The organism is Brevibacterium sp. FAM 27836, assembly GCF_051351055.1.
In the GTDB taxonomy this organism is placed as follows: domain Bacteria; phylum Actinomycetota; class Actinomycetes; order Actinomycetales; family Brevibacteriaceae; genus Brevibacterium.
Genome location: NZ_CP195711.1, coordinates 454,966 through 570,308 on the forward strand (window position 1 = coordinate 454,966; position 115,343 = coordinate 570,308).

Here is a 115,343-nt window from a genome sequence, read left to right on the forward strand (position 1 = left end):
CCCCGGATCGGCGCAGCTCGGCTACGACCTCGGCGTCCCCGGATTTCGGCTCCCCTGCACACAGATCCGAGCCGCACCGAGTGGCGATTCCGGCGACGTCGATCATGTCCTTGATGGCCACGATGCGTCCCGCCAGCGGCGAGCCTCGGCGGGCAGCCGATTCGATCACCGTCTCATCGACCCGGCTCGCGTCCACGTCGACGATCGCGTTGAGGCCGCGCGCTCGGGAATCCGGATCCCGCAGGGAATCGAGTGTCCTTCGGGATGCGGCGAGTCGGTCCGCCCAATCCGGCAGCGCACGTGCCGCTGTCTCACCTGTCGACGCTTCGTCCTCTGCGCTCTGATCCATCGGGCGGCTCCCCTCCGCAGCGGTTCTCGGCCTCCTCTTTCCGGCGGCTCGTCCTTGAGTCCTTCTATTAGACATGATGAGAACGCTATAGCGTCAGTCACATTTTTGCAATCGATTGCATTGCAAGCGTCGACACTCCGCGGTCGGACGCAGCGCCTGCCACCGGCCGCGCTTCGAAACGAAAAGCCGCCGCAGTACATTGCATAAATGTTCATGTATGCGCAATACTTGCTCATACTGCTCAACTTGGCATCCGATGATCTGGTTCGACAGGCGAACGTCGGCACCATGTCGACGCTCAGACTCTCGGACAGCGGGAACGCTGCGAGAGTCACCCCGGATCGACCCCGGCCCTGAAACGGGACCGGCCTCACCGCGGAGGACACACATGGACCTGCAACTCATCCTGGCACTCGTCGCCGGCATCGTGACGATCGTCGTCATCGTCCTGGCCACCCGACTCGATGCCTTCATCGCCCTACTCGTCGCATCGATCGTCACCGGCATCGTCGCCGGCCAGGATCTGCTCTCACTCGTCGACGCCATCACCACCGGCTTCGGCAACACCCTCGCCAGCATCGGCATCGTCATCGGCCTCGGTGTGGGAATCGGCAAGATCCTCGAGGTCTCCGGCGCCGCCGACTCCCTCGCACGAGCATTCCTCCGCGCCTTCGGCAAGGGACGGGAACCATGGGCCATGGGCACTGTGGGCTCCCTCGTGTCGATTCCGGTCTTCTGCGACTCCGGCTACGTCATCATGAACCCGCTGGCCCGGTCGATCGCCCGAGTCAAGAGGGGCGGGTACATCACCCTCGCACTGGCGCTGGGCTGCGGAATGACGCTGACGCACCATATGGTGCCGCCGACACCGGGGCCGCTGGCGGCGACGGGCATCCTCGGTGCCGATATCGGTGCCGTCATCCTCACCGGACTGATCTTCACCGTCGTCCTCCTGCCCGTCGTCGTCATCTACGCCCGCTGGATCGGTCCGAAGCTCGAACCCTTCCTCAATTCCCAGGTCAGGCACGATGTCTACGGACGCGTCGCAGCGGGATCGGCCGGGCCGCACCCGACCGGTGGCAGCGGAGTCGACACCGTCACCGGAGACGATGCCGAGACCACCCCCACCGATGAGACCGCTGCGACTTCGCGGAAGAGCCCCGGAGCCTTCCTCGGTTTCCTCCCTCTCATCGTGCCGCTGCTGCTCATCGTCGCCAACACCGTGTCGACAGCGATCGACAAGAATGCCCAGGGAGAACTCGCCGGAGATGCCTACGAGCCTTCAGCGTGGGTCGCTCCCCTGGCCTTCCTCGGCAACCCCGTCGTCGCCCTCATCATCGGGCTCGTCCTCGCCGTGTACACGCTGCTGCCCCGGGTGACACCGAAGAACGATGTGCAGAACTGGCTCGCCGAAGGCGCCGCTTCAGCCGGCCTCATCCTGCTCATCACCGGTGCCGGCGGCAGCTTCGGCATGGTGCTCACCGAATCCGGTGTCGGCGACGCCCTGGCCGAGGCGATCGCGTCGATCAGCCTGCCGGCGCTCCTCGTGCCGTTCCTCATCGCCTCGCTCGTCCGAGTGGCGCAGGGCTCGGGCACGGTCGCCATGATCACCGCCGCCTCTGTGTCCGCCCCTCTCGTCGCCCCTCTGGGACTCAGCCCCCTGGTGGCGGTGATGGCGTGCACCGCCGGTTCGATGGTCTTCTCCTACTTCAACGACTCATACTTCTGGGTCGTGACCCGCTTTTCAGGTCTCGACGGAATCAACGCCATCAAGGGCTGGTCGGGCATCACCACCGCCGTCTGGGCAGGTTCCATTCCGCTCCTCTTCGTGCTCGACCTGGTCGTATGAACCAGCAGAACGGGAACAGCGGCCCCGGCCACGCCCAGTCGGACTCCCGGATCCTCATCATCGCCGACGACCTCACCGGAGGAAACGCCTGCGGTGCGCTCTTCGCCGAGGCGGGTCTGCGCACGATGACCATCACGGGCACCGGCCGGGCCGTCTCCATCACTGCGGCTCTGGATGAGTACGATGCCATCGTCGTCAACGCCAATAGCCGGCATCTGCCGCCGGCCGAAGCGCAGGCGATCACCGAGGAGATCATCCGCGCCGCCGGTGAGGTCGACATTCTCTCGTGTCGAATCGACACGACTCTGCGCGGCAATGTCGGCGCCACCGCCGAGGCGGCCCTGCGCACACAATCGGACCTGCAGACCGCACGTCGGTCCTTCGAGTCCGAGGCGACGAGCACCGGTGGTCGGGCTGCCGATCGTGTCGTCGGCATGTGCATTCCGGCCTTCCCCTCCTCGGGACGCGTCACCGTCGGCGGCCGGCAGCTCATGCATGGTCGGCTGCTCGAAGACACGGAGCTGCGCCACGACGTCCGCTCCCCCGTGACGACCTCGCTTGTCGCCGACGTCCTCGCGACCGGAACCGACCTCGAATGCCGCACAATCGACCTGGCGACCGTGCTCTCCGGCCGGACCGCTATCCGATCCGCGCTCCTTGGCGCAATCGCTGCCGGAACCGAGGTGATCATCGTCGATGCTCTCACCACCGAGCACGTCGATCTCATCGGGGACGTCGTCGCCGAACTCACGCGCGAGATCGCGAACAGTCCGGCCGAAGCGACGGCAGGCAGCGCACGGGCGGCGGCCGGGCTGAATGCCGGCGAAGGGCTCCGGTGGGTCGCCATCGACCCGGGTCCGGGCACCCTGGCCCTGGCGCAAGCGCTCCTGCCCGACCGCACCGGCAGCATCCTCTTCGGCGTCTCAGGATCGGCCACCGAAGTCACCCGCAACCAGCTGGCCGAACTCTCCGAAGACCCTTCCATCACCGTCATGCGAGCAGTCCTCGACTCCGAGGGTCTGCCCGACGTCGAGGCCACCTGTGCCGCCGTCGGCTCCGTCACCTCGGCGCGTGCGATCATCGTCGCCACCGTCGTCGATGCCACGGACCTGCGCGAACTCAGCGACGAGCAGTCTGAGCTCATTCCGCTGCGGCTGGCCCGCATCGCCTCTGAGGTCATCGACTCGCACGCCGTTGCCGGCCTGTACACCACGGGCGGAGACGTCACCGCTGCGGTGCTGAGCGAACTCGGCGCTGTCGGGATGGAGATCGATGCGGAGATCATCCCCCTGGCCGTCGGCGGGCGCATCGCCGGTGGCTCAGCCGCGGGGCTGCCGATCGTGACGAAGGGCGGGCTCATCGGCGACTCCTCGACTGCTGCGATGTGTCTTGACCACCTGAGCACCGCATCCCGAGCCACACGTCCCTGACCATTGATAACCCGATCCGTCCACAACAACACTGAGGAGTACGACATGACCCCACCAGCACTCGCCGTCACGGTAGGCGACCCGGTCGGAATCGGACCGGAGATCACCGCCCAGGTCCTCGCCGAATTCGCCGGCCGCGACGATCAGCATGGAATCGCCGTCGCCGATCTGTCGGTGATGAAGCGCGCCGTCGAGGTGCTCGGCCTCGATGTGGAGCTGCGCGCCATCTCCGACTGGTCCACTCCATCCGCCGGAGAAGGAGTCATCGACGTCTTCGACATCGGAGTCCTCGGCGATGACCTGCCCGATTGGGGCGTCGTCGATGCCCGTGCCGGTCGGGCCGCGGTCACCGCCATCGAGCTCGCGACCGAAGCGGCGATGGCCCAGCAGATCGCCGGCATCGTCACCGGCCCCATCAACAAGGAGGCCGTGTGGGAGTCCGGGTCGAAGCACCTCGGGCACACGGAGATGCTCGGCGAGCTCACGGGAGTGACGAAGCAGGACACGATGTTCGTCGTCGAGAACACGAAGGTTCCCGACCACAAGCTGCAGATCTTCTTCGCCACCCGTCACATGTCGCTGCGCAAGGCCCTCGACGCGCTTACCGTCGACACCCAGGTCGATTCGATCGAACGCGCCCACCGGGCCCTCCAGCTCTACGGAGTCCCTTCGCCGAGGCTGGCCGTCGCCGCTCTCAACCCGCACGGTGGTGAGAACGGGGCCTTCGGGGATGAAGAGATCGAGATCCTGCGCCCCGCCGTCGAGAAGGTCAACAGCGCCGGAGCCTTCGAAGTCGCCGGACCGGTTCCTGCCGATTCCGTCTTCCACCAAGGACTGACCGGACGGTACGACGGCATCCTCTCCCAATACCACGATCAGGGCCATATCGCGTCGAAGACCTGGGACTTCGACGGGACGATCTCGGTCACCGTGGGGCTGCCGATCCTGCGCACCTCGGTCGATCACGGCACTGCCTTCGACATCGCCGGGCAGGGGCTCGCCGATGCGGGAACCATGCGCTCGGCCTACCGGGCTGCCATCGGCTACGCGCCCTTCGTCGACGGCATCCGAGCGGAGTACCTGCCGAGCTGAGGAGTGCATCATGGCGATTCGCACAGGCACGCAGAAGAGGCGCGAGGAGATCCTCGCTCTGCTCAAGACCGGCTCGTGGACGATCTCCCGTCTGGCTCGAGAACTCGACACCTCTGAGTCGACGATCCGCAGGGACCTGCGCGACATGGACGACGCCGGGGATGTCATCCGCACCATCGGCGGTGCCACCGCCGCCGGTTACGTCGAGCCACCGCTGGGCCAGCGCATGGAGCTCCAGGCCGAGGCCAAAGACGCGATCGCCGCATGGGCTCTGGCCCGGTTGAGCGATCCGAGTGTGCGCACCATCTTCCTCGACGCCGGGTCGACCACTGTGCGTCTGGCCGAGCGCATCCGCAGTCGAGGCGATCTCACCGTGGTCACCCGCGGTTTGGAGATCGCTCTGGCGCTGGCCGTGCCGATGGGCCCGAAGGTGATCATGGTCGGCGGCGAGGTCTCGACCAAGTCGCATGGAACGACGGGGGCGCTGAGCGATCATGCCCTCGGCAGGATCCACGTCGATATCGCCTTCCTCGGCGCTGATGCCGTCGATCCTGCCAAGGGGCTCGGCGAACCCACGCTCGACGAAGCTCATACCAAAGAGCTCATCGCTGAACACGCCCGCAGCGTCATCGTGCTTGCCGACAGCTCCAAGGCCGACCGCGATGTGCCGGCCTGGGCACCCATGCCCGAAGGCTGGGTCTGGATCGATGAGGACGGCCCGCGCACTGTGCCATGACGGCTGTCAGCCGAGCTCGAACTCGGTGCCGCCCAAAAGGAATGGTACGGCTGAGCTCCTCGGCGGCAGTCGAGAGGCAGCCGCACAGCCGCATCAACCTGTGAAGGACATGGTCAGCCGCCGCGAATTGAGGAAGACAGCACCAAGACCGGCGCCGATGAGCGAAGCACCGACCGTGACGACCCAGGACAGCTGCCAACTCCCGGCCGCCGCGGCGATCGAGGTGAGCACGACCGGTCCGATGAAGTTCGCCGCGTTGTAGACCTGGATCATCAGCCCCATCACCGCAGAGGCGGATCCGTCTGCCGGCGCCGCATCCACGGCGATCCGGGTGACGGTCGCCGGGATCAGCGCGGCGACTCCGGAGAACACCACGGCCGCCGCCAGCTGGATCCAGACTCCCCCGGACACAGCTGACCAGTCCGGAGCGAAGATGACCACAGTGGTGATGACCATGCTGGTCATACCCGTCATCACCATCGCGCGAGGTCTCACGCCGCGATTGAGCATCTGTCCGGCGATCACATTGCCCACACCATTCACTCCGCCGACGACGGCCGTGGCCAGGCCGACGACGAGGCCGCTGTGCCCCCCGACGATGTCCGGCAGGAATCCGATGATCGCACCCCACTGCAGCGTGTAGCAGGCGAAGATCAGGGAGATGATCCACGGCATCAGCGTCTTCAGGGTGTGTCCGATCTTCGACAGCGCCGGCCCGAGATCAACCGAATGCGTCGAATCGCCGGGCACCGTCCGCAGACTGATGGGGATCATCGCCGCGGTGAGCACCCCCATGACCATCCACCAGAACTGCCAGTTCACCCAGCCCATGCCATCGAGGAGAACTGTGGAGACGAGCACGGCGAGGAACACGGCGATGCCCTGGAACGCCGACCACCATCCCATCGCCACCGAGGCCCGGCCCTGACTCGTGTTCTGACGGATCAGTGGTGGTGCGACGAGGGTGACGAGCAGGAATCCGATGCCTTCGAAGCCGCGAGTGGTCATCAGCTGCCAGGTCTGCTGCGAGAGGGCACCGACGAGTGAGCCGAGCGAGAGCATGGACAGCCCCACGAGCATCGTCGTGCGCAGACCGATGCGTTCGGAGAGGATGGAGCCGCTCAGTCCCAAGACCATCGCTCCGACCTGGACGATCCCCAGCAAGGTCCCGGATTGGACCAGGCTCATCCCGAGATCCTGGCGGATGAAAGTCAACGCGCCGGGCAGCTTCCACACATGCATCGCCGCGACGACGCCGCATGCCACGATCGCGATCCAGGTCCGGTCGTTGCCGGGCACTGGCGAAACGGCATCGGTCCGGTGAGGAAGAGTGGGCATGGGGAACACCCTACTCGGCTCGGTTCTGCTCCTTGGCGTGGTCCTGCTCTTTGGCCATCTGCCTGACATAGATCGGCGCTGCGAGCAGCGACGGCAGCATGACGAAGGCCACCGGGACGGCCGTGATGACGATCGCCGACTGCAGGGCGTCGACCCCGCCGTCGCCGAGGCTGATGAGCACTGCGGCGGTGATGCCGATGAGCAGCGCCCAGGTCGCCCGCAGCTTCGGAGACGGCTCACCAGTCCGCATGCACGACTGCGACATGGCAAACGACATGGAATCCGTGGTCGTCGCCACGAACGTCATCGTCAGAAGGAGGAATCCGAGGCTGATGAGCAACGACAGCGGCAGGTTGTCGCTGATGGCCATCACTGCGGCGGGCAGTCCTCCGTCCGTCAACGGTCCGGAGATCGACCCGGCGGACTGCTGCTCGAGGAAGATGCCGGTTCCTCCGAGGACTGTGAACCAGAAGGTCGTCGCGATCGGAGGCAGAACAGTGGTGCTGATGAGCAGGTCCCTCACGGTGCGTCCCTTGGAGATGCGGGCGACGAAGATCGACATCAGCGGCGCATAGCCGAGGAACCAGCCGAAGAAGAACACCGTCCAGCCCGAAAGCCACTCGGTGTCGCCGCGATAGAGCGTCATGCTGAAGAAGTCGGTCATGTACAGAGCGAAACCGCCGAAGAAGCTCTTGATGACGAACCAGGCCGAGCCGAGCACAAGCACTGCGGCCATGAGACCCAGAGCCATCCAGACGTTGGCGCTGGACAGGAATCTGATTCCTCGGCTGACACCGGAGAAGACGCTGACCCCGGCAACGGCCGTGAGCACAGCGATGACGACCAGCTGCACCGGGTAGATATCGGGAATGCCGAACAGGGAGTTCAGCCCGTAGGAGACCTGCAGGCCGAGGAAGCCCACGGGACCGATCGTTCCGGCAGCCACGGAGATGATGCAGACGACGTCGACGACGGCGGCGATGGGTCCGGTGGCGGCACGCTTGCCGAGGACGGGGTAGAGCAGGCTGCGCGGGCGCAGCGGCATGCCCTTCTCTGCGGCACGCATCATCACGATCGTTCCCAGTGAGCCGAGGATCGCCCAGGCGAGGAACCCCCAGTCGATGAAGCTCGTGGCCAGTGCGGCGGCCACGGCGTCGAAACCGCTGCTGCCGCTGTCGGTGAAGTACGGCGGGGTCGTCGCGTAATGGTACATCGGTTCGGCCGCCGCCCAGAAGACTCCTCCGGCAGCGAGCAGGGTCGTCATGATCATGGCGATCCAGCTGAAGCGATTGAAATCCGGCCGTTCCTGACTGCCCAGTCTCGCCTTGGCCCAGGGGGTGAAGATGAGGACGAGAGCGATGAGGAATGTCGCCAGCAGAAGGAACTGCCAGTACATGCCGAAGATGTCCGCGCACGCAGCGAATGCGGTGCCGACCCACGATGACATCTGCTCGGGGAGGATGAGTGCGAAGACGACGAAGAGCCCGATGATGCCGACGCTGGCGCCAGCCACGGGAAAGTCGATGCGTCCGCGCGTCCTCACCTCGGGAGCCGCACCGTCCTCGACCGCGGCCGGCGGCGTCTCCTGCTCAACTGATCGCGGCTCTGCTTCGGTCCTGTCCATGTCTCTGCTGCCTTTCGGGCTCCACCGAACCGCTGTTCGAGGTGGGGCCGCACGTTGCCATCGATCGTTCTGCCGGGATTCGCAGCGGCCCAGTCTAGGGCCTGCGTTTCGCATTCGGGCAACGAAGGCGCCGTGATGTGTCCCTCACTCCGGCGTTTTCAGACGACTGTCAGGACGAGCTTGCCTGCCGTGCGATTGGTCTGCAGCTCCTCGTGCGCCCTGGCCGCTTCTTCCAAGGGGAACGTGCCGGCGATCGAGGCACGCAGCTGACCGGTTTCAACGAGATCGGCGATCGCCGTCATTCCTGCATGGTCGGCTTCGACGAGGATGTTCTCGATGCGCATTTCCTGCGCTGCGGCCTGCTCGGACATGCCCTCCAACGGGATCGGAATGGTCGAGACGAGGATTCCGCCTCTTCTCATCGTCTGCAGCGAACGCGGCTGGTACTCCCCACCGATCGTGTCGAGGACGATATCGATGTCCTGCGCTGCCTCGGCGAAGTCGACCTCGTGATAGTCGATCACCTCATCCGCGCCCAGATCACGGACGAAGCCGTGCTTCGGTGCGCTCGCAGTTCCGATCACATAGGCGCCCCGGGCCTTCGCGATCTGCACAGCCAGATGGCCGACTCCTCCCGCAGCGGCATGGATGAGGACTCGGTCGCCTTCTGCCATCTCGGCGGTGTCGACGAGAGCCTGCCACGCAGTCAGAGCCGCAAGGGGGATCGCCCCGGCCTGCACATGGTCGATGCCCTCCGGCTTCGGGACGAAGGCACGGGTCGGGGCGAGGACGAATTCGGCATGGGCCCCCACACCGAAGGGATACGGCAGCATGCCGAAGACTTCGTCGCCGGGCTTGAACAGGGTGACTCCGATGCCCACGGCCTCGACGACACCGGAAACGTCCCAGCCGAGGACGAACGGCGGTGCTGGGAGGAAGGCACGGTGGCCTCGGTGTTTCCAGTCCGTGGGGTTCATACCAGCGGCGTGGACGCGGACGAGGATCTGGGATGGGCCCGGCTTCGGGACGGGCAGCTCGACCTCATGGAGGACTTCGGGGCCTCCGAGCTCGTCCTGGCTGATGGCCCGCATCGTGGCCCTGTCAGAGATGACTGATGTATCCGCGTTCGTTTCCGTCATGGCCCTATCTTCCCGCGTCTTTCGGGCGAGCGCCAGGGGGCGTCGACCGGTTCGAAATCGCTGCGCGGGCGAAGGGTCCGTCCGAGCGCCGGGGAGATCCGATGTCGATGCGAAGCACCAAAGCGCGAACACTACTCCGTACTTCGCTCAGCACGAAGTCAGCCATGAAAGAGACTTTGTGTCAAGAGAATTCAGATAACGATAACTGAAGAGTTTCCTGGGAAACCCCGTGGGGGCGCCGATTCCCCGTCGGCAGAGTATTTCCCCAGGTCAGACGCTCACATTCCTCGGAGGTCGACGTAGACACGCCGCCGGCTTGACAGACCCGGCACGTTGAAAGGCCCCGTCGATGCTCGTAGCGTTCGTAGTCGCTTCTCTCTTGAGGGCCACCTCGATGATGGCCCTGCACGATCGGAGGATCTTGTGAGTAACCCCAACACACATCCTGACGCCCAGGCCCCTGCCGAGGCAGACCTCAAGACGGTGCGCAAAGCCGTCGGCGCCTCTGCGCTGGGCAACGCCACCGAATGGTTCGACTACGGCCTCTACGCCGTATCCATCGTCTACATCACCGAGCACTTCTTTCCCGGCAGCCACGGCCAACTCCTGGCGCTGCTGACCTTCGCCGTCTCCTTCATCTTCCGCCCCCTCGGCGGCATCGTCTGGGGACCGATGGGCGACCGGCTCGGTCGCAAGCGCGTCCTGGCCCTGACGATCCTGCTCATGGCCGGATCGACCTTCTGCATCGCACTGCTGCCCAGCTTCGCGACGATCGGCGTCGCTGCACCGATCATCCTCGTGCTGCTGCGCGTCATCCAGGGCTTCTCCTCGGGAGGCGAGTACGGCGGAGCCGCGACCTTCATGGCCGAATACGCACCTGACAAGCGCCGCGGCTTCTTCGGCAGCTTCCTCGAATTCGGCACTCTGGCCGGAATGGCCGCCGGTTCGCTCTTCGTCCTGCTCCTGCAGCTGGGCCTCAGCGAAGAATCCATGATGGCTTGGGGTTGGAGGATCCCGTTCGTCTTCGCCGGTGTCCTCGGCGTCGTCGGGCTCTACATGCGTTCGCAGCTCGATGAGTCCCCCGTCTACGAGGAACTCGACAACGCCGAACAGGGCAAGTCGGTCAAGGAAGTCTTCCGCATTCTGTTCACCGACCACTGGAAGCAGCTGCTCATCCTCGGCGGAATGGTCGTCGCGGTCAACGTCGTGAACTACACGCTGCTGTCCTATATGCCTGCCTATCTCCAGGGGCCCGTCGGCATGGGATCGAATGCCTCGCTGACCGTGATGTTCTTGGCTCAGGCGTTCATGATGATTCTCATTCCCTTCGGCGGAATGCTCTCCGATAAGGTCGGGCGCAAGCCCGTCTGGTACTTCTCCCTCATCGGACTCTTCGTCGCAGCGATCCCGATGTTCATGCTCATGGCCAACGGCTTCGTCTGGGCCCTCGTCGGCCTGGCGGTCCTCGGACTCCTCTACATTCCGCAGATCTCGACGATCTCGGCGACGTTCCCGGCGATGTTCCCCGGTCCCGTGCGCTTCGCGGGCTTCGCGATCTCCTACAACGTCTCGACCGCACTGTTCGGCGGCACCGCGCCATCGGCGGCCGAGGCGCTCATCGGCGCCACGGGCAACACACTCATACCGGCCTACTTCGTCATGGGCGCCTGCCTCATCGGCTTCATCGCGGCGCTGTTCATGAAGGAGACCAAGGGCGCTTCACTGCGCGGATGCGGTCTGCCCGAAGAGGGCGCCGACATCGTCTTCGATGAGCCTGTGCTCTCCGGAGCGAAGTGATCGACGCGTCGACCTGACGAATCGCCTACGCCCGACCCGACCGACGGCGCTGCAGCGGAAATCTTCGCCTGCAGCGCCGTCGGTCATCTGAGTCCAAGGGGCCGGAGTGGTCTCGGTCCGCTGCCTATCGGGACCAGTTCGTCGCCGAAGAAGCCCCGGTCAGACGTCCACGGCTCAATCCCCGGCGACTTCGAGGATGACCTTGCCGCGGACAGAGCGTTCGTCGAGTTCCCTGAGCGCAGAGGCGGCGTCCGTCAGCGGGTAGGTCGCATGCCTGAGCGGGTTGAGGCGTCCGGCCGCCAGGTGCTCCCCCACAGCCTCCCACTGCTCGTGGATATAGGTCGGGCTGCCCCAGGTCGCCGCACCCCAGGCGACGCCGTCGACGGAGATGTTCTTGAGCAGCAGTCGGTTGACCTTGATCGAGGGGATCTCCCCAGCCGTGAAGCCGAGGACGAGCAGGCGTCCGAACGGGGCGAGTACGCGCGTGGAGTCAGTGAAACGATCTCCCCCGACCGGGTCGAAGACGAAATCGACGCCCTTCGGGCGGATCTCCTTCGTCGCATCCTTGAAGCCCTCGGCAAAGACCACATGGCTCACACCGAGTTCACGCACCGCCTCGGCCTTCGCCTCGGTCGAGACGACCGCGATGACGTCGAGCCCCATGGCCAGACCCAGCTGCACTGCCGCCGAGCCGAGACCGCCGGCGGCGCCATGGACGAGCAGGCTCTGACCTGGCTGCGCATTCGCTCGCACCCGCAGCGCGAAGTCGGCGGTGAGCACGTTCATCGGCATGCCGGCCGCATCGGCGAGCGTGACAGCGTCGGGGACCTTCACCGTGGCTTCGTCACCGGCGACGAGGTATTCGGCGAACGTGCCCGACCCCGTGATCGCCGCAACCCGGTCGCCTACGGAATAGCGGGAGTCCGGCCCCACCTCGACGACGACTCCGGAGGCCTCGGATCCGAGCGTGAAGGGCAGGTCGTGCTTGACCTGGTACATGCCGCGAGTCTGCAGCAGCTCAGGGAAGGTCACCCCGGCATACGCAACCTCGATGAGCACCTGTCCCGGTCCCGGGACCGGACGCTCCACCTCGGCGAATTCGACATCGTCGGGACCGGTCAGAGCGGTGACGCGAATGGCTTTCATAGTGTCCTCACTGTTGCTTGGTCACACACGGGGCCACCCCGGCCTCGGTGTCGGTGATCACTTCACCTCTATCACATCGGAGGCAGTGACCGTGATCACTTTCACCGCTTGACTCCCTCGCATGGTTTGAATACTGTGAACTCAACTGAACGATTGTTCACTCGGGAAGGTCAAGGATGACGCAGGAACCGGCAGGATTCGATGCGCAGCGCATCGGCAGATGGATCGAACGCAGGTTCGGCATCAGCGACTACGACGTCGAAGTGATGTCCGTCGGGCGTTCGAACCTCACGTTCACCATCACCGTCGACGGTCGACCCCGCTGGGTGCTGCGCCGCCCGCCCTTGGGCCACGAGGGCGGCAGCGCACACAACGTCGCCCGCGAGGGCCGGATCATGGCGGCCCTGTCCGACAGTGCCGTCCCGGTGCCGAGTGTCCTCGACATCGTCGACGATCCCGAGGTCCTCGACGTGCCCTTCGTCTTCATGGACCACTGCCCCGGTTCCCCGCTCAACACTCCCGCTGACTGGGCGGAGCTGCCGGAGACGAACCGACGCGACTGTGCCTTCGCAATGGTCGACGCACTGGCGGCCATCCACGCTGTCGACATCGACGCGGTCGGCCTGTCCGATCTGCGACGACCCGGCGGACTCATCGAACGACAGCTGCGACGCTGGCTGGGACAGGTCGAGGCGATCGCCATGCGCGAGACCCCAGCCATCCACGAGGTCCACGATGCGCTGCTCGAGGCCATGCCCGATCCGGCCGGGTCCCCGGTGGGAATCGCGCACGGAGACTTCAAACCCAACAACATGATCTTCTCCCCGACCGGCGCGGTCAATGCCGTCGTCGACTGGGAACTCACCGCCATCGGTGAAGTGCTCACCGACCTCGGCTATTTCGTCGCAATGCTCACCGTTCCCGAGGAGTACACGAGCATCTGGGTTCCGCGGGCCTCAGACGGGTTTCCCACCACGGCCGAACTCATCGACCGCTATCAGGAGGTCAGCGGCCACGAAGTCCACGACGTCGGCTACTACTCCGCGTTCGCGATGTGGAAGCTCGCCTGCATCCGCGAAGGCGTCTACACCCGCCTGGCGACGGGGAAGATGGGCGACCTCGACCTCGATCCCGAAGTCGCCGGCGAAGGCGTCGAAGACCTTGCCCGCCAAGCCCTCGAACTCCTGGAGAGATCATGACCTCGCATGTGTCCGGTAAGTCAGTCATCGTCACCGGTGCCGCTGGTGGGATCGGTGCCGCCCTGGCCGCCGAACTCATCGACCGCGGTGCCGCGGTCGTCCTCGCCGATCTCTCCCCCAGCGTCGCTGACACCGCGGCCGCGCTCGGCAGCAGCGCTCACGCGTGGACCGGGGACGTGTCTTCGGTGGCCGGGATCAGCGAGCTCATCGCCTTCGCCGATGACCGCCTCGGCGGGGTCGACGCATACTTCGCCAATGCCGGGATCATCGGTCCGGGGATGCTCGGGGACTCCGATGAGGACTGGGACACGATCATCGATGTGAACTTACGTGCTCACGTCCGTGCCGCCCAGGCCCTGGTTCCGCGCTGGCAGGAAGCCGGTTCGGGGTATTTCGTTGCGACTGCCTCCGCGGCCGGTCTGCTCACGCAGATCGGGTCGGCCGCCTATTCGGTGACCAAGCACGCCTCGGTCGGGTTCGCCGAATGGTTGGCCATGACGTACCGCGAGGACGGAATCCGCGCCTCGGTGATCTGCCCGATGGGCGTGAACACGAACCTCCTCGATGCCGCAGGAACCGACGGGGGTGCAGCACAGAAGGCAGTGACCTCAGCGGGGACTGTGCTCGAAGCCGAAGAGGTGGCGACCATCGTCGTCGACGCGGTCGAAGACGAGCAGTTCCTCATCCTCCCCCACCCCGAAGTGCTCGAGATGTACCGGATGAAAAGCAGCGATTACGACCGGTGGCTGCGCGGCATGTCGCGATACCAAGCACGTCTCAACGACCTCTGATCCTCACCGAACCCGACGAACCACAACGAAGCAGAAGGAGCCCACGTGTTGGAAACGACCGAACGGGGACGCGAATATCAGGAACGCCTCACGGCGTTCCTGGACGAATTCGTCTACGCAGCCGAACCGATCTACCACGAGCAGATGGCCGCCGCGGCCAGTCCGCACACGCAGCCGCAGATCCTCGAGGACCTCAAGGCAGAAGCGAAGAGGCAGGGACTGTGGAACCTGTTCCACCCGCACCCCGAATGGGGCCCGGGCCTGACGAACCTCGAATACGCGCCCCTGGCCGAGATCACCGGTCGCAGCATCGAGATCGCGCCGGAGGCCATCAACTGCAACGCCCCGGATACCGGAAATATGGAGGTCTTCACCCTCTTCGGCACCGATGAGCACAAGGAGAAGTACCTGCGCCCTCTGCTCGAGGGCACGATGGCCTCGGCCTTCGCGATGACCGAACCGGCCGTGGCCAGTTCCGATGCCACAAACGTCGAGATGCGCATGGACCGCACCGACGAGGGCTTCGTGCTCAACGGGCGGAAGTGGTTCGCCTCCAACGGCATGCACCCGAACTGCCGTGTGCTCATCGTCATGGGCAAGACCGATCCCACCGCCGAGGTGCACCGGCAGCAGTCCATGCTCGTCGTGCCCATCGACGCCCCCGGGGTGAATGTGGTCCGCAACCTTCCCGTCTTCGGCTATGCGGACCGGGAAGGGCATGCCGAGATCGTGTTCGAGGATGTGCTCGTGCCGTTCAAGGACATCCTCAAGGGTGAGGGCGAAGGCTTCGCCATCAGCCAGGCCCGTCTGGGTCCCGGACGCATCCACCACTGCATGCGCGCCATCGGGGCCGCCGAACGCGCACTCGAGCTCATGGTCAAGCGTGCCGAGGAGCGGGTGACCTTCGGTGAGAAGCTCTCGAGCCGGGCGAACATCCAGGACTGGGTCGCCGAGTCCCGGATCGAGATCGATCAGGCCCGACTGCTCACCCTGCATGCCGCGGACATGATGGACAAGTACGGCAACAAGGTCGCGAAGAACGAGATCGCCGAGATCAAGGTCGTCGCCCCCAGCATGGCGCTCAAGGTCATCGACCGGGCCATCCAGGTCCACGGCGGAGGCGGCGTCACCGACGACTTCCCGCTGGCGAGGCTGTGGGCGCACATGCGCACACTGCGTCTGGCCGATGGCCCCGACGAGGTGCACAAGCGGTCGATCGCCCGCAATGAATTCAAGAAGTACCGCGGCTGATCCCACGTCGGCCGCGATACAGTGAAACACCACCGGGCCCGCCTGATGATGTGCGGGCCCGGTTACGCCGAGAAAGGATGTTCAATGACGAACAGTTGGTTCGACTCCCGCCCCTGGTTGACCACCTTGGGAGATGTCGCTCAGGAACCGTATGTGCTCCCGGACTCCACCCCGCTGGCCGACCTGGCAGCGACCGTGGCGGCCCACGGGGATGCCGAGGGCATCAACTACTACGGATTCAGCCTCACCTGGGCCGAATTCGACCAGTGGTCGACCGCCTTCGCCGCTTTCCTCACCGCACACGGCATCGGGCCCGGTGATCGCGTGGGCATCTACGATCAGAATTCTCCCGCCTTCGTGGTCTCGACCTACGGGATCTGGAAGGCCGGCGGCACGGTGGTTCCTCTCAACCCGATGTATCGCGGGGAACTGACACACATCTTCGCCGATTCCGAGATCAAAGGGCTCGTCGTCTCTCAGGCGGCTTACCTCGACCGGGTCAAGGACTACGCAGCGGATCTCCCCCTCGTCGTGCTCAACGACGACCGGAATTTCCAGACCGAAGGGCCGGAAGCGATCTTTGGGATGTTCGCTCAGATGCCGCGTTTCGCAGATCTTCCCGCCGAAGACGGCCGGTTCGAGTTCTCCGCGGTCGTGTCCGACAACCTCAGCACCGACTTCACCCCGCACTCCCCCGAACCGTCCGACCTCGGGCTCATCGCCTACACGTCGGGAACGTCCGGAAGGTCGAAGGGCGCTGCGGCAACGCATGCGAACATTTCGAGCAACTCCCGGTACTGCCTGCGCAATACCGACCATGAAGTCGGCGACGGATTCGTCTCCCTCGCACCGCTGTTCCACATCACCGGCTTCATCTGCCAGTTCCTCGCGGCCGTGGCCGGCGCTGCCCGGTTCAGCCTCAACTACCGGTTCGATCCCGGTTCGCTCATCGACCTGTGTGCTCGAGAGAAGCCGTCGTATATGGCCGGTCCCGCCACGATCTACACGGCGATGCTGGCGCATCCGAACTTCGCAGCGGAGAAGTTCGCATCGTTCAAGTCGCTCATGTCCGGAGGCGCACCGCTGCCGGAGGGGCTGGTGAATAAGTTCGAGGAACGCGCGAAGATCTATGTCGGACAGGGCTACGGTCTGTCCGAGACCTGCGCCCAGGTCGCTACCGTCCCCCGCGGCTTCAAGGCGCCGGTCGACCCTGACAGCGGCAACCTCGCCTGTGGCCTCCCTCAGCCCGACGCGATGATCCGCATCCTCGACGACAATGGTGAACCAGTCGGCCCGGATGAGGTCGGCGAAGTCGCGATCTCCGGTCCGCAGGTGGTCTCGAGCTACCTCAACAATCCGCAGGCCACTGCCGAGCAGATCCCGAACGGTGAGCTGCACACCGGTGACGTCGGTTTCATGAACGAGGACGGCTGGCTGTTCATCGTCGACCGGAAGAAGGACATGATCAATGCCTCGGGCTTCAAGGTCTGGCCGCGTGAGGTCGAGGACGTCCTCTACATGCACCCGGCTGTCCAGGAGGCCGCCGTCGTCGGCATTCCCGACGACTACCGCGGAGAGGACGTCGCGGCCTTCGTCACCCTGCAGCCCGGCGCCGAGGCGACCGCGGAGGAGATCATGACGTTCTGCCGCACGAAGCTCGCCTCATACAAGGCTCCGCACCAGGTGAGCTTCATCGATCAGCTGCCGAAGACGAGTTCGGGCAAGATCCTGCGCCGAACCATTCGGGCCGATGCCGTCGAAGCCGCCGAGGCGGCGCGCAGGGCAGCGACGAACTCGAAGTGAGGCTGCGCGGCTGAGTAACCGACGCTTCGGAGGAGAGAGGAAGGGCCGCTCGCCGGATCCCGCTCCAGGAATTCAAGACAACCGGTGCCGGTCACAGGACAACCGGTGCCGGTCAGGGGATGCGGGAAGCGGGGTACCGGTCGGCTTCGCTGATGATCTCTGGGCTCAGGTCCTCGTCGTCGACGATCCCCACCGTTTCCCACCGTCCGTGGACCGGGCACTTCTGGTACCGGTAAGCGCCGAGACGGATTGACTTGAACGACACCAAGGGGATCCAACGTGTCCGGTAGTACCCGCCGCCTGAGCAGCGGACGATGACTTCGTCTATGTATGTCTTCTCAACCATGGCCTCAGGTTAACGCATGGCAGCTGTACAGCTGAGGGGGAAGGCAGCTGTTTGCCGACGTCAGGCGGGAGTGGCCGACCTCAGGTCAGGCTGACGGTCTCCGCACCGCCGATGCTCCCGAAACGGTCGGGCTGGCAGGTGAGCAGGATGACCTGAGCGTTGCGGCCGACATTGCCGAGGATGACGTTGAGCGCGGCCAACCGCTTCTCATCGGAGAAGCCGAACGCGTCGTCGAGGATGACCGGAGCACCCGAGCTCTCGTCGACAAGCGTGGCCACGGCGAGTCGGCCGATGAGAGCCAGCTGCTCCTTCGTCCCGCCCGACAGCGAGTCGAAGGCGACTGTGCGGCCGTTGAGTGTGCGAGAGACGATCTCGAGGTCCTCGGAGATCTCCACCGACAGTCCTTGACCGAAGATCACCCGGCCGAGGCGTTCGATCTGCTCCTTGAACGGGGCCACGTACTTCCGCTGCGCTTCTTCCTTGTGCGCGAGCACGGTCTCCTTGAGCAACCGGATCGCTTCGGCTTGACGACGTACTCGGTTGAGGTCCGATCGCAGCGATTCGAGCTTCTCCTCCGCCGCTTTGAGCTGATCGTAGATGCCCTCCCCGGCCCGGTCATCGATGAGTGCCGAGAGACGGTCGACTTCCTGCCGGTCGGAGTCCTGCTGCTTCTGTTTGCTCTCGAGCAGCTGAACGGCATTCTGCAGCCGCATCTCCAGGGTCTCCGGATCCGCCGCCTCGTATCGTGCACGAGCCGACGCCGCAGCAGTCGCAAGTTCCTCCGAATGCTCTGCCGCGCTCGTGACCGCGACCTCGAGTGCCTCGTCGGATTTCGCTTCTCGCTCAGACGCGAGTCGGGTGGTGAGGGTCTTCAGGGTCGTCGACGCCTGCTCGAAGTGGGCCTGGGCGCGAACCGCCGCGACTCGCGCCTCGTCTCGATCGACGCGAGTGCGATCGAGCGCCGCCCGCGCGGACTCGACGGCTTCCTGTGCACTCTCACCGTGTGCTGTTGCCCTTTCAACGGCCTTTTCGAGGTCTTCGACGGAATCTTCATCGCCGTTGTTCTCGTCTGCCGAGTCACCGGCCAGCAGTTCGGCTCGAGACAGCGCCGCATCGAGTCCGGCTCGGTCGTCGTCGCCGATGAGCACACGCAGGGTGGAGTTCGCTTCGGCCAGAACCGCTTCGGCTGCGGTGCGCACATCGGCGCGCTCACGCGCCTCGGCGAGGGTGTCGACCCCGAGCCGGTCGAGTTCGGCATCGAGCGCGGTCTGCGCGGAATCGACCGCCCGGTCGAGCTCGGCCGGTGACTGGCCGGGGCGCACAGTGATGTCGGCGGCCTCATCGATGATGATCCGCATGTCTTTGACGACGGCGAATTCTTCGGTCGAGTCTGCTGACAGTGCTGTGCCGTCGATGCTGACGCTCCTCGCGCCGAGACGGGTGGCGACGATCTGCGCGGCAGCGGCAGTCTTCGTCTTCTCCGCGATCCGCACCTCGGTGACGAGGCTGCTGAGACGGTCGACATCGGCGGCGGTGACGGAGATCGATCCAATGTTCGCCTTCGCTTCGGTCGCTTTCTGCTCCTGTTCGCGGATGTTCCTCAGACGTCGGCGCAGTTCGCTGACCTCGCGGCGGGCGCGGGCTCGAGCGAGGTTCGCCGATGCCGTCTTCGACTCGTGTCGCGCCTCGTCGAGCGTATTCTGCTTCGCTTCCAGCTCGTTCTGTGCCTCTGCGAATTCGGTGTCGTGTTCGCTTTCGGCACTCACGGCTTTGTCACGGTCCGCTTCGGCAGCCTGGAGGGCTTTCTGCGCGGCCGTGGTCTCGGTGATGAGTTCCTGACGACGGTCCCTGGCTTCGACCGCTCGCTGCTCTTCGCGCTGCGCGGACTCTGCCGACTCGCGGGCTCTGTCGAGTTCGGCCTTGAGTCCGGACAGCGCTTGGGAGGCTTCTTCGGCTTCTGCCCTTTCGGTGACTGCCGCCTTCAGCTGCTCATTCACGCTGTTCAGCCGGTCAGTGGCGCGGGCATGCCGGTCGATGAGCGCATCCATGTCCTCGCTGCGGGCGACCAGGTTCTCATACAGCTCCTCGGCTGCCGGGAATTCCTCGCCGAGCCTCTTCAATTCGCCGGTCTCTTTGCCCCTGGCGGTGAAGTGTTTGCCGTATTCGGCCTCGACCCGGTTGAGGAAGGCGTCGTGGTCGGCCGGTTCTTCTCCCGATTCGTTCAGTGCACCGTGCAGGGCTTTGATCTCGGCCAATGAGGCTTGAGCCAGGCTTCTGCCCTGCGCGACGTCGAGGGCGTCGAGCAGATCCACGTCGACGGTGTCGTCGAGGATGGCGAGGAACCGTTCGTGGGCTTCGTCGCCGCTGAGCTGTTCCGGGACGGGGCGCAGGATGTTCAGCTCGGTGAAGGACTGTTTGAGCCAGCGTTTGCTGTAGCGGACTTCGTATTCGCCGGTCGTCAGGTGCAGCTCGACTTCGGGGCCGACGTCGGAGCCGACGGGCTGGGTCTCCTTGACGCTGGCTTTGCGGGAGCTGGCTTTGTCTTCTCGCAGCTGGGTGATGGCCTGGTGGATCGAGGATTTGCCGATCTCGTTCGGACCTTCGACGATCGTCACCCCGGAACCGAATTCGACGGTGGCCTCGGCGATGCCACGATAGTTGACGAGGCGGATCGAGTGGAGTCTCATGAGTTGCTCCTGGCGAATCGGTAGAGCAGGCCGAGTGCGTCCTGGGCCGCCAGGGCTGAGTCGTCATCGGCCGTGGCGCGAGCGGAGAGCTCGTCGAGCGTCTCCTGCAGGTATCCGCTCAGTCCCAGGTCGGCGAAGTCCTCGTCTGCGGCGATGACGGCGAGATCAGTGTGCCTCTCCCACCAGGAGACGAGGGCGAAGAGGTCGGTGAAATGCTCGAGGATCTCATCGAGCCTGGCTTTCGCGGCCGTCGGCAGAGTGCCGCGCAGGACGAGCCACACCGCGGTCTTGTCTTTGTCGGCCACAGCGTTGAGTCGCTGTTCGAGCGCGTCGACATCGTCGGCGGAGTTGAGATCGGCTTCGACGACTGTGAATGTCCAGGTGCCGAGCGCGATCTTTTCGACCTCGGCCTCATGGGTGTCCGGGTCGATGTCGACGAGGAGGACATTGCCGGGGTCGTCTTCACGGCGCGAGGTGACTTCGGGGGCACCGGGGTACCAGATCCGTTCGGCGACCTCATAGGTGGCGTGCCGATCGCCGAGGGCGATGAACTGGGCACGGTTCTCGCGCAGCAGGGTCCGCAGATGGTCGGTGTCGATGGTCGCGACGGAATCCCGGTCAGGATTGAGAACGCTCACGGCGCCGTGACCGGCGATGATGCGGACGGAGCCGGGGGCCACCTCGGTGAGGTCTGCGGCAGCGGCGGCGACAAGATCGCCCTGGGGGTGTTTGGAGAACCACGGAGCTCCGACGATCTCGGTTCCCGGGATCACTTCGAAGGGCTCACTGTCCCGGAGCACATGAACGTGGGCGGGCACTCTCCGCGTGAAGGCCGAGGAGTCGTAGATCGACGCTGCGTCCAAGGGGTCATGGTTGCCGGGCAGCAGGACGACGGGAACCGGGCACGAGGCGAGCGCTTCGAAGGTGCGGGCGATGATGGCCCGGTCGAGCTGATTGGTTTCGAAGACGTCGCCGCAGACGAGGACGAACTCCGCTCCCCTCTCCGCGGCGAGCGCGCCGATGCGCGAGACGGCATCGAGTCGGGCGCGGTGGAACCGCGGGCGGGCCTCCGCGCTGAGGAAGTGTGCCGTCATGCCCAACTGCCAGTCCCCCGTGGCGATGAATCTCATCTGCACCTCCTCATCTCATCCCCATCCTACGGGCGAGTGCCCACCATATCTTTCGCCACTGACATAAGTGACTCATAGCACGCTCGCGGTGCCGTTCCACCGCTTTCACCTCGGCAAACGCGAAGTCATACCGCACCAACGGACGGCGATTGCGCCGGTCTGTGGACCTCCGTAGACGCGAACCCGCGACCGCACGCAGCTAATTAGGTTAGGCTAAGCATTTGTGAACGTGACTGCATTGACCGCCTCAGGGCTGCTCCTGAAGTATGACCGGACCGAGGTCGTCCACGATGTCAGCCTGTCGATCGTCCCCGGACAGGTGACGGCTCTCCTCGGCCCCAACGGCTCGGGCAAATCGACCGTGCTGCGCTCTTTGGCTCGCCTCCACCCGATCGCCGCGGGCGATGTCGTCATCAGCGCCGCTGGCAATGCCGCCGGTGCCGAAACCCGCGGCGCCGAAGCAGGCGCAGCTGCCGAAGCAGGCAGCAGTGCCGCCGCCGGTTCCACCACCGACGCCGCCGCCCTGACAGCCAAGGAATTCGCCCGGACCGTCACTCTGCTCTCGCAGTCGCGCCCGCATCCGAGCGGAGTCAGCGTCCGTGAAGTCGTCACCTTCGGTCGGCACCCGCATCGGAAGCGCTTCGCCGGGCTCACGGATGCAGATCGCAGCGCCATCGACCGGGCACTGACCCTCACCGGCACCACGGACATGGCCGATCGGCCCGTCGATCAGCTCTCCGGCGGCGAACTCCAGCGCGTGTGGCTGGCCACCTGCCTGTCTCAGGACACCGGCGTGCTCCTACTCGACGAACCGACCAACCATCTCGACCTGCGCTACCAGGCGGAGATCCTCGACCTCATGCGCGAACTCGCCGACGACCACGGCATCGCCGTCGGCGTCGTCCTCCACGACCTCGGGCATGCCGCCACGGTGGCCGATCACGTGGTCCTGCTCGATCGGGGACGCATTCGCGCGGCCGGCACCTGCGAGGGCGTGTTCACCGCCGAAGTCCTCAGCGAGGTCTACGGCCTGCCCATCTCCACTCGCATCGACGACGACACAGGGCTGGTCAGGGTCGAAGCCCTCCACCGGCGACGCCGCCGCGCCGGCGTCTGAACCCAGGCGCCCCCAGCCGAATCACCTCACCGACCGAAAACCGAGACCGTCCGATCATTCATCGGCTCACCAGAGAGAAGACCATGACGACAACACCCCTGCCCCGTTCCGCATTCGCTGCGTTCGCCTCGGCGACGGCAATCTGCGCCCTCGCTCTGACCGGGTGCGGGACCACGCAGACCGACGCCCCCGCAGACGCGCAGTCGCAGTCCTCGGCCTCGTGCCAGGACGACTCGACCACCACCTCGACGGATCCGGTCACGGTCACCGATGACACCGGCCACGAGGTCTCCCTCGACAAGCCGGTGACGAAGGTCGTCTCGCTCGAGTGGCAGTACACCGAGGATCTGCTCACCCTGTGCGTCGACCCTGTCGCAGCGGCCGACGTCAAGGGATTCACCACGTGGGACACTGCAGAAGCGCTGCCCGAATCCACCACCGACGTGGGTACTCGTCAGGAACCCAATGTCGAGTCGATCCTCTCGGCCGACCCGGATCTCGTCATCATCGAGACGGCGAACCGCAAGGACAAGATCGTCGGGCAGCTCGAGGACCAGGGAATCCCCGTCATGGCAATGGCCGGTGCGAACGGAGACGACCCGGTCAAATACATGAAGGACACGTTCACCACCGTTGCCGAGGCGACCGGCCGCACCGAACGCGCCGAAGCCGTGCTCAGCGACTTCGACGCCGAGCTCCAGGACGCGAAGAAGACCATCGCCGAGGCGAAGCCGGAGACCACGGAATTCGTCTACTTCGACGGCTGGGTCAACGGCTCGAACGTTGCGCTGCGTCCCTTCGGGCAGGGTTCGCTCATCGGTGAGCTCGGCGAGGAACTGGGTCTGAAGAACGCGTGGACCGGCGAAGTCGACCCCGCGTACGGGCTGGGACAGACCGACGTCGAGGGCATCGCGAAGGTCGGCGAGGCGAACTTCTTCTACACCGGCACCGAGGACCCCGAGTCCGAGGATTACGTCGACTTGCTGAAGAAGAACGACATCTGGGCGAACATCCCTGCCGTCCAGGAGGACCGCGTCACCGCTTTCCCGGCCGGAATCTGGACCTTCGGCGGACCGAAGTCCTCCGAACAGGTCCTCAACGCCTACGTCGACGCGCTGACGAAGTAGTCCATGACCGCGACCGCACCCACGATGACCCCGCACGCAGGCCGGGAACCGGCGGCGCCGACCGTTGCCAGTCGGCGCGGCGGGGTCGTCGGTGCGTTGTCAGCCGCCGGGGTTCTGCTCGGGCTCATCATCGTCCTCGCCCTCCTCTCGATCTGGCACATCACCCAGGGCACCTCGGGAATCGGCGTCCGGGATCTGCTGGCCTCCCTCATCGGGTCGGATTCTCCCCTCGCCGAGGCGGGACCCGGTGTCCGTGACATCGTCCTCGGGTCGCGGCTGCCGCGCGTGGGGGCGGGCATCCTCGTCGGAATCGCTCTCGGCATCGCCGGGGCGCTGTTCCAATCCCTGGCGCGCAACCCCTTGGCCTCTCCGGATACCCTTGCGGTCACCGGCGGATCCTATTTCGCCGTCACCGTGGTCACCGCCTTCGGGATCAGCATCCCCATGTGGGCCTCGGGCGGGGTCGCGTTCCTCGGCGGTCTGCTCGCCGCAGCCCTCGTGCTCGGACTCGCCGGCGGTGCGGGGTCGTCGACGACGCGTCTGGTCCTGGCCGGAACGGCGACGGCGATGGCCCTGCAAGCGGGCACCTCGGCGCTGCTCATCCTCTTCTCCGAGGAGACGACGAGTCTCTTCGCGTGGGGTTCAGGAACCCTCAATCAGCTCGATGGCACCGCGGCCCTGCGCAGCATCCCGGTCATCGCGCTCATCCTCGTCGCGGCGATCGCCCTGTCCCGGCGTTTGGATCTGCTCGGACTCGGCGATGATGCGGCCTCCGCGTTGGGAGTCTCGGTCCGATCCACTCGGGCCATCGGGATCCTTCTCGCCGTCGTCCTCACCGCTACGGCGGTGACCCTGGCCGGACCGATCGGCTTCGTCGGGCTCTGCGCTCCCGTCATTGCCCGGCTGCTTGCCAAGGCCTTCCCGATCCTCGCCCGGCATGCCGTGCTCATTCCCGCGGCCGGGCTCATCGGGGCGATCATCGTCATCCTCGCCGATGCGGTGCTGCGGGCGATCATCGGCACCACTGCCGCGATCACCCTGCCGTCCGGGATGACGACGACGATCCTCGGCGCCATCGTGCTCGTCCTCCTCGTCCGGACGCTGCGCGCGTCGACACCCGCGCAGGCGACGTCTGCGGCACGGTCGACGGTGATCGGTCCCCGGCGAGCCGGTCTCGTCATCGGTGCCGGTGCCGTGCTGCTCCTCGTCGTCTCGATACTCGGGCTGCTCGTCGGGGAACGGCTCTACCTCCTCGGTGATGTCCTTCTGTGGCTGCAGGATCGGGCGGCGCCGGTCATCGATTTCGCGTTCGATTCGCGGTCTCCGCGGGTCGCGGCGGCGCTGGCCGCAGGTGCCGCTCTCGGGCTTTCGGGCACACTCGTCCAGGCCAGCGCCCGCAATCCTCTGGCCGAACCCGGTCTGCTCGGCATCACGGGCGGGGCCGGTCTGGGCGCGGTCATCGTCGTCACCGTGATCCCGGGTGCAGGGGTCGGGCTCGTCTCCGCCGTCGGCATCGCCGGTGCACTCGTGGCCTTCGCGATCGTCTACGGCCTGTCGTGGCGGGGCGGGATGAACACCGACCGTCTCGTGCTCGTCGGCATCGGCCTGTGGTTCGGATTCACCGCGCTGACCACGTTGTTCCTCGTCCGCGCGAACCCCTGGGACACCCCCGCCCTGTTCACCTGGCTGTCCGGTTCCACGTACGGCCGGGTGTGGGCCGATGTCGCGCCCGTCGCCGTGGTTCTGCTCATCGCGATCCCGGTGGCATTCGTGTGGACTCGAGAGCTCGATCTGCTCGCCCTCGATGACGACACTCCTCGACTGGTCGGTGTTGCCCGCGAACCGGTGCGCTTGAGCGTGCTCATCACTGCCGCCGTCCTCGCGGCCGTGAGCGTCTCGGCGGTCGGGGTCGTCGGGTTCATTGGTCTCGTCGCTCCGCACGCCGCCCGTGCTCTCGTCGGCAGCCGACATCTGCGAGTCGTACCCACTGCGATGATCCTCGGCGCGGTGGGGCTCGTCGTCGCCGACGCACTGGGTCGGACCGTCATCGCTCCCGCACAGATTCCGGCCGGGCTCATCGTCGCCCTCATCGGTGCCCCCTACTTCGTGTATCTGCTCGCCCGCTCGCGCGCCTGACCCGACCCGACCGCACCCTGCCGCCGGTCTGCACCGGCGGCAAGCAGGTTCTCAGCCGTCAGTCAGCCCCTGGGCTTTCTCTGTCGTCGGTCAGCCTTCGGGCCCGTCCTGTCGGGCCCAGCCGGCCGATTGTTCACGGACGAAGTCACGCAGGCGGGTCACCACGCGGCCGGGCCGGCGCACCGCCGAGCACAGGGCGATCTCCCGGACGTAGCCGGGCCCCCGCAGCTCCACCTCGGTGATGGTGTCCACCGGACGCCCGGCACGCGGAATGAGCGCCACACCCATCCCCCGGCCGACGAATTCGCGGATCGTCGAGAATTCCGTGACCTCGATCTTCACCTGCGGGACGAAACCGGCGGCTGCACACCATCGGTCGGTCAGCGTCCGCAGGTTGTAGCTCGCGGGAGTGGAGATGAATTCCTCTCCCGCCAGCTCGGCCACGGTGGTCTGCTTCCGCTCGGCCAGAGGATGGTCGGCAGGCACGGCGGCGACGACCGATTGGCTGGCGAGGATCTCGTGCGGAACCTCCGGCGGGGCCGGGATGATGATCGCCAGGTCGAGGGCACCGCGTTGCAGATCGGCGACGAGTTCGGCTCCGTGGGCCTGTTTGAGGTCGAGCCGGATGCCCGGATGGGCCCGGTTGAAAGCGGCCAGCAGGTCGGGGACCTCACCGGCGCCCATCGTCAGCGGGAATCCGAATCGGATCGTCCCATGCTCGGGATCGGCCACCTCGGCGGTGTCGGCCAGTGCCGTGTGGATCTCACGCAGGGGTGTGCGCACCGCCGCAACAAGATCCCTGGCCGCGTCGGTGAGACCGATGGCTCTGCCCCGCGGGACGGTCAACGGCACGCCGAGGCGGGACTCGAGGCTGTGGATGCGCCGGCTCATCGTCGACTGCGGGATGCCGAGCGACGCGGCCGCGTCGGTCAGATGCCCGTCCTCGTCGGCCAACGCGACCAATTCCCGCAGCGCCGCCAGCGGGACACCGCGAGGTTCAGATGACTGTTCCATATTCGGATCATACAATTCCAACCGCTCATTGGACGGATGATTCCGGGAGGCGCATGGTGAAAACATGACAACGCACACCGCTTCTTCCACGTCCCTTCCCGCCGCCGATGTCGTGCTCATCGGCGGCGGCATCATGTCAGCGACCCTGGGCTCGATGCTCGCTCTGCTCGAACCACAGTGGCGCATTCTCATGCTCGAACGCGCCGAGGACATCGCCGCAGAGAGCAGCGATCCCTGGAACAACGCCGGAACCGGGCATTCGGGCTTCTGCGAACTCAATTACATGCCGGATCCCGCCGACGGGTCGAAGGCGGCCTCGATCGCCGAGCAGTTCCACCTCTGCCGGCAATGGTGGGCGCATCTCGTGCGTCTGGGCCTGCTCGAGCCGAATGAGTTCATCCATCCGTCCACGCATATGAATCTCGTCTTCGGCGCCGAGGATGTCGCCTACCTGCGTACGCGGGTGACGACCCTGCGCGCTGACCCCCTGTTTGCGGACATGGAGTACACCGAGGATCCCGAGGTCATCGCCGAGTGGGCGCCGCTGACCATGGACGGACGACCGGATACCGGTGAGCCGATGGCGGCCGCGCGCCATCCTCGAGGCACGGATATCGACTTCGGCGCACTCACTCGTGCACTGACGAGGATCATCGCATCGGCCTCCGGTGAGGTGCGCACCGGTCACGAAGTCAATGGGCTCAACCGCACCGGGACGGGCTGGCAGATCACCGGTGCGTCACCGGCCGGGAGATTCCGGGTGCGGGCGAAGACCGTCTTCGTCGGAGCCGGCGGGTTCGCCCTGCGACTTCTGCAGAAGGCGAAGGTTCCTGAAGTCCGCGGCTATGCCGTCCTTCCGGTCGGGGCCGCGTTCTACCGGTGCTCGACACCGGCCGTGGTCGCCCGGCACCAGGCGAAGGTCTACGGTCAGGCCGATGTCGGCGCCCCGCCGATGTCGGTGCCGCACCTCGATCGACGAGTCGTCGACGGGCGGGAGCATCTGCTCTTCGGCCCGTATGCGACCTTCAGCACGAAGCTGCTCAAGCACGGTCGACTCACCGATTTCTTCACCACACTGCGATGGGACAATCTGCACGTCCTCGCCGCGGCCGGTGTGCAGAATCTTGATCTCGTCGCTTTCCTCGTCAAGGAGCTGGCGGCCGGTCCCACCCGAAAGTTCGCCCAGCTGCGACGGTATTTCCCCCAGGCGCGTCAGAACGAATGGACGCTCATTCCCGCAGGGCAGAGAGCACAGCTGGTCAGACCGGATCCCACACGGATCGGGATCCTCCAGCAGGGCACGGAACTCGTCGTCTCCGCCGACGGGTCGATCTCGGGTCTGCTGGGCGCGTCCCCCGGAGCATCGACGGCGATGCCGATCATGCTCGATCTGCTCAAACGCGCCTTCCCCACCCAATGGCACAACGCTTGGAAGACCGTCCTGTCCGAAGCCATCCCGGACAGGGACCGCACCGACTGGGACGCCGAGGCGGTCGCTCGTACGCTTGCCGACACCGATGCGCCCCTCGGGTTGGACCGGGTCGGTGGGTGATCGACATGAACACGGTCGCAGGCCGAACGCGAAAGCGCGGATTCGGCGGTGGAAGGGGCAATTGCACACGACTCCGTTTCGCCCGGTGCGACGTTGGCGGAAGCCCACAGCAGAAACCCCACAATGTTGTGGCAAGTTGAATTGCACAACCAGCGTTTCAACTCTAGTGTGACCTACAACACTGAACGTTTGGGAGATCACAATGAAGCGTCTGACCCGCAATTTCGTGGCAATCTGTTCGACTCTCGCGCTGACTGCGGGCCTTGCCGCCTGCAGCGGCGGTTCTGACGGCTCCGGGGGCGCCGGCGACACGATCGTCGCGGAGACAGCGTTCAATCTCAAGACGATCGACCCTCATCGACAGTTCGAGTTCACCGGCTCCACCATTGACAATGCCGTCTACCAGACGGCGCTCGAGTTCGAAGACGGTGACCTGACCAAACCGACCGACGGTCTCTGCTCATTCGAGATGTCCGATGACGACAAGGAGATGACGCTCACCCTCAAGGACAAGGATGCGAAATTCTCCAATGGTGATCCGGTCACGGTCGATGACATCGTCTTCTCCTTCGAGCGACTCCAGGGCATCAAGGGCAACCCCTCCTTCTTCCTCGATGGAGTGAAGGTGAAGAAGGTCGATGACGAAACTGTGAAGCTGATCAGCAAGGATCCCAATCCGGCCTTGCCTTACATCCTGCCGAACGCTTCGATCGGCATCGTGAATTCGAAGGTCGTCAAAGACAACGAGGGAACGACGGATGAGAACGACGGTGCCGAACAGTTCCTCAACGAGAACTCCCAAGGGTCGGGACCGTACAAGGTTGAGAAGTACGATGCCGACAGCCAGGTGGTGCTGACGGCGAACGAGCACTACAGCGGCCCGAAGCCGAAATTCAAGCGGGTGGTTCTGCGCAACGTCTCCGCCGAAACCCAACTGACCGATATCCAGTCCGGTCAGGCTCAGGTTGCCTACGATCTCAACGCCGATCAGGCGAAGCAGATCGACGAGTCGATGGGAAAGATCTCGAGCCTGCCGTCGACACGCAGCCTCTACATCTTCAACAACACCGATGAGAAGCTCGGCGGGCCCGCCGCCGATCCGAACTTCCGCAAGGCTGTGATGGCCGCGATCGACTATGACAAGCTCATCGATCTCGCGGGAGAGGGATCGCAGCGCATGGCCAGCCTCGTGCCGAACGAATTCGTCGGCGCAGTATCGAAGGACGACGCTCCTGAACGTGACCTCGCCAAGGCAAAGGCCCTTCTGAAGAAGGCCGGTTACGACGGGGAGAAGATCCCCTTCCACTACCCGAGCGATCAGTCCGTCAACGGCGTTGATCTGGCTCAGCTGGCGGAGACCCTGCAGGCACAGCTGAAGGAGGCCGACATCAACCTCGATCTCAAGCCTGCGCCGAGTTCGACTCAACTCGACGGGTTCCGCTCGGCCAAACAGCCCATGGGCATCGGCACCTGGGGTGCCGACTTTCCCGACCCGACGAACTACAACGTCTTCATCCCCGGCGGAAGCGTCGCCGAACGAGTCAACTGGGGAAAGGACGCCGATCCCAAGTTGGCAGAACTTGCAGCAGAAGCGTCGAAGGCCAAGGACAGTGACCGTGACGCTGCCTACAAGAAGCTGTACAAAGCGACCACGGACACCGGAGTGTGGATTCCACTGGTCCAGCCGGTCGACACCGTCGCCGTCGGGTCGAGCATCCAGAAGTTCGTCTCCAACGCTGACACCTCATTCGACTTCGCGAAGGCCGAGTGAGGATGGCGGGAGCCTCCACTGTGCCACAGGGCACCCGCGATGCGGCTGCGCCCGGCCCTGCTGAAAACGACGCGGCGCAGCGGATCGAACCGCCCAAGCTCCACCCTCTGCTGCGCTTCATCCTCATCCGGATCGGAATCTCAATCCTCCTGATCTGGGGAGTCACCGTGGTGACGTTCCTGCTCACCAACCTCGTCCCCACCGACCCGGTCGCGGCGATCCTCGGCGACCGGGCGGCGGCGGACCCGGAGATCGTCGCTCAGACACGGGAAAAGCTCGGACTCGACCAGCCGCTCATCGTCCAGTACTTCACGTATCTGAGCAATCTTCTGCACGGTGATCTGGGAGTGTCCAACCAGACACGTACGCCCGTGCTGGAGTCGATCGGTCAGGTCTTTCCTGCTTCTATCGAACTCGGCATCGGCGCCATCCTCATCTCGGTCGTTGTCGGTCTGCTCCTCGGACTCCTCAGCGCTCTCAGACAGAACACGATCGTCGACCATGCAATTCGCACACTCAGCCTCATCGGCATCTCGGCACCGACCTTCTGGATCGCGACGGTCGCCTACTTCGTGTTCTTCTTCAAACTCCGGGTAGTCCCCGGCGCCGGCCGACTCGACCCGTGGATCACTCCGCCGCCGAAGGTCACTGGGCTCTACACCGTGGATGCGCTGTTCTCCGGACAGATGGCGACCTTCACGAACGCTCTCGGACATCTCGTTCTGCCTTCATGCGTGCTCGCACTCTTCACCATCGGACTGCTCACCCGATTCAGTCGATCCAGCGTCCTCGACATCATCAGATTCGACTACGTCACCGCGGCGAAAGCCAAGGGGCTGCCAACCCGCACGGTGGTGTTCAAGTACATCTTCCGCGGAGCGCTGGTCCCGATCATCACCGTCGTCGGACTCGCGTTCGGGTCCCTGCTCTCCGGTGCGGTCCTCACCGAAACGGTCTTCGCCTGGAACGGACTCGGCCAGTATGCGTATCGCGGAGCGACGACGCTCGATCTCCCCGTCATCATGGGAGTTGGCCTCGTCATCGGCATCGTCTACATTCTCGTCAACTTCATCGTCGACCTGATCTACGGCTTCGTCGATCCGAGAGTGAGGGTGCGATGAGTATCGGTTCTCCCAAACACCCCGCCACCGGATCGACCCGCACCGAGGCAGCCACCGGGGATCCCCTCGGCCCGGGAGTGAAACGCTGGCAGTTCCGGTTCCCGAAATCGCTGCGCACTCCGCTCGGTTTCGTCGGAGCTGCCATCCTCGTCATCTGGTTGATTCTCGCGATCTTCGCGCCGCTTGTCGCACCGTTCGATCCACTGGCGCAGGACTTCCCTCGGCTCACTGGACCGGGGGCTGAGAACATCCTCGGCACAGACACCCTCGGGCGCGACGTGTTCTCACGCATCGTCGTCGCCGCCAGGACCACTCTTCCTGCTGCTGTGTTCGTCGTCATCTGCTCTGCGCTCCTCGGCTCGGTGCTCGGTGCGATCGCCGGCTACTTCGGCCGCGCCGTCGACGAGATCATCATGCGCATCGCCGACCTCGTCTTCGCCTTCCCAACAATCATCCTGGCCATGGTCATCGCCGCCGCGCTCGGACCCGGCCTGAAGAATGCGATCATCGCGATCCTGCTCGTTTCGTGGCCGTCTTACGCCCGCGTCACCCGATCCCTGGTGATGACGGCGCACAGCAGCGAATATGTCATCGCCGGACGTCTCCTCGGATTCAGCGCAGGCAGGTCCCTTCTGCGTGAGATCGCTCCGAACGTCATCTCACCGGTGATCGTCCTCGCCACTCTCGATGTCGGCTCTGCCATCCTGACCATGGCTGGGCTGTCGTTCCTGTCTCTGGGTGCGGTCCCACCGACACCGGACTGGGGTGCCATGATCAGTGAAGGCGTTTCGCAGTTCGCTGCGTGGTGGATCGCGTTCTTCCCCGGCCTGTGCATTCTCACTATCGTCATGGCTTTCAATTTCATCGGAGACAGTCTGCGTGACAGCCTCGATCCGCACACTGCCCAGGAAGTGGGTGAGACGACCTCATGAGCATGATCAGCATCAACGGCCTCAACCTGTCCGTCACCACAGGCAAGACGACCGCACACATCCTCAAAGATGTCTCATTCGATCTTGAAGCAGGCCGCATCACCGGCGTCGCCGGAGCTTCGGGATCCGGTAAGACTCAGACCGGGTTGGCCATCATGGGCCTCTCCCCCGCCGGGGCCGAACTGAGCGGAAGCATCGACTTCGACGGTGTTGAGCTCGTCGGTATGCCCGCGAAACAGCACAATCGTCTCCGCGGGGTGCAGCTGTCCATGGTGTTTCAGGATCCCGCCTCAGCGTTCCACCCCATGCTCACCGTCGGCGATCAGATCACCGATCATCTGCGACATCACCAGAAGATGCCGAAGAAGAAGGCCCTTGCGAAAGCCGTCGATATCCTCGGTCGGACGAAAGTTCCGCATCCGGACGAGGCAATCCATAAGTATCCCCACCAGTTCTCCGGCGGCCAACTCCAGCGAATCGCATTCGCCTCAGCAATCATCTGCGATCCGAAGGTCCTCATCGCCGACGAACCGACTACAGCGCTCGACGTCACGGTGCAGGCCGGCATTCTCCGACTGCTCAGGGAGCTCTGCGACGATCTCGACCTCGCGGTGCTTCTCGTCACCCACGACTTCGGGGTGCTGTCGTCGGTGGCCGACACCATCGTGGTGATGCAGAACGGCGTCGTCGTCGAAACCGGCGACCGAGAAACGGTGATCACCGCGCCTGAGCACGAATACACTCGTTCACTCATCGAATCACTGCCGGGAGCGGAGGTCGCCCGATGACATCGACCGATGACACCCCAACCGAGGCGGACGAGAAGCACGGTTCGGCTGAAACACCTCTGCTCACACTCGATTCCGTATCGTGCGAATACAAGCTCGACGGCGGGGGTCGCTTCCGCGCCGTCGACGGTGTCTCACTGCAGCTGGGCCGCTCCGAAGTCCTCGGGCTCGTCGGGGAATCGGGCTGCGGCAAGTCCACTCTGGCGAAGCTCATCTGCGGATTGGAGAAGCCGGCCGGAGGACAGATCTCCTTCGACGGCAGTCCTGTGAGGGCACTGGGGCTGAAGAAGCGCGACACGCGCCTGTTGGGCATTCAGATGGTCTTCCAGAATCCCTATGCCTCGCTCAATCCCCGTCGGCGAATTCGCGACCAGCTCGAGGATGCGCTGGCTCTGGACCCTTCCGGGCGCTGGAGTGTCGAATCACTCCTCGACGCGGTCGATCTTCCGTCCGACGCAGCACAGCGCTACTCCCATTCGTTCTCCGGCGGGCAGCGGCAGCGCATCGCGATCGCCCGAGCTCTGGCGGCCGGGCCGAAGGTGCTCGTCGGTGATGAACCGATCGCTTCCCTCGATGCCTTCCTGCAGGCCCGAATCGCACGCATGATGCGCGATCTCGCGATCAAGTCCGGGGCGTCGATGATCTTCATCAGTCATGATCTGTCAGTCGTGCGTGACATCGCTGATCGCGTCGCCGTCATGGAAGCCGGGCGCATCGTCGAAGTCGCCCCGACCGATCAGATCTGGGACAGCCCTCAGCACCCGTACACGACGAAGCTGCTGGCTGCGATTCCCCAGGTCGACGGCAAGGGAATCATCCCCGGATAACAGCTGCAAGGAGAAGGCGGAACATGGTCACATTGCTGCGCGGTGCCGATATCTGCGCCCCGGAACGACTCGGTAAGCAGGACATCCTCATCGAAGGGCAGCAGATCACCTTCATCGGTGATCTCCCCGCCGAGGCGCTCGATGGTCTTCCCAACGCCACCGTCATCGATGCCCAGGGGCTCACAGCCACTCCAGGCTTCATCGACCCTCATGTCCACATCTCCGGTGGCGGAGGCGAAGGCGGCTACGCCAACCGCACCCCCGAGATCGTGGTCAGCGACATCGTGCGCGCCGGAGTCACCACCGTCATCGGCTGTCTGGGAACCGACGGAGTCACCCGCAGCCACGCCGACCTCCTCGCCAAGGCCCGAGCTCTCGAGACCGAAGGCATCTCCACCTTCATCTATACGGGCAGCTACCAGGTCCCGGCACGGACCCTGACCGGTGCCGTCGTCGATGATGTCGTCCTCATCGACAAGGTCATCGGTGTCGGCGAGGTTGCGATCTCGGACCGCCGTTCGTTCCAACCCACCGTCGAGGCTCTGGCCGAGCTCGTCAGCCAGTCTCATGTCGGTGGGCTGCTGTCCGGCAAGGCCGGAATCACCCACTTCCACGTCGGCCCCTACACGACCCGCCTGGCCCCGCTGCATCGTCTCCTCGACGACTATCCGATCGCACCGCAGGCCATCTACGCCACCCACATCACCCGGTCCCCTGAGCTGCTGGCCGACGCGGTCGATCTGGCTGCCAAGGGCGCCATGGTCGATATGACGGCCTCGTCGACGACGACGCAGTCGCTGCAACGCTACATCGATCTCGGCGGGGACCTCAGCCGTCTCACTCTCTCCTCCGATGCCAACGGCAGCCTGCCGGAGTTCGACTCCGACGGACGGCTCATCGGCATGGATGTTGCCAAGCAGACGACTCTGTATGAGCAGGTGTGGGCGTGTGCCGATCTGCCCGGTGTCGAACTGTCTCAGGCCATCTCCCTCGTCACCTCCAATACGGCAGATGTCCTCGGCCTCGAGCACAAGGGACGCCTGCGTATCGGAGCGGATGCCGACATCCTCCTCACCGATGGCAGCCACACCATTCAGCTCGCCTTTGCCCGGGGGCGAGAGGTCGTTCGCAACGGCGCCCCGCAGATCCGAGGAACCTTCGAATGAGCCACAAGCACGACACGACGACTTTCCCCGACGACATCGAGGAGAAGCCCCCGTCCTTGGGCTGGTCACTGGTGCCCCTGGTCGCGATGCTCGTGCTGCTGGCTGTGGGCTACGGCGTTCTCGGACTCGCGCCCGAACCGCTTCTGATCCTCTCTGCGATCATCGCCGGCCTGGTGGCTCTGCGGATGGGGCTGGGCTGGGAAGAGATGCTCCTGGGGATCAGGGAGAAGCTCGATACTGCGATGCCGGCGCTGCTCGTGCTCATCTCCATCGGCATTCTCATCGGCACCTGGATGATCGCGGGCACCATTCCGATGATGATCTATTACGGCTTGGGCCTCATCAGCGCACAGTTCATCGTGCTCATCGCCTTCGTCATCTCCGCGATCGTCTCGGTCATCACCGGCACGTCGTGGGGTTCGGCGGGAACCGTGGGCGTCGCCCTCATGGGAATCGCCGCGGGCTTGGACGCACCGCTGGCGGCGACCGCCGGAGCGATCGTCGCCGGTGCGTACTTCGGTGACAAACTCTCGCCGCTCTCGGATACGACGAACCTGGCTCCGATCGCTGCCGGCACCACCTTGTGGGAGCACATTCGGCACATGCTCTACACCACGATCCCGGCCACGGTCGTGGCGCTGGCGCTCTATCTGTTCGTCGGCATCAATCAGCAGTCCGGTGGAACCGATTCGGATCAGATCACTGCCGTCACGGGAACCTTGGACAGTCTCTTCTCCTTCAATGTCCTCCTGCTTCTGCCGATGCTCATCGTCCTCGGCGGAGCGGTTCTCAAACTGCCCACTCTTCCGACGATCATCGGTTCCTCACTGGTTGCTGGGGTCCTCGCGGCGATCTTTCAGAAGGTCAGTCTCGAATCGATCTTCGCCTCCACCGTCGACGGGTTCACCCCGGACATGCTCGAGGTCGGGTCCTCGACCCTGAAGAATCTGGACCCTCAGGTCGTCGAGTTGGTGTCCCAGGGCGGCATGGCGTCGATGACCGGTGTCATCCTCATCGCGTTCAGTGCTTTCGCCTTCGCCGGCATCATGTCCAAGTCCGGTGCTCTCGAGACCATCATCCGATCCCTGCTGAGGTTCGTGAAGCGCACAGGTGATCTCGTCCTCTCCACGGTCCTCTCATGCATCACGATGGCCGTTGTGACCGGCAATTCCTATCTGTCGATCATCGTCCCGGGGGAACTGTTCAAAAAGGCCTATGCTGATCGGGGTTTGGACGCGAAGAACCTCTCACGCACGCTCGAGGACTCCGGCACGGTCGTCGTTCCACTCATTCCCTGGTCCTCGGCAGGCGTCTACATGGCCGGTGTGCTGGGTGTCTCCGTTCTCGACTACGCCCCGTGGGCGGTGTTCTGCTACGTCGGTTTCGCCTTTGCCATCATCCTCGGGTACACCGGATTCGGCATCGCCAAACGCCGCGGGCCAGTGCTTCGCTCCTAGGCAGGCGAGACCTGGGTGGTCCTCATCGATCCCGCCGGCCATGCGCTCTGCATCTCTGACGCGAAGAACTGAGGCTGGCCCATCGGTGCGTCCCCGCGGGGACGCACTCACCCCGAAGTCAGCTTCTCCACCCGCACGATGTAGTGGGAGGAGTCGAGGCCGTCGACAAGGATCGTCGCCGAGTATTTGTCGTTGCCCCCGGTGACCACCCAGTTGGGTTTGAGGATTCCGCTGGGTGCGGCCGCCTCCTCGATGGTCAGTCTCATGCCCAGTTTCACCGTTTTCAGGACTTTCGTGCGCACCAACGAGCGCGCTGTTCGCCTCACATCGTCGGGACCGGGTTGTGGGCCTGCCTGGTCGGAGGATTCGAAGGAATCCAGCCACTCTGCCACGGCCACCGTCTCACCCCGAGGAACGAAGTCCGCGAGGTACCCCTTGCCTGAATAGGCATTGACCAGGACGTTCATTCGCTGCCTGGGACTCGTCTCCGCTGGAACAGGGGCGGCAGACCACGACCGTTCGGCTCGCCGGAAGATGCTGCGCGTGCGGGCGCTGAGCACCGTCCACCAGAAGGGGTGGAGGACCTTTCGGACCTCGGCGGTCGCATGGGGCAGCTTGCGCTCGAACACTGCGCGCGCCTCGGCGGCGGTGATGTTCGGCGCCAGTCTCAACGCCGATTCCGGGACGATCAGCTCAGGCTTCTCTCCCCCGCCGGGCAAACTGTCCGGGTGCTCACGCATCCTTGGGCACCTGCGCGGCGAGCGCATCGTTCTGGCCGGTGAGCATATGTGCGGGGATGGCACCGATCTTGTCGGTCTCCTTCAGTGCCGCAACGACGTGTGCCGGGACAGGATGCGATTTCTGCGTGGCCAGGGACACGAAGATGAGGGCAAGGGTCGAGCACACGATCCCGACGCCCATCGGGTCGACGCCGGTGACATCGACGAGACCGGTCAGCTGCCATACGACGGAGGACACGGTACCGAGAATCATCGAGGAGATCGCTCCGGGCACGTTCGCCTTCTTCCACCATGCGGCGGCGATGTAGACGGGGACGAATGCGGCGCCGAGCACCGTGGTGGAGAAGATGACCACCTCGGCGACGGCCGGCGGATCGTTCACGGCCACAAGATAGCCGATGATCGCGAGCACGAGCACGGTGAACCGGGAGACCCACACGGACTGCTGATCGGACATGTCCTTCTTGACGAAGCGCTGGAACAGGTCCTGGCTGGCGATCGTGCCCGACTGGAGCAGCAGCGCATCGGCGGTGGACATGATCGCGGCCATGATGCCGGCCATGACGATGCCCACGGCGAAGTCCGGCAGCACGGAGTCGGCGACCTGGAAGACCGCGAGCTCCGGATTGTCCAAGGTCGGCAGGAGGATGAGCGCCATGACGCCGACGATGTAGGGCGCGGGGATGAACAGGAGGTTGAAGCCCGTGGCGTACATGCTCGCCGTCCGGGCGACCGAGGGCCGCTTCATCGCCATGTGGCTGACGTTGACGTGCGGCCAGCCCATGTAGCCGATGGAGAAGACGAGGACAGCGCCGACGATGACTCCCCACTGCACGGATTCGATTCCATCGGGACCCCACATGGTCAGCAGATTCGGGTTGATCCGTCCGACCTCCTCGTTTCCTGCGGTCCATCCGCCCACCGCCTGGAGGGTGGCGATGAGGATCCAGACCATGCCGATGAGCATGATGATCGCCTGCACGAAGTCCGTATAGGCCACGGCCAGGTATCCGCCGAGGAAGGTGTAGAAGACGATGACGCCGACGGCGATGAGCAGCGCCCAGGCGTAGGGGATCCCGGTGACCATCTCGAGGCCGCGACCGCCGGCGATGAACTGGCTCATCACGTAGAAGAAGATGCAGAACAGCGCCACCGGGGCCGCGATCGCGCGGATCCACTTCGACGGGTACCGGTGTTCGAGGTATTCGATCGAAGTCAGCGAGCCCAGTATCTGGGAGAGTTTGCGCATCCGCCGGCCGAGGATCGACAGATTGAGCACACCGCCGCCGATGTCGCCCATCGCGTACCAGAGTGAGAAGTAGCCCTTCGTGTACGCAAGCGACCCCGCACCGAGGAACATGTAGCCCGACATCGACGAGGACTGCAGACGAAGAGCGGTCACCGCTGGCCCCAGACTGCGACCGCCGAGCAGGTAGCCTTCACTGCCCTTCGACCCGATCTTGAGCGTCCACACTCCGATGCCGGCCATCGCGACGAAGTAGATGACGAGGAACCATGTTTCGATATTCATGCCAGTCCCCCGTTCTCTCCCGCCGAGGCGGCTCCGCCGTCGGTCGCAGATCCGCCCTTCGCGCTCGCCCGAGTGTTGGCCAGTGCCGCGTCCTCGGCGACGTCCTCGGCTTTCCAGCCGCGGGAGAGGACTACGAAGACGAGGGTGTAGATCACCCAGATCGCGGGGATGCCGAAGATGATGACGACCGTCGCCGTCGGAAGACCAAACACATTGACCACCTCGTTGTGACGCAGGGAATCGAGAACCTGTGAGTGAGGTTACAACATTGCCCCGTCTCGACCGCGCCGGGGGTTCGAGTTCACATGCTGGGAACGGGCAGGAGCTGTCATTCCACGGTGAATCGGCGGTCGTGGAGACCGGTCGCGGCGCCGTGGATGCGCAGCTGCCAATCCTCTGCGTCGATCGACGGCGGGATGAGAGCGGTATCGATGCGGTAGAAATCATCGTTCGCGGGGCGTCAGGCCGGAAACGTCGAGTTCGACTCCCGTCGTGATCGCCGGCGCGCACCCATCCAGCCGATGAGCGCCCCGAACCCGGCACCGCCTGAGGCGATGCCGACGATGAGGGCGAGTTTGTCCTGGGTGCCGAAGCGTCCGATTGCTGTCTCTCCCCTGCTGCTGCGTCCTCAGGCGAGCCGGCGACGCAGACGCACGGCCGCCTCGGTGAGGGCGCGAATCCGTTCGTCGCGGGCCGCTTCCGGCAGGTCCGCGGAGGAGTGCAGTCCATGTTCGAGGAGCACGACGACCTGATCGGCGAGGTTCTGGTCGCCCAGCCGCGGGACCGGGCGTGCCTGCGATCCGAGGGCAGAGAATTCGGTGAGGGCGGAGCGGATGGCTTCGCGACGGCTCGCGGCCGGTGGGGCCGCCTCATCGAGTTGAGTGCTCGTCAGAGAGATGATGCGGATGCGCAGTCGGCGCACCTCGGTCTCGAGCTCTGCCGCTGCCGTGGTCATGGGTTCATGATAGTCCTTCTGCCCCGGCACGGAACGCCGAAGGGCGGATCCCCCATCGGGGAATCCGCCCTTCGGTCAGTCTGCTCTCAACCGCATGTGTGAGGTTCCTGCGGTCGGCGTCGACTCAGTCTCTGAAGTAGGAGATGAGGCGCAGAATCTCGATGTAGAGCCACACCAGGGTGACCATGAGGGAGAACGCGCACATCCAGGAGTACTTCTCCGGGATCTTGTGCTTGACGCCCTCTTCGATCATCTGGAAGTCCATGATCAGCGTCATCGCGGCGAGCACCGTGGCGAGGATGCCGATGATGACGCCGAGTGGGAATTCCATTCCCATGATACTGATCGGCATGCTGCGGGCACCACCGGTGCCGGTGAACAGCGAGACGCCGAGGTTGATGATCGAGAAGATCGCGTAACCGCCGACGGCGATGAGCAGGAACTTCTTCATCTTCGAGCCGTAGCGCACGCCCTTGAACTTGAATAGTGCAAGCATCACACCGAAGACGCAGAGCGTGGCGAGCACGGCCTGGATGACGATGCCGGGGTACATGTTCTCGAACAACGAGGAGATCCCGCCGAGGAAGACACCCTCGAATGCGGCATAGCCGATGATCAGGCCCTTGTTCGGTTCCCTCTTGAAGGCATTGACGAGTCCGAGGACGAGGGCGATGAGCATCGCAGGGAACGCCAGGGCCGGCACGAACCAGCCGACGGCGGCTCCGGCGACGAGGATGGCGAAGAGCACACCGGTCTTCATCATCACGTCGTCGTAGGTCATCGCCCGGTCGGCGACCTGGGGTCCGGCGTTGCGATTCTCGGCGGCCGGCTTGTTGAACAGGTCGTTGAGTTCCTGGTCGGACATGACCGGCTGATTGCGGCCGGCCTGGGCTCCCTGATTGATAGCCCGGTTCATCATGGGGTTACTCACGGTCGAGATCCTTTCGATCTGAGCAGAATGTGCACAGCCGAGAGGCTGCACTGACGATGTTTCACGGTCACAGTCTAACGGGACGGTCTGGACGGGAACTGTGGATTCCAGCCCGCGTCGCCCGACGTTGCATGATCGTGATCCTGTGGCGGGCAACGCTCGCAGCGGCTGCAGAATTCCCGTGTTCGGGCTCAGCCCATGTGCGCTCAGCCCATGTGATAGTGAGTGGCCGCTCCCGGACCCCAGGGAATGCCGGTCGCCCACCAGATGAAGAACAGCAGTCCCCACAGGATGAACATCGCGAACGACAGCGGGATCGTGAAGGAGAGCACTGTGCCGATGCCGGCGTCCTTCTTGTACCGCTGTACGAACCCGAGGACCACGACGAAGTAGGGGCTCATCGGGGAGATGATGTTCGTCGTCGAGTCGCCGATGCGGTAGAGCGCCTGAGTGGTCTCCGGGGCGATCGACAGGAGCATGAACATCGGCACGAGCACGGGGGCCATGAGCGTCCACAGTCCCGAACCGGAGGTGAGGAAGAGGGCGCCGACGGCCACGAGCAGCCAACCGCCGAGCAGGATGATGAATGGTCCCGTGTTGAGGGCTCCGAAGATCTCGGCACCCTTGATCGCCAGGATCTCGCCGAGGTTGGACATCTTGAACAGGGCGAGGAACTGGCTGGCGGCGAAGAACAGGACGATGACGGGCACGAAGGGCAGCAGCCCCTTGCTCATCATCTCGGGAATGTCGGCGGTGCGCTTGATCGATCCGGTCGCGTAGCCGTAGACGATGCCGACGATGAAGAAGCCGAAGCCGATGATCGCGGCGATTCCGGCCATCAGACCCGATTCCGGGCCGAAGCCGCCGGCTTCGTCGCGGAGGAACGACCCGGCCGGCCAGGCGAGAGCGAAGAGCACACCGGCGCAGACGATGATGCTGATGACGGCGATGACCATGCCGCGCTTCTCGTTGCCGTCGAGTTCCATCTTGACGTCGAAGCTGTCGTCTTCGGTCACCTCGTCGAGTTCGATCTGGTCGGCTCGTTTGGACAGGAGGAGCTCGGTCACGAGTGTCACGGCCGCGGCGACGACGAACATCGAGACGAAGTTGAAGTAGAAGTTCGCGACCGGGCTGACCGTGTAGTCGGCGTCGATGATCTGCGCGGCCGAAGTCGACAGGCCGCCGAGGATCGTGTCGAGCGAGTTGACCATCGGTGCGGCCGAATATCCGCCCGAAGTCGCCGCGTAGGCGACGAGGCAGCCGAGCAGGGGGTTGCGGCCGACGGCTTTGAACGCGAGCCCGCCGAGCGGGATCATGATCATGTACGAGGCGTCGGAGGCGATCGACGAGGCGGTTCCTGCCAAGGCGACGATGAAGGTGATCCACTTCGGGGAGGCCCCGGCGATCGTTCCGCGCAGCATCGCCGGGATGAGCCCGGACTGTTCGGCCACGGCTACGCCGATGAGCACGATGAGCACGAGCCCGAGCGGTGGGAAGGTGACGAAGTTGTTCGTGGCGTCCGCAACGATCTCGCGCAGCGAATCGGTGGCGAAGAGGTTCGTCACCGTCACCTTCTCGTCCGTGGCCGGGTTGACGGCGCTGAGTCCTGAGGCCGAGAAGATCGCCGAGAGGATCATGACGATGACGGCCAGGGACAGGAACAGCCAGAACGGGTGCGGCAGCTTGTTGCCGGCCTTCTCGATGATGACGAGCAGGCGCATGAGCCAGTTGAGCTCGGACTTGCCTCTCTTCTTCTCGTCGGCGGCGGGGGTACTCGACATCGGGTCTCCTCGGTCTCGGTGGCACCGGTCGGTGCTGGCCAGTGAGGCACATGTGAGTGCGATCACTTCGAGGAGACAAGTGTCCTGGACAAACGTCGTTGCGTCTCGTCGATCTCATATTCCGGATACGGGTCGGCGCCCCGTGTCCGTACCGCGGCGGGTGAGCCCTCACCGAGGCGGGATGAATGGCGGACGGCGCCGATCGCAGGATCTGCGATCGGCGCCCTCATCGGCCGAATGGCGACTGAGCACCCGCGAACGGGTGGGGCCGCCTCGGCGATATCAGCGTTCGAGGTCTCCGCGGATGAACGCTTCGACCGCTTCGTGGGCGGCGTCGTCGTCCTGCTGTTCCGGGGGCGACTTCATGAAGTAGGAGGATGCGGAGATGAGAGCTCCGCCGATGCCGCGGTCGAGACCGATCTTCGCGGCACGCACGGCATCGATGATGACGCCGGCGGAGTTCGGGGAATCCCACACCTCGAGTTTGTACTCCAGGGACACCGGCGCGTCGCCGAAGTTGCGGCCCTCGAGACGGACGAAGGCCCACTTGCGGTCGTCGAGCCATTCGACGTAGTCGCTGGGTCCGATGTGGACGTCACGGTCGGACAGCTGTGCCGAGGTGTTCGAGGTCACGGCCTGGGTCTTCGAGATCTTCTTCGACTCGAGGCGCTGACGCTCGAGCATGTTCTTGAAGTCCATGTTGCCGCCGACGTTGAGCTGGTAGGTGCGGTCGAGGACGACGCCGCGATCTTCGAACAGCTTCGCCATCACCCGGTGGGTGATGGTCGCGCCGATCTGGGATTTGATGTCGTCGCCGACGATCGGGACGCCCGCGGCACGGAACTTCTCGTCCCACTCCTTGGTTCCGGCGATGAAGACGGGCAGGGCGTTGACGAAGGCGACCTTCGCGTCGATGGCGGCCTGAGCGTAGAACTCGACGGCCTGCTGGGAACCGACGGGAAGGTAGCACACGAGCACGTCCGCTTCGGCGTCCTTGAGTGCCTTGACCACGTCGGCCGGGTCACGATCGGATTCGACGATCGTGTCGCGGTAGTACTCTCCGAGCCCGTCGAGGGTCGGCCCGCGCAGCACCTCGATGCCGGTCGGTTCCACATCGGTGAGTTTGATGGTGTTGTTCTCGCTGGCGGTGATCGCCTCGGCGATGTCGACGCCGACCTTCTTACCGTCGACGTCGAAGGCGGCAACGAAATCGATGTCACCGACGTGATAGTCCCCGAACTCCACGTGCATGAGGCCGGGCACCTTCGTCCCCGGGGCCGCGTTCCGGTAGTACTCCACACCTTGGATCAGGGAGGAGGCGCAGTTGCCCAATCCGGCAATCGCGACTCGTATCGATTTCGTTGCCACATCTCTCCTTTGTCTTTTCGGGTCTCACCGGGCGGCAGGACTGGTCCCACAGACGGTTTCCCCAAGCAGGTCCTCATGATTGCGGGCCCGCCCATCCATAATAGTGACCCCGTCAAAATGCCGAGCATCGGCACCTGATCGCGGCAGCCGTCGTCTCAGCTGACGACCAGCGGTTCGAGGATCAGGTCCGGGTGATTCTTCTGCACACCCTGCAGCCGCCACCGGTCGGAGAACAGTGCGAGCAGCTCTCCGTCCGAACGGTGCAGCACCTCGACCGAGCGTTCCCGGGCCAGTGTCGGCACGCATTCTGGTGTGGTGCGACGGGCCAGCGAGAAATTGAGCCGTTCGAGGGTGCACGGGGCGTTGAACTCATTCGTCATCCGGTCTTCGGCGACTTCGAACTGCATGGGGCCGACCGCACCGAGCACCGGCGCCTGATCTCCGCGCAGCTCCGAACGCAGCACCTGGATGACGCCTTCGTGGTCGAGCTGTTCGATGCCGCGGCGGAACTGTTTGTACTTCGAGGAATCCTTGGCCCGGATGACCATGAAGTGCTCGGGAGAGAACGTCGGGATCCCTGGGAACTCGACCTTCTTGTCGAGGTAGAGGGAGTCTCCCACACGCAGGGCGGAGGCGTTGACGAGGCCGACGACGTCACCGGGGAAGGCCTCATCGACGACGTCACGGTCGCGGCCGAAGACCTGCTGCGCATACTTCGTGGCGAAGGGTTTGCCGGTGCTCGCATGGGTGAGGACGCTTCCGCGTTCGAACACTCCGGAGCAGACGCGGATATAGGCGAGCCGGTCGCGGTGGTTCGAGTCCATTCCGGCTTGGACCTTGAAGACGAACCCGGAGAACGGGGCGTCCACGGGACGGGGCTCGTCATCTCTGTCCAGGCGCGCCTCGGCGGCGGGGGCGAAGTCGACGAGCATGTCGAGGAGTTTGTGGATGCCGAAGTTGAGGACTGCGGAAGCGAACATCACCGGGGTCGTCTTGCCGGCGAGGAAGGTCTCCTGGTCGTGGTTCTGGTCCTCCATCTCCAGCAGATCCGATTCGTCGACGGCTGTGGCCCAGGCATCGCCCTCGAGCTCCGCGGCGGCGTCGGCGGGGAAGCTCTCCTCACCGGCGATGGTCGCACCGCCGTCGGTTCGGGTGTACTTCGTGTATTCGCCGGTGGTCCGGTCGAGGACACCGCGGAAGTCTCCCGACTGACCGACGGGCCAGGTGATCGGGGTGGGCAGGAGACCGGTGCGCTGCTGGACTTCGTCCATGAGCTCGAGCGCGTCGAGGCCCGGCCGGTCCCACTTGTTGACGACGGTGATGATCGGAATGTTGCGGTGAGCGCAGACCTCGAAGAGCTTCATCGTCTGCGTCTCGAGGCCCTTCGCCGCGTCGATGAGCATGACGGCGCAGTCGACGGCCGAGAGCACCCGATAGGTGTCTTCGGAGAAGTCGGCGTGACCGGGGGTGTCGACGAGGTTGAACACGGCGTCGCGGTACTCGAACTGCAGCGCTGCCGAGGAGATCGAGATGCCGCGGTCCTGCTCCATCTGCATCCAGTCGGAGACGGTGGCGCGGCGGCCGGCCTTGCCGTGGGTGGCTCCCGCCTGCCCGATGGCGCGTGCGTGCAGGGCGAGCGCCTCGGTGGTCGTCGATTTGCCCGCGTCGGGGTGGGAGATGACAGCGAACGTGCGGCGGCGGGCCGCCTCGTGTCGGATGTCCTTGTCGGAATACTGGCCAGAAGTCACCATAATATCCTATCGTTCTTCTTCTCCGTCCGGCGTGTCCGTTCAGTCACAGTGGCCGGGGCTGAGGTTCGCGGAAGGGCGGAGCGTCCAGCGTCTTGTCGGATTCTGCCCATATGCTGGTGGCGATGTCTGAGGAATTCGTTGAATATGCCGGCCGTTCGGAACCGAAGGAACGCTGGCTCAAGGCCTTACCGCTGATCGTCGCGAGCGTGCTCGGTGCACCGCTGCTTGCGTTCGCCATCATGTTCTCGCTTCAGATCGCCCAGGTGACGAAGTACATCTTCGATATCGGCACCTCCGGGTGGGAGGCCGCCGGCCTCGTGCTGCTCAGTCTCTCCGGAGCGTTCTGCGTGGTCTTCTGGATCGGGTTCCTCTTCATCGGCACCCGTCGCCGCACCTGGAAATGGCGCACCTGGTGGGCGGTCGCCGCGTTCCTCGCCGCTGCTGTCGTTCCGATGTGGGCTGCTGTCGACTGGCTGGTCCATCCGGCGGCCTGACCGCAGTCCCTCTGTCTGTCCGCCGTCCCGCCGCCCGACCGCCGGCCCACCGCCTGACCGCCGTTCCTCACCGCTGCGGGCACTCCGCACTCCCAGCGGCACCTCCTCCAGCTGACGGCCGGGATCAGAGCTGGGCGAGAGCCTTCGCGATGCGCTTCTCCGACACCGGGTGTGCGGTGCCCAGCGAATTCGCGAACAGTGAGACTCGCAGCTCTTCGAGCATCGTGACGACCTCGACCCACGCAGCGGGGAGAGACACGACGAGCTGCGACCACTCGGCCTTCGCCAGCGGCGGGAAGCGGTTGCCGATCTTCTTGACCACATCATCGCCGCAGCCGGTCACGCGGTCCATGAGCTGCTTGTCACGGATCGGTGAATCCTGCATTCCGCCGATGCGCACCACTTCGGCCTGCACCCAGCGGGGCAGCTCGCGCAGCATCTGCGGAGTCATCGCCGCCACTGCCGCCGCGCTCGTCCGCGATCCTCTCCATGCCTTCACATCGGCGAGGTTGGACAGGATCGTCAACGAGGAGGCCTTCGACACGAGCTTGTCGAGCTCGGTTGCCGCGTTGAGCGCCTTCAGCAGCGACGACAGCAGCTCGACGCAGCTCAGCGGCAGCTGGGCGTGAACGTCCGTGCGCAGTCGCGCGAATTGCTCCGCCGTGGACACCCACGAGGACTCCGCCGGACCCAGCCTGTCAGCCACGAGTCCGCGGATTCCGACGCGGACGAGGCTGGTGAGCAGTTCGTCTGCGGACTTCTGGTGACCGGCGAGGATGAGCTTCTCCTCGGTCGTCAGCCCGTCCTGGAGGTATTTGAGCGTGTCACCGGTGTGCAGTGACAGCAGTGTGATGAGCGCTTCTCGGGTGGCGATCCGGGCTTCGAGTGCGGTGTCGAAGGCCACGAGGTCGACGGATTTCGACCGATCGGCCAGTCCGGGGACGGCACCGGCCGCTGCCTGGTCCGGGTCACCGAGTTCGCCGAACGACCACTCCGTCTGCCCGGTCTTCGGTGTGAACGAGGTCTGCTTCTGCCGCGCCTTGCGCACCTGCGGTTTGGCTCGAGTGCTCAGTGCGGCGAGATCTTCGCCGAGCCCGACGGTCTTCGTCCCGTCGACGACACGGAACGTCAGCCGCAGATGAGCGGGGATCCGCGAGCGGTCGAAGTCGGCGGCAGTGACCGTGATCGGCACCAGATCGTGCAGGCCTCCCCCGCCGGCACGCTCGCTCAGATGCGCGGCGAGCACTTCCGGCAGACTCCCTTGGTATGGGGTCAGCGCCGGCAGAATCTCGCGGGCCACGTCGGGCGCGGGAACGAAGTAGCGGCGTTTGTTCTTCGGCAGCGACCGGATATAGGCGGCGACGAGTTCTTCGCGCAGCCCCGGCACCTGCCAGCTGAAGTCTTCGACGTCGACGGCGGGAACCGCCTCGGCGGGGATTTCGACGGTCACCCCGTCGTCGGTGCTTCCGGGGTCGAAGGAATAGCGCAGCTTGGCCCGGGTGCCGTCGGCCAGTTCCCATTCCATCGGGAAATCCGAGGCCACCGAGGCGGTGAGCTCTTCGCTGTCATCGCTGAGCAGCACCGAGGTGGTGAGGTCGAGCAGGTGGGAGTCCCGTCGCTTCTGCTTCTTCCACCACGATCGGAAGTCCGCCGCCGAGGTGATCCCCTCCGGAATCCGTTCATCGAAGAATTCGAAGAGGGCATCGTCCTGGTCGAGCACGCGGCGGTTGCGTGTGCGCGAAGCCAGTTCTTCGGCGTCGTCGATGACTGCGGCATTGTGGTCGAGGAACCCGAAGCGTTCGTGCCAGTCGCCTTCGATGAGTCCCTTGCGGATGAACATATCGCGGGCGGCTTCCCGGTCGAACTGCCCGTATCCGACGCGGCGGTCATTGACGAGTGTGACTCCGTAGAGCGAGATCTTCTCATAGACCATCGAGGCACCGGCCTTCGTCGACCAGTGCGGATCCGAATGCTGTCGGGTCACCAGATCACCGGCGGCCTCAACAACCCAGTCCGGGTCGATCGCCGCGACCGTGCGGGCCCACAGGCGGGAGGTCTCGACGAGTTCGGCGGCCATGACGAAGTCCGGGTTGACCTTGAACAGTCCCGACCCCGGGAAGATCGCGAAGCGGGTGCCGCGAGCACCCTGATAGTCCTTGTGACGTTCGGAACGGGAGCCGATCATCGTCAGCAGCCCGGTGAGCAGGGACCGGTGGATCGCAGCGGCATGCGGGTCGAGCTTCACGGCGGCCACCTGTTTGCCGGTCGCCCCGGCAGAGCCGGTGAGCCCCTGCTTCTTGGCACTGCGTTTGGCCGCACTGAGCTCGGCGAATCCGATCTTGCCCGACCCAGAGCCCGCAGAGCCCCGGCCGGACGGGCGGCCGGCCGGGTCAGCCTGCGACTCATCGTCCGTCGGCTGCCAGACGGACTTCTCGATGCGGATCCCCGCCGAGCCGAGCAGCGAACGCAGCTGTCCCACGAGGTCCTGCCATTCGCGGATGCGCACGAAGTTGAGGAACTCGGTCTTGCACCGGCGGCGGAACTTCGACGACCCCATGTCGGCCTGCAGGCTCTGCAGGTAGTTCCACAGGTTGAGGTAGGACAGGAAGTCGCTGCCGCGATGGGTGAACCGGGCGTGTTTCTCATCGGCGGCGGCACGCACCTCCGCGGGACGTTCTCGCGGGTCCTGGATGGACAGAGCGGCGACGATGACGGTGACCTCTCCCCCACATCCGGCTTGCGCACCGGCGATGACCATCCGGGCCAGTCGGGGGTCGATCGGGAGCACGGTGAGTTTCCGACCGATCTCGGTGACGTGGATTCTGCCCGTGCTGTCGCTGGTCAGGGCCCCGAGCTCGGTGAGCATCGTTCGGCCGTCACGGACGGCTCGGGCCTCCGGAGGGGTGAGGAACGGGAAGTCGAGGATCTCCTGGTCGCTGGAGGCGAAACCGAGCGACGCCATCTGCAGGATGACGCTGGCGAGGTTCGTGCGCAGGATCTCCGGATCAGTGAACTCAGGTCGGGATTCGAAGTCCTCTTCCGAGTACAGCCGGATGCAGATGCCTTCGCTCGTCCGCCCCGACCGGCCCTTGCGCTGGTTGGCACTGGCTTGGGAGATCCGCTCGATCGGCAGCCGCTGCACCCGGGTGCGGTTGGAGTACCGGGAGATGCGGGCGGTGCCGACATCGATGACGAATTTGATGCCGGGCACCGTCAGCGAGGTCTCAGCAACGTTGGTGGCCAGCACGATGCGAGGACGCGAATGCGGTTGGAAGACCTTCTGCTGTTCCCCGGCAGAGAGACGGGCGAACAGCGGCACGACCTCCCAGCTGCTCATTTTCGGACGACTGCGCAGGTGGTCTTCGAGCGCCTCGGCGGTATCGCGGATCTCGCGCTCGCCGGAGAGGAAGACGAGGATGTCGCCGGGGGCTTCGGCGGCGAGCTCGTCGACGGCGGAGATGATGCCTTCGGTCTGCTCCTCGACTCCCGTCGCGTAGTTGCCGGAATCGCCGGGCCCCTCCAGGTCATCATCGCCAGCGGCCGGGTCATCCCCGAGCGGACGGTAGCGGACTTCCACGGGGTAGGTCCGACCCTCGACAGAGATGATCGGAGCGTCATCGAAATGGGCGGAGAACGATTCCGGGTCGATCGTCGCCGAGGTGATGATGACCTTGAGGTCGGGGCGCCGGTGGAGGACCTCCTTGAGGTAGCCGAGGAGGAAGTCGATGTTGAGGCTGCGTTCGTGCGCCTCGTCGATGATGATGACTTCGTAGTCGCGCAGCAGCCTGTCGCGGGAGAGTTCGGAGAGCAGAATGCCGTCGGTCATCACCTTCACCCGGGTGGAGTCGGCGACCTGCGCGGTGAAGCGCACCTGGTAGCCGATGGTGTTGCCGAGTTCTTCGTCGAGCTCGTCGGCGATGCGTTCCGCCACGGTCCGGGCAGCGATCCGCCGCGGCTGGGTGTGTCCGATGAGTCCGTCGACGCCGAGTCCGAGGTCGAGGCAGATCTTCGGCAGCTGCGTGGTCTTGCCCGAACCTGTCTCGCCGGCGATGATGACGACCTGGTTGTCCCGGACCGCCTCGGCGATTTCGTGTCTCGCGGCGGTGACGGGCAGGTCTTCGGGGTAGGTGACGGTGACCGGGTGTGCCGTGCGGGCGTCCCTGAGCCGAGCCCGGCGCTGCTGGTGGTGTGCGGCCGTGGACTTGCGTCGCTGCTGCGAGCGCCCACGTCCGGTGTTCCGGCGCCGAGGCGGCTGCTGAGGGTTCGTGTCCGTTGGCGTGGTCGACGGGGTCGGGTTCTCTTCTGCCATTGCGTCTCCCAGCTTAGCGTCATCCCCGCCGAGGCGGTGCGGAGCCGGGCACGGTCGTCAGCTGCTCTGCCCGTGCGGTTGGTCTGCCCCTGCCCCGGCTCGGAACCGGTCGGCGATGCTCCGCAGCACGGGCTTCATCGCAGCATCGTCGCTCATGTCGACAGCCGTCCATACCCACCGCACACGGTCTACCGCTATCCTCGAAGTGTGAGTGACCATAATTCTGTCGAGGACTCCCGCAGCCGCATCGCCCGCCGGGTCTTCCCGGACGGAGTCGACCCGGACCCCCGTTTCACCCTGGCCAACGAACGGACCTTCCTGTCCTGGATCCGCACCGCTCTGGCCTTCATCGGCGGCGGAATCGCGGTCGAGGCCTTCACCTCGGAGATCTTCTCGACCACGCTGCGCGCCACCTTGTCGATCGTGCTCATGGTCATCGGCTTCGTCCTCGCCGCCGGCGCCGCTTTCCGGTGGCACCGCATCGAATCGGCGATGCGGCGCAAGACCTCTCTGCCGCTGCCTCTCATCATCCCCATCGTCAGCCTCGCCACGGCGCTGGGTGCCGGTCTGCTCGTCCTGGTCGTCGCCGGTCTGCTGTGATGGCCTCCCGACCGCCCCGTCCGCAGCCGCACTCCGACCCGGCGCTGCAACCGGAGCGCACCACGCAGTCGTGGCTGCGCACAAGCCTGACGATGACGGTCGTGAGCCTCGTCTTCATGCGGTTCGTCAATGTCTTCCAAGGCTGGTCGGTGGCGATCTTCGTCATCTGCATGGGCCTGGCGATCGTAGCGATCGCCATGCAGGTCAGGCGCTACCGTCTGGGTTCCGTCTCGATCCGATCCGAGCGCGGTCGTCCCACCCCGTGGGCCGTGGCATTCCTCACCACCGCGGTGTGCCTCATCGCGGCGCTGAGCATCGCCTCGGTCATCAAGATCTCCCTGAGCTGAGCCGCGGGCCCGCCCTGGGGCCGACCAGCAGACTCGCTCGACTGGGCCCGTATCCTCGCGAGGCTCGCCCGACTGCATCCGCATCAGAGCGACGCAGCGTGACCGTCTCCGATCGATCCGGTGTTCCTCGTTGTGAGACCGCAGTTCGGGTCGCGGATCCACCTGCATAGACTTGAGCACATGAAGGATGCACGCGAAGTCTCCACCGCCCCACTCGTCGCCGTCGGTCTCATCGGCGGCTTCCTCACCGCCCGCGAGACCGGGATCCGTCCGCTCGGCGGCGTCGTCCTCGCTGCGGCCGGTGCCTATGCCGCCCGCTCCTGGTACGTGAAGAAGGGGTGGCCGGCAGCGACCGGGCTCGCCCTGACCTACCTCGGCGGCTTCGGTGCCTCGCATCCCTTGGCGAAGAAGATCGGCGCCTGGCCGTCAGTGCTCGCCGTCGGAGCCGTCAGTGCGGCCGCGTCCTACCTCGTGTCCGATATCGCCGAGGCGGACTGACCGACACGCCGGCCGCCGAGCACAGCTCGATCGACCGGCACACCGACTGACCGACCGACTCAACGACCGACCACCGGGTCGCAGGAAGCGAGGACCCCGAGTAGCCCATGCTGGCTGTGTTCGAAGGTTTCGCCGTCATCGCCGGAGTCATTCTCACCGGATTCGTCCTCGGACGGTCCGGCGTCCTCGGACCCCACGGCCAGCAGGTCATCGCGAAGCTCGTCTTCTACGCGGGCACCCCGACGCTGCTCTATGTCACCGTCGCCGACACCGACCTCGGGCTGATCTTCAACACGGCTCTGTTCGCCACCGGCGGTTCGGCCATCATCGTCGGTCTCCTCCTCTTCGTCCTCACCCGCTGGATTCGCCGACGCAGCACCGGTGAGGCGATGTTCTCCGCCTGGGCGACCAGCTACGTCAACATCGGCAACCTCGGCATCCCGATCGCCGCCTACGTCCTCCACGACATCGGCTACGTCGCTCCCGTCCTGCTCTTCCAACTGCTCGTGCTCGCACCGATCGGCATGGCTGTCCTCGACGGGGCGGGGAAGAAGCAGGTCGACTCCCACTGGTACACCACGGTCCTCCAAGTGCTGAGAAACCCGATCGTCCTCGGCGCCGCAGCCGGTGTGGCCGCCTCGGCGACGGGCTTCGAACTGCCGCGGTTCATCTTCGAACCCATCGACATGATCGGCGCCACTGCCGTACCCGGAGCGCTGCTGGCCTTCGGCATCTCCCTCAAGGACGGGTGGGCCCTGCCCGTCAAGGGCACGCGCTCGCAACTGACATACATCACCGTCGCCAAACTCGTCGGTCAACCGCTCATCGCCTGGGTCATCGGCGGTCCTCTGCTCGGCTACGAGGGAGTCGACCTGTTCGCGATCGTCGTGACTTCGGCCCTGCCGACCGCGCAGAACGTCTACATCTACTCGATGCAGTACCGGCAGTCCGAGGCGCTCATGCGCGACGCAGTGTTCATCACCACCGTCCTAGCGGTGCCCGCCCTCGTCATCATCGCCGCCCTGCTGGGTTGAGGTTCGTCCGCCCGGGAATACGCCCGGCTGCGGTGAAATCGGCCGCCGTGGCGTGTCCTGCCCCGCTCAGCCCCTCGGGTCGCTGACAATGGGGGTGTGTCCAGAGACGAGAAGAACGAGACCGAAGACCTCCTGAGCAGGCGGATGAGTTCAGGGTCTGCCAGTGCTGCCGAGAAGCAGTCGCAGGCCCCTCTGGAGGCGGCCAATGATCCCTCGACCGACACCGAGGCGTTCGATCCGATCACGGATCCCATCGCCGAGGATGCCCCCAAGCATTCCGCGGACGCCAAGCCCTCGACGGGCCCGGTGAGGGTGGCTCCCGCCCATTCCGCGAATCCGCACTCTCAGCCGACGACGAACACGCGGGCGACTGATCGCACCGCATCGTCGAGCACCGCCTCGGCGACATCAACCGACACCGGCGCCACACGTGAGGTTCCGGAGAACGCACGCACCGCGGTGATGAGCGAAGCGGATTGGGCCGCCGTGTCGAAGGCGGCGACGTCGACCGATGCGCGGGATCCCGAAGTGCCCGAACGCCGCCGCTCGGTCCTCGACGTCATCGGCACGATCTGGATCATGCTCGCCACCCCCTTCGTCCTCTTGGCGTTGGCGGTCCGCTTCGTCGCCTCGGGCATCTTCCTCAAGATCGAATACTTCCGCCCCGGGTTCCCGGCCGATCAGTTCGGCTTCGGTTCCGCCGACCGTGAGCACTACGGGACGTATGTCGTCGACTACCTGCACAACTTCGACTCTCGGCGCTACCTCGCCGATGTCGTCATGCCCAATGGTGAGCCGGTCTTCATCTCCGATGAGCTCAGCCATATGGCCGACGTCAAGGGCCTCATCTCTCTGCTCTACCTCGTGGCGTTGGTCGGGATCATCGGGTCCGTCCTCTTCGGCATCTACATGTGCCGTCGCAACGGGATGGGCATTCACGCCGGAGTGCGCCTGGGATCGATCTTCAGCATCATCGCCATGGCCGCCGTCGCTGTCGTCGCCGTACTCGGCTGGGACAGTTTCTTCCGCGGATTCCATAAGGTCTTCTTCGCCGACGGTACGTGGGAATTCTACGCCGATGACTCGCTGATCAGGCTGTTCCCGCCGCAGTTCTGGGTCGATGCGGGAATCGTCGGCGGCGGACTGTTCGTCCTCCTGGCGATCATCCTCTTCTTCACCAGCTTCACCGGGCACAAGAAGCGCCGTGCTCTGCGCAGGGCACGCAAGGAGGCCGCAGACGCGTGAGTCTCTGCTGGTGAGCCGGACACGGCTACGGCAGGTGACCGGCGACGGACGGGCCTCAGACTCAGATGGTCGGCTGCAGATGAGCGTCGACAAGCGACAGTGCGGGTGAGAGTCCCGCTCCACGGTTCCGGCCGGGTGGTCTTTCCCCTTCCACCCGGCCGAGTCTCTGTCCGGGACCAGTCATCGACGTCGGGGACTAGTCGTCGACGGCGTCACGTCCGCGGCGGACGAGCAGCGGGTCGGCCTCGAAGACGACCGAGGTGTCCTTGTCTTCGTAGTCGAACTGGTTGAGGAAGTAGCGCATCGCATTGAGTCGAGCGCGCTTCTTGTCGTTGCTCTTGATCGTGATCCACGGGGCATGATCGGTGTCCGTGCGGCGGAATGTCTCCTCCTTCGCTTCTGTGTAGTCGTCCCACCGGTCGAGGGATTCGAGGTCCATGGGTGAGAGCTTCCACCGCCTGACCGGGTCGATCTGTCGGATCGCGAACCGGGTCCGCTGCTCCCGCTGGGTCACGGAGAACCAGAATTTCGTGACGTGGACGCCGGAGTCGATGAGCATCTTCTCGAACACAGGGGCCTGGTCCATGAACGTCTCGTATTCGTCATCGGTGCAGAAGCCCATGACGCGTTCGACGTTGGCCCGGTTGTACCAGGAGCGGTCGAACATGACGATCTCCCCGTTCGTGGGCAGGTGGGAGATGTAGCGCTGGAAGTACCACTGTCCGGCCTCCCGGTCCGAGGGCTTGTTCAGCGCTACGACGCGGGCGGCACGCGGGTTGAGGTGTTCGGTGAAGCGTTTGATCGTCCCGCCCTTGCCAGCGGCGTCCCGGCCTTCGAAGACGATGACGTGTTTGGCGCCGGTGTCCTGGCCCCAGTACTGGAATTTCAGCAGCTCGACCTGCAGTCGGTATTTCTCGAGTTCGTACGTCTCCCGATCCATCTGCTCCCCGTACGGGTACCCTTCACGCCAGGTTTCGACGGCGCGGCCCATCGGGTCGATGAGGTGAGGATCCGTGGTCTGACTGTCCTCAACGGCGTAGCCTTCGAGGCGGAGTTTGTCGATGTACTCCCGCAGATTCTCTTGGAACAGGTTGTTCACGAGGTCCTTCCCTTCCGATGGCGCCACGGTGTCGTGCCTCGTGCACGCTAACGCGGCGAGGTGAATATCAGGTTATGCGATCGATGTCCCGTCTGGGGATGATACCGATGCCCAGCAGGGGTGCGAGCGCGATGAGCCCGAAGGACAGCGGGTAGCCGAAGACGGTGACGAGTGCGCCGAAACCGGGGCCCAGCAGCGCCGACATGACGAACTGTCCCGTGTTCTGTGCACCCATCGCCTTGCCCGACCAGCGGGGGCCGGCCGCCTCGGCGACCGAGGCGAAGGCGAGCCCGTTATCGGCCACCGACACCGCCGAGGCGAGGATGAACACGATGGCCGCGGCGACGGGCAGCTCCTTGAGCGAGAGGACGGCGATCGCCGCGACACAGACGACAGCGGCGATCGCGACGATGCGCATGAGCCCGACACGCGAGCCGACGCGGTCCGAGAGTCCGCCGACGAGCATGCGCCCCAGGGCTCCGACGATCTGCGCGGTCGCGACCACCGCGCCCGCGGTTCCCGCACCGATGTCGTGGACGGCGATGAGCCACACGAGACCGTAGGTGGAGAACGCGAACTGCGGGACGACGAGGAGGGCCGAAACCGCATGGATACGCCACAGGAAAGAATCGCTGCGGTAGGGATTGAGCATCGAGGCGGAGTCCCCGCTGCCCTCCCCCGCCGAGGCGGCCCCCGGCCGGTCGGGGTCACTCCGAGACACGACCGGTCCGGCTGGGGCGGGGCTGCCTGGTTCAGTGGCGCGGTCGAGGACGGCCACCTCGGTGCGGGTGGGTTCCTGCTGGGGCGGGTTCCGCACGAGGGCGAAGCAGATGAGCGCGAGCGCACCGGTGACGGCCGCGACGTACCAGAGGTAGGCGGGGAAGCCGCCGGCCGCGGCGATCGGTGGGATGGTCACGGCCGCGACGCTCGTGCCCAAGGGCTGGGACATCTGCCGGATCCCCATGGCCAGCCCGCGGCGGTGGCGGGGGAACCAGCCCGTGACGACACGGCCGCTGGCCGAATTCACCGACGCGGCAGCAGCGCCGGAGGCGGCGATGACGAGGACCATCCAGATCGGTGAGTCGACGACGAGGACCGCGGCGGCCGAGAACACTGCGGTCAGTCCGATGCCCAGGGTCATGGCCAACCGCTCCCCGTAGCGATCGGCGAAGGCACCCCACGCGATGAGGGTGAGGATGAGACCGAAACTCGGGGCGGCGGCCACCGTCCCGGCTTGGGTGAGTGTGAACCCGAGGTCGGAGTGCATATACGGGATGAGGAATGCCGGCCCCGCAATCGCGATCGTCGCCGCCATCTGCGTGAGGACACCGATGATGAGGATCACCCAGGCCTGCCGGCTCGGTCCGTTCATCGTCATTGGTTCAGGCTAGCCGCGGCCTCGGGCCGTGCGCGGAATGTCTCAGATCGCGGTGGCATCGGTTTGCCGATAAAGTGTGTTCTGAGCATTCCCCCCTATAGCCCAATCGGCAGAGGCAGTCGACTTAAAATCGATTCAGTCTGGGTTCGAATCCCAGTGGGGGGACCCTACAAAATGCATCTGACCTGCAATGATGCTTTCCAAGCGGATGAGCTGATTCCGATAAGGAGTCGAGAACCCCACGGTTACCCATCTTTTTCGTTTCGGTTCTTGCCGAATCGATCGAGGATCTCCGACATGTCGGGAGCCGCGGTCGCCTTCTTCACATAGTGCTTCGCAGTGACTGCTGTACCCGAGTGACCAAGCACAGCAGCAGCCGCTTCGAGAGTCGCTTCGGCGTCGATGAGTGTGGCTACGGACTTCCGGAATACATGCGGCGAGATCTGGCCGTCACTTTCGATATCCTTGAGCGCAGCTCTCAGCGTTCGCCGATAGTTGTTCGGCCATTTCCAGGTGCCTTTGCCGGATGGAAAAACCGCGTTCGATTCAGTGGGAATCGCCTCGACACTGCGGCGAAGCAGCACCTCCACGGCAAACGCAGGCAGAGTGAGAATCCGGAACCCACTCGAGGTCTTTGTATGCGATTGCCGGAGAAGCCCTTTCTTCTTGAGGTAAACCAGCGTGCCCGAGACCGTCAAGGTTGGCTGGTCCCCGAGGTCGACATCACCCCATCGCAGCGCAAGAACTTCGGAGATTCGAAGCCCGGTTGCCAACATCACATCGACGACATCGAGCAAATCACTCCCCCGCCGCGGTCCGCGGTAACCCACCCCGTCTTGCCAGGCGCGCAACCCCTCACGAAGCGCCCCGACCTCATCGACACTCATTGCCGCGACGGGCTTCTTCGGCTTCGAAGGAAGACGTACGTCCCGCACCGGATTCGACCGGACAGCGTCGTGACGAACCGCAAGCTTGAACATGCCGTTGAGCACTGACCTCGCGGTCTTCGCGTTCCCCGGCGTCACTACTGCAAGATTCCGGAGGAAGCGATCAACCCTGGACACAGTCACTTCCATGAGCATGTATTCGCCCAGAGCCGGCAATACATGCCTATTCAGGCTGTCCGTGTAACGCTCAACGGTCTGAGCCGTGCAGTTCTCAGTGAGGTCCGGGTCGGCTAGCCACAACTTCGACAGCGCGGTCACTGTGGTGCTTCCGGCTATCGAGTCGCCCGCGGAATCAACCTCGCTGCGCAGAGCCCTGAGGAGGTTGCGCTCAGCTTTGGCCCCAGACGCACCATAGGCTTCACGCTGCTTCGTCTTACCGGTGAAATCACGAAACCGTGCCCGCGCACGCCACCTATTCTCAGCAATCTCTTTTCGGGTAATCCTGCCCCACGTTCCGAGCTCCAGACGCGGTCTAGGCATTCCCATCACCATCGTCGGTGTCTTCAAGGTGCACCGTATGCTCGACTATTCCGTACTCTTCAGCCATCTTGGCGTTTGCCGCTCCATCCCCACCTGCGAGGACTTCGGCAGCTTGATCGAGCAAGCCCATGTCGCGGGCACGCTGGATGCGTCGGGAGGCTGTAGCTCGCGAGACGTTGAGCGCTTCAGCCGTCGTTGAGATCACCGGGCGTCCCTTGCCGTACCACTTCACCAGAGTTGCCACGGTGGCCGCCTCATAGATGGTGTCGTCACCAAGCACTTGACCGCCGGGCCTCGGGACCCGCCCGTTGAACTCCGGAGAATACTCCCGAAAGTCGCCGACACCTGACCGGTCAGCATCATCAATCGCCGACAGGATGTCATTGATCGCGATTTTGGAGAGGCCGCCGGTGCCGATTGCCTGGCCCCCTTCCGGATCACCAAGCAGCATTCCCGTGATTACAAAGTCCCCGTGCTCAGACTGCGCAACACGCACCCAAAGCGGAAACGGCACGCCGGAAGCATCGATGCGGTGCCAAAGGTCCGCCTGCCCTTCGGTGCGACCTATTGCCTTCCCCCAATCGCCATCAACCAAACCTTCATTCTCGGCGGGGGTCACGACTGGTACGGGGCGTCGGTCAGCGAAATTCATGGAACCCAGCCTAGCAATTTCACCAATCATCGGCAATCAGTGCAATCCTCTGATAAGATTGTTGCATCGATAGTTTTCAAACGCTGCAACACGAGGAGATGGTGACCGTGACAGCATCGACGAGCGATACACGGTGGCTGACGGCGGAAGATCTTGCTGCCGAGCTGCGGATCCCGAAGCAGACGATTTACAAGTGGCGCGTCGAAGGGTTCGGACCGACAGCACATAAGATCGGTCGCCACCTTCGCTTCTCTCGCGAAGACGTCGATGACTGGTATTCGACGATGCAAGAAGACGCCGACTCCGAATGAGGGCCTCATCCAGCGTTCGCGCTGGCCGAGCAACCAATCGATGCGGCCGTCGACAAACAACTGCGGCAACTGGGGCCGCAACCTCACAACCACCCGCCGGAGGAGGAAATTCAGTGACTGAGAACTTTGACAACACGGATCCTGAACCCCAGAACGATGGGGGACGCAATATTTGGAAACGACTCGATCTGCTGTTGAGCTTCGCCGAGAGGCAGACACGCGACGCCAACCATGACGATCCGAACTCGCTCTTGTGGGCGCTGAACTACCTCTGGGAGGTCGAGTCACTGCTTCAGCAGGAGCTCGACTACGCGGTCATATCTTTGAAGGAGTTCTGGCGCTATCGGTCCACAGACATCGCGGCGGCGATGGGCACAAAGTGGGAACATGACCGCAGTCATCTGATCATCGCAGTCCCAGACAATGGACTGTGTCAAGTTGTTTCGACAGGAGAACACTATTTCCTCAAGCAGCCCGGTCGGCTGCCGATGATTCCGTCTCGGTGCGATCGAAGAACGACTCCATCGCCCGGGCAGGGATCTCATAGCCCAACGCCGAGTGACGCCTCTTCCGGTTGTAGAACACCTCGATATACTCCGCGACCGCCAGCCGTGCCCTTGCGCGAGTAGCGAATCGCTGACGATGGAACATCTCATTCTTCAACGAAGCGAAAAACGCCTCCGCGACCGCGTTGTCCCAACACACCCCAGTCCTGCCCACTGACAAGCGAACCTGCATCAATCGTGCGACTTCCGCATACTCCGCAGAGGTGTACTGGCTGCCTCGATCCGAATGCGCTATTGCGCCCTCGGCAACGTATCCGCCCTGGTAGGCGACCTTAAGAGCATCGATGATCAGACTCGTGCGCATATGCTTCGCCGTCGCCCACCCCACCACCATCCGGGTCGTGAGATCGATGACCGTGGCCAGGAACAACCACCCCTCACCCGTCTTCAGATAAGTGATGTCGCTGACCAGATGCGTCGTGGGTACCGGCGGGTTGAACTCCCGCCGCACCAGATCCGCCCTGTCCTGGGCATCGGCGGCAGGGATCGTGGTTCGCTTCGTTGCCCGGGGTTGGACACCCGCGATCCCGAGCTCGCGCATGATCGCAGCGACCAACCCCAGCGAAACGGTGATCCCTTCGGCTGCGAGATCCTTGTGGATCCGGCGAATGCCGTAGACCTTGTTCGACGCCAACCACAGGGCGTAGACCCGGTCGGCGACGATCTGGCGGCGACCACGCCTGGACTCAGGGTCCGGTTCGGTGTCCTGCCGGTTCTTCCACGCATAGTAGCCGGTGCGCTCAATTCCCAGAATCTGGGTCATCAAGGTGACGGGGAAGGCGCCTTCTTCGGTGTGGATCAGCTCGTACTTCGCGCTCACGGCTGTTCCTTCGCGAAGAAGGCCGCGGCTTTTTTCAAGAACGCGTTCTCCTGCTTCAAACGAGCGATTTCCTTGGCCATCTCGGCCGGGTCATCACTGTTGGCGTCGGGAGCGCGTCGAGCTGATCCGGAGCCGGTTCCTTCAGTGCCAGTGGCCTTCGCGACCCACCGGCCCAGCGTCGACTCGTTGATGTCGAGGTCGCGGGCGACTTCGGCTCGGGACTTCCCGAGGTCGGTGACCATCGCGACGGCGTCGGCCTTGAACTCCGAGGTGAACTCTCTGCGGGGCCGCCGCGGGGATTGGCTGGTAGTCATGTGCAGCAGTTTCCTTTCATCGGGTTCTGCTGTCTACTCAAATCATGACACCCCAATCAGCCCCAATGCCTGATCGTCACTGAGTTCGGTGGTGACGCTGACCATCACATGCCCCTTTCGTTTTCCTCTAGACAATCATGTTCGTCAACAGGTTCTCCAGGCATCACTGGCCGCTGACGTGGGGACCCATTCAGTCTCCCCACGTCAGTGGCCAGTATGAGAAAAGCAATCTTCACCCTCGTCGCCGCGGCCATCGCCGCATTCTTCCTCTACACGAACGTCGTCGACACTGACTCCACGAAGGCCGCCGATGAAGCCGCACCGGCCGGCCCTTCAGTCTCTGTCGAACTCAACGACCTCATCGGATCGGATGGTACAGCCACCATCGGCACCGTGGACCGGCAGAAGGCCACCGCCCTTATCGCATCACTGGAGACCAAGGAAGCCTCATCGATGGACGGCTACGATCGTGTCCCGCAGTACGGAACCTGGCTGACCCCTCTGTGTCAGCCTTAGATGAGACACCCGGATGGTCCGGTTTGGTGTCGTAGAGGGCGGGAGGAGGTATCCCCGCGATGAACACAACGATGACAACTCCGATCGAGTCGAGGCATTCTGGGGGTATGGATGAAGTCCCTGACCCGCAGGTCCCGCCCAAGGCCTGCCGGCGTCGCTACAGCGCGAAGTACAAGGCCGAGATCCTGGCAGAGTACGAGAATGCGGACCGCGAAGGCAGAGGCGCGTTGCTGCGCCGGGAGGGCTTGTATACCTCGCTGATCAGCGCCTGGCGAGACCAGCGCGACCGCGGAGCCAAAGAGGCACTGGGTCGCTCCGGGGGCGCGGCACCGGCCACAGCAGCCCAGAAGGAAGCCGCGCGGTTGCGGAAGGAAAATGAGCGGTTGCGGTCGGATCTGGACAAGGCCGAGGCGGTGATCGAGGTCCAGGGAAAACTCTCAGCGCTGCTGGACCAGTTCTCGACCAGCAGCAACGACAAGCCCGAGAAGCGATGATCGACGAGACGATCACCGAGCTCACCGAGCTGGTGGGCACCAAAGCAGCCTGCCGGGCGGTGGGACGGTCTCGGGCCACCCACTACCGCCGCCATCGCCAGTCCCCGGCACCGCCGCGTCAGCGCCGCGAGCCGGCCCGGCAGCCGCGGGCCCTGACCGAAGCCGAGGAGGCCGAGGTCTTCGCGGTCTTGCACTCGCAGCGGTTCGTGGACATGGCCCCGGCCGAGATTCACGCGGTCCTGCTCGATGAGGGTGTCTACCTGTGCTCGGTCTCGACGATGTATCGCCTGCTACGCCGCCGCGGCGAGGTCCGTGAGCGACGCCGCCAGGCCACGCACCCGCCCCGGGTCAAGCCCGAACTCGCAGCTGAGGGCCCGAATCAGGTGTGGTCGTGGGATATCACGAAGCTCCACGGTCCGGTGAAGTGGACGTACTACTACCTGTACTCGATCATCGATATCTTCTCCCGCTACACGGTGGGATGGATGGTCGCCCCCGCCGAGTCGGCGGCGCTGGCCGAAAAGCTGCTGGGCGAGACCATCGCCAAGCAGGACGTGGACCGTGATCAGCTGACCATCCACGCGGACAACGGCTCCTCGATGGCCTCGAAACCGGTCGCGTTCCTGCTGGCCGACCTGGGCGTGACCAAGACGCATTCCCGCCCCCACTGCTCCAACGACAACCCGTACTCAGAGTCGCAGTTCAAGACGTTGAAGTATCGGCCCGAGTTCCCCGAGAAGTTCGGCTCGATCGAGGACGCCAGAGCGTTCTGCAGCAAGTTCTACCGCTGGTACAACACCGTCCACCGCCACTCCGGGATCGGCATGCACACCCCGATCGACGTCCACCACGGCTACGCCGCCGAGATCCGGGACCACCGCGCCAGCGTCCTCGAGAAGGCCTATATGGCCCACCCCGAGCGGTTCGTCCGCCACCACCCAGTCCCGCCGGCATTGCCCACCACAGCCTGGATCAACCCGCCCGACCAGGACGAGAAGACCCCGCCAGCAAACTCAACGACGAAGCTCAGCAAGTGACCCAAAAAGGTTGACAGGTTCCGGACCGGTGATGATTCGTCAGACCCATCGTTCTGTGGCGACACGCGAAACGACATCCTCAACCGAGACTTCGACGACGTCACCTATTCCCACGACGATGATTGCCAAGTAGCCACCGGCACACTTGATGACCCCTACACCGGTGAGACCATCGAATTCACTCGCGGCCCGTCCACCTCCTCAGAGGTTCAGATCGAACACATCGTCGCACTCGGGTACACCTATCGCATGGGCGCCAAAGATTGGTCCCAGGACAAGCGCGAAGCAATCGCGAATGATCCCGACAACCTCATCGCTGTCGATGGTCCGGCCAACCAGTCGAAGTCCGACCTCGGCCCCGAAGAGTGGATGCCCACCGACTCAGGCAACCCCGCCTACGACTGCACATTCGTTGCCAGGTACGCATTCGTCGCCGACAAGTACGAACTACCTGTGACACCGGCAGATCGCAAGGCCATGACATCGACGATCGAGACCTGTGAGAACTGATCAGGTCGATCTATTCAATAGATAGCGGGCATCGTCTCTGACGCCATGATCGTGCTCATGGCACACCATTCTGCAGACCGCCCCCGGCGACCAAGAGTCTATTCTTCTGAACCGTGCAAGAACCTGTTGCCCCCATTTTTCATAGTTTCATTGCATGCCCAATGCGCAATATTGCCTGATAGGCAATATTATTCTAAGCTGACGTCATGACAACAGGGCTGAGGGAGAGTAAGAGACTTGCACTGCGAAATAGCCTGAGCCTCACGACTGTGCTTCTTGCTCGAGAACGGGGCCTGAGCAATGTGAGGGTCGTCGATATTGTCAACCGTGTGGGCGTGTCTCGGCGAACATTCGGCAACTATTTCTCCAGCAAGGAGGATGCTATTGCCGATCGCCATGTCTCGCGCACCCAAGCCGCGGCGGACGCTTTGTCAATCCGACCGGCCAGTGAACCAATATGGACAGCAGTGACGCACGTGATTCTCGAACCGTACAAGACGGAATCGAAACACACATCTCCGTCGCAGTCCGAGCGCGACGAACTTCTTCAAATACTCTCTGACCCAGAAATGCAGTCCGCGGTCGACCGCGGAGCTCGGGCTGCTACTGCAACGCTCGGCGCAGCAATAGCACGTCGGATCGGCGTGTCAACCACGACCGATCCACGCCCCTGCCTCGTTGCAAACGCGGCACTATCAACTCTATTAACCACGTTGGAACACTGGCTCGGACTAGAAGAGCCCCAGCCGCTCCTCTCCCAGTTGTCCGAGTCCTTTCGACAACTGGGAGCGGGTCTAGATCACACTCTCTGAGCCACACATTATTCACCCAATCCAGAAGGAACTCTATGTTTGATGTCATAATCGTCGGCGGTGGCCCAGTCGGCGTGTTCGTTGCATGCGAACTCAAACTCGCAGGTGCAAAACCACTCGTGATAGAACGACTCACTAGCATCAGCCAAGACGACAAAGCACACGGTTTGACCGGACAAGTCGTTCGTTTGCTTGATCACCGTGGATTGTTCGAACGAGCCAGCGGTACATCGATTCCAGAAGCTGCTCCAGGGTTCTTCTTCGGCGCAATGCCCCTTCCACTGCATATGCTGGCCGACGATAACCCCATGCATTTGTTGCCAATTAATCAACGAGATTTTGAACAAATGTTGAACGTTCGTGCCGAGGAACTAGGCATCGAGATCCGCCGAGGCATCGAAATGAAGTCGTTTACGCAGGCGGATGACCATGTCGAAGTCACCCTGTCGGATCTAGAAGCTGGGACCGAATCGATTATCACCGCTGACTACCTGATCGGCAGCGACGGGGCCAGGAGCAACGTACGGAAGGAATCCGGGATTGGATTCCCCGGTCATACTGACCGCCATATAGTCGATCGCACCGCGTTGATCGCTCCGTCCAACCAGTTCATTCCGGTCGATGGAGGCGAGGTAGATGTAGCTGGACTTGGGAGAATTCCGGGAACCTTCTACAGAACAGAGCAGGGCGTATTCACGATCGCCATGCTGGACCCACAGAATCCTGTAGTACACACCATGGAATGGGAAGAGGAACCTGACGGCAATTGCCCGGGAACTGGTACACGCATGTCCATGGCTGAGATGGAAAACAGCATCGAAAGAGTCATTGGCGCGCCAGTGAAACTGACACCTCCACCGATTGGCCGCCCAACTCTGCTGCGTCGGCTCAGTGGACGCAATACTCGCTTGGCCGAACGGTACCGCGACCGCCGTGTCTTCCTCGTTGGCGACTCTGCCCATGTGCACTCCGCTGCAGGCGGACCCGGTTTGAATCTTGCTCTTCAGGATGCCGCGAATCTGGCGTGGAAGATTGCCGCCGACATCGACGGCTGGGCACCCAAAGATCTACTCAGCACATACGAGTCTGAGCGTAGACCGTTGGGAGACAGAGTCTTCATGCAAACTCAAGCACAAACGGCTCTAATGTCCCCGGGCTCCGACGTCACCGCGCTTCGAGAACTCTTCAGCGAGCTTCTCAACAACAAAGACAATCTTCAGCTCATCGCGGACCTGATTGCTGGATCTGACGTTCGTTACAATATGGGAGACGGAGAACTGGCAGGCTGGTTCGCGCCGACGATCGAACTGACGCTCTGCGACGGACACAAAGTCCGACTGGCCGAACTCTTGCGTTCTGCACGACCGATTCTCGTCGATACTACTGGAGGAACGCTCGTCAGCAGCGCTGCACCGTGGAGCCAGCGGGTCGACTACATCCAAACAGTCCAGACGACCACAATGCCATCGATGTTGATTCGACCGGACGGCTACGTCGCATGGTCCGGCATTGACCAGTCAGTTCTTTACGATCATCTTAAGCGATGGTTCGGACCACCTTCTGGCCGATAGACCGGAGCGTTGACTGTCCAACATTGGTCCACGAAATAGAGAATGTCCTGAGGTGGCTGCTACTTCGGCACCCTAATGTAACGTCGTGGAGCTTTCTGGTCAAGAAGCCATCTCGCGGCCATTTGTGGGCTACTCGGCCCAAAATTGAGTTTGACCGTTGAGTTCGGCAATCCACCCCAGTAGCGAAATATATACTGAGTCGGTTGCCTGCTGGCCCCACCTTTGTTGAATTCTGTATCGGACCGGAACAACATCCCGAATGTGGCTAGGGCATGTCTCCTTTATCGGCGGAGCCATGTCAGGATCGCGCTGAGCACGACTGCCGCTCGATAGGTGATGGCGAGCTTGTCGTATCTCGTCGCTAGCCCTCGCCATTGCTTGACGTAGGCAAACGAACGCTCGACGACATTGCGGTTCCGATACGCGGCGGCATCGAACGCCGGCGGTCGCCCACCTTTGCTACCGCGCTTCTTTCGAGTCGCGATCTGGTCTTTCTTCTCCGGGATCACTGTGCGGATTCCACGCGAACGCAGGTAATCGCGGTTGCCTCTGGACCCATAGGCACGATCCGCCAGAACGGAGTCCGGGCATGTGCGAGCACGCCCACCACCAGCCCGGGGCACTCGAATATCAGCCAGGACCTGCGGCAGAATCACCCCGTCGTGACGTTGCCCGCCGGTGACCACCACCGCCAAAGGCCGACCCTTACCGTCGACGGCATGGTGGATCTTCGTCGTCAGCCCACCACGCGAGCGACCGATGCCGTGCCCGGCCGGCTCACACTCCGAATCGGGAGAATTCTTGTAATTCGACGTAGCCCCCTGTGTCTTGGTCAGGGCGTGTCGTGTTCGTTGCATGCTGGTGGGCACGGTTGATGGTGCCATCGACGGAGACGTTCCAATCGATGTCACCGGCAGCATCGGCATCAGAAAGCACGTGGGCCAGCACACGGTCCCAGGTGCCGTCGGCGGCGTAGCGGCGGTGGCGTTTCCATACTGTCTGCCAGGGGCCGAAGTGCTCGCGTGGCAAGTCGCGCCAGGCGGTGCCGGCCCGGTATCGGTAGACGATTCCTTCGACGATTCGACGGTTGTTCTCAAACGGTCGGGCTCTTTTGCCGACGTTTGAGGGCAACAGTGGTTCGATTTTCTCCCACTGCTCATCAGTGAATACTCGGTGTCGTTGATTTGTCGTCATGAACCCACCGTGTCAGTCCTGGAATCGTCAATAAAGGAGACACGCCCTAGTTCGTCTCGGGATCCGAAGCACTAATCGGCTCGCATCGTAACGATCGTTGGCCCGAGAGCCAGCCAAGCTCGAGGCGAAACCCGTGATCGATCGAACATGTTGCGACAATACCCATGAAGACCATGAACGCGGCCCCGGCATCTGAAATCATTGAACAACTTCAACTCGGCGGGCCTCTTCAGTCGAGGTCACGCTCCGAGGCCGACGACCGATTTCCAGAATCAAACTCGATAGTGCCCTCAACGAGTCTCGTCGACACCATCCCACCCAGCGCTCGTGAACGAACCCCTCGGCTACTCCGAAATACGTCTGTCGATGTCGTGCGACACTGTCGTGTCGCTTGACTGCGCACCGTAGTGCACTGTTCCTGCAACGTGTAATCTACTGAACATAGACTTTTGTTCGTTAAGCCGATACCCTGAACATGCCTTTCACGAACTTCCCCCGAGAAGGACCTTCATGCATACGAAGCTACTCACACTTTCGGCAGCCGGATCCCTGGCGTTGGCGGTGAACATCGGCCTTCCACCCGCCTCCGCGTCGCTGCACTCCGGCGATCCTGAAGTCTCTGAGTCTCCGCTGTCTGGAATCAGCGCAACCGGGGCACTTTCGGCAGGGGCCAGGGACGCATCGTCGACGACGAGGTCAGTCACGCGGACGAAGACCACATCCCTGCCGCCGTTGCTGCGCGCTCCGCAGAGCCTTCGTGATACTTCGGCTCATTTCACCAGCGCCGTTGTCGCTCATGCACAGGACCAAGCCGTGACGAGCCCATCGTCGACCGAGAGCCCTCATGTGTCCGATGATCGTAAGGATGGGGACCTTGCAGCGCCAACGGGATCAGGTGCCGCTGAAACTACGGACGGAATCACGATTTCGGCATTGTCCGATGTCATCGATCTGCCGTCAGCGTCACCGAATGTCGTAGGAATCGCATTCGACGACGACGTTCGGGTCGAGTTCGAGATCAGAACTCACACGAATGGCCGCTGGTCCGGGTGGCAGCACCTGCATGCTTCGGATGCCGGGGAGGGCTCGCGCGGCACGGACCCCTACTACACCACTGATACAGACAGTATTCAGTTGCGTGTTCTCGGTGACGGCGGCAGTCCAGCCGATGCCAAGGTCGTCAGTGTCGCTTCGAAGAGGCACCCCGGCGATTCAGAACTGGTGGCAGAGAATGCGCCCAAGAGTTCGGAATCGGTTGATCGGGAGGTGTCGCAGCATGCCCACTCAATTGACCACGCCTCGGTACCACCTTGCACACGGACGGGCGGATGCACCTGTCCACTATGCGCAGCATCGGCGGCCAACGTGGCGAAGAACTCTGTTGTCCAGCCCGAAGTCGCTACCCGTAAAGACTGGGGTGCGAGCGAAAAACTGGTACGAAATTCTCCCACGATCGCGGACTCAGTCTCCGCCGCAGTGATCCATCACACCGATGGCAACAACGACTATGCCGCAGAGGATGTGCCTGCGATTCTACGAGGGATCCAGTCGTTTCACATCACGGGTCGAGGGTGGTCGGACATCGGCTACAACATGCTCGTCGACAAATACGGAAGACTCTGGGAGGGGCGCGCAGGCGGGGTAAAGAAGGCCGTAGTCGGCGCTCACGCCGCCGGGTACAACACAGGATCGTTCGGCATTTCCGTGCTCGGCGACTATGACAAGAAGGCACCGCCCCAGCGCACTCTTGATGCGGTCGCGGAGGTGGTCGGGTGGAAGCTGTCCTTGAGCGGGGTGAAAGCGGGTGGCTCGACATCACTAGCCGGGGAGGAGATGAAAGCGATTGTCGGACATCGCGACGTTGGCCAAACAAGCTGTCCCGGCGACGGGTTCTACGCCAAATTCGACTCGATCCGTCAGGCCGCCGATGACTACCAAACTGGGAAGAAGGCGGGCGCGGGCGAAGAGGATGAGAACAAGGACGAATCTGACAGACAGCCTGACCTTGTCCCCGGCGTCATCGATAGCAACGCTCGTGATGCACGAACCTGAACGCAAAAACTGTGAAGAACCCAAGCAAACGGGCTGACGATCGGACGGACAGAACAGTTTGGTAATCTTCGACCATGTCCGTCACTGAACTCTCTGACAGCGCCCAAAACTATCTGAAAGCACTTTGGAGTTTGGGCGAGTGGTCTGATGCTCCCGTCACGACCACCGCGCTTGCCCAGAAGGTTGGGGTCAGGCAGTCAACGACATCCGACGCGATTCGCAAACTCTCGGACGAGGGGCTCGTCGCGCACACGCCGTACGGGTCAATTGCTCTGACGGCACAAGGTCGAGTCTATGCCCTTGCGATGGTCCGTCGTCACCGCCTCATCGAGACCTTCCTCGTCGAGGTCCTCGGATACACCTGGGACCAGGTGCATAACGAAGCCGAGACCCTCGAACATGCGGTGTCAGACTTCATGGTCGACCGTATCGCCGAACATCTCGACCACCCCGATCGCGACCCTCACGGAGACCCCATTCCAGCTGCAGACGGAACCATTGATCGCCCGGCTGCGATCCCATTGACACACGTCGGAACGGGAAGCCGAGTCCGTGTCGAGCGGATTTCGGATTCCGATCCCAACCTTTTGCAGTTTCTGGCTGAGTACGGCATTCATGTCGGATCGTATTTCAGCACCGAAGCGGGTCCTCCATTCTCTGATTCTATTGTGATTCACCTTGAGGGAGGCAATGGAGCTGGCGTGACGCTCGGGCGCACGGCCAGCGACGCCATGTGGGTATCCCCGTGCTCTGCTGCGTGAGTTGTCGTAAGAACGGCGCTACTGAATTGTTGAAGTTGCGTAGACATACTCGGAGGCATCGTCGCTGAGGACTACAACGTTATCGTCTGGCTCCAATGTGAGACTGCTCTGGCCATCAGGGTGTTTCTCGAGGGTGATGTGGGTGCCCGGAAGGATGTTCTTCCGCTCCAGTTCGAAGAGTAGATGCTCAGGGGCGCGTCCAATTCTCGAAACTTGAAGTAGGTGAGCAGTCGGGAGAGCGGCGAGAGGTTCGCCGTCTCCCGGTCGCAGATCGTCTACCTTTGTTGGTATTCGGTTGCCATAGGGATCGAGCTCGGGGCTGCAGGCAAGAGCAGCCATCGTCTCCACGACATCGGAGCTCAGTGCCATTGCCATCACCGATGCCTCTTTCAATACGCGGTGCCATGGAACACTGAGAATCGTAAAGAGGTGGCAGCGGCAAATTCTTTCTGCGCGCACAGCCGACAGCGCCCTGCACGCGCCGGCCTCGGTCAATGAAAGTGGCCCATAATGCTCCTGCCTGACCAAATTGTGACTGGCGAGGACTCGAAGGTACTGAGTCACTGCAGGCCGACTGCGTTGCAGAGTCTCGGCAAGCTGGGCCCGGGTCATGGACTTGTTTTTCGACTCCTCCAGCTCCCAGAGACCGCGGAGGTACTCGTCGATCACGGAACTTGAGCCTCTGCCGAGTGCCGCTTCCACTGGTCGTTGGTCCGGCGATGTTGCCGCGACTTGGCGATCAGCCCGTGGCTGGGGCTGAACAGGTAAACACCGGTGAAGACGACACCTTGGACAAGCACAACTAGACCGCCAGATGAGGCATCCAACCAGTAACTCAGGTAGATCCCTAGCACCGAGGACAACGCCGACATGATGGGCGCGATGAGGAGCATTCGATTGAATCTATCGGTGAGAAGGTGGGCGGTCGCTCCTGGAATGATGAGCATCGCCACGACCAGGATGACACCGACAACCTGAAGTGCTACCACTGTCGTCAGAGCAAGGAGTGCAAGCAGCAGCGCTCCGAGAACCCGCGGCGACAGGCCGATTGCGTAAGCGTGAGTCGGATCAAATGCGTACAGAGTCAGGTCGCGGCGCTTGGCAATCAGGACGGCGAACGCGATGACAGCAAGCAGCGCAATCTGTCGAAGGTCCGAAGTCGAAACGCCGAGGATGTTGCCGAAGATGATGTGATTGAGGTCGGTGTGACTCGGCGTCGTCGAGATCAGCACTAGCCCCAGGGCAAACAGGGTCGTAAAGACGATGCCGATGGCAGCGTCTTCCTTGATCCGACTAGTTCCTCGAAGAATGCCGATCGCTGCGACTGCGATGAATCCGAAAACCAGCGCACCGGCGGCGAAGGGGATCCCTGCGATGTAGGCAATGACGACCCCGGGAAGAACTGCGTGCGAAACAGCGTCACCCATCAGAGACCAGCCGACCAGGATCAGCCAGCACGATAAGAGTGCGCAGACGATTGCAGCGAGCACTGTGGTGGTCAGTGCTCTGATCATGAATTCGTAGTGGAGTGGTTCGATGACGAGACTGTAGAGGTTCATTCGGATTCTTCTGCCCTTCGAATGTCGAGACCAAATGCCAGTGAGAGGTTCTCGGGGCGCAGAGCATCGGCGACAGGACCTTGAAAGAGGATTGACTGCAGCAAAAGGATTGCCTCATCAGCCAGTTGTGGCAGAGCATGCAGATCGTGAGTGGAGATGAGCACGCAGTGCCCCTCATCGGCGAGTTCACGCAGCAGTTGAACGATGGTCGATTCGCTGCTCTTATCTACCCCAGCGAAGGGTTCATCAAGCAATAGCACGTTGGCTCCTTGCGCAAGTCCACGAGCGACAAATGTGCGTTTCTTCTGCCCACCAGACAACTGTCCGATCTGTCGAGAACCGAAGGTCTTGGACTGTGTCAAGTTGTTTCGACAGGAGAACACTATTTCCTCAAGCAGCCCGGTCGGCTGCCGATGATTCCGTCTCGGTGCGATCGAAGAACGACTCCATCGCCCGGGCAGGGATCTCATAGCCCAACGCCGAGTGACGCCTCTTCCGGTTGTAGAACACCTCGATATACTCCGCGACCGCCAGCCGTGCCCTTGCGCGAGTAGCGAATCGCTGACGATGGAACATCTCATTCTTCAACGAAGCGAAAAACGCCTCCGCGACCGCGTTGTCCCAACACACCCCAGTCCTGCCCACTGACAAGCGAACCTGCATCAATCGTGCGACTTCCGCATACTCCGCAGAGGTGTACTGGCTGCCTCGATCCGAATGCGCTATTGCGCCCTCGGCAACGTATCCGCCCTGGTAGGCGACCTTAAGAGCATCGATGATCAGACTCGTGCGCATATGCTTCGCCGTCGCCCACCCCACCACCATCCGGGTCGTGAGATCGATGACCGTGGCCAGGAACAACCACCCCTCACCCGTCTTCAGATAAGTGATGTCGCTGACCAGATGCGTCGTGGGTACCGGCGGGTTGAACTCCCGCCGCACCAGATCCGCCCTGTCCTGGGCATCGGCGGCAGGGATCGTGGTTCGCTTCGTTGCCCGGGGTTGGACACCCGCGATCCCGAGCTCGCGCATGATCGCAGCGACCAACCCCAGCGAAACGGTGATCCCTTCGGCTGCGAGATCCTTGTGGATCCGGCGAATGCCGTAGACCTTGTTCGACGCCAACCACAGGGCGTAGACCCGGTCGGCGACGATCTGGCGGCGACCACGCCTGGACTCAGGGTCCGGTTCGGTGTCCTGCCGGTTCTTCCACGCATAGTAGCCGGTGCGCTCAATTCCCAGAATCTGGGTCATCAAGGTGACGGGGAAGGCGCCTTCTTCGGTGTGGATCAGCTCGTACTTCGCGCTCACGGCTGTTCCTTCGCGAAGAAGGCCGCGGCTTTTTTCAAGAACGCGTTCTCCTGCTTCAAACGAGCGATTTCCTTGGCCATCTCGGCCGGGTCATCACTGTTGGCGTCGGGAGCGCGTCGAGCTGATCCGGAGCCGGTTCCTTCAGTGCCAGTGGCCTTCGCGACCCACCGGCCCAGCGTCGACTCGTTGATGTCGAGGTCGCGGGCGACTTCGGCTCGGGACTTCCCGAGGTCGGTGACCATCGCGACGGCGTCGGCCTTGAACTCCGAGGTGAACTCTCTGCGGGGCCGCCGCGGGGATTGGTTGGTAGTCATGTGCAGCAGTTTCCTTTCATCGGGTTCTGCTGTCTACTCAAATCATGACACCCCATCTGGAGCCCGACGCGTTCTAGTGCCTGTTCGACCACTTGACGATCCGCCGACGTGGGCTTTCGAGTGAATCCTTGATGCGCGTAGCGGCCCATCATGACGACATCGCGGACGCTGACGGGGAACGTCCAGTCAACATCCTCACTTTGTGGCACGTATCCCAGCAAGCCTTCTTTGCGTGCTTGCGTCGGTGTCCTGCCGTTGATCGATACGGTGCCTTGAACCGGGCGGGTCAGTCCCATGATCGTTTTGAACAGAGTGGACTTCCCCGACCCGTTCATTCCGATCAGACCTGTCACGGAACCGAACTCCACTCCGAGACTGACATCCTCCAGTGCCCTGACGTCGCCGTATTGCACTGTGACACCGTCAGCACGGATTGCTGAAGTCACTTGTTCCCACCCGTCAGAGCTTCAGTGATGGTGTCAGCGTCGTGCTTAATGAGCTCAAGGTATGTTGGCACAGGTCCGTCCGCTTCTGAAAGCGAGTCGACATACAGTGTCCCGCCAAACTCCGCGCCGGTGGCGTCAACGACTTGTCGCATTGGTTTGTCCGAGACGGTGGACTCACAGAATACTGCGGGAACGTCATTGTCCTTGACGAACTCGATAGTGGAGGAAATCTGCTGCGGGGTTGCCTCCTGCTCCGCATTCACAGGCCAGATGTAGCGCTCGTCGAGATCCGCGTCCCGGGCGAGGTAGGAGAAAGCGCCCTCACACGTGACGAGGGCTCGTTCTTTGTCTGGCAGTGTCGACAGCTCACCGACAAGGTCATCCTGAACGGTTTGAAGTTCGTCTTTGTACGACTCTCCATTGGACTGAAAGTCGGCGGCGTGATCTGGATCCAGCTCGCTGAAAGCATCGACCATGTTGTCGACATAGATTTGGACGTTGACAGGGCTCATCCATGCGTGGGGATTCGGCTTGCCCGCATAGGCGTCCTCGGAAATGTCGATTGGTTCGACACCCTCGGAAACGACTTCATGCGGGGCGTCGGTCTGTTCGACGAATTGCTCGAACCATGCCTCCAGATTCAGCCCATTGTCAAGAATCAAGTCGGCTTCTGACGCCTTGGCCACATCCTTGGGAGTGGGTTCATATCCATGGATCTCGGCACCGACTTTGGTGATCGATTCCACCTCCAGGTGTTCGCCGGCTACGTTGTCGGCAATATCGGCAAGGACGGTGAACGTCGTCAACACCTGAGGCTTACCTTCGGTCGACGACGACTCCGCGTTCCCAGCACCGCAACTTGTCAGGGCTAGCGCCGAGGCAGAGATCAGAGCGAGTTTCGACTTCAAATTGATTTGCATTCCCATCACTCATTTCTCGATTCATGTTCTCAAAAGCTCAGACTGCGACAGAGTGGGCTTTCAGCGTTTATATGACGGACTTCAAATCGCGCAGTATCGCAACCGGCGCCGGCGGCCCCGTTCATCGATACCTGAGAGTAGGTGGATGTTCCGCCCGGTGTGCGGCTTCTATGAAGTGGTCGATGTCCTCCGAGCGTGCGCTCCTGAGAAACAGGGACGTCAGACGAAAGAGGTATCCGAGCATCCGCTCGACGTCTGAGCACGTTCTCACTACTTCAAGAGCGCCATCGGTGTTGCCAGCGCGAAGTTCCTCGAACACGGTGATCGCTTCGATCCAGGTGCCCTGCGGTTGTGCACTCTCGTTCATCATCAATCCTTTCGGTTGGGGCACCGGACACTGAGTCGCGCTTGAAGTTTGGTACGCCGAATCTATAGTATCGGTGTACCGAATTACGAAAAGCACGGCAGGGAAACCTCAGAAGCCTCAACTGAGGTACGCGCAGAAGGCTTGGCAAAAAGAGTTTCTAGTTCTAGGAGGGCTGTAGTGGTGCATGGACCGCGGCCACAGACGACCTATCCGATCCGAGAGCTGCACGAGGGTGAATCGCCGGACCTGGTGTATTTCTCCAGCGTCTCGGAGAACACCCGTCGATTCGTCGATAAGCTCGACCGTCCTGCCGTACGCATACCGTTGCGCCCACGCTTGGAGGGCATGATTCGGGTGGCATGCCCCTTCGTCTTGGTCGTGCCGACCTACGGCGGCGGGGAACAGGCGGGTGCGGTTCCGAAGCAGGTGATCGCCTTCCTGAACGACCCGGCCAACCGCGCTCTGCTGCGCGGGGTGATCACCGCGGGGAACACGAACTTCGGCGAGCATTACTGCCTGGCCGGGCCCATCATCGCGCGCAAGTGCCGCGTGCCGGAGCTCTACCGCTTCGAGCTGCTGGGAACCCAGCGCGACATCGACACCGTCAACACCGGCCTGTCCCGCTTCTGGGACCAGGTCAACAACGAGAGGACAACCGCATGACCACCATCGCCTCAGAGGTTCCCGTGCGCACCGGCATCGGAGCGCGGAAGGACTACCACGCGCTCAATGCCGAACTGAACCTGTTCGCCTCCGACGGCTCGATCCAGTTCGACAAGGACCGTCAGGCCGCCGCCGAGTACCTCCGCCAGCATGTGGTCCCGAACACCAAGGTCTTCTCCTCGGCGGCCGAGCGCCTGGAGTGGCTAGTGGACCACGATTACTACGAGTCCGAATTCCTGGCAGCCTACACCCCGGAATTTCTATGCGCACTGCACGAGCGCGCCCATTCCGTGGGGCACCAGTTCGCCACTTTCTTGGGAGCCTTCAAATTCTTCACCTCGTATGCTCTGAAAACCTTCGACGGCACCACCTATCTTGAAGGGTTCGAAGAACGGGTGGTCGCTACCGCGCTCTACCTCGGTCAGGGCGACGAGCAACTGGCCACCGGGCTGGTCGACGAGATGCTCTCCGGTCGCTTCCAGCCTGCGACGCCGACTTTCCTCAACGCGGGGAAGGCCCAGCGCGGAGAGCTGGTCTCCTGCTTCCTGCTGCGGGTGGAGGACAACTTAGAGTCCATCGGTCGCAGCGTGAACTCCGCCTTGCAGCTGTCCAAGCGTGGCGGGGGCGTGGCGCTGTTGCTGTCGAACCTGCGTGAGGTCGGTGCTCCGATCAAACGAATCGAGAACCAGGCCTCCGGCGTGGTGCCGGTGATGAAGATCCTCGAGGACTCGTTCTCCTACGCCAATCAGCTTGGCGCGAGGCAGGGCGCAGGCGCGGTCTACCTGCATGCCCACCACCCCGACATCCTGCGCTTCCTCGACACCAAGCGAGAGAACGCCGACGAGAAAATCCGCATCAAGACCCTCTCCCTGGGCGTAGTCATCCCGGATGTGACCTTCCAACTGGCCAAGGAGAACCGGGACATGCACCTCTTCAGCCCCTACGACGTGCAGCGCGAATACGGTACGCCGTTGTCAGACCTGTCGGTGAGCGACCACTATGACGAGCTCGTGGCGAACCCGCGGATTCGAAAGAACGCGGTCAGCGCCCGGGAGTTCTTCAAGACCCTCGCTGAGCTCCAATTCGAGTCCGGATACCCCTATGTGCTCTTCGAAGACACCGTCAACCGTGCCAATCCGCTGGCAGGTCACATCAACATGTCCAACCTCTGCTCCGAGATCCTGCAGACCAACACGCCTTCGACCTACGACTCCGCTATCGGGTACCAGGAAATCGGCCAAGACATCTCCTGCAACCTCGGCTCACTCAACATCGCTCAGGCCATGAACTCCTCGAACCTGGGGTCGACCGTGGAGACCGCGGTGCGGGCACTGACCAGTGTCTCCGACCAGACTAACGTCGATGCCGTCCCGTCCGTGGCGAACGGGAACGAGACCAGCCACGCAATCGGACTGGGCCAGATGAACCTGCACGGCTACCTCGCCTCCCAGCGCATCCACTACGGCAGCGAAGAAGGCATTGACTTCACTGACATCTACTTCCTTACCATCACCTATCACGCGATCCGCGCATCGAATCAAATCGCGATTGAGCGCGGGCAGACCTTCGCCGGATTCGAGGACTCGACCTACGCCGACGGCTCCTACTTCGACAAATACACCCAACATGACTGGCAACCCGCCACTCAGCGGGTGCGCGAACTATTCGCAGACGCAGGCGTGACCATCCCTTCCCGCGAGGACTGGGAACGGCTGCGCGAGTCGGTGAAACAGCACGGCATCTACAACGCCTACCTGCAGGCCGTCCCGCCCACCGGGTCGATCTCGTATGTGAACAACGCGACCGCTTCGATCCATCCGGTCGCGGCGAAGATCGAGATCCGCAAGGAGGGCAAGCTCGGCCGCGTCTACTACCCGGCCCCGCACATGAGTGATGACAACGTCGGCTTCTATCAAGACGCCTACGAGATCGGCTACGAGAAGATCATCGACACCTACGCCGCAGCAACCCGACACGTCGACCAGGGGCTCTCGCTCACCCTGTTCTTCCGCGACACTGCCACGACTCGCGACATCAACCGCGCGCAGATCTACGCGTGGCGCAAAGGCATCAAAACCCTCTACTACATCCGACTGCGCCAACCAGCACTCGAAGGTACCGAGATCGAGAACTGCGTCTCCTGCACACTCTGACCCAATCCAGCCCATACCTAAGGAACCCGCATGACGACCACTAACCCCACCCGCTCGCTCGCCGAGACCTCGGTGACCCCGCCCGCCTACCGCCACGACCCCGCGGCCCGGCTGCGACCGATCAATTGGAACCGCGTCGGCGACGAGAAGGACCTCGAGGTGTGGAACCGGCTCACCGCGAACTTCTGGCTGCCCGAGAAGGTGCCGCTGTCCAACGACATCCCCGCCTGGGGCCGGCTCACCGAGAAGGAACGAACTCTCACTATGCGGGTCTTCACGGGGCTGACGATGCTTGACACGGTGCAGGCCACCGTCGGCGAGATCTGTCAGATCCAGGATGCTCGCACCGAACACGAAGAGGCCGTCTACACCAACATCGCGTTCATGCAGTCGGTGCACGCCCGGTCCTACTCTTCGGTGTTCTCCACCCTGACGAGCACTCCGGAGATCGACGACGCCTACCGGTGGGCCGTAAACAACGACCTGCTTCAGCAGCGGTGCAAAAAGGTACTGAAACACTACTACGGCAACGACCCGCTCAAACGGAAGGTCTCCTCTACTCTGCTGTCCTCACTGCTGCTCTACGCAGGGTTCTACCTGCCATTGCATTTCTCCGTGCACGCCACACTGACCAACACCGCAGACATGATCCGCCTCATCCTGCGGGATAAGGCCGTGCACGGCTACTACTCCGGCTACAAATATCAGCGCGGCATCGAGAATCAGGCATCTGAACGGCAGAACGAGATGCACGAGTTCACCTACGAGCTGCTTGAAGACCTCTACGAGCTAGAGCTCGCCTACTCAGGTGAACTGTACGAGCCGCTGGGGCTGATGGACGACGTGGCAGTGTTCGTACGCTACAACGCGAACAAGGCACTGATGAACCTCGGCTACCCTGCACGTTTCAGCCCGGGAGAGACCGAAGTCAATCCGGAAATCCTCGCCGCCCTGGCACCGAGCGCTGATGAAAACCACGACTTCTTCTCCGGGTCCGGATCCTCCTACGTCATCGGGAAGGGCGAAGACACCAGCGACGCCGACTGGGACTTCTGAGACCCGTCGACCGACCAACCTGTTCCCAAACGAAAGGCACCACATGACCAAGAACATCTCCGTGATCGTCGGCAGCCTGCGCCGCGGCTCCTACACGCGCAAGATCGCCCACGAGACCATCACATACTTCCCCGAGGGCTACAACGTGCAGATCGTCGAAATCCGCGACCTGCCGCTCTACGACTTCGACTATGACGACCCCGACGTCTCCGACAAACCAACCCCAGAGGCGTACACGCACTTCAGGGAGACTATTAAAGCCTCCGACGGTGTGTTATTCGTGACCGCTGAGAACAACCGCACTATCCCAGCCTGCCTGAAGAACGCCATCGACATCGGCTCCAAGCCCAACAGCGACGTCGCGTGGAAGAACCTCCCGGCCGGGATCATCAGCCATTCCGTCGGACGCATGGGCGGCTACAGCTCCCAGAAGAACCTCCGCCTGGCCCTGTCCTACTTCGACATGCCTACCCCTGGCCAACCGGAAGTGTTTCTCGGCCAGTCGCCGAGCTTGTTTGATGAGGACGGGGCTATCGCTGCTGAGACGACTGTGGAGTTCCTCCAGAACTACGTGCAACGGTTCACCGAGCTCGTTTACGCCCACCCGCGCGGGTGAAGGTAGATTCTGGCTCTGACGAGCTGGTACTCCCCACCGCCGTTGAAGACCTTTGTAGCCAGGAGGCCGTCGATAGTCCTCGCCACTCCTCGGGCCGGATCTGTCCCGGTAGTGGCGGTCCCGAACTTGATCGCACGGCGGGCAGAACCTTTCGATCCGAGCAATTGCCTATTCAACTACTTCAGGAAGCGATCACCTATGCCTTTGCGCGCACAGCATATCCGCACTGCTTTCCTTGACTACTACCAGGGACGCGGTCATACCGTCATTCCACGCAGTGGCCTCGTGGCGGAAGAAGATGGCACCACCTTGTTTACCGGCAGCGGCATGCAACCGTTAATGCCATACCTACTGGGTGAGCCGCACCCTTCGGGTCTGCGGCTGGCGAACTGCCAACCAGCAGTACGGGCACAGGACATGGTTGAAGTCGGCGACAATCGACACACTTCGTTCTTCGAAATGCTAGGGAATTGGAGCCTCGGTGACTACTTCAAAGAGCAGCAGATCCGCTGGTTCTTCGATTTCTTGACCCGCATTGTCGGGTTGGATCCCCACCGTTTGTATGTCACCGTGTTCGGCGGCGATGTTTCGGCACGTGTCCCACGTGACGAGGAAGCGGCGCAGATCTGGAAGCAAGTGTTCGCCGACGCCGGAATTGAAGCCCAGGTCGCGGTGATCGGGACCCAATCCGACGGGGACGCCCGTGGCATCAGTCCCGGGGAACGCATCTTCTTCTATGGCGACGAGGAAAACTGGTGGAGCCGAGGTAAGGGGCTGGCTGGCACTCCGGTTGGGGACCCTTGTGGGCCCGACAGTGAAGTATTCTTCGACTTCGGCCCTGAGCACCACGACCCGACCCATGGTCTGCCACATCCGGCTAGCGAAAGTGGTCGATTCATGGAGATCGGGAACCAGGTGTTTATGCAATATCAACGCCAACCCGACGGCACCTTCACCCAGCTGACTCACCGCAATGTCGACTTTGGTGGCGGCTTGGAAAGGATCACTGCGGCTGCGAACGACGACCCGGACATATTCCAAATCAGTGTCCTTCGCCCTATCATCGAACACTTGGAGAAGCTCAGCGGCCGCTCATACCGGGACGCGACAGTTGGCATGCGTGTGATTGCCGACCACCTGCGTGCAGCAGTGTTCATGATCGTGGCCGGGGTGCGGCCGGCGAACAAAGAACGCGGGTATGTGCTGCGCCGACTGGTACGTCGGGCGATCCGGTATGGGCAGGCAATCGGAATTCAAAAGCTCTTTCTGCCCACCACAGTTTCGGTAATCACCGTCCTCTACAATGACAATTATCCGGAACTAGACACGCAGCACAAGACGATCATGACGGTTTTGGAGAAGGAAGAACGCGTGTTCCTGCGCACGCTTCGCAAGGGCTTGGAGGAACTCCACCGACGAGGCCCAACGGGGATGACTGGGAAGGATATCTTCACCTTGTATGACACGTTCGGGTTCCCCACCGAACTCGCGGTGGAGGAAGTACTCCATTCTGGTTACAGCCTCTGTCCGCAATGGAGGGACACCTTTGACCGATATATGCAGCAACAGCGCGCTCGGTCCCGAACAACCGTTTCGCGCAAAGGCCCCGTCCAATGACTGACCTCAGGTTGGCGGTTGAACGATTGACGAAACTTTAGGCTCTCAAGCACCAGGTTTGATGGAGAGTTCTCTAATCATCGGGCGTGAACCCCTGGAAGTGGACACATCAATGTGTACTATCAGGCGGCAATGCCCATCATAAATGTGTAATCGACCTCGAAGTCAACCGGTGCTCGATAACCCAGACTCGAATGTCTCCGCCTCGAGTTGTATCGAACCAACCACCGAAACACCTCACGACGACACTCGAGGTCCGAGACCCACCGCTTCGCTCCTTGCAGCGTCTCCCGCTTCAACGCCGCGTTGACCGACTCCGCCAGGGCATTATCAGCACTCGACCCGACCCTGCCCATCGACTGGACCACCCCGAACCGACGACACATCGCCTGAAACGACGAGGACGTATATTGACGACCATGGTCGCTGAATATTCGGCTTCTTGGGCGCCACTGCGCTCGTCTTTGAGCGCCACCTGTCTTGGGTGTCGACCGGCGTCGTGAGCGCCCCCGAATATTCGACTTCAGCGCCACCTGTTTCTAGGCTCCTTCTACCGCGTGGCCACTCACGCGGTAGAAGGAGCAAAACGAATGGTACGCAAAATTAAAGCGAAGTTGGTGCTTCGCCTCCGATCTGAAGGACTCTCTCGCCGCCAGATTGCCGCTCAGGGCATGTCGAGACATTCCGTCGACGCCGTCATCGCTGCCGCTGACGCCGTGGGGCTGTCCTACGACGAGGCAGCCGGGATGCCGGATGCCGATGTCTACGCTCGATTGTTTCCTGGCCGTGGCCAGCATGAGAGTGTCTACGCCCAACCTGATTGGAGTGAAGTCCACCGCGAACTCGCGCGCGTCGGGGTCACGCTGAAACTATTGCATAGCGAGTACCGTGACGCCTGCGCCACCACAGACTCGCCGGCGATGGGCTATGACCGCTTCTGCAAGACCTACCAGCACCATGTGCTCGTTTCCGGCCTGGCCTCTCGAGTCGGACACAAGGCCGGCCAAAGCGTCGAAGTCGACTGGTCGGGCAAAACGATGACGCTTACCGACCCGGTCGCGGGGACACACACGAAAGTCTTTCTCTTCGTCGGTTGCCTGCCGTTCTCGCGCTACGCGTTTGTTGAACCGGCCCTGGATATGAAGCAGGACACCTGGCTGCGGGCGCATATAGCGATGTTCGACTGGTTCGGCGGCAGCGTGCCCCGGATCGTGCCCGACAACCTCAAGACCGGCGTGATCTCCCATCCTCGGGAAGGAGAGATCATCCTCAATGATGCCTATCGTGAGCTGGCTGCACACTATTCGGCAGCCGTCCTGCCGGGCCGAGTCAGGAAACCCAAGGACAAGGCCAGTGTTGAAAACACGGTCGGCAATATCGCCACCCAGGTCATCGCGGCACTGCGCGGACAGACCTTTCGAACACTGCCTCAGCTACGTGAGGCGATCTATGAACGAATGCGGGCCTACAACGCCCAACCGTTTCAGAAACGCCCTGGATCACGGGCATCGGTCTTCGACGCCGAGGAACGGCCCCTGCTGCGGCCGTTGCCGGCGGTTGCTTATGAGATCAGCCGCTGGATCTATGGGAGGAAAGTCCGCAAAGACGGGCACGTGGTGTTCGAGAAGAACTTCTACTCCGTGCCCTATGCGCATGTCGGTTCCAGCGTCGACTTACGGATCACGGAAACGACAGTCGAGATCTTCGACGGGCACACGCGGCTTTCGAGTCACCTGCTTCCGCTGGCAGGAGTCATCAACACCCATCACACACACGATGGCGACCTGCCCCATGGTGAGAGGTATCAACAATGGGACGGGCCTCGCGTGCGGGAATGGGCAGCTCGTATCGGACAAGACACGACGACGGTGATCAACCGGATCTTCGAGTCCGTGCCCGTTGAGGAACAGGGACTGAACGCGGCACTGGCAGTGCTGCGCCTGTCGCGCCGCTTCTCTCCTAAACGAGTCGAAGCCGCCGCTGGTATCGCGTTATCGGGTCGGATTCGATCACCACGGTATGCGCATTTGCGGCCGATTCTCGACAGTGGGCAAGACACGCCTTCCAGCAAGCGCAGACGAAGCCCTGAACCGTCCGGGCTGCCCGCTGCTGGACCAACGCCCACGGTCGGTTTCGTTCGTGGGCCAGACTACTACGCAGGAGGACAACGATGACTCGTCTCGATGACGAAACGAAACGGAAACTGCGTGAAATGGGGTCAACAAGCCTGCTGAGCGCACTCGATGCCCAAGACGACGCTCTCACCCTGGGAATGCCATTCGAAGAGCGCATCCAGCTCGCTGTCGATGACGCTCATGCTGCGTTCACCCATGCGAAAGTCGAGGGGCTCATCCGCCGGGCTGGACTGCGATATCCCGATGCGGATCTGCGTCGGATCGCGCTGATCGACCAGCGCGGCCTCGACCGTGACGTCATCGCTCAACTCGGAACCGCCTCGTTCATCACCCGGCAGCAAAACGTTGTGTTCCAGGGGTTCACCGGGTCTGGCAAGTCGTATCTGGGGTCGGCGCTGGCGAAGCAGGCCTGTCAGCATCGCTACCGTGCCTACTACATTCGCATGCCCGATCTTGAAGAATCGTGGGCCACTGCGCAGGACAAGCCGGGCGGTCGGGAGAAATGGTTACGCAAATACTCGGCGTTCACGCTGTTAGTCATCGATGAATGGTTGCTCGACGAACCCGATGACGATGTCCGTTCGATGCTGCTCGAGCTCCTTGAACGTCGTTACGATACGACATCGACGGTGTTCTGCACCCAGTATGCGAAGAAGGACTGGCATCAACGACTCGGGTCCGGTGTCCACGCGGATGCGATCATGGATCGTATCGTTCACAACACGATCTGGATCACGACTGGGGAGATGAACATGCGCGAACACATCAGTACAGCCACGCAGTGACCAATTGTCGGTGAGCGTCGGGTGACGGCCTGGCGCTCACCGCCACGACCCGGTGGCGCTGAAAGGCAATATCGGGTGGCGCTCAACCACAATAGTCAGTGGCGCTCACACCACCGAATACTCACATCTGGGTCCGAGATCGTCGTAGTCTTCGGCTTACGCAAGTGGATACCGACCATGCCGTTGTTCCGCATCGGGCGGGCAACCCGCTTACGGTTGACCGGCTCGTCCACGTGCGGGTCATCGGCGAGTTCGGCCGTGATCCGTCGGTACCCGTACGTGTGGTCCCAGAATTCGAAGTGGTGCTCAATCCGCTCGCACAGAGCATCATCAGCAGCCTGCCTGGCCGCCCGTGCCGGCCGGGAGGCACGCCACTTGTAAAAGCTTGAGCGCTGGATACCCAGCACGGAACACATCCGCTTCACCTCATGGGTGTTTCGATGGTCGTCAACGAACTGGAAACGGATCACCAGGTCGTCTCTGCCGCGAAATATTTCGTGGCTTTCCGCAGGATCGCTCGCTCTTCTTCCAGCCGCTCCACATCCGACCGCAGAGACCGCTTATCGGCCCGCAACGAATCGTTCTCGACCCGCAGGCGAGCCAGCTCTTCCTCGGGTGTCTCGGGCCGATCAGGCGAGCTCGTGGACACCTTGCCGGCTTCCTTCCGTGCTTGGAACACCCACGACTTGATCGCGCCACGGGAGATGCCAAGATCGGCCGCGACTTGGGAATAAGACATATCGGGATGAGTCTCGTACAGCGCGACGGCGTCGGCTTTGAACTCATCGGAGTACTTCTTCATTGGCATGGTTTCTACTCGCATTCTCCGGCCCATTATGGGCCAGACTCAGCGTGTCCACCACTCAGGGTTCATCCCCATCGGCTCGTGCACGAGCTACGCAGCCCGCGGCAGCGCACTGAAAAAGTCTGATCGGAACGCAGAGGGAGTCGCTACACCAAGTGCTCCGGTGAGGCCGGTACGTGTTGAACCAGTGCACCCGCTCCGCCGCGGCGAGCTCGACATCATCAATGCCTTTCCAGGCACCCTTGTTCCGGATGAGTTCGGCCGGCTCTTCCGGTTTCAGAGTGCGTAGCAGGGTCTCTGCACCCAGTGTGTCGGTGATGAATGAGAGGCGGGCCTTGGGTGATGATGGAAATTCTCCAAGATCCCTCACACCCAAGGCCCTGCCATGCAATCTACCTCCTCAGCCCAGTCGTGTCCTGTAGCCGATGTCATCTGCCGCACCCTCGAACTCGGCATCCACATCACCGGCGCGCACATCACCGATGACGACGTCACCGTCATCGAAGCCACACCACGAGAACCGGCGGGATTCTGCCCTGACTGCGGGGCGGAAGGACGACTGCGTGATCACGTCATCCGTCACCTGACAGACGTTCCCATCACCGGCCACCCGACCCGTTTGCACGTACGACTGCCGCGCTATCAGTGCGTTCACCCCCAGTGCCGGCGTTCGATCTTCCAGCACCCACTCGAAGCCGCCGAGCCCGGGGCGAAAACCACGAAACGCGCCACGACCTGGATCCTCAAACGCCTCATCCACGATCAGATGAGCATCCAAGCGATCAGCAAGGCACTCGGACTCGGCTGGGACCTCGTCAACCACTTGGCCATCAACGCGGCGAAGTCGCTGGTCTATGCAGATCCTGACCATCTGTCGGGCGTCCGGGTCCTGGGCATCGATGAGCACTGCTAGAAACACGTGCGCGGACAAGGCGAAGACTCTTTCGCGACGATCTTCGTCGACCTGACCCCGCTCATCGACGGAACCGGTCGAGCACGTCTGCTGGATGTGAAAGCTGGACGCTCCGCCAGAGTCGTGACCACATGGCTGAACGAGCGCTCCCCAGCATTCCGTGCCGGAGTCGAAGTCGTCACGATGGACGGGTTCGCCGGCTACCACACGGCGACTATGGAGTCGCTGCCGGAATCGACGCCGGTGATGGACCCGTTCCACGTCGTGCAGCTGGCCGGGCAGAAGCTCACTGCCTGCAGGCAACGCTTGCAGCAACAGATCCATGGACATCGTGGCCGGAAGAAGGATCTCCTGTACCGGGGGCGACGGACTCTGCTGACCCGCCGATCCCTGCTGAACAAGCGGGCAACAGACCGGCTGGAGCGGTTGTGGGCCGAGCATGATGACCACGTCGCGTTGGAAGTGACGTACCTGGTCTACCAGGACGTCATCGATGCGTACGAGCATCCCGATCGGAAGACGGGCAGGCGTCTCATGCAGGCAGTGATCGAGAGTCTGCGCAGAGGCCTGCCGAAAGGGCTTGAGGAGCTTGCTCAGCTGGGGAGGACGTTGTGGCGGAAGCAGGCTCAGGTGCTGGCGTTCTTCGACCGTGGAGGTGCGTCGAATGGGCCGGTCGAAGCGATCAACGGACGCCTCGAGCATCTGCGGGGCATTGGTCTGGGCTTCAGGAACTTCGAGCACTACGTGCTGCGCTGTCTGCTCCACTCCGGGCAGCTATCGGCCCGGGTCAACGCACTCTGAAACCGGAAGAGCCTCCAAATGGCACGAAACGCTCGTCACCTGTGCAACTCAGGGCCAATGTGATCTCAAGTGGACTGGACGAATACGCAGCCATCTTCATTCCAGGTGGCCATGGCGCGATGAACGTCATCCCATTCGACAAAGATGTCCAGACCGCACTGGATCACTTCCTGAACAACGACAAACTCATCATCACCCTATGCCATGGCCCCGCCTCTCTCCTGGCCGGGAGCATCGGCCGCGACTCCAACCCCTTCTCGGGGCACAAGATCACCGCCTTCCCGGACTCATTAGACTTCGGAGCGAACCTCGACATCGGCTACCTGCCCGGTGAGATGCCCTGGCGTCTGGGAGAGGCTCTGAAGAAAGAAGGCGTCGAAATCATCAATGACGACATGGCAGGCACGACCACCAGCGATCGCAACCTGCTCACCGGCGACAGTCCCTTGGCCGCTAACCAGTTAGGCAAGGATGCGGTGACCGCTTTGCTAGCCCGGTTCGGAAACTGACGACTGCGGTGCGCGGCTGGCGAAGTCGCGCACCGCCCTTCTCTCTTCCCGAAACTCGACTGGTGAGATGCAGAAGCAGCACTCCGGATCTCAGTTTGGATCCAGGAGTCGAGACCTGGGTCGGGTTCTGTCTCGGTAACGAGACCAGTTCATTCGCAGCAGAATCTGGTCGGGGCTTCGTCGCCTGACACACGGACTGGCTCTCAGGCTTCCAGTGTCACGCGTTGCAGGCGCAGGCTGTTGTAGACGACGAACACCGACGACATTGCCATCGCCGCTGCCGAGATCAATGGGTTCAGCAGTCCGAACATCGCGATCGGAATAGCTAAGACGTTGTAACCGAACGCCCAGACGAGGTTCCCACGGATCGTACGCAGGGTCTTCCTGGAGAGCATGATCGCTTCGGCAATCGCCCCAAGATCGTCACGGACGATAATGATATCGGCCGACTTCATCGCGATGTCCGAGCCGGTGACGACAGCGATGCCAAGGTCAGCCGCAGCCAAGGCTGAGGCATCGTTGATCCCGTCGCCGACCATCGCCACACGGTGGCCCGACTCCTGCAATGCGGACACAACGTCTGCTTTATCATTCGGCATAACCTCAGCAATAACCTCATCGGTACCGATGCTCTCTGCTGTTGTCTCCGCCGGTCCGCGACTGTCGCCGGTGAGCAGGACGGTGCGCAGACCAAGCGCCTGCAACTGCTCGATACTGGCGGCGGCGTCAGACTTGACCTGGTCGCGTAAAGCCAGAGCCCCGACCGGCGTGCCAGCGTCGATGATGACGATGACGCTGCGCTGCGTTCCCTCTTGGTCGCGGATCCATTCACTGAGCTGTGAATCGAGCTCCAGTCGATCGAGGGCGGCAGCAGCGCTGATGACTGACAATGTCGCCTCGCCAACAAAGCCTTCGATGCCGACGCCGGGCAACACCTGGACATCCTTAACTTCAATCGGTGGTTCCGTCTGTTCGACTGTCACAGCAGCAGTGGCATTGGTTGCCGAGTCGGCGTATTCGAGGATGCCGCGGGCGACTGGGTGCTCCGAGCGGGACTCAAGCGCGGCGATACGGTCCAGCAGGTCTGGCCGGTGGGTCTCGGCGAACCATGTCTGCTCGACTTCAAGTGTTCCGGTGGTCACAGTGCCAGTTTTGTCCAGTATGACCGTGTCGATGTTTCCACTGGCTTCAAGCGCTGTATGACCTTTGACAAGGATGCCTAAACGAGCACCGCGGCCGATGCCGACCATGAGCGCTGTCGGCGTCGCCAATCCGAGTGCACAGGGGCAGGCGATGATGAGCACCGAGATGCCCACACCAATGGCCCGTGAGGGTGAGTATCCGAGTGGAAGCAACCAGACGAGCAGAGTCCCGACTGCTAAGACGAGTACGACGGGGACGAATACTGCAGTGATGCGATCGACCAGACTTTCGACCAAAGCCTTCTGCGACTGTGCTTTCTCCGCCATCGTCGCAATCTGGGACAGCTGCATATCGGCCCCGACGGCCTCGGCCTCAACGAGGATTTGCCCGTTCGTGGCAAAGGACCCTCCAACCGCCCGGCTCCCAGCCCCGACAGGAGTCGGCACCGGTTCGCCAGTAAGGCTGCTCGTATCGAGTTCGGCCTGCCCGTCGATGACTGCTCCGTCCACAGGTACGGTTTCGCCGGGACGGACGAGAACGACATCACCGCGTGTGACCAGTTCAATAGGGGTCTCAGCGTATTCGCCGTCGTCACCGCGGACACGAGCGGTCTTCGGCGCGAGTTCTCCGAGCGCGGCCAGCAGGTCGCCGGCCTTCCGCCGCGATCGCGTCTCGAAGTAGCGGCCAGCCAGCTGGAAAGTAGTCACTCCGGCGGCGACATCGAGGTAGAGAGCGTCCGCACCGTCGGGTACGAGCCCGAAACCCAACCACGCATCGGGTCCGGTGAAGTCAAATGCCGCGGTCACTACGGCCCACCCGAATGCGGCAGTGATGCCCAGGGACACGAGAGTATCCATATTCGCTGTCCGGCCCAGCAGGTTCTTCCACGCCGACCGGTGGAACGGCCACGCCGCCCACGTCACAATCGGCAGGGCAACGGCGATACAGACCCACTCCCAACCGGGGAAGCGCCACGTGTCGACCAAGGCCAGGGCGATGGTGGCGTCCATGAGCGGGACGGTGAGAATCGCGGCGAAGATGAGCCGCCAGCGAAGGGAACTCAATCTCACCTCGGCGGCTCGCTGTGACCATGTGTCGTCGCCGGCCTTGTGGATCTGTGCACCGTAGCCGGCCTTTTTCACCGCCTTCAGTGCATCATCAGGATGATCGAGTCCAGTCACTCGGGCCCGTTCGGTCGCGAAATTCACCCATGCCGTGGCGCCGTCGATCGTGTTCAGCGATTTTTCGACTCGGCGGGCACACGCTGTGCATGTCATCCCGGTGATATCGATATCGATCCCATTGCCGACCTGCTCGAGTAGGTTTGAGGCCTCCGGTCGGACCACGCTGTCACTGCTCATTATATTTCAGCCCTTCCTTTTCAGACCTGCTTGTCGCATCCGCGGCAACAGCGACTCCGTCTCGCTCTGCCAACCGCCGCAGCATGTCGTTATAGGCCGCGAATTCATCGCTTAAGCCAGCGTCCTCATGGCGATCGAAACGCTTGGCATCCCGCTTGTCCTGTCGGGTCCACTGCACGGCGAGGACGATGACCACTCCCAACAGAGGCAACTCTCCCCCGGCCCAGGCGATGCCGCCGGCGAAGTACTGCTCGGCAGCGATATCGAGCCAGGGCAGGTCGAGGGTGCGATAGAAGTTCTGGGCCACAGGGGTGTTCGTCATCATCAGCACGATGCCGAAGAAGGCGTGGAAGGGCATCGCAGCGATGACATAGCCGAGTCTGCCGATGTGCGGAAGCTCGAACGGGAGCTTATCGACGCCGATGACCAGCGAGAAGAACATGTAGCCGACGATGAGGAAGTGCACGTTCATCAGCTGGTGCCCCCAGTGATAGCGAATGAGCTCACCGAACAGCGGACTGAGGTAGAGGGCGTAGTACGAGGCGACGTAGACAACGAAGACGAACAGGGGGTGCAGCAGCAATCGCAGCCCAGGCGAATTGATCACCTGATTCACGCGGGCGTGGACCATGTGTCCGAGCGGACCGGTGCCAGTGGAGGCTCGCAGCAACAACGTGATCGGTCCGGCTCCGACGAGGAAGGAAGGGATGAGCATATTCAACGTCATATGCACAACCATGTGGATACCGAAGTCACCCGGAGAGTATTTACCGATCCCTGACCCCATCAGCACGATGGTCAGCAACCAACCGATCAGCCAGCAGATCGTCCGTAACACCGGCCAGTGATCGCCACGACGTCGCAGTCGTCGCACCCCGAGACAGTATCCGATCATCGCAACGGCAGCAATGGTGGTCAGCAGCAAGTTGATCCGCCAGTGTGTGAGCAGGATTATCGGGTCTGGGGCGGCGTCGAGAGTGTAGCCGAGGAAGACGGCGACGATGCTGTTGGGAGCGAAGTAGTTCGGTGAAGGGATGAAGGTCATGGCTGCTGTCATTGTCACCCATACCGTGACTCCGGCAACGACGCCGAGGCGACCCCACTGGGGGCGCGTCGAGGAGGCTGTCAACATTCCCAGAGCAACGACGAGCAGGCCGATCCAGCGAGTCGTCAGCTGCCAACCTGTGATCGAGTCGGTCAACGCGGTGCCGGCGAGCTTGAACACCGAGATCACGACGTCCGTGCCCCCGATCGAGATCAGACCGGCCCACATGAGTCGGGAGCATGAAAGTTGCGGCATGATTCTTCCGCTCGGGTGCCCTATGTCGAGGAGCACTCCGACCAACAGGAGCCCGAGGACGACTGTCGCTACGGGTGTTTGGATGATCGCCGCGTCCTCTCCGAAGTCATGGTTCGGTCCGACGAGCACCTGTGAGATGACGACCGGGGCAAGGATCGCGATCATCCCTATCCACAAGCTCACAGCGTAGGCAGCCCAGGACTCCGACAGGATGGAGACCGAGAAGACTGTGAACGCCGCTGCGAAGACGATCAACCACGCCGCTGGGTAGAAGGTGCCGGTCAAGGCAAACCACAATTGTTCCGGGCTGTCGAGGCCTGTCAAAGACACCCCGGTGGTGTTGAGTCCGTCGACGACAATGAGCAGGAGCACCGCCGTGGCCCAGACCCCGCTGCAGGCCCGCACCAGGGCCTGAGCGGTGGCAGTCGTTCGTGTCCGTCCCAATTGGGCGGTTCGCGGGGTGAAAATGAGCACGGCGGCAAGCGAGCCGAGTGAAAGGACCGAGAAAACTTCGTGAAACGAACGCAACACCGCATCGAGCACAACGACGGCAGTGCCGGGAAACTCACGAGCGATCGAAGTATATGATTCTGTGCCCGCACCGATCACGGTGGCAATCGTGACCGTTGTCGCGATGACAACGATCACGGGCACCACCACGAAAGGAGTGGCTCTTATTGCTGTGTGGCCCTTCTCCGCTTCGGCAGGGGACCGTGGCGACTGCTTCTTCATTCTACGTATCATTGTAGTAGATGATGTGAAATGCGAATCTCAGGTGCCACTGCCGGAAGCACCAACTCCACCATCCGTGTACCTGGCCGTGGATCCAACGGAGCGCTTGACGACACGATGGTGTCATAAGAGCGGCCTTGCCACCTGCCACCACAACGACCGTATCGAACGAGTCTGCGCCTCCGTTGGTCCACATATTGTAGAGTTAGAGTGGAGGTGCTCATGGTAGGAAAACGGACTCGGGGTCCCGGCGAGCTCGAGGCAGAAGTCATGCGGGTCCTTCGCTCACGCCCAGAGGGCCTCAGCGCCAAGGAAATCCAGCATCTGGCCAGTGGCCATCCGCCGGCGTATACAACGGTAATGACGGCACTAGATCGACTTGAGAAAAAGGCCCAGGTAGTTCGCATCGTCGTTTCGGAACGGAAGGTGCGTTTCCGGGCAGCATACTCAGAAGATGAGCATGTGGGCCTGACGATGTTCTCCGCTCTCGAGGAGGCCAGCGATCGCGAATCAGCCCTGTTGCGTTTCGCAGGCAACCTCGACTCCAGGGACGCTGAACTGTTGCGCAACGCAATTGCCGGTCCTCGACCACGAAAGCGTAAATAGCCTGTGCTGTGGGTGTGCGGATGCGTACTCGGGGCAGGTTTCCTGCTCTTTGCGACGCCCTCTGTCCTGGCTTTGAGCCCATGGCAGATTCGGTTTCCCCGTTTGGCGATGACCCTATGGTGGTCTGCTGTGGGTACTGGATGTGCTTTGGCGCTGGGATCGGTGATCGCGATCGTAGCAATCGGCCTCGAGGCCTCGCCTGCGTTGACGCCAGCGCAGCAGCTCATTTTCACCCTCATCTCGTGGTTGAGCCTCGCAATAGTGGGGGCCGTGGCTGCGTTGGTGTCTGATTCCACGGAACCGTTGATCAGCTCCCACCGTGACACAGTCAGAAGGATTGTTCCTGTGGCAAAATCACGTGAAGACCGAGGGCAGTTCATTCTCGTGCGATTCGAATCATCCGAAGTCCTGGCTTTCGCCGTTCCCGGGCGCCCGGACGAGATCATGATCTCGACTGCTTTGGAAGAAGCTCTCACCACAGTTCAGCTGCGTGCCGTCATCGCCCATGAATGCGCTCACCTTCGGTACAGGCACGGCTGGGCAGTACGAATCGCTGAGATCAATGCTGCGTGCCTGCCTCAGTTCCTCTCCGCCGGGCCGGAATTGCGCCGAGCGACGAAGCTGCTCATCGAGTTGATTGCCGATGATGCTGCAGCAAAGCAAGTTGGTGCAGCAAATCTTGGCAACGCTCTCGTTCGCCACTCCCACCTGACAGGTGACACCTCGATGGAGCTGCGTGCCGAACGAATGACGCTACGGCGGTGGCCAACTAGATTCCACCGTACCGTCCCCGAACCGGTCAGGGTCTGAGTCCGAACCCGAAAACCGGAGAGCCCAGGCCACCAGCCCAAAAGTCAGTTGATGCGGACAGGAACGAGGGCGATTGGCTGCTCGAATCTCGAGACACGTGCACTGACCTGGACCTCCCAGTCGCCGCTCGTCGGCAGAGTCAGCTGAGCCGTGTACTTACCGGTCTCCGAATCGAACATGGGCGTTGTGCTCAACGGTCCAAGCTGTTGCTCGGGCAGTCGAGCAGAGACCTCGACGTCATCGCTCGAGACTGGTTCACCGTTATAGGTGAGATCGAATGTGAAAGTGTTTGCTCCTGTGGCCCCCGGATCCACCTGCCCGTCGATGACAAGCCCCTGGGATTCAGCCCCGAACGAGATTTCAGAGGCCACCGACTCTTGCTGAGTCTGGTCTTGATGTTGATGATCTGGGGAGGAATTGGAGAGGAACCCGGTGACCGAGATCACCGCGATTAGCAGAGCGGCTTCGTAACTGAGTGTTTGACACAGATGCCCCCATCGTTCATACGATCGTGGTTCGGTAGCGATGGACGGCAGGATGCGTTTTCGGTTCCAGGCCGCCACGGTGATGATCGCTGCCACAATGATGAGTTTGATCAGCAGAGTGCGTCCGTAGCCCGTTGTGATGACCTTGTTGGGCTCGCTGAAAATGAGGACGGCCATGAGCGTTCCACTGGCGGCCAATAGGATCACGCTATAGAGCGCGAACCGAGAGAACCGCTCCACCACCGCAAGCGCTGCATCAACGTCGCTGGTGATCCCGGGCCGGTGCGGGCTCATCGACCTGAGAGTCAGGACCAGTCCGAGAACCCCTCCGACCCAGAAGGATCCGGCAAGCAGATGCCCGATGTCGGCGGCGCTCATGAGCCAGATGGGTTCCATCGTCTGGGAGTGGCCAACGAGCACCGGTGAGGCGACTGTGACAGCTGCGACGATGACGGCCGCGCGTGGTGCGACTCTTGAGCGTCTGCGTCGGCCGAACAATAGCAGTGCCAAGGACCCGGCCAACAACACAACGGCCGCTAAGATCGTCGGTGCTACCCGGATCCCTAAGACCCATGAACTCAGATCCACAATCGAAGTCAGAGCCTGACCAGTAATGCGCAGAGCCGAAACGGGAATCAGCAGGAACGATGCCATCACACCCAGGCCGATGCCCCAGCGGGCAACCCGACGGGTCGTGCGATCGGGGCGAGCGGGTGAACGGCGGACCATCGCGTCAAAGAACAGCAATCCGGCAAAGGTGAGCAGACCGAGGTACTGCATCACAGTCAGAATAATGACTGCCGTTTCCGTCGACGTTGGTGTGGAGTCGGCATCGGGGGTCGTCGGTGCCGGGGCCGAGTCGGATTCCTCGCCGATGTGGAAAGTCACCGCGCCGCCGACGGGATGACCATCAGCTGACACAATGCGATACGTAAGGGAATAGGTGCCATCGGGCAGCTCCTGAGGAAGGTCGACAATGACCGAGTGATCACGGGTCTGTGCCTCCAGAGTCTGAACGTCGCCGCTGCTGGGAAAGAGACGAATCGCACCGTCGATGAGTTCGACCGGTTCGTTAAAGCGCAGTTCGGCCGAGTCCGGCACCGCGTCCAGGACCTCGTCCTCAGCTGGCGAGGTTTCAAGCAGAGCAGCATGGGCAGACGCCGGGTCGGCCGACGTCGACAAGGCCAGTACACCCCCACAGAGGAACGCGATCAATGCGCGTACAAGCACTGCCCATGATCGCTGCCGGCTGCTGTGAACGTTCGAACTCATGCCTTCTTACGACCCCTGGCCACAGCGATGATCGCGACGACCAGTCCCAGCGACCCGATGACCAAAGAAGTGATCACCAGAGGAGTCTGCCTACCACTGCTGCCTGCCGCACCCGCCTCTACCCCCGACTCACCGGCGGGGTCATCAGCGCCGGGCTTGGTGACCGTGAGCTGCGGAGCCGGCGCCTCGAGCTCATCTGCATCCTGTCCCTCGGCGGGAGTCTGAACCCACGCGGTCTCACCCTCCTCGCAAGTTTGCACTGTGGGGAAGTCCAGTGTCTTTCCCGCCGCGTCGTCAGGAAGTTTGAGAGAGAGTTCGAAGGTGTCACGCTGGTCATCAGGCAAAGGGGTCTTGGCCTTGTAGACGACTTCGGATGTTCGTTCGCTCACTTCATTGCCGTGGCTGTCCTTGATCGGAGTATCGAGCTTCTCGTTCTTCACGTCCACTGAATAGTAGGGATTGCGAGTGGGGGTGACCGCATCGATGCCCTCAGGCACCTGGATGGCCACCTTGTCCGTCGCCGAGCCATCGCAACCATGCGGAACACTAAACGTCAGCACCGAGTACGCGCCGGCCTCAGTCGTGTCCGCCTCCACCGTCACATGCGCACTCGCTACGCTTGCCCCGCTGAAGGTGAGTGCAAGAGCCCCAGCTGCTGCCGCCGCCCCCATCACCAGTGGCCGTTTGACTCGAGAGAGCATCGATTTGTCCATGTTGGTTGTCGTCATTGTTCTTCTCCTTTTGTTTTCCCGCTCCTGTTTTGGCGCGAGCTCATACGACAAGCATCGGCAGGCACATCGCTGCCATGCCCAGGTTCATGAGAGTTTGGGCACCGGATGCCCTCGCCTCCGCGCCGCTGCGTCGATCGCCGCGCAGATTTTCCATGCAATCGACGAGGCAGATCATCGCAGCGACAATTAATCCCCCGGTCAGGACTACCCCGCTGATCGCGATCGGCAACGACAGGGACGAATGATCGTGACCCGGGGCCGATGGGCCCATACCCGCCATAGATACCACCATCCAGACCATGGTCAGCATCATCACTACATGCATGACCAGGTGCCAGGGATTGTGCCCATGCGCGTACCAGCGAGGCATCCGGCGCAAACTCTGTGCGAGGAGCATGAGCACGAACCATCCCGCAGCGACGGTGAAAAACACAACCTGCGGAGCGCTGGGAAGACCCGACCACCACGGCCAAGCCATAGCCATCATGACCACTGACATCGCAAGATGCAGACCATGGCCGACTGACTGCAATGGACGCCGGCGATCGATGACCATTCGGATAGTCGAGTCGAGCCCGAGAACGAGGAACACAACGGTGAAACACCACTGCGTTACCGGATCACCGAACACTGCCGCTCCTGCCTATATCTACATCACGTAGTAGTCACATTAACGGCAAACGCCCGAACACTCAAACTACATCGTGTAGAGATAACGGGGCGATCCAGACGTGGACCACTGTGACCGCCAGAGACACCGGGGTCAGGTGGACGATCGGAAGAGCCTCTTGCGATGGGCATCAACCGACGGCCTCGAGATCCAGCGACTATTCACTCGTGGTTGTGCAGTGTCACGACGGGTTCCAGGTGATGGTTTCGGCCACAGCGAAGACTCGGAAGAAGCGTTTGGGAGCCGCAAGAGATCATTATCCCTTCCGCTGACAACTATTCCCGGTCAGACAGGAGCTGTTCCACAGATAAAAGACTGACAAGGTGTTCGCGGGAAGACGGAGTCTCGGAGCCGACCAAACCCTCAGCAGCCCCGCTGAACAGGGTCAAGTCCCTTTTCGTGGTGTTCTTTCCTAGTTCCTTTGACTTGGTAGTAAGCAGTGGGGACCAGCGTCGGATCACGCGGTCAGTGGCATCACCACCCCGACAGGATCGGCGCTGGAATCTCCGTTGAGCACGGTGATGAGTTTGCGCATCGAGATCTCCGACAAATAGCGTCGTTCACCGTACTGCCACTCCTCGTGCTGCTCTTGTAACACGGCCCCGATCAGCCTCGTCACCGACTCCCGGTTCGGAAAGATCTGGACCACATCAGCACGACGTTTGATCTCTCGGTTCAACCGCTCGATCGGGTTGTTCTGGATCGCCCCGGGTGTGGTGGAGGGCTTGATCCAACCGAGAGGATAGGAACATGCCCGCACCAAGTAAGTACCCTGCAGAAGTCCGAGACCGCGCCGTGCGCATGGTCAACGAGAAGCTGACCGACGATCCGGTCCTGGCCGTGAGCACCGCGTGTCGGCTGGTCGGTGAACAGATCGGAATCAACAAAAACACCCTCCGCAATTGGGTGAAGCACAATCATGTTGATTCTGGAAAGACGCCGGGAATGACGACTGACGACAAGCAACGCATCACAGATCTGGAAAAGGAAATCCGAGAACTGCGCCGGGCGAATGAGATCTTGCGGAAAGCGAGTGCGTATTTTGCCCAGGCGGAGCTCGACCGCCGCTGACGGATATCGATGGTTTCATCGATGACAATCGTGACGAATTCGGAGTCGAGCCGATCTGCCGTGTCCTTTCCGGTACCGGGGTGCAGATCGCTGCGAGTTCATATTACGCCAGAAAGTCTCGACCGGTCTCGGCACGGAAACAAACTGACGCCGTGTGGGATGAACGGATTCAGAAAGTGCATGCGAAGAATCGAGGATTATTCGGAGCACGGAAAATGTGGGTCATGCTCCGCCGGCTCTATCCAGACGAGCCGATCGCCAGGTGCACAGTCGAACGACGCATGCGCGCCCTGGGTCTGGCAGGGGTGAGCAATGCCCGGTCGGCGACTACGACATGGCAGTCCAAGACCGCCTCGTACCCGAGCGACCTTGTGTGCCGGGACTTCACCGCCGATGCTCCAGATACCCGCTGGGTCGCTGACATTACGTATGTTTCGACGTGGAGTGGTTTCGCCTATGTCGCGTTCGTCATGGATTTGTTTTCCCGCATGATTGTCGGGTGGCGAGTCGATACGACGCTGCGGACCGATTTGGCGCTGGATGCCCTGGAGCACGCCTTATGGGAAAGGAGACGAAAGAACCGTAATATCAATCAGCTAATTCACCATTCAGACAAGGGAAGCCAGTATGTTTCTCTTGCTTACACAGAGCGACTACGTGAAGCCGGGATAGAAGCCTCGGTCGGCTCGACGGGTGATTCTTATGATAATGCCGCAGCTGAAGCGTTAAACAAACTATTTAAGAAAGAGGTGGTGTGGCGCGAAGGTCCGTGGACTGGTCGCGATGCTGTGGAATTCGCGACTTTGGAGTGGGTGCATTGGTATAACAACACCCGCCCGCATTCGTACTGTAAAGACCTTGCTCCAGTGCAGTTCGAGGATCACTACTATACTGAAATCAGTCGGCCAGAGGTGGCTGGCGTACCGTCAAGAGCTCTCCACTGAACTCGGGGCGATCCACTTTGTTAACCTCGATTTTTCATGGGTAGCTGGTTGCCCATGATTCCGGCTCCGTTGCCGCGTACCGACACTGATTCTGCCATTCGAGCATGACACGACCACCGTGTGTCGCCACGGCCCTGCGGGGATCCAACCCCAGCCCTTTCCTCAACTCGAACGAACACTGCCACCACGGCTCTATCCTGGGGCTGGCCGCGGCAGACTCCGCAACCGGTCGAGACCAGCAACGATGACCCCGGCCCAACGGGCAGTCGCCTTCATATGCACCACGGCCCGCCTGGCTGTCCTCGCGATCGTCGCCGGGACCGCGTAGACGTGCATCCGCAGCTTCTTTGGTTCCCACCGGCGGATCTCGTGGGTCGGAAACGCCAGCAACGACTTCCACGCCTCGATCTCTCCAGCCAAAGCGACAACAGCTAACCAGATCTGGTTCTGATCGAATCCCTTCAGCGGGAAGTTGCGTAACCCGGAGTCCTTGGCGATGCGGATCCGATCCTCACAACGAGCCCTGGATCGGTGGCGGACTTCCAGGTCCGCCAACTGCCCGCTCTTCGTGTTCGTGACGAACGCGGTGACCCGGTACCCGTCGACATCATCAAAGCGCAACTGTGCACCCGGATGAGGACGCTCACGGCGGACAATGACTCGCATTCCTTCCGGCCAGTCGGCCAGGTCGAGCACCCCTGTCAACTCGGCCACATCAGCACCCTCGCGGGGATCGCCGTTGGTGTCATAGGCCGGCTCCCAAGCACCGAGTTCCGACAGTTGCCGATACAGTTCGGGAGTGTTGCCGGGAAGCCTCCAGCCCACCGAGTACGACAGACGTCGCTTCGTGAGGAACTCAACGAAGTCATGGGTGCCACCAGCGGTGTCGGTACGGATGAGGACGCTCTTACCCGGACGAGGATTGCTGCCGGGTAATTGGTCGAGGATGAGTTTGACCAACTTGATGTGATCAGCAGCGGTGTTCGATCCCGCGTTGCCAGGACGCAGCAACTGGGCCACAGGCTCACCGGTGCCACAGTCGCCGTGGTCGATGAAGGCGAGCAAGGGATGAAATCCAAATCCTTTCTTGTAGGTGGGTTTCGCGTTTTCTTTCTCGCTGTGTGAGGTGACGAGACTGGCATCGATGTCGATGATCAACGGATCCTGAGCAACGGCGTCGTGGTTCGGTGTGTGTGATCAACTTTAAGTAGGCCGGTTCAGCTCCAGAATCCAGCCAGTACAGCGGCTGGATTCCAGCCATAACAGCCCGTCTCTGCTTCTGTGCGCCACTCCCAGAAAACACAAAGTCATGGGCGTGGCCACTCTCATCGATTAGGGGCTCATCGTAATTGAGAGTGTAGAACCGGTCTGAAGCCACCGGACTCGAGCAGACACCTCGCGATGTAATGCGTGAGGTTGCGGAATCCCAGCGCGGACCCGCGTAGATGCTCGAGTCTGCCGTTGATCGCTTCAGTGGGACCGTTCGACGTTCCCGGTCGGGTGAAGAATGCGAGCACATCAGCAGCTCGACGCTTCAACGTTCGTCCTAACCGTTTGAGCTCGACAAGTTCGGGTGGCAGATTCGTTGTCAGGGCGTCGATGACCGTTTGCAAGAGTCTCTTGCCCTCTTTGCGGTCCGCGGTTCGGTAAGCGCTGACAATGTCTTGGTAGACGGCCCAGGTGACTTCGACTTCGGTGAAGTTCGGGTCAGCGAAGAGGTTCGCGATTCTTTCCTGCTGCTTGGTCGTGAGTAAGCTGCTGCCCGTGTGAAGAGTTCTTCTTGCCCGGTACAACGGGTCCTTTGCTCGTCCGCGATGGCCGGTTGTCTCCTGCTGAACTCGGCGACGTACCTCGTCGAGGGCATCACCGGCGAGTTTGACGACGTGGAAGGGGTCCATGACTTCGACAGCGTCGGGCAGCTCCTCAGCTGAGGCTGTTTTGAAGCCGGAGAATCCGTCCATCGCGACGACGTCGATGCCCTCACGCCATTCTTTCGGTCGGTCTTTCAACCATTGTTTGAACACCTGCTTCGAACGGCCAGCCACCATGTCGAGCAGACGTGCCGAGCCTGTTCCCTCGCTGATCGGGGTGAGGTCGATGATGACGGTGACGTACTTGTCACCACGCCGGGTGTGCCGCCATACATGCTCGTCGACACCAATGACGCTGACCCCGTCGAAACGGGTCGGGTCGTTGATCAACAACCGCTGACCTTCGGCGAGGACGGCGGAGTTCGCGGTGTGCCAGGACACGGCGAGTTTCGCAGCGATGACGGACACGGTGTCGTGATCGATCACGAGAGCACGCAACGCCCAGTCGAGGCCGGTTCGCGAGATCTTCGCTCGTGGTGGCGCCGCAGCTGTGGTGTCTTGACGCCAGACGCGGCCACACTCGACGCACTTGTAACGGCGGAGGCGAATGTGAAGCGTGGTTGGTCGGTGGCCGAAAGGTTCGTGGGCCAGCTGGCGGACGACGGTATCGCGAACGATCCCGTGACCACCACATCGTCGGCACCAGTCATCAGCAGTGTTTGGACGGCATTCCAGAATGGCTTTGTGCCCGGTGATGTGTTGGCCGGTGCAGGTCAGATCGAGGTCATTGAGTCTGCAGAAGGTCGTGAGGTCAGGCGTCGAGAAAGTAGGCTTGGCCACGTCGAGGTCTTTCGGATGGACGGTGTGAGAACTTCCATCATCGGAAGACCTCGACGCCTATCTGAGCAGCGACTCGCCGTGTCTGAAAATCCCTGACCCACACTCTCGATTACGAAGAGCCCGATTAGGTTCCCAAACGAACACCCCGATCCCGTTGCAGCAGGATCGAACCGGGGTGTCAGAAGGGAACCAGAAAGACCATGACCACACCCATGACTACCATCGAAAATATCAGGCGCCTCGACGCCGAAGGAAGATCCGGACGCCAGATCGCCACCGATCTGGGCATCGATCGTGAAACCGTCGCGAAATACCTCAACCAAGACGACTTCTCTCCGCAACCACCAGCCCCGACCCGTCAGGCCGGTGCTGCCGTCCTGGCAGGACTGACCCACATCATCGAACAGTGGCTGACCGACGATGCCCGCCGTCCCCGTAAACAGCGCCACACATCCAAACGGGTCTACGACAGACTCGTCGCCGAACACGACTATCAAGGCTCCTACTCACCCGTGCAGCGCTTCATCAAGGACTACAAGACCATGCACCGGGCCCGCAGTCAGGGCTTCTTCGAACTCGAATGGGCACCCGGACACGCGCAAGTCGATTTCGGTCAGGCCGAAGCGATCGTCGACGGCATCCGTGAAGTCCTCCACCTGCTGGTCATTACGTTCCCGTTTTCGAATATGCGTTTCGCTCAGGCCTTCCGCGGAGAAACCAGCGAATGCATCGGCCAGGGCCTGGCCACGATCTTTCACCACATCAATACCGTGCCCGTCGAACTCATCCTCGATAACGCCACCGGTGCTGGCAGACGCTGTGGCACGATTATCACCGAAGCCAGACTCTTCGCCGCGTTCAAAGCCCACTATCGGACTACCGCCCGCTACTGCAGCCCCTATTCGGGGCATGAGAAAGGCAACGTCGAAAACGCTGTCGGATTCATCCGCCGCAACTTCATGGTCCCCGAACCCACCGCGGTCTCCCTGGCCGGTTTCAACACGGACCTGCTGGCCTACTGCGACGGACTCGGCTCCGAGGATCACTGGAAGAAGGGCCAGAAGATCCAGGACCTGTTCGCCCACGACATCGCCGCGGGACTCGCGTTGCCCGGGATCGCCTTCGACCCGGTCCGCTACGAATCGCGTAAGGCCGATAAGACCGGCACCATCGTCATCGATGGTCATTCCTACCTCGCCGGCCCCGACTACCACAACAGGCTGCTCACCGTCGCGATCCGTCACGATGCCATCAGCATCCTCAACGAACGATCTCAACCTGTCATCGGCTTCGACCGCGCCTGGGGCCAGCCGGGGCCGACCGTGTTCACTCCCGATACGCTTCTGGCCGCGTTGATGACCAAACCCGGAGCCTGGTCGAACTCACCAGTCCGTGCCCAGGTGTCCGACCCTGTCCGTGACTGGGCCGATGCTGCCGATAGTCGGGCTCGTTCCGAGTTCTTCGGCCGTCTCGATGCCAGTGCCCAAGCCACGTCTTGGAACACCGCCGTCGAGGCTGCTGACAGGCTCATCCGACTCGGCGATGACCCCACCGGCCCAGGACTGCCGATGCTGGCCAGACGCCTGTGTCAAGGCAGCGAACCACCAGCATCGAACGTCGATTTAAGCCTCTATGACCGTTTCACCACTACTCGGCAGGAACAACCAGCATGACCATCACGACCACAGACGTCATCGACGCGGGACGACACACCGGCATCAGCCATACCGTCGTCGCCGAAGCCGCCGCCAAAGCAACTCCGAAACAACGACAACTCCTCCACGACCTCTTCACCGCCGAACACGCCTCCCGAGCCCATCAGCGCCGCACCCGGCTACTCAAAGCCGCGAAACTGCCCACCCTGAAAACCCTCGACGGGTATGACTGGACAAACATCAAGTTCCCCACCGACTACGGCCGCACTCGACTGACCGACCTCGAGTTCCTGACCACTGGTTCCGACCTCGTCTTCTACGGCGACGTCGGATGCGGGAAAACGCATCTGGCGATCGCTTTAGCCGCTCACGCCTGTCACCGGGGAATACCCGCCAGATTCTTCACCACCGCCAGCCTCGTCACACATCTACGCCGAGCAGCCGATCAAGGACGACTCGATAAGGAACTGGCCCTGCTGGGTAAGAACAAACTGCTCATCATCGACGAGTTCGGATATCTGCCCATCGATACCGAAGGCGCCAGGCTCCTCTTCCAGGTCATCGCCGACGCCTACGAGAAACGCAGCCTCATCCTGACCACGAACCTCGAGTTCGCCCGGTGGGGAACCGTGTTCGGCGACGACAACATGGCCGCAGCAATCATCGATCGCATCGTCCACCACGGCAGACTCCTCCACTTCACCGGCCAGTCCTACCGCGTCAAGAACGCACTCATGAGATGACCCCACCACCAGACACCGAAAGGTGGATCGCCCCGAGTTCAGTGGAGAGCTCTTGACGGTACGCCAGCCACCTCTGGCCGACTGATTTCAGTATAGTAGTGATCCTCGAACTGCACTGGAGCAAGGTCTTTACAGTACGAATGCGGGCGGGTGTTGTTATACCAATGCACCCACTCCAAAGTCGCGAATTCCACAGCATCGCGACCAGTCCACGGACCTTCGCGCCACACCACCTCTTTCTTAAATAGTTTGTTTAACGCTTCAGCTGCGGCATTATCATAAGAATCACCCGTCGAGCCGACCGAGGCTTCTATCCCGGCTTCACGTAGTCGCTCTGTGTAAGCAAGAGAAACATACTGGCTTCCCTTGTCTGAATGGTGAATTAGCTGATTGATATTACGGTTCTTTCGTCTCCTTTCCCATAAGGCGTGCTCCAGGGCATCCAGCGCCAAATCGGTCCGCAGCGTCGTATCGACTCGCCACCCGACAATCATGCGGGAAAACAAATCCATGACGAACGCGACATAGGCGAAACCACTCCACGTCGAAACATACGTAATGTCAGCGACCCAGCGGGTATCTGGAGCATCGGCGGTGAAGTCCCGGCACACAAGGTCGCTCGGGTACGAGGCGGTCTTGGACTGCCATGTCGTAGTCGCCGACCGGGCATTGCTCACCCCTGCCAGACCCAGGGCGCGCATGCGTCGTTCGACTGTGCACCTGGCGATCGGCTCGTCTGGATAGAGCCGGCGGAGCATGACCCACATTTTCCGTGCTCCGAATAATCCTCGATTCTTCGCATGCACTTTCTGAATCCGTTCATCCCACACGGCGTCAGTTTGTTTCCGTGCCGAGACCGGTCGAGACTTTCTGGCGTAATATGAACTCGCAGCGATCTGCACCCCGGTACCGGAAAGGACACGGCAGATCGGCTCGACTCCGAATTCGTCACGATTGTCATCGATGAAACCATCGATATCCGTCAGCGGCGGTCGAGCTCCGCCTGGGCAAAATACGCACTCGCTTTCCGCAAGATCTCATTCGCCCGGCGCAGTTCTCGGATTTCCTTTTCCAGATCTGTGATGCGTTGCTTGTCGTCAGTCGTCATTCCCGGCGTCTTTCCAGAATCAACATGATTGTGCTTCACCCAATTGCGGAGGGTGTTTTTGTTGATTCCGATCTGTTCACCGACCAGCCGACACGCGGTGCTCACGGCCAGGACCGGATCGTCGGTCAGCTTCTCGTTGACCATGCGCACGGCGCGGTCTCGGACTTCTGCAGGGTACTTACTTGGTGCGGGCATGTTCCTATCCTCTCGGTTGGATCAAGCCCTCCACCACACCCGGGGCGATCCAAGGACACCAACCATGAACTCTGTCAGCACCGACGAGCTCTTCCAACGATGCGAAACCGTCCTCTACGCAGCTGAAACCATCCTGCGCCGAAGCAGTCTCGACGGCCAGATCGCGATCTCATCAGCCGCCCAATTCCTGTTCGGCCCCGATCACCACGGAACTCACTACCAGCGCCTGCTGGCGGAGATCGAAACGCTGAAAGACCAGATTGCGGACCATCAAGGCTGGTAGTAACCACGAAGGTCAGGGCTGCGGACAGATTCCCATCCGCAGCCCTGCACGGGTAGGCACGTTCCCCGTATCGGACGCGGAGCTCACACGGCTGGAAACCATGCTCGCCTGGCTGGATTTTCGGCGCTCTTTTGGCCGGAAAAAAGTTGACAAAACACAGCATGCCGATACCCCAGTACACGGTGGACATGAAGGCCATAAAGATCAGGGACAGCAGAGGGATAGTCGCGATGATGAAATTGGGTTTCTTGGGCGTGTACATCGTTGTCACTCCAGGAAGGAAGAGGGCTGAGGCAGGGGTCTGGTTTTCACGTGTTCATTCGTTCTGGCCAAACGGAAGCACTTCGAGGTCATCTGGAACCATGGGGGACAGATGTGCCGCAGAATCCAACTGACTTTTCAGCGAGGGTCCCGAAGTGCCAGGAACGAGATGATGTAATGCCAGTCGATTGACCTCGGCCGCCTCAGCAATAGCGACCGCGTCTGCGATCGAGGTGTGCGAACGCTCATGATGGCTCCGAATGGCTCGAGCGCGAGGACTCGTCGGATCAGGAAACTTCCCAGTCAACCATTCCAAGTCAATAGCCTCATGCAAGAGCAGGTCAGCACCCTGAGCAAGCGTGATCATATTCGTCGTAAAGGCGGTATCACCTGAGATCACCGCTGATCCATCATCTGTGTCGAATCGATAGCCGAATGCCGGTGCCATGGGCGGGTGCTCGACCAGAATCGCCGACACACGAACCCTGCTGTCCTCATAGACGACAAATGGGGACATCTTGGGCGCAGTGTTCGTGTTCGGCTCGAAACCGAGACCTTCAGGCAAGACGATGTCCTCTGCCTGGAACATGTCCAGGGGAGAAGGTCGAAGACTATCGAGGATGCGCTCATTGAGGTCTGTGGCATTCGCTTCGACAAGCCGGGTCAGCGTCTCGGCCGTCCCGGGAGTCGGCGACTGCTCGGAAATCGGACGTGGCGCGACTTTCGCATGCGGCGAGACCGTCGGCAAGACGCCACGGTCTCCCGGCCCGATGACGACGATCGGATCACGGTCGCTATTGGTGATTTCAAATGTGCTGAACATGGCAATCGACGCCAGGTCTGCAATATGGTCCGAATGCAGATGCGTCAGGAACATCCCAACGACATTGTCGAGGCTGTATCCAGCTTGGACGAGTTGGCGGCCGGCTCCATTGTTGGCGGCCATGGAAAACTGCCCATAGGCGGACAGTAGAAATGCCCGTTCCTGGCCACAAGAACTGCCCAGTGGCGGCCACGATTTCTGCCCATCCGAGCATGTAGAACCTCTCATTGAGACACGACCCCGAACCACTTCCGGGAGATGATGACGGTGTCTAATCGATCAACATCCACCACGAGAGGGTTCGGGGCCGCGTATGAAGTCTGACGGAGAAATCATGGAAATTCTAGAAGCGTATGACTCCACAGGGTCCTACCGAGCCGCAGCCGAGTTGGCAGGGTGTTCACACCACACAGTCAAGGCCCACGTCACCGCCCGCGCTCAAGGCCGCCCGGTGGGCGTGCCCGTCCGCCGTGATCGGGTCACGGACGAGTTCTTGGACAAAATCACGGAGCTGGTAGCTCGTTCAGGGGGCAGGATCCGTGCCGATAAGGTCCACGAACGCCTTCTTGGACTCGGCTATGAAGGTTCGGAGAGATCAACTCGCCGTGCCGTCGCCCACGCCAAAGCGGTCCATGAAAGAGCGGGTCGTCGTGTGCATCGTCCCTGGGTGGCAGAGCCGGGACTGTGGCTTCAATACGACTACGGTGACGGGCCCGTCGTCGGTGGCGTGAAGACGGTGTTGTTCATCGCGTGGTTGGCGTTCTCGCGGTTTCGCATCGTCATTCCGCTTCGGGATAAGACGCTGGCGTCGGTGTTTATGGTCTTAGACCGCACGTTTCGACTCATCGGCGGCATCCCGACCTATGTGTTGACTGATAACGAGAAGACCGTCACGACGATGCATATCGCCGGGGTTCCGGTGCGCAATCGCGACACAGTCTCATTCGCGAAGTACTACGGAACGACGGTCCTGACGTGTCAGCCGGCCGATCCGGCGTCGAAGGGCGGGGTGGAGCGGTCCGTCCAGATCGCGAAGGCTGATCTGGTGCCCACAGCCACGAACCTGCGCAATGAGTACGCTTCGTTTGCTGACCTCGAGGCCGCGTGCCAAGCCTTTATGTCCGAGATCAACGAGAAAGAGCATCGGGTGACGAAACGATGTCCGATCGACTTGATCGGTCAGGAGCAGGAGAGGATGCATCCGGTCCCGGATCGGGCGCATACGATCGCGTTCGGTCTGTCGAGGAAGGTTCCGGTCAATACGCCGATGGTCGCTTTCGAGTCCGGGCAGTATTCGGTACCGCATGCACTCCTGGGGTCCGAGGTCTTCGTCCGCGTCCACGGTGTCGCCGAGGCAGAACAGATCATCATCGTAGCTGCCGGTCGTGATGGGGTTCGGGAAGTCGCCCGACACGGCAGGGCCCGGCCCGGATCGCCGAAGATCGATGACGAGCATTTCCCGACTGATGCCACACAGAAGGTGCCCGGAGTGTATGCGGTCACAGCGAACAGTCCTGATGAGGAAGCGTTCCTGATGATTGGGCATGGTGCTCACGAGTGGTTACGTGAGGCGGCCGCGGCAGGGACGTCGAGGATGCGACAGAAGATGGGCCAGGCCGTGGCACTGTCGCGGTTGCATGGTCGAGAACGTGTCGATGAGGTCCTGGGTACGGCGGCTGCCTATGGTCGCTTCGGCACTGGTGATCTGGCGTCGCTGCTGGCCCACCGGGTTGCTGATCAAGGCAGTCGCAGTGCGGGTGAGGATGCGTCCCTGGCGCAGGGGACGGCGGGATGGCGGGCGATGAGCTCACCGTCGACGACTGCGGACGGGGGTGAGCTGTGATGGTTGTCTCTGCCCAGGCGCCAGTCCTTGATACCGAGGTCGAGGCGCTGATGCGACGGTTGAAGATGCCGTATGCGCGCAGTCTTGCCCCCGAGTTGTTGGCCACGGCGAAAGCGCAACGGTGGGAGCCGGTCGAGGTCGTGCGGGCACTGTTAGTCGAGGAATCTCGTGGCCGATCGGCGGCGATGTTAGCGACCCGGCGGAAGCAGGCCGGGTTTCCCACGGGCAAGACGTTCGAGTCCTGGGATGAGGAAGTGTCATCGATTCCTGTACCCACACAGCAGGCGCTGTCGACGCTGGAGTGGGTGGGGCGGAAGGAGAACCTGGCCATCTGTGGGCCCGCGGGAACCGGCAAATCGTTCTTCCTGGAAGCGCTGGGACAGAAAGTCATCGACGGCGGTGGACGCGTGTCCTGGCTGAAGCTGGAAGATCTGGGCGGACTCATTCGTGCTCATCGTCCTGATGACCAGGTGACGAAGACTGTTCAGCGGCTGTTGCGAGCCGATCTCGTGATCGTTGACGACATCGGGCTGCTGCCGGTCAGTGATGATGCTGCCGAAGGTCTGTATCGGCTTGTCGATGCTGCTTATGAGAAGAGATCCGTCGCGATTTCGTCGAATCTCCATCCTTCTGCTTTCGACCAGCTGATGCCCAAGACCGTGGCTACGGCGACGGTTGATCGGCTCCTTCATCATGCTCATTTGGTCCAGACCAGTGGGGAATCGATTCGACTCAGCCAGGCCGTTTCTGGGGCAGGGGTGGTTGCTTTGAGCTGATATCGACGGCCCCGGGTGGTCACGACTGGACACAACGAGTCGATGGGCAGAAATCGTGGCCACCAGCGGGCAGTTTTATTGGCCACCAGTGGGCAATTCTCGTGGCCGTCTATGGGCAGTTCCTACTGACCGTTGACACTCCATAACCACAATCAATCAAGTACACAGCTTCGCCGATGACGAGAGCAGTCGAGATTCCCGCGCGTACGCTCTGTCCTTGATAACGCCACCAGCGTGGTCCGCCCGCGGTTCCCAACGTGATGATGTGCGGACTGTTTGCCTTGGTCATGGGTCGGCGTTGCTCCTCAAGCGGTTCGATAGGACATCTGGTTCCCAGTGTGGTCTACGCCATTAATTTTGTAGAATCAATACTTGTGAAGTACTACATAGGCGGAATTGATGGGTGAGCTCACGCTTCGTCAACTCGAATATTTCGTCGCTGTCGTCGACGCCGGTTCGGTGACCGCAGCGTCGAAGAAGGTCAACGTCACTCAGGCAACGGTGTCGATGGCGATTGCACAACTGGAAAGCCGCCTTGGCACGGATCTGCTCATCCGACAACAGTCCAAAGGGGTCGTACCGACCCGCGCCGGAAGAGAACTGTCAGCGCGTGCACGCCACGTCGTTGCGATGACAGCCGAGATAGAACAGGTGGCAGCAACCGGAACTTCGGAGATCTCAGGGGTGCTCGAAATCGGGTGCGTGTCTTCCCTTTCCCCTCAAGTCGTGCCGCCATTAGCCGCACACTTCGAAAGGCACTACCCTCAAGTGACCTTCAACTACCGAGAAGGCTCCGCCGGAGACCTCCAGCAGGCGCTCATCGACGGCGCTCTCGATATGGCATTCGTATTCTCCCGGCAGACTCTCGAAGCGGTCCATTCTCACGACATCACAGAAGCAATCTTGAAGATCATGCTTCCGGCTGAGCACCCTCTATGCAGTAGGAAATCGATCTCATTCAGCGAGGTGGCCCACGAGTCCGCAATCCTGATCGATCTGCCTCCCAGCCGTGACAGATCGATCGAGTTCATGCGAAATGCTGGAGTGGAACCCCGCATCAGATGGACTAGCACCAACCTGGCAACGGTGATGGCTCTGGTCGCGAACGGACTGGGATATTCTCTCCGCTACGCACTCCCCGGCGAGACCAGCGCACCGGGACCTGGTGTCATTGAGATTCCGGCCGCAGATACGGTGCCGAGGAACGCGATTAGTGCTGTCTTGCCGAGAGGAGCCCACACATCACGGAAGGTTGACGAAGCGATTCGGTTCTTGAGCGACCACTTTTCTGAGGCCGCACAAGCTGGCGTTGATGGACACTGAGCATCAGGCAAGCTTCCTGGCGCTCATTGTGGCCGAGCACAGGCGACCATTCCTCAAAGCCAGTGGCCATCTCGTTCGTTTTCGCCGGCCGCGCTGACAGCATCCTTCTACCGCGATGCTTCATTTCGGTTAAATAACTCCACTCACCCCACGTTTACCCATCTTTTTCAGCGGAACCCCACGGAAACTCATGGCAACTAAGCGAACCTCAGAAGCATCGCGTTCCTCGATTTCTCGGGGCAGAAGCCACCCCACGGAAACTCGCGAAAACTATGACTCCACATCGATTCAGTGTGGGTTCGAGTCCCACTGGGGGACGATTCTTTGTCGGTGTCGAGTGCCGACCGAGATCGCCGATTTCCGCCGTTTGCGGCATGATCGTCTTATGTCGTTCCTTCTTCTCAGCCCCGGTCAGGCACCCCAGCCGATCGCCTCCGTCGACGATGATCTCGCCCGTACGCAGCACGGACCCGCCGTCATCATCACCGCCACCGAGTCGGCCTCCCCCGCTTCGGCAGACGGCTCCACCACTGCCGACTTCCCGTCGCAGGGTCGCCCGTTCGCCTTCCGTGAGACCGGTGGAGACTGGACGGAGATCGGCTTCGAAGCCGCCGATCATTGGGTGCAGATGGGGCCGGACCTACGCAGCCGCCTCGTCGAGGATCATCTTGCGACGCTCGACGTCGCCGAGTTCAAACAGGCGACGAACGGCGGCAGCGCCTCGATCATCACGAACAACTGGGTCTACTCAGGCCAGCCGCGGGTCTATCGTGTCGCCGGAGAGCTGCGTGATTTCGTCACCGTGCTCGGGGAATTCTCCCGCGCCTGATCCCTATTGCTGTTCCTCCGCGGTACGACTGTGACGGTATCCACCACACGACTGGTCGAGATGCGACCCATCGATTCTGCCGAAGCGCCCGGGCCCGCGGCCGGTTGACCGTCTGGCTCCGGTCACCGGAACGCTCGCATGCCTTCGGACACCTGTGGCTCGTCATGGCGGTCCCGGTTCTCGACGATCTCCGCGACGTTGGCCTCTGCCCACTCCCGGAGCGCTGCCACAGGATCCTGCAGCGATCGTCCGAGGCCGGTGAGCGAGTATTCCACCCGCGGCGGAACCTCGGCGAAGACCTCCCGGACCACGAGACCATCGGCGACAAGCGACCGCAGGGTCGAGGTCAGCACCTTCGGGGTGATCCCGCCGATGGCCAGACGGATCTCGTTGAAGCGCTTCGGACCGGAATCGAGAATGTCGACGATAAGCACCGTCCACTTGTCTCCGACGCGGTCAAGAACCACTCGAGTCGGGCATTCGGGGTCGAAGGCATCGCCTTCCCAGCGAACTTTCACACTCATAGCTCCATAGTATCCTTGAGGTACTCGCTATCCAAAAGATACCTTAGGAAAGTCAGATTACGACATCCACCGTGCACCGCAGTCGCGCCGCACGAAGAACGAAGGGACTCTTATGAAGATCGCACTCTTTGGAGCATCGGGAATGATCGGCTCTCGCGTCGTCGCGGAGGCGGCCTCCCGCGGGATCGAGGTCACCGCCATCACTCGGTCCGGCGCCGAGGTGGCCGGAGCGGCCCGCTCAATCACCGGTGATATGGCCAATGCGGAGCTCGGAGCACGGATGGCCGCCGACCACGATGTCATCGTCTCCACCACGGGCCCCAGCCGCACCGGCGGTGACCACCAAGAATGGCTTAACGCGCTGTCGACTCTGGCCAAGGCCACCGGCGACGCTCGACTCTTCGTCGTCGGCGGTGCCGGTTCGCTGTTCGCCGGGGACACGATGCTCAAAGACACGGAGGGCTTCCCTCCCGCGTACAAGGCTGAGGCCGAAACCGGCACGAAGGCCCTCGAGCTTCTGCGTGCCGCGAATCCGTCCCCGTGGACGCTCATCTCCCCCGCCCCGGAAATCGCTCCGGGTGAGCGCACCGGTTCCTACAACGTCGAGCTCGAGGTGCCTGCGGGCGACTCGATCTCGGCCGAGGACTTCGCTGTCGCAATGGTCGATGAGATCGCCGATCCCAAGCACATCGACGCCCGCTTCACCGTCGCGAACTGAGCAGGACGAACTCGCAGCAGAGTCTGCAGATATGACTGACGCCGGGGATGCACTCATGCATCCCCGGCGTCGGTCGTCTCATCAGGGCCTGTCACCGGATGGCACCGGTTGCAGTGGATCAGGCCTTGGCAGGTTCCTTGGGTTCCTTCTTCGGAGCCGGCTTCGAGTTAGCGGCCTCGACGAAGTTCTTGCGCGGAACATCAAGGTCGGCCAACGGCATGGCATCGCGGCCGAGCACGGCGTTGAGGAACCAGTTGCCGAAGACCTTGACCTTGCGGTCCAGGGTCGGAATGGCGTAGCCGTGGTAAGCACGGTGCATCAGCCAAGCGAGAAGTCCGCGGGCCTCGAAGTCGCCCATCTGCGACACGCCCTTGTACAGACCCAGACCAGCCACCGAGCCGATCGTCTTGTGGAAGTACTGCTTGAACTCCGTTTCTCCCCGCAGAGCGGCGAGCACGTTGGCGGCGAGCACCGGAGCCTGACGCGAAGCGTGCTGGGCGTTGGGCACACAGAAGCCTGCCACTCCGCCTCCGGAGAGGTCGGGCACAGCGGCGTTGTCGCCTGCTGCCCAAGCGCCCTCGACCACTCCGTCGTCGCCCTCGACACGCAGATCGGCGCGGACGGTGACATTGCCGCGTTCGTTGATCGGCAGGTCGGAATCGACGAGCAGCGGATTGGCCTTGACGCCGGCGGACCACACGATGGTGTCGGCGTCGAATTCCTCGCCGTTGGAGAGCTTGATGTGCTTATCGGTGCAGTCCTGGAGGAAGGTCTCGAGGTAGACGTCGATTCCACGCTCACGCATGTGCTCGACAACCCACCGGGCCTGTGCTTCGCCGACCTCGGGCATGACGCGGTCGACGGCCTCGACGAGGACGAAGCGGACATCGGCTTCGGTCAGCGTCTCATACTGGGCGATGGCCGAACGGACGAGGTCTTCGAGCTCCGTGAGCGCCTCGATGCCGGCGAATCCGCCGCCGACGAAGACGAAGGTCAGAGCCTTGCGGCGCTCCTCGTCGTCTTCCATCAGCGAAGCGTCTGCAAGGCGGGAGAGGAAGTGGTCGCGCAGGGCGACGGCTTCTTCGATGCGCTTGAGCGCAATCGCGTTCTCCTTCAGACCGGGAATCGGCAGCGCGCGAGCGACCGAACCGGCGGCGAGGATGATGTGATCGTAGTCGAGTTCGAATGCCTCATCGTTGTCGGGCTCGATGGTGGCGAACTTCTCGGCGTGGTTGATCGAGGTGACCTTCGCGGTGATGACCTCTGCACCCGGCAGGTTGCGGCGCAGCGGCACAACGGCGTGACGGGGCTCAATCGAACCGGCTGCCACCTCGGGGAGGAACGGCAGATAGGTCATGTACGGGTTGGGGTCGACCACGGTGACGGTGGCTTCGCCCCGACCGAGGTTCTTCAGCAGGTTCTGGGCGGTGGTCAGGCCGAGGTAGCCGCCACCGACGACGAGGATTCGTGGACGCAGTTTCGAGTTTCTGATGAGTGCCATATTCCCATGCTAGACCCTTGTGAAAACTTTCACTAATTGTTTCTCCGTAGGCTCAGAACGCCCCAGATCAGAGCCGTTCCACCGGCCCGATTCACCTGCGGCGACGAGCGAAGGAAACGGTTGAGGCGACGAGGAGGACGAGCGTGACCAGGGCGCCGACGCCGAGGACGGCGAAGCCGAAGATCGGTGTCGACTGCGAGGCCGCGATGTCTGTGGGAGCAACAGCCCGCGGGCTCTCGCTCTCGTCCGGAGCAGCAGTCTCGGTCTCCTTCGCCTTCGCCTCGCCACGACGATGCATCTTCACCCAGTCCGCCAGTTCTGTCTCTGCGGAGACGACCTTGCCCGGGACTTTCGCCTTGACCGCCGCCTGCGGGTCGAGCCTGCCCCAACCGACGGTCGGATCGGGTTTGTCCTCCGTGCTCACTGCCTTGTGACCGGCGACCGGCTTCGCGCTCGACTGCAGCTTTGCGCGAACTTCATCGGCGGTGAGCTTCGGGTTGTCGGAGCGGATGAGCGCAGCCGCTCCGGAGACGATCGGTGAGGCGAACGAGCACCCCTGCCCTTCGGCGTACCCGCCGCTGTAGTACGGGATCGGGATGTCCTTGGCCGGCCCCATGAGGTCGACGGCCGTGCCCGGTGCAGTGGAGTCGTCGAGCACGCGTCCGTTCTTGTCCAATCCCCCGACACCGATGACTCCCGGGACTGTCGATGGCGACCAGGCCTGAGTTGCGCCCTGTGAGGCGTTGCCGACGCAGGCCACGATGAGAACGTCTTTCTTATAGGCGTAGGCGAAGGCGTCATCCCAACTCTCCGGCCAGCCCGGATCGTCCCATCCCAAGGACATGTTGATGACTTTGGCTCCGGAGTCGACGGACCAGCGGAGGGCTTTTTCGGCCTGTTCACGAGTCGATCCTGATTCCTTCGGGCGGTCAGGGCCCAGCCACATCGAGGCGGAGAGGATCTTCGCATCGGGGGCGACTCCGGTCGGTCCGGCTCCGGTTCCCTGGCCGGCGATGACTCCGGCGACGGCAGTGCCGTGGTGAATGGTGGTCTTGCCGCCGATAGGGGTCTTTCCGTCTTTTCCCAGTCCGCTGAAGTCCTTCGCTGAGGTCACGACCCCTCCGAGATCCTCATGGTCGGTGTTCACGCCCGAGTCGATGACAGCGACCTTGACACCTTTGCCGGTGGACTTCTTCCAGACCTTGTCGATGCCGTAGTCCTTGATGAACCATTGACCGGGCCCCGCCTTCGGCGCGGCCATGACCGGCTGGGTGGTGCCGACGATGAGGCCGAGGACGAGGACGGTGGCGGCGAAGAGTCTGGCGGTGGCCCTCACGAGCTCGTCAGCGCCAGGTCGAGCGCGGTTCCGTCGAGGATGTCAGTCTCCGAGATACGGATGTCCAGTGTCCCGCCTGCAGCGGTGACCGCCTGGTCGAAGCGGGCGGTGATGCGGGCGAACAGCAGGGAGCCGGCACCGATGACATCGACGCGTCCCGGATGCATGTACGGCAGTTCGGTACGGGCTTCGCGGTCCATGGCGAGGAGTCTGCGGGATTCGGCCTCGATGTCGGCGACGCTGATATGGGCGCCGTGGATGCGGTCTCGCTGGTAGCTGTCGAGTCCGAGCACGCCGGCGGTTATGGTCGTGACGGTGCCGGCAACGCCGATGAAGGTGCGCGGGGCCGAGAAGTCGACCGTCTGCGCGGCCCGATCGAGCTGGGCGTCGATATCAGCGATCGCCGCACGGGTCTGATCCTCGCCGGGAGTCTCCACGGGCATGTGGCGTTCGGTCAGACGCACGGATCCGATGTCCATACTCACCGCCGCCTCGACGTCGCCCTGGCCGAGGACGAGTTCGGTCGATCCGCCGCCGAGGTCCATGACGACGAAGGGCCCCTCTGCGGCCTCGAGATCCGCGGTGGCGCCGAGGAAGGACAGTCGTGCCTCCTCTTCGCCGGTGATGACGTCGGGGACGATGCCGAGGATCGAGAAGATGCCGGCGAAGAACTCATCGCGATTCTTCACATCGCGGCTGGCCGAGGTCGCCACGAATCTCAGCCTCTCCACCTGGTACTCCACGGCCACCTCGGCGAATTCCTTCGCCGCAGCGAAGGCGCGCTCCAGAGCTTCGGGAGCGAATTCGCCGGTGGCATCGACACCTTGGCCCAGCCGCACGATCCGGGTCTCGCGGCGAAGATCGGT

Annotated in this window: 95 protein-coding genes, 1 tRNA gene, 6 pseudogenes and 2 other annotated features (2 of these 104 only partly in view); of the genes and pseudogenes, 55 read left to right on the forward strand and 47 right to left on the reverse strand. The window is 62.5% G+C overall.

The genetic code is table 11. The features are described from left to right. Positions 1-349: the start of an amidase gene (locus ACSE4D_RS02155; protein ID WP_436326606.1), read on the reverse strand. It extends 992 nt beyond the left edge of the window; only the first 349 of its 1,341 coding nucleotides appear in the window; it begins with the start codon at positions 347-349; its stop codon lies beyond the left edge, outside the window. Between the two features lie 388 nt (positions 350-737). Here ACSE4D_RS02155 and ACSE4D_RS02160 point away from each other — a divergent pair, with 388 nt between their 5' ends. Genes ACSE4D_RS02160 through ACSE4D_RS02175 form a run of 4 tightly spaced genes read left to right on the forward strand, consistent with a single transcriptional unit; the run spans position 738 to position 5,456 of the window. Further along, positions 738-2,198: a GntP family permease gene (locus tag ACSE4D_RS02160; RefSeq protein ID WP_436326607.1), complete on the forward strand. Its 1,461-nt coding sequence runs from the start codon at positions 738-740 to the stop codon at positions 2,196-2,198. Then, positions 2,195-3,628 (forward strand): four-carbon acid sugar kinase family protein, encoded by a 1,434-nt coding sequence (locus ACSE4D_RS02165; protein WP_436326608.1) that lies wholly within the window; start codon positions 2,195-2,197, stop codon positions 3,626-3,628. The genes ACSE4D_RS02160 and ACSE4D_RS02165 overlap by 4 nt, the downstream gene beginning before the upstream one ends. Positions 3,629-3,673: 45 nt before the next feature. Continuing rightward, positions 3,674-4,720, forward strand: a complete 1,047-nt coding sequence (gene pdxA, locus ACSE4D_RS02170; protein WP_135537998.1) for a 4-hydroxythreonine-4-phosphate dehydrogenase PdxA — start codon at positions 3,674-3,676, stop codon at positions 4,718-4,720. 10 nt (positions 4,721-4,730) lie between these two features. Beyond that, entirely contained in the window at positions 4,731-5,456 is a 726-nt protein-coding gene (locus ACSE4D_RS02175) for a DeoR/GlpR family DNA-binding transcription regulator (RefSeq protein WP_436326609.1), read from the forward strand. Positions 5,457-5,549: 93 nt separating this feature from the next. Here ACSE4D_RS02175 and ACSE4D_RS02180 read toward each other — a convergent pair whose 3' ends face one another. The 3 genes from ACSE4D_RS02180 to ACSE4D_RS02190 all read right to left on the reverse strand — a co-directional run bounded on the left by ACSE4D_RS02180 (position 5,550) and on the right by ACSE4D_RS02190 (position 9,557). Further along, positions 5,550-6,794, reverse strand: coding sequence for an MFS transporter (locus ACSE4D_RS02180; RefSeq protein WP_436326610.1), 1,245 nt, complete (start codon positions 6,792-6,794; stop codon positions 5,550-5,552). A gap of 10 nt (positions 6,795-6,804) precedes the next feature. Further along, the gene (locus ACSE4D_RS02185) at positions 6,805-8,418 is read right to left on the reverse strand and encodes a BCCT family transporter (RefSeq protein ID WP_436326611.1); all 1,614 of its coding nucleotides are present in this window, start codon (positions 8,416-8,418) and stop codon (positions 6,805-6,807) included. Between the two features lie 158 nt (positions 8,419-8,576). Next, positions 8,577-9,557, reverse strand: coding sequence for an NADP-dependent oxidoreductase (locus ACSE4D_RS02190; protein WP_205683302.1), 981 nt, complete (start codon positions 9,555-9,557; stop codon positions 8,577-8,579). 423 nt (positions 9,558-9,980) lie between these two features. Between ACSE4D_RS02190 and ACSE4D_RS02195 the strand changes: the two genes are divergently transcribed. After that, positions 9,981-11,354, forward strand: coding sequence for an MFS transporter (locus ACSE4D_RS02195; RefSeq protein WP_135537991.1), 1,374 nt, complete (start codon positions 9,981-9,983; stop codon positions 11,352-11,354). Positions 11,355-11,528: 174 nt separating this feature from the next. On the opposite strand, the gene ACSE4D_RS02200 is transcribed toward ACSE4D_RS02195, so the two are convergent. Then, positions 11,529-12,500: an NADPH:quinone oxidoreductase family protein gene (locus ACSE4D_RS02200; protein WP_436326612.1), complete on the reverse strand. Its 972-nt coding sequence runs from the start codon at positions 12,498-12,500 to the stop codon at positions 11,529-11,531. Positions 12,501-12,676: 176 nt separating this feature from the next. Here ACSE4D_RS02200 and ACSE4D_RS02205 point away from each other — a divergent pair, with 176 nt between their 5' ends. From ACSE4D_RS02205 to ACSE4D_RS02220, 4 genes are all read left to right on the forward strand, one after another. Then, entirely contained in the window at positions 12,677-13,699 is a 1,023-nt protein-coding gene (locus ACSE4D_RS02205) for a phosphotransferase family protein (RefSeq protein WP_436326613.1), read from the forward strand. Beyond that, positions 13,696-14,490 (forward strand): SDR family oxidoreductase, encoded by a 795-nt coding sequence (locus ACSE4D_RS02210; RefSeq protein ID WP_436326614.1) that lies wholly within the window; start codon positions 13,696-13,698, stop codon positions 14,488-14,490. Before ACSE4D_RS02205 ends, ACSE4D_RS02210 begins: the two co-directional genes overlap by 4 nt. A gap of 45 nt (positions 14,491-14,535) precedes the next feature. Beyond that, positions 14,536-15,741: an acyl-CoA dehydrogenase family protein gene (locus tag ACSE4D_RS02215; protein ID WP_436326615.1), complete on the forward strand. Its 1,206-nt coding sequence runs from the start codon at positions 14,536-14,538 to the stop codon at positions 15,739-15,741. 84 nt (positions 15,742-15,825) lie between these two features. Then, complete coding sequence (locus ACSE4D_RS02220) at positions 15,826-17,544, forward strand: class I adenylate-forming enzyme family protein (protein WP_436326616.1); 1,719 nt, start codon at positions 15,826-15,828, stop codon at positions 17,542-17,544. Positions 17,545-17,656: 112 nt separating this feature from the next. Here the strand turns inward: ACSE4D_RS02220 and ACSE4D_RS02225 are convergent, their stop codons facing one another. The 3 genes from ACSE4D_RS02225 to ACSE4D_RS02235 all read right to left on the reverse strand — a co-directional run bounded on the left by ACSE4D_RS02225 (position 17,657) and on the right by ACSE4D_RS02235 (position 21,707). After that, a complete protein-coding gene (locus ACSE4D_RS02225; protein ID WP_436326617.1) occupies positions 17,657-17,890 on the reverse strand; it encodes a hypothetical protein in 234 nt (77 codons plus the stop codon). An 80-nt stretch (positions 17,891-17,970) separates the two neighbouring features. Next, positions 17,971-20,577: an AAA family ATPase gene (locus tag ACSE4D_RS02230; protein ID WP_436326618.1), complete on the reverse strand. Its 2,607-nt coding sequence runs from the start codon at positions 20,575-20,577 to the stop codon at positions 17,971-17,973. After that, a complete protein-coding gene (locus ACSE4D_RS02235; RefSeq protein ID WP_135537975.1) occupies positions 20,574-21,707 on the reverse strand; it encodes a metallophosphoesterase family protein in 1,134 nt (377 codons plus the stop codon). Before ACSE4D_RS02235 ends, ACSE4D_RS02230 begins: the two co-directional genes overlap by 4 nt. A 229-nt stretch (positions 21,708-21,936) precedes the next feature. Between ACSE4D_RS02235 and ACSE4D_RS02240 the strand changes: the two genes are divergently transcribed. The 3 genes from ACSE4D_RS02240 (at position 21,937) to ACSE4D_RS02250 (ending at position 26,087) form a co-directional block, all read left to right on the forward strand. Next, on the forward strand, positions 21,937-22,824 hold the full coding sequence (locus ACSE4D_RS02240) for an ABC transporter ATP-binding protein (RefSeq protein WP_436326619.1): 888 nt from the start codon (positions 21,937-21,939) through the stop codon (positions 22,822-22,824). Positions 22,825-22,907: 83 nt separating this feature from the next. Then, complete coding sequence (locus ACSE4D_RS02245) at positions 22,908-23,951, forward strand: ABC transporter substrate-binding protein (protein WP_436326620.1); 1,044 nt, start codon at positions 22,908-22,910, stop codon at positions 23,949-23,951. A 3-nt stretch (positions 23,952-23,954) separates the two neighbouring features. Beyond that, positions 23,955-26,087 carry an iron ABC transporter permease gene (locus ACSE4D_RS02250; RefSeq protein WP_436326621.1) on the forward strand — a complete coding sequence of 711 codons (2,133 nt, stop codon included), beginning with the start codon at positions 23,955-23,957 and terminating at the stop codon, positions 26,085-26,087. Positions 26,088-26,177: 90 nt separating this feature from the next. Here ACSE4D_RS02250 and ACSE4D_RS02255 read toward each other — a convergent pair whose 3' ends face one another. Further along, positions 26,178-27,101 (reverse strand): LysR family transcriptional regulator, encoded by a 924-nt coding sequence (locus ACSE4D_RS02255; protein WP_436326622.1) that lies wholly within the window; start codon positions 27,099-27,101, stop codon positions 26,178-26,180. A 64-nt stretch (positions 27,102-27,165) separates the two neighbouring features. Between ACSE4D_RS02255 and mqo the strand changes: the two genes are divergently transcribed. The 8 genes from mqo to nhaC all read left to right on the forward strand — a co-directional run bounded on the left by mqo (position 27,166) and on the right by nhaC (position 36,715). Continuing rightward, complete coding sequence (gene mqo / locus ACSE4D_RS02260; protein ID WP_436326623.1) at positions 27,166-28,653, forward strand: malate dehydrogenase (quinone); 1,488 nt, start codon at positions 27,166-27,168, stop codon at positions 28,651-28,653. A 202-nt stretch (positions 28,654-28,855) separates the two neighbouring features. Next, entirely contained in the window at positions 28,856-30,424 is a 1,569-nt protein-coding gene (locus ACSE4D_RS02265; protein WP_436326624.1) for an ABC transporter substrate-binding protein, read from the forward strand. Between the two features lie 20 nt (positions 30,425-30,444). Further along, positions 30,445-31,545: an ABC transporter permease gene (locus ACSE4D_RS02270; protein WP_436326625.1), complete on the forward strand. Its 1,101-nt coding sequence runs from the start codon at positions 30,445-30,447 to the stop codon at positions 31,543-31,545. After that, positions 31,542-32,477: an ABC transporter permease gene (locus ACSE4D_RS02275; protein ID WP_436326626.1), complete on the forward strand. Its 936-nt coding sequence runs from the start codon at positions 31,542-31,544 to the stop codon at positions 32,475-32,477. The genes ACSE4D_RS02270 and ACSE4D_RS02275 overlap by 4 nt, the downstream gene beginning before the upstream one ends. Beyond that, positions 32,474-33,265 carry an ABC transporter ATP-binding protein gene (locus ACSE4D_RS02280; protein WP_135537964.1) on the forward strand — a complete coding sequence of 264 codons (792 nt, stop codon included), beginning with the start codon at positions 32,474-32,476 and terminating at the stop codon, positions 33,263-33,265. The genes ACSE4D_RS02275 and ACSE4D_RS02280 overlap by 4 nt, the downstream gene beginning before the upstream one ends. Continuing rightward, positions 33,262-34,092: an ABC transporter ATP-binding protein gene (locus tag ACSE4D_RS02285; RefSeq protein WP_425119981.1), complete on the forward strand. Its 831-nt coding sequence runs from the start codon at positions 33,262-33,264 to the stop codon at positions 34,090-34,092. The genes ACSE4D_RS02280 and ACSE4D_RS02285 overlap by 4 nt, the downstream gene beginning before the upstream one ends. A gap of 23 nt (positions 34,093-34,115) precedes the next feature. Further along, a complete protein-coding gene (gene iadA, locus ACSE4D_RS02290; protein WP_436326627.1) occupies positions 34,116-35,258 on the forward strand; it encodes a beta-aspartyl-peptidase in 1,143 nt (380 codons plus the stop codon). Next, positions 35,255-36,715, forward strand: coding sequence for a Na+/H+ antiporter NhaC (gene nhaC, locus ACSE4D_RS02295; protein WP_436326628.1), 1,461 nt, complete (start codon positions 35,255-35,257; stop codon positions 36,713-36,715). The genes iadA and nhaC overlap by 4 nt, the downstream gene beginning before the upstream one ends. 107 nt (positions 36,716-36,822) lie before the next feature. Here the strand turns inward: nhaC and ACSE4D_RS02300 are convergent, their stop codons facing one another. The 8 genes from ACSE4D_RS02300 to ACSE4D_RS02335 form a co-directional block, all read right to left on the reverse strand. Beyond that, positions 36,823-37,455: a hypothetical protein gene (locus tag ACSE4D_RS02300; protein WP_426936486.1), complete on the reverse strand. Its 633-nt coding sequence runs from the start codon at positions 37,453-37,455 to the stop codon at positions 36,823-36,825. Then, positions 37,448-38,986 (reverse strand): sodium/proline symporter, encoded by a 1,539-nt coding sequence (locus tag ACSE4D_RS02305; RefSeq protein ID WP_426936487.1) that lies wholly within the window; start codon positions 38,984-38,986, stop codon positions 37,448-37,450. The genes ACSE4D_RS02300 and ACSE4D_RS02305 overlap by 8 nt, the downstream gene beginning before the upstream one ends. Further along, positions 38,983-39,198, reverse strand: a complete 216-nt coding sequence (locus ACSE4D_RS02310; protein WP_135537953.1) for a hypothetical protein — start codon at positions 39,196-39,198, stop codon at positions 38,983-38,985. Before ACSE4D_RS02310 ends, ACSE4D_RS02305 begins: the two co-directional genes overlap by 4 nt. A gap of 416 nt (positions 39,199-39,614) precedes the next feature. Next, entirely contained in the window at positions 39,615-39,941 is a 327-nt protein-coding gene (locus tag ACSE4D_RS02315) for a hypothetical protein (protein WP_426936488.1), read from the reverse strand. 124 nt (positions 39,942-40,065) lie between these two features. Continuing rightward, positions 40,066-40,860 carry a Bax inhibitor-1/YccA family protein gene (locus ACSE4D_RS02320; RefSeq protein WP_425120027.1) on the reverse strand — a complete coding sequence of 265 codons (795 nt, stop codon included), beginning with the start codon at positions 40,858-40,860 and terminating at the stop codon, positions 40,066-40,068. A gap of 218 nt (positions 40,861-41,078) precedes the next feature. Continuing rightward, positions 41,079-42,653 (reverse strand): AbgT family transporter, encoded by a 1,575-nt coding sequence (locus ACSE4D_RS02325; protein WP_436326629.1) that lies wholly within the window; start codon positions 42,651-42,653, stop codon positions 41,079-41,081. A 282-nt stretch (positions 42,654-42,935) separates the two neighbouring features. Then, positions 42,936-44,021, reverse strand: a complete 1,086-nt coding sequence (locus ACSE4D_RS02330) for an inositol-3-phosphate synthase (RefSeq protein WP_135537947.1) — start codon at positions 44,019-44,021, stop codon at positions 42,936-42,938. Positions 44,022-44,176: 155 nt separating this feature from the next. Continuing rightward, complete coding sequence (locus ACSE4D_RS02335) at positions 44,177-45,772, reverse strand: peptide chain release factor 3 (protein ID WP_436326630.1); 1,596 nt, start codon at positions 45,770-45,772, stop codon at positions 44,177-44,179. A 122-nt stretch (positions 45,773-45,894) separates the two neighbouring features. Between ACSE4D_RS02335 and ACSE4D_RS02340 the strand changes: the two genes are divergently transcribed. Next, positions 45,895-46,266: a hypothetical protein gene (locus tag ACSE4D_RS02340; protein ID WP_436326631.1), complete on the forward strand. Its 372-nt coding sequence runs from the start codon at positions 45,895-45,897 to the stop codon at positions 46,264-46,266. A 124-nt stretch (positions 46,267-46,390) separates the two neighbouring features. On the opposite strand, the gene hrpA is transcribed toward ACSE4D_RS02340, so the two are convergent. After that, positions 46,391-50,575, reverse strand: a complete 4,185-nt coding sequence (hrpA, locus tag ACSE4D_RS02345) for an ATP-dependent RNA helicase HrpA (protein ID WP_425119974.1) — start codon at positions 50,573-50,575, stop codon at positions 46,391-46,393. 207 nt (positions 50,576-50,782) lie between these two features. Between hrpA and ACSE4D_RS02350 the strand changes: the two genes are divergently transcribed. The 5 genes from ACSE4D_RS02350 (at position 50,783) to ACSE4D_RS02370 (ending at position 54,299) form a co-directional block, all read left to right on the forward strand. After that, positions 50,783-51,175 (forward strand): YidH family protein, encoded by a 393-nt coding sequence (locus tag ACSE4D_RS02350; RefSeq protein ID WP_425119973.1) that lies wholly within the window; start codon positions 50,783-50,785, stop codon positions 51,173-51,175. Continuing rightward, positions 51,175-51,522, forward strand: coding sequence for a YidH family protein (locus ACSE4D_RS02355; RefSeq protein ID WP_135537937.1), 348 nt, complete (start codon positions 51,175-51,177; stop codon positions 51,520-51,522). Before ACSE4D_RS02350 ends, ACSE4D_RS02355 begins: the two co-directional genes overlap by 1 nt. A gap of 180 nt (positions 51,523-51,702) precedes the next feature. Then, positions 51,703-52,020, forward strand: coding sequence for a hypothetical protein (locus ACSE4D_RS02360; RefSeq protein ID WP_135537935.1), 318 nt, complete (start codon positions 51,703-51,705; stop codon positions 52,018-52,020). 107 nt (positions 52,021-52,127) lie between these two features. Continuing rightward, entirely contained in the window at positions 52,128-53,054 is a 927-nt protein-coding gene (locus ACSE4D_RS02365; RefSeq protein ID WP_426936493.1) for an AEC family transporter, read from the forward strand. Positions 53,055-53,150: 96 nt separating this feature from the next. After that, positions 53,151-54,299, forward strand: a complete 1,149-nt coding sequence (locus ACSE4D_RS02370) for a TIGR01906 family membrane protein (RefSeq protein WP_425119972.1) — start codon at positions 53,151-53,153, stop codon at positions 54,297-54,299. 196 nt (positions 54,300-54,495) lie between these two features. On the opposite strand, the gene ppk2 is transcribed toward ACSE4D_RS02370, so the two are convergent. Next, a complete protein-coding gene (gene ppk2, locus ACSE4D_RS02375) occupies positions 54,496-55,398 on the reverse strand; it encodes a polyphosphate kinase 2 (protein WP_135537929.1) in 903 nt (300 codons plus the stop codon). A 67-nt stretch (positions 55,399-55,465) separates the two neighbouring features. Beyond that, positions 55,466-56,776 (reverse strand): MFS transporter, encoded by a 1,311-nt coding sequence (locus ACSE4D_RS02380; protein ID WP_135537927.1) that lies wholly within the window; start codon positions 56,774-56,776, stop codon positions 55,466-55,468. Positions 56,777-56,867: 91 nt separating this feature from the next. Between ACSE4D_RS02380 and ACSE4D_RS02385 the strand changes: the two genes are divergently transcribed. Then, a tRNA-Leu gene (locus ACSE4D_RS02385) sits at positions 56,868-56,941 on the forward strand. An 80-nt stretch (positions 56,942-57,021) separates the two neighbouring features. On the opposite strand, the gene ACSE4D_RS02390 is transcribed toward ACSE4D_RS02385, so the two are convergent. Both ACSE4D_RS02390 and ACSE4D_RS02395 read right to left on the reverse strand, forming a co-directional pair. Continuing rightward, the gene (locus ACSE4D_RS02390; protein ID WP_135537925.1) at positions 57,022-58,230 is read right to left on the reverse strand and encodes a tyrosine-type recombinase/integrase; all 1,209 of its coding nucleotides are present in this window, start codon (positions 58,228-58,230) and stop codon (positions 57,022-57,024) included. After that, positions 58,196-58,855, reverse strand: coding sequence for a hypothetical protein (locus ACSE4D_RS02395; RefSeq protein WP_135537923.1), 660 nt, complete (start codon positions 58,853-58,855; stop codon positions 58,196-58,198). The genes ACSE4D_RS02390 and ACSE4D_RS02395 overlap by 35 nt, the downstream gene beginning before the upstream one ends. A 107-nt stretch (positions 58,856-58,962) precedes the next feature. Between ACSE4D_RS02395 and ACSE4D_RS02400 the strand changes: the two genes are divergently transcribed. After that, complete coding sequence (locus tag ACSE4D_RS02400) at positions 58,963-59,166, forward strand: helix-turn-helix domain-containing protein (protein ID WP_240689594.1); 204 nt, start codon at positions 58,963-58,965, stop codon at positions 59,164-59,166. Positions 59,167-59,631: 465 nt separating this feature from the next. Here the strand turns inward: ACSE4D_RS02400 and ACSE4D_RS02405 are convergent. After that, a protein-coding gene (locus ACSE4D_RS02405) for an IS3 family transposase (RefSeq protein WP_426936496.1) occupies positions 59,632-60,866 on the reverse strand; the annotation gives its coding sequence in 2 pieces (ribosomal slippage) (positions 59,632-60,581 and positions 60,581-60,866; 1,236 coding nt in all). A gap of 216 nt (positions 60,867-61,082) precedes the next feature. Between ACSE4D_RS02405 and ACSE4D_RS02410 the strand changes: the two genes are divergently transcribed. The 5 genes and pseudogenes from ACSE4D_RS02410 to ACSE4D_RS02430 all read left to right on the forward strand — a co-directional run bounded on the left by ACSE4D_RS02410 (position 61,083) and on the right by ACSE4D_RS02430 (position 65,806). Further along, positions 61,083-61,382: a hypothetical protein gene (locus ACSE4D_RS02410; RefSeq protein WP_436326632.1), complete on the forward strand. Its 300-nt coding sequence runs from the start codon at positions 61,083-61,085 to the stop codon at positions 61,380-61,382. Between the two features lie 71 nt (positions 61,383-61,453). Beyond that, a protein-coding gene (locus ACSE4D_RS02415) for an IS3 family transposase (protein ID WP_425120636.1) occupies positions 61,454-62,913 on the forward strand; the annotation gives its coding sequence in 2 pieces (ribosomal slippage) (positions 61,454-61,811 and positions 61,811-62,913; 1,461 coding nt in all). A 72-nt stretch (positions 62,914-62,985) separates the two neighbouring features. Then, positions 62,986-63,423: pseudogene (locus tag ACSE4D_RS02420) on the forward strand (HNH endonuclease family protein); the annotation flags it as partial. 206 nt (positions 63,424-63,629) lie between these two features. After that, a complete protein-coding gene (locus ACSE4D_RS02425; protein WP_135542783.1) occupies positions 63,630-64,235 on the forward strand; it encodes an acyl-CoA-like ligand-binding transcription factor in 606 nt (201 codons plus the stop codon). A gap of 35 nt (positions 64,236-64,270) precedes the next feature. Further along, complete coding sequence (locus ACSE4D_RS02430; RefSeq protein ID WP_436326633.1) at positions 64,271-65,806, forward strand: FAD-dependent monooxygenase; 1,536 nt, start codon at positions 64,271-64,273, stop codon at positions 65,804-65,806. 281 nt (positions 65,807-66,087) lie between these two features. On the opposite strand, the gene ACSE4D_RS02435 is transcribed toward ACSE4D_RS02430, so the two are convergent. After that, positions 66,088-67,000, reverse strand: a protein-coding gene (locus tag ACSE4D_RS02435; protein WP_240690162.1) for an IS5 family transposase whose coding sequence is annotated in 2 segments (ribosomal slippage) — positions 66,088-66,627 and positions 66,629-67,000 — 912 coding nt in all. Because the reading frame shifts where the segments join, the coding sequence is not laid out codon by codon here. Between the two features lie 933 nt (positions 67,001-67,933). Here ACSE4D_RS02435 and ACSE4D_RS02440 point away from each other — a divergent pair. Together ACSE4D_RS02440 and ACSE4D_RS02445 are read left to right on the forward strand one after the other, a co-directional pair. After that, positions 67,934-69,052 carry a peptidoglycan recognition protein family protein gene (locus ACSE4D_RS02440; protein WP_167854514.1) on the forward strand — a complete coding sequence of 373 codons (1,119 nt, stop codon included), beginning with the start codon at positions 67,934-67,936 and terminating at the stop codon, positions 69,050-69,052. Positions 69,053-69,126: 74 nt separating this feature from the next. Continuing rightward, positions 69,127-69,813, forward strand: a complete 687-nt coding sequence (locus ACSE4D_RS02445) for a metal-dependent transcriptional regulator (protein ID WP_029416765.1) — start codon at positions 69,127-69,129, stop codon at positions 69,811-69,813. A gap of 18 nt (positions 69,814-69,831) precedes the next feature. Here ACSE4D_RS02445 and ACSE4D_RS02450 read toward each other — a convergent pair whose 3' ends face one another. From ACSE4D_RS02450 to ACSE4D_RS02475, 6 genes and pseudogenes are all read right to left on the reverse strand, one after another. Further along, positions 69,832-70,482, reverse strand: a complete 651-nt coding sequence (locus ACSE4D_RS02450; RefSeq protein ID WP_164742781.1) for a metal-dependent transcriptional regulator — start codon at positions 70,480-70,482, stop codon at positions 69,832-69,834. Continuing rightward, a complete protein-coding gene (locus ACSE4D_RS02455; RefSeq protein ID WP_009882354.1) occupies positions 70,479-71,372 on the reverse strand; it encodes a metal ABC transporter permease in 894 nt (297 codons plus the stop codon). The genes ACSE4D_RS02450 and ACSE4D_RS02455 overlap by 4 nt, the downstream gene beginning before the upstream one ends. After that, positions 71,369-71,842, reverse strand: a complete 474-nt coding sequence (locus ACSE4D_RS02460) for an ATP-binding cassette domain-containing protein (protein WP_426936500.1) — start codon at positions 71,840-71,842, stop codon at positions 71,369-71,371. The genes ACSE4D_RS02455 and ACSE4D_RS02460 overlap by 4 nt, the downstream gene beginning before the upstream one ends. Continuing rightward, a protein-coding gene (locus ACSE4D_RS02465; protein ID WP_425120641.1) for an IS3 family transposase occupies positions 71,763-72,997 on the reverse strand; the annotation gives its coding sequence in 2 pieces (ribosomal slippage) (positions 71,763-72,712 and positions 72,712-72,997; 1,236 coding nt in all). The genes ACSE4D_RS02460 and ACSE4D_RS02465 overlap by 80 nt, the downstream gene beginning before the upstream one ends. 59 nt (positions 72,998-73,056) lie before the next feature. Then, positions 73,057-73,443, reverse strand: a pseudogene (locus ACSE4D_RS02470) (metal ABC transporter ATP-binding protein); the annotation flags it as partial. Continuing rightward, positions 73,440-74,363: a metal ABC transporter substrate-binding protein gene (locus ACSE4D_RS02475; protein ID WP_135542741.1), complete on the reverse strand. Its 924-nt coding sequence runs from the start codon at positions 74,361-74,363 to the stop codon at positions 73,440-73,442. The pseudogene ACSE4D_RS02470 and the gene ACSE4D_RS02475, both read right to left, overlap by 4 nt. Before the next feature lie 589 nt (positions 74,364-74,952). Between ACSE4D_RS02475 and nrdI the strand changes: the two genes are divergently transcribed. The 5 genes from nrdI (at position 74,953) to ACSE4D_RS02500 (ending at position 80,835) form a co-directional block, all read left to right on the forward strand. Beyond that, positions 74,953-75,393, forward strand: a complete 441-nt coding sequence (nrdI, locus tag ACSE4D_RS02480; protein WP_426937522.1) for a class Ib ribonucleoside-diphosphate reductase assembly flavoprotein NrdI — start codon at positions 74,953-74,955, stop codon at positions 75,391-75,393. Beyond that, complete coding sequence (gene nrdE, locus ACSE4D_RS02485) at positions 75,390-77,546, forward strand: class 1b ribonucleoside-diphosphate reductase subunit alpha (protein WP_135542733.1); 2,157 nt, start codon at positions 75,390-75,392, stop codon at positions 77,544-77,546. Before nrdI ends, nrdE begins: the two co-directional genes overlap by 4 nt. Before the next feature lie 30 nt (positions 77,547-77,576). Beyond that, entirely contained in the window at positions 77,577-78,602 is a 1,026-nt protein-coding gene (gene nrdF, locus ACSE4D_RS02490) for a class 1b ribonucleoside-diphosphate reductase subunit beta (RefSeq protein ID WP_135542735.1), read from the forward strand. A gap of 43 nt (positions 78,603-78,645) precedes the next feature. Further along, positions 78,646-79,218, forward strand: a complete 573-nt coding sequence (locus ACSE4D_RS02495) for an NADPH-dependent FMN reductase (RefSeq protein WP_135542737.1) — start codon at positions 78,646-78,648, stop codon at positions 79,216-79,218. Between the two features lie 198 nt (positions 79,219-79,416). After that, positions 79,417-80,835: an alanine--tRNA ligase-related protein gene (locus ACSE4D_RS02500; protein WP_205683413.1), complete on the forward strand. Its 1,419-nt coding sequence runs from the start codon at positions 79,417-79,419 to the stop codon at positions 80,833-80,835. 122 nt (positions 80,836-80,957) lie between these two features. Here ACSE4D_RS02500 and ACSE4D_RS02505 read toward each other — a convergent pair. Then, positions 80,958-81,263, reverse strand: a pseudogene (locus tag ACSE4D_RS02505) (transposase); the annotation flags it as partial. A gap of 162 nt (positions 81,264-81,425) precedes the next feature. Between ACSE4D_RS02505 and istA (ACSE4D_RS02510) the strand changes: the two are divergent. Continuing rightward, positions 81,426-83,009 (forward strand): IS21 family transposase, encoded by a 1,584-nt coding sequence (gene istA, locus ACSE4D_RS02510; RefSeq protein WP_426936501.1) that lies wholly within the window; start codon positions 81,426-81,428, stop codon positions 83,007-83,009. Beyond that, the gene (locus ACSE4D_RS02515) at positions 83,006-83,755 is read left to right on the forward strand and encodes an ATP-binding protein (protein WP_101555552.1); all 750 of its coding nucleotides are present in this window, start codon (positions 83,006-83,008) and stop codon (positions 83,753-83,755) included. Before istA (ACSE4D_RS02510) ends, ACSE4D_RS02515 begins: the two co-directional genes overlap by 4 nt. Positions 83,756-83,850: 95 nt before the next feature. Here the strand turns inward: ACSE4D_RS02515 and ACSE4D_RS02520 are convergent, their stop codons facing one another. Beyond that, positions 83,851-84,225, reverse strand: coding sequence for an IS3 family transposase (locus ACSE4D_RS02520; protein WP_436326634.1), 375 nt, complete (start codon positions 84,223-84,225; stop codon positions 83,851-83,853). Then, positions 84,222-84,557: a transposase gene (locus ACSE4D_RS02525; protein ID WP_167854519.1), complete on the reverse strand. Its 336-nt coding sequence runs from the start codon at positions 84,555-84,557 to the stop codon at positions 84,222-84,224. The genes ACSE4D_RS02520 and ACSE4D_RS02525 overlap by 4 nt, the downstream gene beginning before the upstream one ends. A 388-nt stretch (positions 84,558-84,945) precedes the next feature. On the opposite strand from ACSE4D_RS02525, the pseudogene ACSE4D_RS02530 reads away from it, so the two are divergent. Both ACSE4D_RS02530 and ACSE4D_RS02535 read left to right on the forward strand, forming a co-directional pair. Continuing rightward, a pseudogene (locus tag ACSE4D_RS02530) lies at positions 84,946-86,274 on the forward strand (ISL3 family transposase). A 41-nt stretch (positions 86,275-86,315) separates the two neighbouring features. After that, a complete protein-coding gene (locus ACSE4D_RS02535) occupies positions 86,316-86,783 on the forward strand; it encodes a DJ-1/PfpI family protein (protein WP_240690148.1) in 468 nt (155 codons plus the stop codon). Between the two features lie 203 nt (positions 86,784-86,986). Here the strand turns inward: ACSE4D_RS02535 and ACSE4D_RS02540 are convergent, their stop codons facing one another. Both ACSE4D_RS02540 and ACSE4D_RS02545 read right to left on the reverse strand, forming a co-directional pair. Next, on the reverse strand, positions 86,987-89,287 hold the full coding sequence (locus tag ACSE4D_RS02540; protein ID WP_135542691.1) for a heavy metal translocating P-type ATPase: 2,301 nt from the start codon (positions 89,285-89,287) through the stop codon (positions 86,987-86,989). Continuing rightward, positions 89,277-91,319, reverse strand: coding sequence for a cytochrome c oxidase assembly protein (locus ACSE4D_RS02545; RefSeq protein WP_426936503.1), 2,043 nt, complete (start codon positions 91,317-91,319; stop codon positions 89,277-89,279). The genes ACSE4D_RS02540 and ACSE4D_RS02545 overlap by 11 nt, the downstream gene beginning before the upstream one ends. Before the next feature lie 222 nt (positions 91,320-91,541). Between ACSE4D_RS02545 and ACSE4D_RS02550 the strand changes: the two genes are divergently transcribed. Continuing rightward, positions 91,542-91,925: a BlaI/MecI/CopY family transcriptional regulator gene (locus ACSE4D_RS02550; RefSeq protein WP_135542707.1), complete on the forward strand. Its 384-nt coding sequence runs from the start codon at positions 91,542-91,544 to the stop codon at positions 91,923-91,925. A 108-nt stretch (positions 91,926-92,033) separates the two neighbouring features. Continuing rightward, positions 92,034-92,735 (forward strand): M56 family metallopeptidase, encoded by a 702-nt coding sequence (locus ACSE4D_RS02555; RefSeq protein WP_346763102.1) that lies wholly within the window; start codon positions 92,034-92,036, stop codon positions 92,733-92,735. A 44-nt stretch (positions 92,736-92,779) separates the two neighbouring features. Here ACSE4D_RS02555 and ACSE4D_RS02560 read toward each other — a convergent pair whose 3' ends face one another. The 4 genes and pseudogenes from ACSE4D_RS02560 to ACSE4D_RS02575 form a co-directional block, all read right to left on the reverse strand. Then, positions 92,780-94,492: a copper resistance CopC/CopD family protein gene (locus tag ACSE4D_RS02560; protein WP_135542697.1), complete on the reverse strand. Its 1,713-nt coding sequence runs from the start codon at positions 94,490-94,492 to the stop codon at positions 92,780-92,782. Then, positions 94,489-95,220: a YcnI family copper-binding membrane protein gene (locus ACSE4D_RS02565; RefSeq protein ID WP_135542699.1), complete on the reverse strand. Its 732-nt coding sequence runs from the start codon at positions 95,218-95,220 to the stop codon at positions 94,489-94,491. The genes ACSE4D_RS02560 and ACSE4D_RS02565 overlap by 4 nt, the downstream gene beginning before the upstream one ends. A 43-nt stretch (positions 95,221-95,263) precedes the next feature. Further along, a complete protein-coding gene (locus ACSE4D_RS02570) occupies positions 95,264-95,854 on the reverse strand; it encodes a DUF5134 domain-containing protein (protein ID WP_426936504.1) in 591 nt (196 codons plus the stop codon). A 496-nt stretch (positions 95,855-96,350) separates the two neighbouring features. Then, positions 96,351-96,590, reverse strand: a pseudogene (locus tag ACSE4D_RS02575) (transposase); the annotation flags it as partial. 53 nt (positions 96,591-96,643) lie between these two features. Here ACSE4D_RS02575 and ACSE4D_RS02580 point away from each other — a divergent pair. Next, positions 96,644-97,908 (forward strand): IS3 family transposase gene (locus tag ACSE4D_RS02580; protein ID WP_135542703.1). Its coding sequence is split into 2 segments (ribosomal slippage): positions 96,644-96,935 and positions 96,935-97,908, totalling 1,266 coding nucleotides; the frame shifts between segments, so codons are not numbered across the junction. Further along, positions 96,928-97,059, forward strand: a sequence feature (AL1L pseudoknot). It overlaps the preceding gene by 132 nt. 192 nt (positions 97,909-98,100) lie before the next feature. On the opposite strand, the pseudogene ACSE4D_RS02585 reads toward ACSE4D_RS02580, so the two are convergent. Next, positions 98,101-99,102: pseudogene (locus tag ACSE4D_RS02585) on the reverse strand (IS1380 family transposase); the annotation flags it as partial. Between the two features lie 146 nt (positions 99,103-99,248). Continuing rightward, positions 99,249-100,559, reverse strand: coding sequence for an ISL3 family transposase (locus tag ACSE4D_RS02590; RefSeq protein ID WP_426936723.1), 1,311 nt, complete (start codon positions 100,557-100,559; stop codon positions 99,249-99,251). Positions 100,560-100,771: 212 nt separating this feature from the next. On the opposite strand from ACSE4D_RS02590, the gene istA (ACSE4D_RS02595) reads away from it, so the two are divergent. Together istA (ACSE4D_RS02595) and istB (ACSE4D_RS02600) are read left to right on the forward strand one after the other, a co-directional pair. Then, complete coding sequence (istA, locus tag ACSE4D_RS02595) at positions 100,772-102,232, forward strand: IS21 family transposase (RefSeq protein WP_135542790.1); 1,461 nt, start codon at positions 100,772-100,774, stop codon at positions 102,230-102,232. After that, a complete protein-coding gene (istB, locus tag ACSE4D_RS02600; RefSeq protein WP_135542789.1) occupies positions 102,229-102,957 on the forward strand; it encodes an IS21-like element helper ATPase IstB in 729 nt (242 codons plus the stop codon). Before istA (ACSE4D_RS02595) ends, istB (ACSE4D_RS02600) begins: the two co-directional genes overlap by 4 nt. Positions 102,958-102,995: 38 nt before the next feature. On the opposite strand, the gene ACSE4D_RS02605 is transcribed toward istB (ACSE4D_RS02600), so the two are convergent. Further along, a protein-coding gene (locus ACSE4D_RS02605) for an IS3 family transposase (RefSeq protein WP_135542703.1) occupies positions 102,996-104,260 on the reverse strand; the annotation gives its coding sequence in 2 pieces (ribosomal slippage) (positions 102,996-103,969 and positions 103,969-104,260; 1,266 coding nt in all). Next, positions 103,845-103,976 (reverse strand) — a sequence feature (AL1L pseudoknot). Its footprint overlaps the gene before it by 132 nt. Positions 104,261-104,324: 64 nt before the next feature. On the opposite strand from ACSE4D_RS02605, the gene ACSE4D_RS02610 reads away from it, so the two are divergent. Next, positions 104,325-104,543 carry a hypothetical protein gene (locus tag ACSE4D_RS02610; RefSeq protein ID WP_135542787.1) on the forward strand — a complete coding sequence of 73 codons (219 nt, stop codon included), beginning with the start codon at positions 104,325-104,327 and terminating at the stop codon, positions 104,541-104,543. Positions 104,544-104,859: 316 nt separating this feature from the next. On the opposite strand, the gene ACSE4D_RS02615 is transcribed toward ACSE4D_RS02610, so the two are convergent. Next, positions 104,860-105,750: an MBL fold metallo-hydrolase gene (locus ACSE4D_RS02615; protein ID WP_425120639.1), complete on the reverse strand. Its 891-nt coding sequence runs from the start codon at positions 105,748-105,750 to the stop codon at positions 104,860-104,862. A gap of 190 nt (positions 105,751-105,940) precedes the next feature. On the opposite strand from ACSE4D_RS02615, the gene istA (ACSE4D_RS02620) reads away from it, so the two are divergent. The 4 genes from istA (ACSE4D_RS02620) (at position 105,941) to ACSE4D_RS02635 (ending at position 110,398) form a co-directional block, all read left to right on the forward strand. Continuing rightward, entirely contained in the window at positions 105,941-107,470 is a 1,530-nt protein-coding gene (istA, locus tag ACSE4D_RS02620; RefSeq protein ID WP_426936506.1) for an IS21 family transposase, read from the forward strand. After that, complete coding sequence (istB, locus tag ACSE4D_RS02625; RefSeq protein ID WP_426936507.1) at positions 107,470-108,246, forward strand: IS21-like element helper ATPase IstB; 777 nt, start codon at positions 107,470-107,472, stop codon at positions 108,244-108,246. Before istA (ACSE4D_RS02620) ends, istB (ACSE4D_RS02625) begins: the two co-directional genes overlap by 1 nt. Before the next feature lie 399 nt (positions 108,247-108,645). Further along, positions 108,646-109,569, forward strand: coding sequence for a LysR family transcriptional regulator (locus ACSE4D_RS02630; RefSeq protein ID WP_135542085.1), 924 nt, complete (start codon positions 108,646-108,648; stop codon positions 109,567-109,569). 385 nt (positions 109,570-109,954) lie between these two features. Further along, positions 109,955-110,398: a hypothetical protein gene (locus ACSE4D_RS02635; protein ID WP_135542087.1), complete on the forward strand. Its 444-nt coding sequence runs from the start codon at positions 109,955-109,957 to the stop codon at positions 110,396-110,398. A 122-nt stretch (positions 110,399-110,520) separates the two neighbouring features. Here the strand turns inward: ACSE4D_RS02635 and ACSE4D_RS02640 are convergent, their stop codons facing one another. Beyond that, positions 110,521-110,922 (reverse strand): winged helix-turn-helix transcriptional regulator, encoded by a 402-nt coding sequence (locus ACSE4D_RS02640; RefSeq protein ID WP_135542089.1) that lies wholly within the window; start codon positions 110,920-110,922, stop codon positions 110,521-110,523. A gap of 112 nt (positions 110,923-111,034) precedes the next feature. Between ACSE4D_RS02640 and ACSE4D_RS02645 the strand changes: the two genes are divergently transcribed. Then, positions 111,035-111,640 (forward strand): NAD(P)-dependent oxidoreductase, encoded by a 606-nt coding sequence (locus ACSE4D_RS02645; RefSeq protein WP_135542091.1) that lies wholly within the window; start codon positions 111,035-111,037, stop codon positions 111,638-111,640. Between the two features lie 118 nt (positions 111,641-111,758). Here the strand turns inward: ACSE4D_RS02645 and ACSE4D_RS02650 are convergent, their stop codons facing one another. From ACSE4D_RS02650 to ACSE4D_RS02660, 3 genes are all read right to left on the reverse strand, one after another. After that, positions 111,759-113,141, reverse strand: coding sequence for an NAD(P)/FAD-dependent oxidoreductase (locus ACSE4D_RS02650; RefSeq protein ID WP_135542093.1), 1,383 nt, complete (start codon positions 113,139-113,141; stop codon positions 111,759-111,761). Between the two features lie 91 nt (positions 113,142-113,232). After that, positions 113,233-114,477, reverse strand: a complete 1,245-nt coding sequence (locus ACSE4D_RS02655) for a S8 family peptidase (RefSeq protein ID WP_426936508.1) — start codon at positions 114,475-114,477, stop codon at positions 113,233-113,235. Next, positions 114,474-115,343, reverse strand: partial view of a Ppx/GppA phosphatase family protein gene (locus ACSE4D_RS02660; RefSeq protein ID WP_135542095.1) — the 3' portion only. The gene runs 75 nt beyond the window's last position; 870 of the gene's 945 nt are visible here — the last part of the coding sequence; its start codon lies off the right edge, out of view; its stop codon occupies positions 114,474-114,476. The genes ACSE4D_RS02655 and ACSE4D_RS02660 overlap by 4 nt, the downstream gene beginning before the upstream one ends.

What these genes read in the sequence shown, in the direction of transcription:
- ACSE4D_RS02205 (WP_436326613.1), top strand. Translation starts at nt 12,677, where the DNA reads ATGACGCAGGAACCGGCAGGATTCGATGCGCAGCGCATCGGCAGATGG.
- ACSE4D_RS02305 (WP_426936487.1), bottom strand. Translation starts at nt 38,986, where the DNA reads ATGAATATCGAAACATGGTTCCTCGTCATCTACTTCGTCGCGATGGCC.
- ACSE4D_RS02430 (WP_436326633.1), top strand. Translation starts at nt 64,271, where the DNA reads ATGTTTGATGTCATAATCGTCGGCGGTGGCCCAGTCGGCGTGTTCGTT.
- pdxA (WP_135537998.1), top strand. Translation starts at nt 3,674, where the DNA reads ATGACCCCACCAGCACTCGCCGTCACGGTAGGCGACCCGGTCGGAATC.
- ACSE4D_RS02540 (WP_135542691.1), bottom strand. Translation starts at nt 89,287, where the DNA reads ATGAGCAGTGACAGCGTGGTCCGACCGGAGGCCTCAAACCTACTCGAG.
- ACSE4D_RS02610 (WP_135542787.1), top strand. Translation starts at nt 104,325, where the DNA reads ATGAACTCTGTCAGCACCGACGAGCTCTTCCAACGATGCGAAACCGTC.
- ACSE4D_RS02220 (WP_436326616.1), top strand. Translation starts at nt 15,826, where the DNA reads ATGACGAACAGTTGGTTCGACTCCCGCCCCTGGTTGACCACCTTGGGA.
- ACSE4D_RS02325 (WP_436326629.1), bottom strand. Translation starts at nt 42,653, where the DNA reads ATGTCGAGTACCCCCGCCGCCGACGAGAAGAAGAGAGGCAAGTCCGAG.
- ACSE4D_RS02360 (WP_135537935.1), top strand. Translation starts at nt 51,703, where the DNA reads ATGAAGGATGCACGCGAAGTCTCCACCGCCCCACTCGTCGCCGTCGGT.
- ACSE4D_RS02630 (WP_135542085.1), top strand. Translation starts at nt 108,646, where the DNA reads ATGGGTGAGCTCACGCTTCGTCAACTCGAATATTTCGTCGCTGTCGTC.
- ACSE4D_RS02335 (WP_436326630.1), bottom strand. Translation starts at nt 45,772, where the DNA reads ATGGTGACTTCTGGCCAGTATTCCGACAAGGACATCCGACACGAGGCG.
- ACSE4D_RS02200 (WP_436326612.1), bottom strand. Translation starts at nt 12,500, where the DNA reads ATGAAAGCCATTCGCGTCACCGCTCTGACCGGTCCCGACGATGTCGAA.
- ACSE4D_RS02265 (WP_436326624.1), top strand. Translation starts at nt 28,856, where the DNA reads ATGAAGCGTCTGACCCGCAATTTCGTGGCAATCTGTTCGACTCTCGCG.
- istA (WP_426936501.1), top strand. Translation starts at nt 81,426, where the DNA reads ATGGTACGCAAAATTAAAGCGAAGTTGGTGCTTCGCCTCCGATCTGAA.
- ACSE4D_RS02410 (WP_436326632.1), top strand. Translation starts at nt 61,083, where the DNA reads ATGAGAAAAGCAATCTTCACCCTCGTCGCCGCGGCCATCGCCGCATTC.
- iadA (WP_436326627.1), top strand. Translation starts at nt 34,116, where the DNA reads ATGGTCACATTGCTGCGCGGTGCCGATATCTGCGCCCCGGAACGACTC.
- ACSE4D_RS02225 (WP_436326617.1), bottom strand. Translation starts at nt 17,890, where the DNA reads ATGGTTGAGAAGACATACATAGACGAAGTCATCGTCCGCTGCTCAGGC.
- ACSE4D_RS02320 (WP_425120027.1), bottom strand. Translation starts at nt 40,860, where the DNA reads ATGATGAACCGGGCTATCAATCAGGGAGCCCAGGCCGGCCGCAATCAG.
- istA (WP_135542790.1), top strand. Translation starts at nt 100,772, where the DNA reads ATGACTACCATCGAAAATATCAGGCGCCTCGACGCCGAAGGAAGATCC.
- ACSE4D_RS02365 (WP_426936493.1), top strand. Translation starts at nt 52,128, where the DNA reads ATGCTGGCTGTGTTCGAAGGTTTCGCCGTCATCGCCGGAGTCATTCTC.
- ACSE4D_RS02545 (WP_426936503.1), bottom strand. Translation starts at nt 91,319, where the DNA reads ATGAAGAAGCAGTCGCCACGGTCCCCTGCCGAAGCGGAGAAGGGCCAC.
- nrdE (WP_135542733.1), top strand. Translation starts at nt 75,390, where the DNA reads ATGACCACCATCGCCTCAGAGGTTCCCGTGCGCACCGGCATCGGAGCG.
- mqo (WP_436326623.1), top strand. Translation starts at nt 27,166, where the DNA reads ATGACAACGCACACCGCTTCTTCCACGTCCCTTCCCGCCGCCGATGTC.
- istA (WP_426936506.1), top strand. Translation starts at nt 105,941, where the DNA reads ATGAAGTCTGACGGAGAAATCATGGAAATTCTAGAAGCGTATGACTCC.
- ACSE4D_RS02175 (WP_436326609.1), top strand. Translation starts at nt 4,731, where the DNA reads ATGGCGATTCGCACAGGCACGCAGAAGAGGCGCGAGGAGATCCTCGCT.
- ACSE4D_RS02550 (WP_135542707.1), top strand. Translation starts at nt 91,542, where the DNA reads ATGGTAGGAAAACGGACTCGGGGTCCCGGCGAGCTCGAGGCAGAAGTC.
- ACSE4D_RS02185 (WP_436326611.1), bottom strand. Translation starts at nt 8,418, where the DNA reads ATGGACAGGACCGAAGCAGAGCCGCGATCAGTTGAGCAGGAGACGCCG.
- nrdF (WP_135542735.1), top strand. Translation starts at nt 77,577, where the DNA reads ATGACGACCACTAACCCCACCCGCTCGCTCGCCGAGACCTCGGTGACC.
- istB (WP_135542789.1), top strand. Translation starts at nt 102,229, where the DNA reads ATGACCATCACGACCACAGACGTCATCGACGCGGGACGACACACCGGC.
- ACSE4D_RS02475 (WP_135542741.1), bottom strand. Translation starts at nt 74,363, where the DNA reads ATGCAAATCAATTTGAAGTCGAAACTCGCTCTGATCTCTGCCTCGGCG.
- ACSE4D_RS02495 (WP_135542737.1), top strand. Translation starts at nt 78,646, where the DNA reads ATGACCAAGAACATCTCCGTGATCGTCGGCAGCCTGCGCCGCGGCTCC.
- ACSE4D_RS02230 (WP_436326618.1), bottom strand. Translation starts at nt 20,577, where the DNA reads ATGAGACTCCACTCGATCCGCCTCGTCAACTATCGTGGCATCGCCGAG.
- ACSE4D_RS02500 (WP_205683413.1), top strand. Translation starts at nt 79,417, where the DNA reads ATGCCTTTGCGCGCACAGCATATCCGCACTGCTTTCCTTGACTACTAC.
- ACSE4D_RS02160 (WP_436326607.1), top strand. Translation starts at nt 738, where the DNA reads ATGGACCTGCAACTCATCCTGGCACTCGTCGCCGGCATCGTGACGATC.
- ACSE4D_RS02460 (WP_426936500.1), bottom strand. Translation starts at nt 71,842, where the DNA reads ATGAGATCCCTGCCCGGGCGATGGAGTCGTTCTTCGATCGCACCGAGA.
- ACSE4D_RS02455 (WP_009882354.1), bottom strand. Translation starts at nt 71,372, where the DNA reads ATGAACCTCTACAGTCTCGTCATCGAACCACTCCACTACGAATTCATG.
- ACSE4D_RS02250 (WP_436326621.1), top strand. Translation starts at nt 23,955, where the DNA reads ATGACCGCGACCGCACCCACGATGACCCCGCACGCAGGCCGGGAACCG.
- ACSE4D_RS02425 (WP_135542783.1), top strand. Translation starts at nt 63,630, where the DNA reads ATGACAACAGGGCTGAGGGAGAGTAAGAGACTTGCACTGCGAAATAGC.
- ACSE4D_RS02380 (WP_135537927.1), bottom strand. Translation starts at nt 56,776, where the DNA reads ATGACGATGAACGGACCGAGCCGGCAGGCCTGGGTGATCCTCATCATC.
- ACSE4D_RS02515 (WP_101555552.1), top strand. Translation starts at nt 83,006, where the DNA reads ATGACTCGTCTCGATGACGAAACGAAACGGAAACTGCGTGAAATGGGG.
- ACSE4D_RS02340 (WP_436326631.1), top strand. Translation starts at nt 45,895, where the DNA reads ATGTCTGAGGAATTCGTTGAATATGCCGGCCGTTCGGAACCGAAGGAA.
- ACSE4D_RS02395 (WP_135537923.1), bottom strand. Translation starts at nt 58,855, where the DNA reads ATGAATTTCGCTGACCGACGCCCCGTACCAGTCGTGACCCCCGCCGAG.
- ACSE4D_RS02565 (WP_135542699.1), bottom strand. Translation starts at nt 95,220, where the DNA reads ATGACGACAACCAACATGGACAAATCGATGCTCTCTCGAGTCAAACGG.
- ACSE4D_RS02275 (WP_436326626.1), top strand. Translation starts at nt 31,542, where the DNA reads ATGAGTATCGGTTCTCCCAAACACCCCGCCACCGGATCGACCCGCACC.
- ACSE4D_RS02235 (WP_135537975.1), bottom strand. Translation starts at nt 21,707, where the DNA reads ATGAGATTCATCGCCACGGGGGACTGGCAGTTGGGCATGACGGCACAC.
- ACSE4D_RS02285 (WP_425119981.1), top strand. Translation starts at nt 33,262, where the DNA reads ATGACATCGACCGATGACACCCCAACCGAGGCGGACGAGAAGCACGGT.
- ACSE4D_RS02355 (WP_135537937.1), top strand. Translation starts at nt 51,175, where the DNA reads ATGGCCTCCCGACCGCCCCGTCCGCAGCCGCACTCCGACCCGGCGCTG.
- ACSE4D_RS02180 (WP_436326610.1), bottom strand. Translation starts at nt 6,794, where the DNA reads ATGCCCACTCTTCCTCACCGGACCGATGCCGTTTCGCCAGTGCCCGGC.
- ACSE4D_RS02255 (WP_436326622.1), bottom strand. Translation starts at nt 27,101, where the DNA reads ATGGAACAGTCATCTGAACCTCGCGGTGTCCCGCTGGCGGCGCTGCGG.
- istB (WP_426936507.1), top strand. Translation starts at nt 107,470, where the DNA reads ATGGTTGTCTCTGCCCAGGCGCCAGTCCTTGATACCGAGGTCGAGGCG.
- ACSE4D_RS02165 (WP_436326608.1), top strand. Translation starts at nt 2,195, where the DNA reads ATGAACCAGCAGAACGGGAACAGCGGCCCCGGCCACGCCCAGTCGGAC.
- ACSE4D_RS02525 (WP_167854519.1), bottom strand. Translation starts at nt 84,557, where the DNA reads ATGAAGAAGTACTCCGATGAGTTCAAAGCCGACGCCGTCGCGCTGTAC.
- ACSE4D_RS02315 (WP_426936488.1), bottom strand. Translation starts at nt 39,941, where the DNA reads ATGACCACGGCAGCGGCAGAGCTCGAGACCGAGGTGCGCCGACTGCGC.
- ACSE4D_RS02560 (WP_135542697.1), bottom strand. Translation starts at nt 94,492, where the DNA reads ATGAGTTCGAACGTTCACAGCAGCCGGCAGCGATCATGGGCAGTGCTT.
- ACSE4D_RS02210 (WP_436326614.1), top strand. Translation starts at nt 13,696, where the DNA reads ATGACCTCGCATGTGTCCGGTAAGTCAGTCATCGTCACCGGTGCCGCT.
- hrpA (WP_425119974.1), bottom strand. Translation starts at nt 50,575, where the DNA reads ATGGCAGAAGAGAACCCGACCCCGTCGACCACGCCAACGGACACGAAC.
- ACSE4D_RS02555 (WP_346763102.1), top strand. Translation starts at nt 92,034, where the DNA reads ATGACCCTATGGTGGTCTGCTGTGGGTACTGGATGTGCTTTGGCGCTG.
- nhaC (WP_436326628.1), top strand. Translation starts at nt 35,255, where the DNA reads ATGAGCCACAAGCACGACACGACGACTTTCCCCGACGACATCGAGGAG.
- ACSE4D_RS02445 (WP_029416765.1), top strand. Translation starts at nt 69,127, where the DNA reads ATGTCCGTCACTGAACTCTCTGACAGCGCCCAAAACTATCTGAAAGCA.
- ACSE4D_RS02650 (WP_135542093.1), bottom strand. Translation starts at nt 113,141, where the DNA reads ATGGCACTCATCAGAAACTCGAAACTGCGTCCACGAATCCTCGTCGTC.
- ACSE4D_RS02645 (WP_135542091.1), top strand. Translation starts at nt 111,035, where the DNA reads ATGAAGATCGCACTCTTTGGAGCATCGGGAATGATCGGCTCTCGCGTC.
- ACSE4D_RS02245 (WP_436326620.1), top strand. Translation starts at nt 22,908, where the DNA reads ATGACGACAACACCCCTGCCCCGTTCCGCATTCGCTGCGTTCGCCTCG.
- ACSE4D_RS02280 (WP_135537964.1), top strand. Translation starts at nt 32,474, where the DNA reads ATGAGCATGATCAGCATCAACGGCCTCAACCTGTCCGTCACCACAGGC.
- ACSE4D_RS02190 (WP_205683302.1), bottom strand. Translation starts at nt 9,557, where the DNA reads ATGACGGAAACGAACGCGGATACATCAGTCATCTCTGACAGGGCCACG.
- ACSE4D_RS02640 (WP_135542089.1), bottom strand. Translation starts at nt 110,922, where the DNA reads ATGAGTGTGAAAGTTCGCTGGGAAGGCGATGCCTTCGACCCCGAATGC.
- ACSE4D_RS02300 (WP_426936486.1), bottom strand. Translation starts at nt 37,455, where the DNA reads ATGCGTGAGCACCCGGACAGTTTGCCCGGCGGGGGAGAGAAGCCTGAG.
- ACSE4D_RS02635 (WP_135542087.1), top strand. Translation starts at nt 109,955, where the DNA reads ATGTCGTTCCTTCTTCTCAGCCCCGGTCAGGCACCCCAGCCGATCGCC.
- ACSE4D_RS02615 (WP_425120639.1), bottom strand. Translation starts at nt 105,750, where the DNA reads ATGGCCGCCAACAATGGAGCCGGCCGCCAACTCGTCCAAGCTGGATAC.